The 115,343-nt window shown below is 33.0% G+C and carries 121 protein-coding genes and 2 pseudogenes (2 of these 123 cut by a window edge); 55 read left to right on the top strand and 68 right to left on the bottom strand.

Translation table 11 applies throughout. The features are described from left to right. A protein-coding gene (locus ACWGOQ_RS17385; RefSeq protein ID WP_452059425.1) for a trypsin-like peptidase domain-containing protein crosses the window boundary here: on the bottom strand, positions 1-175 show its 5' portion. Its footprint begins 1,244 nt before the window's first position; 175 of the gene's 1,419 nt are visible here — the first part of the coding sequence; it begins with the start codon at positions 173-175; its stop codon lies off the left edge, out of view. 168 nt (positions 176-343) lie between these two features. Between ACWGOQ_RS17385 and dapF the strand changes: the two genes are divergently transcribed. From dapF to ACWGOQ_RS17365, 4 genes are all read left to right on the top strand, one after another. Further along, positions 344-1,129, top strand: a complete 786-nt coding sequence (dapF, locus tag ACWGOQ_RS17380; RefSeq protein WP_452059424.1) for a diaminopimelate epimerase — start codon at positions 344-346, stop codon at positions 1,127-1,129. Continuing rightward, the gene (locus ACWGOQ_RS17375; protein WP_452059423.1) at positions 1,123-1,650 is read left to right on the top strand and encodes a GNAT family N-acetyltransferase; all 528 of its coding nucleotides are present in this window, start codon (positions 1,123-1,125) and stop codon (positions 1,648-1,650) included. Before dapF ends, ACWGOQ_RS17375 begins: the two co-directional genes overlap by 7 nt. Beyond that, complete coding sequence (gene mltG / locus ACWGOQ_RS17370) at positions 1,640-2,683, top strand: endolytic transglycosylase MltG (RefSeq protein WP_452059422.1); 1,044 nt, start codon at positions 1,640-1,642, stop codon at positions 2,681-2,683. Before ACWGOQ_RS17375 ends, mltG begins: the two co-directional genes overlap by 11 nt. Positions 2,684-3,036: 353 nt before the next feature. Continuing rightward, entirely contained in the window at positions 3,037-3,681 is a 645-nt protein-coding gene (locus ACWGOQ_RS17365; RefSeq protein ID WP_452059421.1) for a peptidoglycan-binding protein LysM, read from the top strand. An 11-nt stretch (positions 3,682-3,692) separates the two neighbouring features. Here ACWGOQ_RS17365 and ACWGOQ_RS17360 read toward each other — a convergent pair whose 3' ends face one another. The 3 genes from ACWGOQ_RS17360 to dnaA all read right to left on the bottom strand — a co-directional run bounded on the left by ACWGOQ_RS17360 (position 3,693) and on the right by dnaA (position 6,531). Further along, the gene (locus tag ACWGOQ_RS17360) at positions 3,693-4,424 is read right to left on the bottom strand and encodes an SAM-dependent methyltransferase (RefSeq protein WP_452059420.1); all 732 of its coding nucleotides are present in this window, start codon (positions 4,422-4,424) and stop codon (positions 3,693-3,695) included. A gap of 214 nt (positions 4,425-4,638) precedes the next feature. Then, positions 4,639-5,091 carry a low molecular weight protein-tyrosine-phosphatase gene (locus tag ACWGOQ_RS17355; RefSeq protein ID WP_452059419.1) on the bottom strand — a complete coding sequence of 151 codons (453 nt, stop codon included), beginning with the start codon at positions 5,089-5,091 and terminating at the stop codon, positions 4,639-4,641. Between the two features lie 12 nt (positions 5,092-5,103). Continuing rightward, complete coding sequence (dnaA, locus tag ACWGOQ_RS17350) at positions 5,104-6,531, bottom strand: chromosomal replication initiator protein DnaA (RefSeq protein ID WP_452059418.1); 1,428 nt, start codon at positions 6,529-6,531, stop codon at positions 5,104-5,106. 192 nt (positions 6,532-6,723) lie between these two features. Between dnaA and ACWGOQ_RS17345 the strand changes: the two genes are divergently transcribed. Continuing rightward, entirely contained in the window at positions 6,724-7,137 is a 414-nt protein-coding gene (locus ACWGOQ_RS17345; protein WP_452059417.1) for an acyl-CoA thioesterase, read from the top strand. Here ACWGOQ_RS17345 and ACWGOQ_RS17340 read toward each other — a convergent pair. From ACWGOQ_RS17340 to ACWGOQ_RS17320, 5 genes are read right to left on the bottom strand one after another with little or no spacing between them, the layout of a single operon-like run. Next, on the bottom strand, positions 7,126-7,740 hold the full coding sequence (locus tag ACWGOQ_RS17340; RefSeq protein ID WP_452059416.1) for an IMPACT family protein: 615 nt from the start codon (positions 7,738-7,740) through the stop codon (positions 7,126-7,128). The two genes, ACWGOQ_RS17345 and ACWGOQ_RS17340, sit on opposite strands and share 12 nt — an antisense overlap. 12 nt (positions 7,741-7,752) lie before the next feature. Next, positions 7,753-8,622, bottom strand: a complete 870-nt coding sequence (locus ACWGOQ_RS17335; RefSeq protein WP_452059415.1) for an EamA family transporter — start codon at positions 8,620-8,622, stop codon at positions 7,753-7,755. Next, positions 8,619-9,227 carry an HAD family hydrolase gene (locus tag ACWGOQ_RS17330; RefSeq protein ID WP_452059414.1) on the bottom strand — a complete coding sequence of 203 codons (609 nt, stop codon included), beginning with the start codon at positions 9,225-9,227 and terminating at the stop codon, positions 8,619-8,621. The genes ACWGOQ_RS17335 and ACWGOQ_RS17330 overlap by 4 nt, the downstream gene beginning before the upstream one ends. Beyond that, positions 9,220-10,263: a bifunctional diaminohydroxyphosphoribosylaminopyrimidine deaminase/5-amino-6-(5-phosphoribosylamino)uracil reductase RibD gene (ribD, locus tag ACWGOQ_RS17325; protein WP_458202834.1), complete on the bottom strand. Its 1,044-nt coding sequence runs from the start codon at positions 10,261-10,263 to the stop codon at positions 9,220-9,222. The genes ACWGOQ_RS17330 and ribD overlap by 8 nt, the downstream gene beginning before the upstream one ends. A 6-nt stretch (positions 10,264-10,269) precedes the next feature. Beyond that, positions 10,270-10,731 (bottom strand): LEA type 2 family protein, encoded by a 462-nt coding sequence (locus ACWGOQ_RS17320; protein WP_452059412.1) that lies wholly within the window; start codon positions 10,729-10,731, stop codon positions 10,270-10,272. Positions 10,732-10,824: 93 nt separating this feature from the next. Here ACWGOQ_RS17320 and ACWGOQ_RS17315 point away from each other — a divergent pair, with 93 nt between their 5' ends. The 4 genes from ACWGOQ_RS17315 to ligA are packed head-to-tail and all read left to right on the top strand — an operon-like array spanning position 10,825 to position 14,816. Continuing rightward, positions 10,825-11,310 carry a GNAT family N-acetyltransferase gene (locus ACWGOQ_RS17315; protein WP_452059411.1) on the top strand — a complete coding sequence of 162 codons (486 nt, stop codon included), beginning with the start codon at positions 10,825-10,827 and terminating at the stop codon, positions 11,308-11,310. A 32-nt stretch (positions 11,311-11,342) separates the two neighbouring features. Further along, positions 11,343-12,176 (top strand): peptide chain release factor N(5)-glutamine methyltransferase, encoded by an 834-nt coding sequence (gene prmC, locus ACWGOQ_RS17310; protein WP_452059410.1) that lies wholly within the window; start codon positions 11,343-11,345, stop codon positions 12,174-12,176. A 7-nt stretch (positions 12,177-12,183) separates the two neighbouring features. Beyond that, complete coding sequence (locus tag ACWGOQ_RS17305; protein ID WP_452059409.1) at positions 12,184-12,774, top strand: LOG family protein; 591 nt, start codon at positions 12,184-12,186, stop codon at positions 12,772-12,774. A 47-nt stretch (positions 12,775-12,821) separates the two neighbouring features. Next, a complete protein-coding gene (gene ligA / locus ACWGOQ_RS17300; RefSeq protein WP_452059408.1) occupies positions 12,822-14,816 on the top strand; it encodes an NAD-dependent DNA ligase LigA in 1,995 nt (664 codons plus the stop codon). 130 nt (positions 14,817-14,946) lie between these two features. On the opposite strand, the pseudogene ACWGOQ_RS17295 reads toward ligA, so the two are convergent. The 3 genes and pseudogenes from ACWGOQ_RS17295 to ACWGOQ_RS17285 all read right to left on the bottom strand — a co-directional run. After that, positions 14,947-15,302: pseudogene (locus ACWGOQ_RS17295) on the bottom strand (transposase); the annotation flags it as partial. Next, a complete protein-coding gene (locus tag ACWGOQ_RS17290; protein ID WP_452059407.1) occupies positions 15,302-15,493 on the bottom strand; it encodes a hypothetical protein in 192 nt (63 codons plus the stop codon). The gene ACWGOQ_RS17290 and the pseudogene ACWGOQ_RS17295, both read right to left, overlap by 1 nt. A 10-nt stretch (positions 15,494-15,503) precedes the next feature. Then, complete coding sequence (locus tag ACWGOQ_RS17285; RefSeq protein WP_452059406.1) at positions 15,504-15,728, bottom strand: hypothetical protein; 225 nt, start codon at positions 15,726-15,728, stop codon at positions 15,504-15,506. A 1,751-nt stretch (positions 15,729-17,479) separates the two neighbouring features. Here ACWGOQ_RS17285 and ACWGOQ_RS17280 point away from each other — a divergent pair. The 14 genes from ACWGOQ_RS17280 (at position 17,480) to ACWGOQ_RS17215 (ending at position 30,865) form a co-directional block, all read left to right on the top strand. Next, positions 17,480-18,004, top strand: coding sequence for a DUF6913 domain-containing protein (locus tag ACWGOQ_RS17280; protein WP_452059405.1), 525 nt, complete (start codon positions 17,480-17,482; stop codon positions 18,002-18,004). Continuing rightward, a complete protein-coding gene (gene dapA, locus ACWGOQ_RS17275) occupies positions 18,001-18,879 on the top strand; it encodes a 4-hydroxy-tetrahydrodipicolinate synthase (RefSeq protein WP_452059404.1) in 879 nt (292 codons plus the stop codon). The genes ACWGOQ_RS17280 and dapA overlap by 4 nt, the downstream gene beginning before the upstream one ends. Positions 18,880-18,885: 6 nt before the next feature. Further along, positions 18,886-19,812 carry an ion channel gene (locus tag ACWGOQ_RS17270; protein WP_452059403.1) on the top strand — a complete coding sequence of 309 codons (927 nt, stop codon included), beginning with the start codon at positions 18,886-18,888 and terminating at the stop codon, positions 19,810-19,812. A gap of 117 nt (positions 19,813-19,929) precedes the next feature. After that, positions 19,930-20,721 (top strand): outer membrane protein assembly factor BamD, encoded by a 792-nt coding sequence (locus tag ACWGOQ_RS17265; protein ID WP_452059402.1) that lies wholly within the window; start codon positions 19,930-19,932, stop codon positions 20,719-20,721. Between the two features lie 15 nt (positions 20,722-20,736). Further along, positions 20,737-21,069: a DNA-directed RNA polymerase subunit omega gene (locus tag ACWGOQ_RS17260; RefSeq protein ID WP_118456596.1), complete on the top strand. Its 333-nt coding sequence runs from the start codon at positions 20,737-20,739 to the stop codon at positions 21,067-21,069. Positions 21,070-21,071: 2 nt separating this feature from the next. Then, complete coding sequence (gene coaBC, locus ACWGOQ_RS17255; protein ID WP_452059401.1) at positions 21,072-22,286, top strand: bifunctional phosphopantothenoylcysteine decarboxylase/phosphopantothenate--cysteine ligase CoaBC; 1,215 nt, start codon at positions 21,072-21,074, stop codon at positions 22,284-22,286. After that, positions 22,279-23,166 carry a type IX secretion system protein PorD gene (gene porD / locus ACWGOQ_RS17250; protein WP_452059472.1) on the top strand — a complete coding sequence of 296 codons (888 nt, stop codon included), beginning with the start codon at positions 22,279-22,281 and terminating at the stop codon, positions 23,164-23,166. Before coaBC ends, porD begins: the two co-directional genes overlap by 8 nt. A 78-nt stretch (positions 23,167-23,244) precedes the next feature. After that, positions 23,245-24,900, top strand: coding sequence for a DNA repair protein RecN (recN, locus tag ACWGOQ_RS17245; protein ID WP_452059400.1), 1,656 nt, complete (start codon positions 23,245-23,247; stop codon positions 24,898-24,900). Between the two features lie 84 nt (positions 24,901-24,984). Then, on the top strand, positions 24,985-25,803 hold the full coding sequence (locus ACWGOQ_RS17240; RefSeq protein WP_452059399.1) for an enoyl-ACP reductase FabI: 819 nt from the start codon (positions 24,985-24,987) through the stop codon (positions 25,801-25,803). Positions 25,804-25,943: 140 nt separating this feature from the next. Further along, positions 25,944-26,948 carry a glycosyltransferase family 2 protein gene (locus ACWGOQ_RS17235; RefSeq protein WP_452059398.1) on the top strand — a complete coding sequence of 335 codons (1,005 nt, stop codon included), beginning with the start codon at positions 25,944-25,946 and terminating at the stop codon, positions 26,946-26,948. Positions 26,949-26,953: 5 nt separating this feature from the next. Next, complete coding sequence (locus ACWGOQ_RS17230; RefSeq protein ID WP_452059397.1) at positions 26,954-27,913, top strand: CdaR family protein; 960 nt, start codon at positions 26,954-26,956, stop codon at positions 27,911-27,913. Beyond that, positions 27,914-28,495 (top strand): dephospho-CoA kinase, encoded by a 582-nt coding sequence (gene coaE / locus ACWGOQ_RS17225; protein ID WP_452059396.1) that lies wholly within the window; start codon positions 27,914-27,916, stop codon positions 28,493-28,495. An 84-nt stretch (positions 28,496-28,579) separates the two neighbouring features. Beyond that, on the top strand, positions 28,580-30,148 hold the full coding sequence (locus ACWGOQ_RS17220) for a sensor histidine kinase (protein ID WP_452059395.1): 1,569 nt from the start codon (positions 28,580-28,582) through the stop codon (positions 30,146-30,148). A 3-nt stretch (positions 30,149-30,151) separates the two neighbouring features. Further along, positions 30,152-30,865, top strand: coding sequence for a response regulator transcription factor (locus ACWGOQ_RS17215; protein ID WP_452059394.1), 714 nt, complete (start codon positions 30,152-30,154; stop codon positions 30,863-30,865). A 28-nt stretch (positions 30,866-30,893) separates the two neighbouring features. Here the strand turns inward: ACWGOQ_RS17215 and miaA are convergent, their stop codons facing one another. From miaA to ACWGOQ_RS17170, 9 genes are all read right to left on the bottom strand, one after another. After that, a complete protein-coding gene (gene miaA, locus ACWGOQ_RS17210; RefSeq protein ID WP_452059393.1) occupies positions 30,894-31,856 on the bottom strand; it encodes a tRNA (adenosine(37)-N6)-dimethylallyltransferase MiaA in 963 nt (320 codons plus the stop codon). Then, positions 31,807-32,643 carry an ion transporter gene (locus ACWGOQ_RS17205; protein WP_452059392.1) on the bottom strand — a complete coding sequence of 279 codons (837 nt, stop codon included), beginning with the start codon at positions 32,641-32,643 and terminating at the stop codon, positions 31,807-31,809. The genes miaA and ACWGOQ_RS17205 overlap by 50 nt, the downstream gene beginning before the upstream one ends. Positions 32,644-32,862: 219 nt before the next feature. After that, positions 32,863-34,251 carry an exonuclease domain-containing protein gene (locus tag ACWGOQ_RS17200; protein ID WP_452059391.1) on the bottom strand — a complete coding sequence of 463 codons (1,389 nt, stop codon included), beginning with the start codon at positions 34,249-34,251 and terminating at the stop codon, positions 32,863-32,865. Positions 34,252-34,309: 58 nt separating this feature from the next. After that, on the bottom strand, positions 34,310-34,975 hold the full coding sequence (locus ACWGOQ_RS17195) for a YggS family pyridoxal phosphate-dependent enzyme (RefSeq protein WP_452059390.1): 666 nt from the start codon (positions 34,973-34,975) through the stop codon (positions 34,310-34,312). A gap of 309 nt (positions 34,976-35,284) precedes the next feature. Further along, positions 35,285-36,523, bottom strand: a complete 1,239-nt coding sequence (locus tag ACWGOQ_RS17190) for a DUF1015 domain-containing protein (RefSeq protein WP_452059389.1) — start codon at positions 36,521-36,523, stop codon at positions 35,285-35,287. 18 nt (positions 36,524-36,541) lie between these two features. Further along, a complete protein-coding gene (locus ACWGOQ_RS17185; RefSeq protein WP_452059388.1) occupies positions 36,542-37,690 on the bottom strand; it encodes a redoxin domain-containing protein in 1,149 nt (382 codons plus the stop codon). A gap of 12 nt (positions 37,691-37,702) precedes the next feature. Beyond that, positions 37,703-38,293 carry a M23 family metallopeptidase gene (locus ACWGOQ_RS17180; protein ID WP_452059387.1) on the bottom strand — a complete coding sequence of 197 codons (591 nt, stop codon included), beginning with the start codon at positions 38,291-38,293 and terminating at the stop codon, positions 37,703-37,705. A 38-nt stretch (positions 38,294-38,331) separates the two neighbouring features. Beyond that, entirely contained in the window at positions 38,332-39,219 is an 888-nt protein-coding gene (locus ACWGOQ_RS17175) for a 3-hydroxybutyryl-CoA dehydrogenase (RefSeq protein ID WP_452059386.1), read from the bottom strand. Between the two features lie 48 nt (positions 39,220-39,267). Further along, positions 39,268-40,230, bottom strand: a complete 963-nt coding sequence (locus ACWGOQ_RS17170; protein WP_452059385.1) for a Gfo/Idh/MocA family oxidoreductase — start codon at positions 40,228-40,230, stop codon at positions 39,268-39,270. A 144-nt stretch (positions 40,231-40,374) separates the two neighbouring features. Between ACWGOQ_RS17170 and ACWGOQ_RS17165 the strand changes: the two genes are divergently transcribed. Next, the gene (locus tag ACWGOQ_RS17165; protein WP_452059384.1) at positions 40,375-41,022 is read left to right on the top strand and encodes a protein-L-isoaspartate(D-aspartate) O-methyltransferase; all 648 of its coding nucleotides are present in this window, start codon (positions 40,375-40,377) and stop codon (positions 41,020-41,022) included. Positions 41,023-41,060: 38 nt separating this feature from the next. On the opposite strand, the gene ACWGOQ_RS17160 is transcribed toward ACWGOQ_RS17165, so the two are convergent. From ACWGOQ_RS17160 to ACWGOQ_RS17150, 3 genes are all read right to left on the bottom strand, one after another. Further along, positions 41,061-41,558, bottom strand: a complete 498-nt coding sequence (locus ACWGOQ_RS17160; RefSeq protein WP_458202833.1) for a hypothetical protein — start codon at positions 41,556-41,558, stop codon at positions 41,061-41,063. 128 nt (positions 41,559-41,686) lie between these two features. After that, positions 41,687-42,148 carry an SsrA-binding protein SmpB gene (gene smpB, locus ACWGOQ_RS17155; RefSeq protein WP_452059382.1) on the bottom strand — a complete coding sequence of 154 codons (462 nt, stop codon included), beginning with the start codon at positions 42,146-42,148 and terminating at the stop codon, positions 41,687-41,689. 96 nt (positions 42,149-42,244) lie between these two features. Continuing rightward, the gene (locus ACWGOQ_RS17150) at positions 42,245-42,601 is read right to left on the bottom strand and encodes a DUF3887 domain-containing protein (RefSeq protein ID WP_452059381.1); all 357 of its coding nucleotides are present in this window, start codon (positions 42,599-42,601) and stop codon (positions 42,245-42,247) included. Between the two features lie 217 nt (positions 42,602-42,818). Here ACWGOQ_RS17150 and ACWGOQ_RS17145 point away from each other — a divergent pair, with 217 nt between their 5' ends. After that, positions 42,819-43,556 carry a DUF6503 family protein gene (locus tag ACWGOQ_RS17145; protein WP_452059380.1) on the top strand — a complete coding sequence of 246 codons (738 nt, stop codon included), beginning with the start codon at positions 42,819-42,821 and terminating at the stop codon, positions 43,554-43,556. 5 nt (positions 43,557-43,561) lie between these two features. Here the strand turns inward: ACWGOQ_RS17145 and ACWGOQ_RS17140 are convergent, their stop codons facing one another. Further along, positions 43,562-44,065, bottom strand: a complete 504-nt coding sequence (locus ACWGOQ_RS17140; RefSeq protein ID WP_452059379.1) for a SixA phosphatase family protein — start codon at positions 44,063-44,065, stop codon at positions 43,562-43,564. 9 nt (positions 44,066-44,074) lie between these two features. Further along, on the bottom strand, positions 44,075-45,202 hold the full coding sequence (locus tag ACWGOQ_RS17135; protein ID WP_452059378.1) for an esterase-like activity of phytase family protein: 1,128 nt from the start codon (positions 45,200-45,202) through the stop codon (positions 44,075-44,077). A 159-nt stretch (positions 45,203-45,361) separates the two neighbouring features. On the opposite strand from ACWGOQ_RS17135, the gene ACWGOQ_RS17130 reads away from it, so the two are divergent. Next, positions 45,362-45,643, top strand: coding sequence for a hypothetical protein (locus ACWGOQ_RS17130; protein WP_452059377.1), 282 nt, complete (start codon positions 45,362-45,364; stop codon positions 45,641-45,643). A 105-nt stretch (positions 45,644-45,748) separates the two neighbouring features. Here the strand turns inward: ACWGOQ_RS17130 and ACWGOQ_RS17125 are convergent, their stop codons facing one another. The 4 genes from ACWGOQ_RS17125 to ACWGOQ_RS17110 all read right to left on the bottom strand — a co-directional run bounded on the left by ACWGOQ_RS17125 (position 45,749) and on the right by ACWGOQ_RS17110 (position 48,584). Beyond that, a complete protein-coding gene (locus ACWGOQ_RS17125) occupies positions 45,749-47,014 on the bottom strand; it encodes a cellulase family glycosylhydrolase (protein WP_452059376.1) in 1,266 nt (421 codons plus the stop codon). A gap of 259 nt (positions 47,015-47,273) precedes the next feature. Next, the gene (locus ACWGOQ_RS17120) at positions 47,274-47,399 is read right to left on the bottom strand and encodes a hypothetical protein (RefSeq protein ID WP_452059375.1); all 126 of its coding nucleotides are present in this window, start codon (positions 47,397-47,399) and stop codon (positions 47,274-47,276) included. A gap of 56 nt (positions 47,400-47,455) precedes the next feature. Beyond that, on the bottom strand, positions 47,456-47,941 hold the full coding sequence (locus ACWGOQ_RS17115) for an acyl-CoA thioesterase (RefSeq protein ID WP_452059374.1): 486 nt from the start codon (positions 47,939-47,941) through the stop codon (positions 47,456-47,458). 46 nt (positions 47,942-47,987) lie between these two features. After that, on the bottom strand, positions 47,988-48,584 hold the full coding sequence (locus ACWGOQ_RS17110; protein WP_452059373.1) for a TetR/AcrR family transcriptional regulator: 597 nt from the start codon (positions 48,582-48,584) through the stop codon (positions 47,988-47,990). Between the two features lie 174 nt (positions 48,585-48,758). Here ACWGOQ_RS17110 and ACWGOQ_RS17105 point away from each other — a divergent pair, with 174 nt between their 5' ends. Continuing rightward, the gene (locus ACWGOQ_RS17105) at positions 48,759-50,720 is read left to right on the top strand and encodes an endonuclease (RefSeq protein WP_452059372.1); all 1,962 of its coding nucleotides are present in this window, start codon (positions 48,759-48,761) and stop codon (positions 50,718-50,720) included. A gap of 116 nt (positions 50,721-50,836) precedes the next feature. On the opposite strand, the gene ACWGOQ_RS17100 is transcribed toward ACWGOQ_RS17105, so the two are convergent. After that, positions 50,837-51,178: a hypothetical protein gene (locus ACWGOQ_RS17100; protein WP_452059371.1), complete on the bottom strand. Its 342-nt coding sequence runs from the start codon at positions 51,176-51,178 to the stop codon at positions 50,837-50,839. 68 nt (positions 51,179-51,246) lie between these two features. Here ACWGOQ_RS17100 and ACWGOQ_RS24110 point away from each other — a divergent pair. Beyond that, positions 51,247-51,318: pseudogene (locus tag ACWGOQ_RS24110) on the top strand (hypothetical protein); the annotation flags it as partial. Between the two features lie 8 nt (positions 51,319-51,326). Here the strand turns inward: ACWGOQ_RS24110 and ACWGOQ_RS17095 are convergent. Next, the gene (locus ACWGOQ_RS17095) at positions 51,327-51,980 is read right to left on the bottom strand and encodes a hypothetical protein (protein WP_452059370.1); all 654 of its coding nucleotides are present in this window, start codon (positions 51,978-51,980) and stop codon (positions 51,327-51,329) included. 212 nt (positions 51,981-52,192) lie between these two features. After that, positions 52,193-54,793: an ATP-dependent chaperone ClpB gene (clpB, locus tag ACWGOQ_RS17090; protein WP_452059369.1), complete on the bottom strand. Its 2,601-nt coding sequence runs from the start codon at positions 54,791-54,793 to the stop codon at positions 52,193-52,195. A 203-nt stretch (positions 54,794-54,996) separates the two neighbouring features. On the opposite strand from clpB, the gene ytxJ reads away from it, so the two are divergent. The 3 genes from ytxJ (at position 54,997) to ACWGOQ_RS17075 (ending at position 56,728) form a co-directional block, all read left to right on the top strand. Continuing rightward, a complete protein-coding gene (ytxJ, locus tag ACWGOQ_RS17085; protein WP_452059368.1) occupies positions 54,997-55,392 on the top strand; it encodes a bacillithiol system redox-active protein YtxJ in 396 nt (131 codons plus the stop codon). 306 nt (positions 55,393-55,698) lie between these two features. Continuing rightward, the gene (locus tag ACWGOQ_RS17080; protein ID WP_452059367.1) at positions 55,699-56,199 is read left to right on the top strand and encodes a pyridoxamine 5'-phosphate oxidase family protein; all 501 of its coding nucleotides are present in this window, start codon (positions 55,699-55,701) and stop codon (positions 56,197-56,199) included. A 337-nt stretch (positions 56,200-56,536) separates the two neighbouring features. Beyond that, entirely contained in the window at positions 56,537-56,728 is a 192-nt protein-coding gene (locus ACWGOQ_RS17075) for a cold-shock protein (protein ID WP_452059366.1), read from the top strand. Positions 56,729-57,059: 331 nt separating this feature from the next. Here the strand turns inward: ACWGOQ_RS17075 and ACWGOQ_RS17070 are convergent, their stop codons facing one another. Continuing rightward, the gene (locus tag ACWGOQ_RS17070; protein WP_452059365.1) at positions 57,060-58,247 is read right to left on the bottom strand and encodes a hypothetical protein; all 1,188 of its coding nucleotides are present in this window, start codon (positions 58,245-58,247) and stop codon (positions 57,060-57,062) included. 203 nt (positions 58,248-58,450) lie between these two features. Next, positions 58,451-59,731 (bottom strand): fumarylacetoacetase, encoded by a 1,281-nt coding sequence (gene fahA / locus ACWGOQ_RS17065; RefSeq protein WP_452059364.1) that lies wholly within the window; start codon positions 59,729-59,731, stop codon positions 58,451-58,453. Between the two features lie 204 nt (positions 59,732-59,935). Here fahA and glyA point away from each other — a divergent pair, with 204 nt between their 5' ends. The 4 genes from glyA (at position 59,936) to ACWGOQ_RS17045 (ending at position 63,781) form a co-directional block, all read left to right on the top strand. After that, positions 59,936-61,210 carry a serine hydroxymethyltransferase gene (gene glyA / locus ACWGOQ_RS17060; protein ID WP_452059363.1) on the top strand — a complete coding sequence of 425 codons (1,275 nt, stop codon included), beginning with the start codon at positions 59,936-59,938 and terminating at the stop codon, positions 61,208-61,210. Positions 61,211-62,081: 871 nt separating this feature from the next. Continuing rightward, positions 62,082-62,672 (top strand): hypothetical protein, encoded by a 591-nt coding sequence (locus ACWGOQ_RS17055; RefSeq protein WP_452059362.1) that lies wholly within the window; start codon positions 62,082-62,084, stop codon positions 62,670-62,672. A 195-nt stretch (positions 62,673-62,867) separates the two neighbouring features. Beyond that, on the top strand, positions 62,868-63,032 hold the full coding sequence (locus ACWGOQ_RS17050; protein ID WP_452059361.1) for a VOC family protein: 165 nt from the start codon (positions 62,868-62,870) through the stop codon (positions 63,030-63,032). A 56-nt stretch (positions 63,033-63,088) separates the two neighbouring features. Next, positions 63,089-63,781, top strand: coding sequence for a hypothetical protein (locus ACWGOQ_RS17045; RefSeq protein ID WP_452059360.1), 693 nt, complete (start codon positions 63,089-63,091; stop codon positions 63,779-63,781). Between the two features lie 148 nt (positions 63,782-63,929). Here ACWGOQ_RS17045 and ACWGOQ_RS17040 read toward each other — a convergent pair whose 3' ends face one another. Continuing rightward, positions 63,930-64,310: a hypothetical protein gene (locus ACWGOQ_RS17040; protein ID WP_452059359.1), complete on the bottom strand. Its 381-nt coding sequence runs from the start codon at positions 64,308-64,310 to the stop codon at positions 63,930-63,932. A 40-nt stretch (positions 64,311-64,350) separates the two neighbouring features. Next, positions 64,351-64,884 carry a GNAT family N-acetyltransferase gene (locus tag ACWGOQ_RS17035; protein ID WP_452059358.1) on the bottom strand — a complete coding sequence of 178 codons (534 nt, stop codon included), beginning with the start codon at positions 64,882-64,884 and terminating at the stop codon, positions 64,351-64,353. 220 nt (positions 64,885-65,104) lie between these two features. On the opposite strand from ACWGOQ_RS17035, the gene ACWGOQ_RS17030 reads away from it, so the two are divergent. Both ACWGOQ_RS17030 and ACWGOQ_RS17025 read left to right on the top strand, forming a co-directional pair. Further along, entirely contained in the window at positions 65,105-65,986 is an 882-nt protein-coding gene (locus ACWGOQ_RS17030; RefSeq protein ID WP_452059357.1) for a CPBP family intramembrane glutamic endopeptidase, read from the top strand. Positions 65,987-65,994: 8 nt separating this feature from the next. Then, a complete protein-coding gene (locus ACWGOQ_RS17025) occupies positions 65,995-66,906 on the top strand; it encodes a leucine-rich repeat domain-containing protein (RefSeq protein WP_452059356.1) in 912 nt (303 codons plus the stop codon). Positions 66,907-66,917: 11 nt separating this feature from the next. On the opposite strand, the gene ACWGOQ_RS17020 is transcribed toward ACWGOQ_RS17025, so the two are convergent. Then, positions 66,918-67,220, bottom strand: coding sequence for a hypothetical protein (locus ACWGOQ_RS17020; protein WP_452059355.1), 303 nt, complete (start codon positions 67,218-67,220; stop codon positions 66,918-66,920). Between the two features lie 26 nt (positions 67,221-67,246). Continuing rightward, the gene (locus ACWGOQ_RS17015) at positions 67,247-68,812 is read right to left on the bottom strand and encodes a right-handed parallel beta-helix repeat-containing protein (RefSeq protein WP_452059354.1); all 1,566 of its coding nucleotides are present in this window, start codon (positions 68,810-68,812) and stop codon (positions 67,247-67,249) included. A 215-nt stretch (positions 68,813-69,027) separates the two neighbouring features. Here ACWGOQ_RS17015 and lpdA point away from each other — a divergent pair, with 215 nt between their 5' ends. Beyond that, positions 69,028-70,434: a dihydrolipoyl dehydrogenase gene (lpdA, locus tag ACWGOQ_RS17010; protein ID WP_452059353.1), complete on the top strand. Its 1,407-nt coding sequence runs from the start codon at positions 69,028-69,030 to the stop codon at positions 70,432-70,434. 77 nt (positions 70,435-70,511) lie between these two features. On the opposite strand, the gene ACWGOQ_RS17005 is transcribed toward lpdA, so the two are convergent. The 3 genes from ACWGOQ_RS17005 to ACWGOQ_RS16995 all read right to left on the bottom strand — a co-directional run bounded on the left by ACWGOQ_RS17005 (position 70,512) and on the right by ACWGOQ_RS16995 (position 72,765). Then, a complete protein-coding gene (locus tag ACWGOQ_RS17005) occupies positions 70,512-70,973 on the bottom strand; it encodes a CHRD domain-containing protein (protein ID WP_452059352.1) in 462 nt (153 codons plus the stop codon). A gap of 123 nt (positions 70,974-71,096) precedes the next feature. Continuing rightward, entirely contained in the window at positions 71,097-71,807 is a 711-nt protein-coding gene (locus ACWGOQ_RS17000; RefSeq protein ID WP_452059351.1) for a LytR/AlgR family response regulator transcription factor, read from the bottom strand. Further along, on the bottom strand, positions 71,797-72,765 hold the full coding sequence (locus tag ACWGOQ_RS16995) for a sensor histidine kinase (protein WP_452059350.1): 969 nt from the start codon (positions 72,763-72,765) through the stop codon (positions 71,797-71,799). The genes ACWGOQ_RS17000 and ACWGOQ_RS16995 overlap by 11 nt, the downstream gene beginning before the upstream one ends. 329 nt (positions 72,766-73,094) lie before the next feature. Between ACWGOQ_RS16995 and ACWGOQ_RS16990 the strand changes: the two genes are divergently transcribed. Continuing rightward, on the top strand, positions 73,095-73,508 hold the full coding sequence (locus ACWGOQ_RS16990; RefSeq protein WP_452059349.1) for a MotA/TolQ/ExbB proton channel family protein: 414 nt from the start codon (positions 73,095-73,097) through the stop codon (positions 73,506-73,508). A 338-nt stretch (positions 73,509-73,846) separates the two neighbouring features. Then, entirely contained in the window at positions 73,847-74,965 is a 1,119-nt protein-coding gene (locus ACWGOQ_RS16985) for a glycoside hydrolase family 26 protein (protein WP_452059348.1), read from the top strand. A gap of 153 nt (positions 74,966-75,118) precedes the next feature. Here ACWGOQ_RS16985 and ACWGOQ_RS16980 read toward each other — a convergent pair whose 3' ends face one another. From ACWGOQ_RS16980 to ACWGOQ_RS16950, 7 genes are all read right to left on the bottom strand, one after another. After that, on the bottom strand, positions 75,119-75,355 hold the full coding sequence (locus ACWGOQ_RS16980; protein WP_452059347.1) for a CDGSH iron-sulfur domain-containing protein: 237 nt from the start codon (positions 75,353-75,355) through the stop codon (positions 75,119-75,121). A gap of 92 nt (positions 75,356-75,447) precedes the next feature. Then, positions 75,448-77,229, bottom strand: coding sequence for an ABC transporter ATP-binding protein (locus ACWGOQ_RS16975; protein WP_452059346.1), 1,782 nt, complete (start codon positions 77,227-77,229; stop codon positions 75,448-75,450). Positions 77,230-77,232: 3 nt separating this feature from the next. After that, the gene (gene bla, locus ACWGOQ_RS16970; protein ID WP_452059345.1) at positions 77,233-78,039 is read right to left on the bottom strand and encodes a subclass B1 metallo-beta-lactamase; all 807 of its coding nucleotides are present in this window, start codon (positions 78,037-78,039) and stop codon (positions 77,233-77,235) included. Between the two features lie 276 nt (positions 78,040-78,315). Next, on the bottom strand, positions 78,316-78,849 hold the full coding sequence (locus ACWGOQ_RS16965) for a metal-dependent hydrolase (protein ID WP_452059344.1): 534 nt from the start codon (positions 78,847-78,849) through the stop codon (positions 78,316-78,318). Positions 78,850-79,109: 260 nt separating this feature from the next. Further along, entirely contained in the window at positions 79,110-79,286 is a 177-nt protein-coding gene (locus ACWGOQ_RS16960; protein ID WP_452059343.1) for a hypothetical protein, read from the bottom strand. 150 nt (positions 79,287-79,436) lie between these two features. Continuing rightward, entirely contained in the window at positions 79,437-80,069 is a 633-nt protein-coding gene (locus ACWGOQ_RS16955; RefSeq protein WP_458202832.1) for a hypothetical protein, read from the bottom strand. Between the two features lie 121 nt (positions 80,070-80,190). Continuing rightward, entirely contained in the window at positions 80,191-81,549 is a 1,359-nt protein-coding gene (locus tag ACWGOQ_RS16950) for a DEAD/DEAH box helicase (RefSeq protein ID WP_452059341.1), read from the bottom strand. Positions 81,550-81,755: 206 nt separating this feature from the next. Here ACWGOQ_RS16950 and ACWGOQ_RS16945 point away from each other — a divergent pair, with 206 nt between their 5' ends. Continuing rightward, entirely contained in the window at positions 81,756-82,376 is a 621-nt protein-coding gene (locus tag ACWGOQ_RS16945) for an L-threonylcarbamoyladenylate synthase (RefSeq protein ID WP_452059340.1), read from the top strand. 154 nt (positions 82,377-82,530) lie between these two features. On the opposite strand, the gene ACWGOQ_RS16940 is transcribed toward ACWGOQ_RS16945, so the two are convergent. After that, positions 82,531-83,406 carry an AraC family transcriptional regulator gene (locus tag ACWGOQ_RS16940; protein ID WP_452059339.1) on the bottom strand — a complete coding sequence of 292 codons (876 nt, stop codon included), beginning with the start codon at positions 83,404-83,406 and terminating at the stop codon, positions 82,531-82,533. 226 nt (positions 83,407-83,632) lie between these two features. Between ACWGOQ_RS16940 and ACWGOQ_RS16935 the strand changes: the two genes are divergently transcribed. After that, positions 83,633-84,217, top strand: a complete 585-nt coding sequence (locus ACWGOQ_RS16935) for a DUF3244 domain-containing protein (RefSeq protein WP_452059338.1) — start codon at positions 83,633-83,635, stop codon at positions 84,215-84,217. A gap of 174 nt (positions 84,218-84,391) precedes the next feature. Next, positions 84,392-84,520 carry a hypothetical protein gene (locus ACWGOQ_RS16930; protein ID WP_452059337.1) on the top strand — a complete coding sequence of 43 codons (129 nt, stop codon included), beginning with the start codon at positions 84,392-84,394 and terminating at the stop codon, positions 84,518-84,520. 25 nt (positions 84,521-84,545) lie between these two features. On the opposite strand, the gene ACWGOQ_RS16925 is transcribed toward ACWGOQ_RS16930, so the two are convergent. Together ACWGOQ_RS16925 and ACWGOQ_RS16920 are read right to left on the bottom strand one after the other, a co-directional pair. Beyond that, positions 84,546-85,283 (bottom strand): LytR/AlgR family response regulator transcription factor, encoded by a 738-nt coding sequence (locus ACWGOQ_RS16925; protein WP_452059336.1) that lies wholly within the window; start codon positions 85,281-85,283, stop codon positions 84,546-84,548. A 1-nt stretch (position 85,284) separates the two neighbouring features. Continuing rightward, positions 85,285-86,334 (bottom strand): sensor histidine kinase, encoded by a 1,050-nt coding sequence (locus tag ACWGOQ_RS16920; protein WP_452059335.1) that lies wholly within the window; start codon positions 86,332-86,334, stop codon positions 85,285-85,287. A 247-nt stretch (positions 86,335-86,581) separates the two neighbouring features. Here ACWGOQ_RS16920 and ACWGOQ_RS16915 point away from each other — a divergent pair, with 247 nt between their 5' ends. After that, positions 86,582-88,432 carry a glycoside hydrolase family 13 protein gene (locus ACWGOQ_RS16915; protein WP_452059334.1) on the top strand — a complete coding sequence of 617 codons (1,851 nt, stop codon included), beginning with the start codon at positions 86,582-86,584 and terminating at the stop codon, positions 88,430-88,432. A gap of 36 nt (positions 88,433-88,468) precedes the next feature. Here ACWGOQ_RS16915 and ACWGOQ_RS16910 read toward each other — a convergent pair whose 3' ends face one another. The 6 genes from ACWGOQ_RS16910 to ACWGOQ_RS16885 all read right to left on the bottom strand — a co-directional run bounded on the left by ACWGOQ_RS16910 (position 88,469) and on the right by ACWGOQ_RS16885 (position 93,766). Then, entirely contained in the window at positions 88,469-88,837 is a 369-nt protein-coding gene (locus ACWGOQ_RS16910; RefSeq protein ID WP_452059333.1) for a hypothetical protein, read from the bottom strand. Between the two features lie 5 nt (positions 88,838-88,842). Next, entirely contained in the window at positions 88,843-89,610 is a 768-nt protein-coding gene (locus ACWGOQ_RS16905; protein ID WP_452059332.1) for a DUF3108 domain-containing protein, read from the bottom strand. A 137-nt stretch (positions 89,611-89,747) separates the two neighbouring features. After that, positions 89,748-90,614 carry an OmpA/MotB family protein gene (locus ACWGOQ_RS16900; RefSeq protein WP_452059331.1) on the bottom strand — a complete coding sequence of 289 codons (867 nt, stop codon included), beginning with the start codon at positions 90,612-90,614 and terminating at the stop codon, positions 89,748-89,750. 100 nt (positions 90,615-90,714) lie between these two features. Further along, on the bottom strand, positions 90,715-91,707 hold the full coding sequence (locus ACWGOQ_RS16895) for a glycosyltransferase family 2 protein (protein ID WP_452059330.1): 993 nt from the start codon (positions 91,705-91,707) through the stop codon (positions 90,715-90,717). Between the two features lie 192 nt (positions 91,708-91,899). Then, the gene (locus tag ACWGOQ_RS16890; RefSeq protein WP_452059329.1) at positions 91,900-93,123 is read right to left on the bottom strand and encodes a M57 family metalloprotease; all 1,224 of its coding nucleotides are present in this window, start codon (positions 93,121-93,123) and stop codon (positions 91,900-91,902) included. Positions 93,124-93,322: 199 nt separating this feature from the next. Beyond that, the gene (locus ACWGOQ_RS16885) at positions 93,323-93,766 is read right to left on the bottom strand and encodes a type I restriction enzyme HsdR N-terminal domain-containing protein (protein WP_452059328.1); all 444 of its coding nucleotides are present in this window, start codon (positions 93,764-93,766) and stop codon (positions 93,323-93,325) included. A 26-nt stretch (positions 93,767-93,792) separates the two neighbouring features. Here ACWGOQ_RS16885 and holA point away from each other — a divergent pair, with 26 nt between their 5' ends. Beyond that, a complete protein-coding gene (holA, locus tag ACWGOQ_RS16880; RefSeq protein WP_452059327.1) occupies positions 93,793-94,797 on the top strand; it encodes a DNA polymerase III subunit delta in 1,005 nt (334 codons plus the stop codon). Between the two features lie 17 nt (positions 94,798-94,814). Here holA and ACWGOQ_RS16875 read toward each other — a convergent pair whose 3' ends face one another. Together ACWGOQ_RS16875 and ACWGOQ_RS16870 are read right to left on the bottom strand one after the other, a co-directional pair. After that, the gene (locus ACWGOQ_RS16875; RefSeq protein WP_452059326.1) at positions 94,815-95,795 is read right to left on the bottom strand and encodes a lipid A-modifier LpxR family protein; all 981 of its coding nucleotides are present in this window, start codon (positions 95,793-95,795) and stop codon (positions 94,815-94,817) included. A gap of 638 nt (positions 95,796-96,433) precedes the next feature. Next, a complete protein-coding gene (locus tag ACWGOQ_RS16870) occupies positions 96,434-96,856 on the bottom strand; it encodes a winged helix-turn-helix transcriptional regulator (protein ID WP_452059325.1) in 423 nt (140 codons plus the stop codon). Positions 96,857-96,947: 91 nt separating this feature from the next. On the opposite strand from ACWGOQ_RS16870, the gene ACWGOQ_RS16865 reads away from it, so the two are divergent. The 3 genes from ACWGOQ_RS16865 (at position 96,948) to ACWGOQ_RS16855 (ending at position 98,082) form a co-directional block, all read left to right on the top strand. Further along, complete coding sequence (locus tag ACWGOQ_RS16865; RefSeq protein WP_452059324.1) at positions 96,948-97,391, top strand: SRPBCC family protein; 444 nt, start codon at positions 96,948-96,950, stop codon at positions 97,389-97,391. An 11-nt stretch (positions 97,392-97,402) separates the two neighbouring features. Beyond that, on the top strand, positions 97,403-97,609 hold the full coding sequence (locus ACWGOQ_RS16860; protein WP_452059323.1) for an MFS transporter: 207 nt from the start codon (positions 97,403-97,405) through the stop codon (positions 97,607-97,609). Positions 97,610-97,842: 233 nt separating this feature from the next. Then, entirely contained in the window at positions 97,843-98,082 is a 240-nt protein-coding gene (locus tag ACWGOQ_RS16855) for a hypothetical protein (protein WP_452059322.1), read from the top strand. A 315-nt stretch (positions 98,083-98,397) separates the two neighbouring features. Here the strand turns inward: ACWGOQ_RS16855 and ACWGOQ_RS16850 are convergent, their stop codons facing one another. Next, entirely contained in the window at positions 98,398-99,126 is a 729-nt protein-coding gene (locus tag ACWGOQ_RS16850; RefSeq protein WP_452059321.1) for an SDR family oxidoreductase, read from the bottom strand. Positions 99,127-99,392: 266 nt separating this feature from the next. Between ACWGOQ_RS16850 and ACWGOQ_RS16845 the strand changes: the two genes are divergently transcribed. Together ACWGOQ_RS16845 and ACWGOQ_RS16840 are read left to right on the top strand one after the other, a co-directional pair. After that, positions 99,393-100,019, top strand: coding sequence for a hypothetical protein (locus tag ACWGOQ_RS16845; RefSeq protein WP_452059320.1), 627 nt, complete (start codon positions 99,393-99,395; stop codon positions 100,017-100,019). A 2-nt stretch (positions 100,020-100,021) separates the two neighbouring features. Next, the gene (locus ACWGOQ_RS16840; protein ID WP_452059319.1) at positions 100,022-100,525 is read left to right on the top strand and encodes a YlmC/YmxH family sporulation protein; all 504 of its coding nucleotides are present in this window, start codon (positions 100,022-100,024) and stop codon (positions 100,523-100,525) included. 88 nt (positions 100,526-100,613) lie between these two features. Here the strand turns inward: ACWGOQ_RS16840 and ACWGOQ_RS16835 are convergent, their stop codons facing one another. Beyond that, positions 100,614-101,081: an Lrp/AsnC family transcriptional regulator gene (locus ACWGOQ_RS16835; protein ID WP_452059318.1), complete on the bottom strand. Its 468-nt coding sequence runs from the start codon at positions 101,079-101,081 to the stop codon at positions 100,614-100,616. Positions 101,082-101,290: 209 nt separating this feature from the next. On the opposite strand from ACWGOQ_RS16835, the gene ACWGOQ_RS16830 reads away from it, so the two are divergent. Further along, positions 101,291-102,574, top strand: coding sequence for a cystathionine gamma-synthase family protein (locus ACWGOQ_RS16830; protein WP_452059317.1), 1,284 nt, complete (start codon positions 101,291-101,293; stop codon positions 102,572-102,574). Positions 102,575-102,649: 75 nt separating this feature from the next. On the opposite strand, the gene ACWGOQ_RS16825 is transcribed toward ACWGOQ_RS16830, so the two are convergent. From ACWGOQ_RS16825 to fumC, 3 genes are all read right to left on the bottom strand, one after another. Further along, positions 102,650-103,816, bottom strand: coding sequence for a glycosyl hydrolase family 18 protein (locus tag ACWGOQ_RS16825; RefSeq protein ID WP_458202831.1), 1,167 nt, complete (start codon positions 103,814-103,816; stop codon positions 102,650-102,652). A 785-nt stretch (positions 103,817-104,601) separates the two neighbouring features. Beyond that, entirely contained in the window at positions 104,602-105,777 is a 1,176-nt protein-coding gene (locus ACWGOQ_RS16820) for an extracellular catalytic domain type 1 short-chain-length polyhydroxyalkanoate depolymerase (protein ID WP_452059315.1), read from the bottom strand. A 223-nt stretch (positions 105,778-106,000) separates the two neighbouring features. Further along, entirely contained in the window at positions 106,001-107,398 is a 1,398-nt protein-coding gene (gene fumC / locus ACWGOQ_RS16815) for a class II fumarate hydratase (protein ID WP_452059314.1), read from the bottom strand. Between the two features lie 185 nt (positions 107,399-107,583). Here fumC and ACWGOQ_RS16810 point away from each other — a divergent pair, with 185 nt between their 5' ends. Then, positions 107,584-107,760: a hypothetical protein gene (locus tag ACWGOQ_RS16810; RefSeq protein WP_162897257.1), complete on the top strand. Its 177-nt coding sequence runs from the start codon at positions 107,584-107,586 to the stop codon at positions 107,758-107,760. Between the two features lie 110 nt (positions 107,761-107,870). On the opposite strand, the gene ACWGOQ_RS16805 is transcribed toward ACWGOQ_RS16810, so the two are convergent. Further along, a complete protein-coding gene (locus tag ACWGOQ_RS16805; protein ID WP_452059313.1) occupies positions 107,871-110,375 on the bottom strand; it encodes a TonB-dependent receptor in 2,505 nt (834 codons plus the stop codon). Between the two features lie 288 nt (positions 110,376-110,663). Here ACWGOQ_RS16805 and ACWGOQ_RS16800 point away from each other — a divergent pair, with 288 nt between their 5' ends. Beyond that, the gene (locus ACWGOQ_RS16800; RefSeq protein WP_452059312.1) at positions 110,664-111,218 is read left to right on the top strand and encodes a conjugal transfer protein TraO; all 555 of its coding nucleotides are present in this window, start codon (positions 110,664-110,666) and stop codon (positions 111,216-111,218) included. 54 nt (positions 111,219-111,272) lie between these two features. Beyond that, complete coding sequence (locus ACWGOQ_RS16795) at positions 111,273-113,156, top strand: immunoglobulin-like domain-containing protein (RefSeq protein WP_452059311.1); 1,884 nt, start codon at positions 111,273-111,275, stop codon at positions 113,154-113,156. Between the two features lie 59 nt (positions 113,157-113,215). Here the strand turns inward: ACWGOQ_RS16795 and arsC are convergent, their stop codons facing one another. Together arsC and prfB are read right to left on the bottom strand one after the other, a co-directional pair. Beyond that, complete coding sequence (gene arsC / locus ACWGOQ_RS16790) at positions 113,216-113,557, bottom strand: arsenate reductase (glutaredoxin) (protein ID WP_452059310.1); 342 nt, start codon at positions 113,555-113,557, stop codon at positions 113,216-113,218. Between the two features lie 9 nt (positions 113,558-113,566). Beyond that, a protein-coding gene (gene prfB, locus ACWGOQ_RS16785) for a peptide chain release factor 2 (protein WP_452059309.1) occupies positions 113,567-114,668 on the bottom strand; the annotation gives its coding sequence in 2 pieces (ribosomal slippage) (positions 113,567-114,604 and positions 114,606-114,668; 1,101 coding nt in all). Positions 114,669-114,776: 108 nt separating this feature from the next. Here prfB and ACWGOQ_RS16780 point away from each other — a divergent pair. Then, on the top strand, positions 114,777-115,343 hold the 5' portion of the coding sequence (locus ACWGOQ_RS16780; RefSeq protein ID WP_452059308.1) for a zinc-dependent metalloprotease. It continues 1,845 nt past the right edge of the window; 567 of the gene's 2,412 nt are visible here — the first part of the coding sequence; the start codon lies at positions 114,777-114,779; its stop codon lies beyond the right edge, outside the window.

The raw sequence follows: 115,343 nt of genomic DNA, 5'->3' as shown, positions 1-115,343 counted from the left end.
TATTTGCAGCACTTAAATTCGTGGCAGTATAAGACGCCGGAATCATATTTGTTCTTGGGGTAGTTTCATTTTTGGTAATGGCTATAGTTTCTGGTTCGAGAAATGTCTTGTACATTCCTAAAGTCATTGCACCTGCTAAAATAGCGACAACCAATAAGCTCAAAAATCTTTTCATCTTCTTTTCTTTTTTTAGTTTAATTTGACTAGTACTATGATTATAGACTCTTTATAACTATTAAAATTACAATTATAGTATATTTTTTTTTGATATTTAACGCGCTATTAACAACGATAAAATGGTAACTTTCTTTGTACCTTTGTGCCTCGATAATGAAAAAGAATAATGAATCTTACATTTTATAAATACCAAGGTACTGGGAATGATTTTGTAATCATTGACAATAGACAACAATTAGTATCCAAAAATGATACCAAATTATTTGCAGGACTTTGTGACAGGAAATTTGGTGTTGGCGCAGATGGTCTTATGCTATTAGAGCTCCCCAGAAATGAGGAAGATGATTTTACCATGGTGTATTTCAATTCTGACGGAAATGAGAGTTCTATGTGCGGTAATGGAGGTAGATGTCTTGTAGCATTTGCAGAATACCTTGGAGTTATTAAGAATAAGGCAACTTTTACAGCTATTGATGGCAAACATAAAGCCGAAATTAAAGAAGGACTTGTTTATTTGCAAATGCAGAACGTTTCAAATATTGAAGAGTATGATTCGCACTTGTTTTTGGATACAGGTTCTCCTCATCACGTTACCTTGGTCAATGACCTGATGCATTTTGATGTTACAGGTAACGGAAGGAAAATTAGAAATGGAGCTCCGTATTTTGAAACAGGAAGTAATGTTAATTTTGTGGAAAAAGAAAGTGACGATTTGTTTGCAGTTCGCACTTATGAAAGAGGTGTCGAAGATGAGACATTATCGTGTGGAACAGGTGTTACAGCAGTCGCATTATCCATGCATACTATAAAAATGACGTTTAAAAAGCAAGTGAACATCAAAACTCCAGGAGGAATATTAAAAGTTACTTTTAAAGAAACAGATAATGGCTATGAGGACATATTTCTGATCGGTTCTGCGGTACAAGTTTTTAAAGGAGAAATTCCATGTTAACACTTAAAGGTGAACATATTTATCTTAGAGCATTGGAACCAGAAGATCTGGATTTTATTTATCAGATAGAAAATGACGAACAGATCTGGGAAATGAGTACAACCCAAACTCCATATTCTAGGTTTTTGATAAAACAATACTTAGAGAATGCCCATCAGGATATTTATGACGCGAAACAGTTACGACTTGTTATCTGTTCATATGACGGAGCTAGATTGGGACTGATTGACTTATTTGATTTCAATCCAACTCATAATAGGGCAGGAGTGGGGATTCTTATTGCAGAAAAAGAGCATCGCGGCAAAGGATATGGTAAGGAGACTTTAATGCTTATCAAGAAGTACGGTCAGACACATCTTAGGTTACATCAATTATATGCTAATATTGCAGAAGATAATGTAGCAAGCATGAAGTTATTTGAGAAAGAAGGTTTTATAAATATTGGAATAAAAAAAGAATGGAACCTTGTAAATGGTAATTACAAGGACGAACTATTATACCAGCTTATATATGTACATTAAAAGAATTTTATTGATTATAGTCTTGATAGGTTTAATTGGTGGAGGTTTGTTCGCTTATTATGTGTATCAAGCTGTTTTTTCTCCTAATACTAATTTTGAAAAAGAAACAACAACAGTTTACATCCCTACTGGAACAACATACTCCGAATTAAGAAAAATTATACATCCGCTATTAAATAATCCTTCGAGTTTTGATAAAATAGCAGATAAAAAAGGGTATACTACCAGAGTAAAAGCAGGAAAATATATACTCAAAAAAGGGCTTAATAATAATGAGCTTGTTGGCCTATTGAGAAGTAAAAACAAGCCCATTCAGTTAAGTTTTAATAATCAGGAAAGATTGGAGAACCTTGCCGGGAGGGTGGCTCAGCAAATAGAAGCAGATAGTTCATCATTAATAAAAGTATTTAAGGAAGACGCTTTTATTAAAGAAAAAGGGTTTACTAAGGAAAATGCATTAGCTATGTATATTCCTAATAAATATGAATTTTTCTGGAATACATCTGCAGAGCAGTTTAGGGAACGTATGCTGAAAGAGTATAAACGTTTTTGGAACGATAAAAGAAAAGAACAAGCAAAGAATATCGGTTTGAAACCAACACAAGTCACTACAGTTGCTTCTATTGTTCAAAAAGAAACTGCAAAGATAGAGGAGCGCCCAAGAGTTGCAGGAGTATACATAAATCGATATAAAAATGGGTGGAAACTAGATGCGGATCCAACAGTTATTTTTGCGATAAAGAAGCATAGAAATGATTGGGATGTTGTTATAAAAAGGGTCTTATACAAAGATCTAGAACTCGATAGCCCCTATAACACCTATAAACATAATAACTTACCTCCCGGGCCTATAACTATGCCTGATATTTCATCAATTGATGCTGTTCTTAATTATGAAAAACACGATTATTACTTTTTTGTAGCTAATGTAGAGAATTTTGGTTACCACAAGTTTGCTAAAACCATGGCTCAGCATAATAGAAACAAAAAACAGTATGTGAATTGGGTCAATAAACAAGGTATAAAACGATAAAAGTTGCGTTGGGTTTTGTAGGAAAAAAGCAGCTGGCTTATCCTAATTATTTATAAAAATAAGATTAATTTATTCACAAAATCGTTTGAAATTTTGTGAATTATACATTGTTGGTGATAGTTAAATTGTATCGATTAAAACTATCTATTTGACGTTTAAGTGCGCTTTTTAAGGTTTTTTTCATCTTTTTCTTCTGTTTTTTAACAATGTTTTTTATATAAACACCTGTTTTTCAACATTATAATATTTTTAACATACGGCTGTGTTTTATTAAAAATAAAGCTGTATATTTGCACCGCAAAAATTTAAGTAGTGGGGAACGTCTTTTTGATGGCTGCTTGAAAATTTTTTTTATGATAAAAAGGATAATTGGACTTTTTGTAATTCTTACAATCGGAGCAATCTTATTAGTAAGTTTTACACCAAAAAAACACATAGATTTAAGCTCATATAGCACTGAAGGTTTAGATCTGTATTATATCGCTCCTAACTTTAACGAGATAGAAGATGATCTTCCGGATTATTTTATTTATCCAGAATTGGGTAAATCATATGTAGGTTTTAAGGAGGCATTAGCCTTTAAAGAATCAAGAGGTGATTATGGAGTTGTAAATCAATTTGGGTATTTGGGCAAATATCAATTTGGTATGAGTACTCTGGCGATGATTGGTATAAAAAACAGAAATGAGTTTCTTTCTAGTCCAGAACTACAGGAAAAAGCATTTTATGCTAATCTTTCTAGAAATAAGTGGATTTTAAGAAGAGATCTTAAGTGGTTCGTTGGTAAGCGGATGAATGGTGTTCTTGTGACCGAATCTGGTGTATTAGCAGCTGCTCATCTTGCCGGTCCAGGCTCGGTTAAAAAATATTTACGTAGTGGCGGAGTAGACGGGTTTGCAGATGCTTTCGGTACAACTATTCGATACTATATGAAACGATTTTCTGGATTTGATACTTCATTCGTAAAGCCAAATAGGAAAGCAAAAGCTTATCTTTAATTTAATTAGCTTTAATAATCCCGTTGTATAATAAAAATTGTTGGCTTTTTATGTAGTTCTATATCTTCGTTTTTCCATTCCTCTATGGTCTTGGTTGCAATGTATTCTGTAATAAGTGTGATGTCACTAGCTACGCATAGTCTAGTAGATGGGCTTAACATTGATATAAGGTCTGCAAGCATTTTATCATTTCTATAAGGAGTTTCTATAAAGATTTGTGCTTGGTCTTTCTCTAAAGAGTATTTCTCTAACGATTTTATTTTGGATTTTCTTTCACTTTTATCAATCGGAAGATAGCCGTTAAAGCAAAAGTTTTGACCATTCATCCCGCTACTCATCATTGCCAGAAATATAGATGATGGCCCTACCAAAGGAGTTACTTGAATTCCTTTTTCGTGAGCTAATCGTACTACTTCAGCACCTGGATCTGCGATTCCAGGACATCCAGCATCAGAAAGGAGTCCTATAGATTCTCCATTAAGACAAGGGGCTAAATAATTAGGTATTTCTGAAGCATCGGTATATTTATTGACAGAATGTATGATCAGTGAGCGTTGAGATTTACTGGGACTTACTTTTTTGATGAATCTTCTTGCTGGTTTTTCGTTTTCAACAATATAATGATTTACTTGTTCTAAAACTTTTTTAATAGATATAGGTAATACTTCCAACGGCACATCATCACCTAATCTGGTAGGTATTAAATATAATTTTCCTTTTGGATCGAAGGGTTTGGATTCCATAATTTATTGGATAAGTAATTTTGGATTAAGTATATCGGGGTTTATAGTTGTTATGTTTTTGATCCTTGTGTTAAACTGCAATCCCAGATTTATTTGTGAAATCGGAAAAGTACAAATAAAGAAATAAAGTTTTTTCCACAAAGTATTTCTATTTGAGTTAGTTTTATTGTTACTAAATATACAAAAACTTTGTTTTTTTACGAATAATCACGATTTATAGTCTTTCAGCTAGGTGATCACAAGCTTTATCGAGCATTTTATAGACGTTTTCAAAACCTTGTTGTCCTCCGTAGTACGGGTCAGGAACATCTAAATCTTCCTTGGGTTGTAGTTCATTTAAGATGAGCTGTACTTTTCCTTTATCTTCTGTGTGACGTGCGAGTTTTATAATATCATTGTAGTTAGCTTTATCCATAGGAAAGATGAGGTCGTAGGTATCAAAATCACTGATTTTGAATTGTGCTGCTCTTTGATGTGATATATCAATCCCATATTTTTTAGCTATTTCTATCGATCTGCTATCTGGTTTTTCTCCAATATGATAATTGCTAGTACCACAAGAATTTACTTGAAATTTTTTAAGATCAAGCTTAGATTTCAAAATACCTTCTGCCAATGGTGACCTACAGATATTTCCGAGGCAAACCATTAAAATTTTAATTTTCATGTAAATTAAAAATTAGAGCGTAAGTTTTTTTCCAAGATCTTCTACATATTTTCTAAATTGCTTGTCTGTAGAGGATAAATTATCTACAGTTTTGCAGGCATGTAGTACTGTTGCATGATCTCTTTTACCAATTTGGGTACCAATGCTCGCTAACGAGGCTTTGGTCAGTTTCTTAGCAAAAAACATCGCTAATTGACGCGCCTGTACAATATGGCGTTTACGGGTCTTGGATTGAAGTGTTTCTACATCCATTTGGAAATAATCACTAACAACTTTTTGAATGTAGTCGATAGATACTTCTCTTTTCGTGTTTTTGACATAATTGTCTACTATTGCTTTAGCAAGATCAATGGTAATATCTTTTTTATTGAAAGAAGAGTGAGCAATTAAGGAAATGATTGCTCCTTCTAATTCTCTGATATTTGTTTTGATGTTATTTGCTAAAAATTCGACAATATCTTCTGGCATTTCTACGCCATCACGGTATAGTTTGTTTTTTATAATGGATATTCTAGTCTCGAAGTCTGGTTGGTGTAATTCTGCCGATAAACCCCATTTAAAACGAGAAAGTAATCGTTGTTCTATATCCTGCATATCCACAGGAGCTTTGTCACTCGTAAGAATTACTTGCTTTCCATTCTGGTGTAAATGGTTAAAAATGTGAAAGAAAACGTCTTGTGTTCCTGCTTTTCCAGATAATAACTGAATATCATCGACAATTAATACATCAATAATTTGATAAAAATGTATAAAGTCGTTTCTATTATTCTTTTTTACCGATTCTATATATTGCTGAGTAAATTTTTCGGCAGAAATGTATAGCACTGTTTTTTCTGGATAATTATCTTTTATATTAACTCCAATTGCGTGTGCAAGATGTGTTTTTCCTAGTCCGACACCACCAAATATTAATAATGGATTAAACGAAGTACCTCCCGGTTTATTGGCTACAGCCATACCAGCAGATCTAGCCAATCGGTTAGAGTCTCCTTCTAAAAAATTTTCAAAATTGTAACTTGGATTTAGCTGAGATTCGATTTTTACATTTCTAATCCCAGGGATTACAAATGGATTTTTAAGTTCAGGGTTTTTGCTTTTGATAGGTACATCAACCTCTTGAGAACTTACTGCTGTCCTATTAGAACTTGGTATTTTTTCGGTAAATGGTTTTTTGTTACCATACGTGTTTTCCATCTTAATAATGTATACCAATTTTGCAGTTTCTCCTAATTCCCTAGTTAACGATACCTTCAGAAGATTAACATAATGCTCTTCGAGCCATTCATAGAAAAATTTACTGGGTACTTGAATACTTAATGCGCTATCTGAAAGCTTTACAGCCTTTATAGGTTCAAACCAGGTTTTAAAAGCTTGAGGGGTAATGTTGTCCTCTATAAAGGACAGACAATTATCCCAAACTGATTGCGCGGTTATATTCATCAGAGTGGTTAGATTATTTTTTTATGGTTATTAACAGAATATTGTTGAAAAAGTTCCTTCTTTTTTTGCTTGACAAATATGTGAACAAAAAATGTAAAAAAAAAACGATTTTGGGGTTGAATTTTAATTATTTTTTTCGCATACTTAAGTAAATGTAATTTTGCATTGCTTATCTCTTTTTTATCCAAATACATGTCAATCACTACTGAAACTTTATTAAAAGTTAGATATTCTGAAACCGATCAAATGGGAGTCGTACATCACGGCAATTATGCACAATATTTGGAATTAGCCCGAATTGATTGGTTATCACGATTAGGTGTCTCTTATAAATCGATGGAGGAAAACGGTGTTATGCTTCCTGTATTTACATTAGATTTTAAATTTAAGAAATCTGCTTTCTTTGACGATGAATTAACTGTTAAAACTTCGCTTAAGAAAATACCTACATTTAAAATCGTTTTTGACTATGAGATCTATAATCAACATCAAGATTTATTAACAATTGCTTCCTCTACATTGGTATTTGTTGATGCTAAAACCAGAAAGCCAATTTTATGCCCTACATATGTTTTAGAAATTATAGAAAAAGAATTAATCTTCTAATCGTTTGATGTCTACTTCGTACAACGCAGAGAAAAGATCTTTTATTTCATCAGAAATCTTTTTTCTTACGGAAATAAATAATTTGCAGTCTGATTCTAATTTTTGATTTGTGATGATTAATTGTTTCTCCTTAATAATTCGCATAACCTTATTCATGTTTTTATATTGAAAAGAGATACAAAAATTAATGTTAATAGTTTTTTCTATTATTTTAGAGGATTCCAGAGCTAGTTGTGCAGCCGTTCTATATGCATTGATTAATCCTCCTACACCAAGCTTAACACCACCAAAATAACGAACTACTACAATTAAAATATTGGTCACTTCAAAAGACTGAATCTGACCATAAATGGGTTGCCCTGCTGAATTTGATGGTTCGCCATCATCATTGCTTCGATACCTGATCTGCTCTGTTCCTAATTGCCAAGCATAGCACCAATGTCCTGCTGTACGGTGTTGTTTTTTTAAAAAATCAATGAATTGCTTAACATCTTCTTCTGCTGAAATTGGGAAAGCGTATCCAAAAAATTTACTGTTTTTGTCTTTAAACAAGACTTCTTCTCCTGGGTTATTAATGGTTTTGTATGTGTCTTTTATATTCAAAATCGCTTATTGTTAAATAGAAAAAGTAACTAGTAAAATACTGATTATTGCAAGTAGGATACCTACCCAGTTCTTTACTAGTATTTTTTCTTTGAAAAAAAGAATTCCTGCAAATGTGGAAACTAACAATATTGCTACATTGTTAATGATAAATACAGTAGAACTATCGAGATGATCATTTCTTAAGGCCTGAATTAAAAAATAAATAGAAAAATAGTTTGGTATCCCTAAACAAATTCCAGCAACAATATTTTTAAAAGTAATTTTTAATGTCCCTTTTGCTGCCAGATAGATTAGCATAAACATTCCTAATATCGCGGCAAAACCAAAGATAGTTGCAGAAAAAATAGGTACATCCATTTTTGCAACATAAGTGGTTTCCATAAACTTCAGACTGGTATCTATAATACCACTTCCTAAAAAAACCAATAATGGATATATAAGATTTTCTTTTTTTATTGAAATTCCACCAACTGTTTTTATGGATGTCAAGTAAACGGCAACTAAAGCCATAACGATCCCAGTCATTTTTAAGGCCCCGGTACTTTCTTTATACACAATGATTCCAAAAACGACAGGTATAGCAACACTCATTTTGGTTGCTACTGCCGCTACAGAAATACCGTTTTTTTGTGTTGTAATTGCCATTAAATTGAAAATGAGTATAAAGATAAACCCTAAAGCTATTGTTCCGTAAAACCAATTATATTCAATGATGCTAGTAATTTTTATGGGTTCAGTATACGCAATAAAACCCGAAACTGAAGCGACAACATAATTGAAGATTATGGCCTGCATAGTGTCTATTTTGTACTTGGCAAATAACTTAAAAGTGATTAAAATCCAACTTGAGGCTACGATGCTTAATAGTAAGTAGATCAAAATAAAGTAGATTTTACGGTAAATAAATTAGTAATGTCTTCATTTTTGGGATTGTTGTTCCAAATGTGCATCCCTAATTTTTGAGCAGTAAGAGTATTGGCTAAAGTGTCATCTATAAAAAGCGTTTCTGAAGGGGTTAGGTTATGGGTCTCTAGGACAAAACGAAAAATATCCGGATTAGGTTTCCTAAGGTGTATTTCGTAGGAAAGGTAAAAATCATCAAAACAGGATCTAAAATTCGAATAAAACGAGATGTTTTCCTTAATCCAATTGATGTGTAACTCGTTGGTGTTGCTCAATAAAATTAATTTATACTTCTTCTCGGCAGCTAATTTTTCAATAAATTCTAAACGATGCTTCGGAAAATCTTTCAGAATAGCATTCCAAGCATTTTTTATCTGTTCAGCAGAAACCTTAGGAAGTAGTTTTTGATAATAATTAATGAAGTCTAACGTACTGATGTCACCAGTTTCGTATAATTCATTGATGGTTCCTAACTCCTTACTTACGGCAGTAATGCCAAGCTCAGAGAGTTCTTTTATAGTCGCCGGTTTGTCGAGGTTGATAAAGACATCCCCAAAATCAAAAATTATAGTTCTAATCATTTTGATATATGCTTAACGTGTCATTCATAATTTTTTCCTCTAGAATAAGTGTAGCTTTTAGTATTGGAGCTTCGATTCCTTTTTCAAAATAGTTTGCACCTGTAAATACCCGTGCTTCGTCCCATAGATTTGTATTGATAAAAGATTGTAGCGTATAACTGCCTCCTTCGATAATTACAGATTGAATTTCGTGTTTGTATAAAATATCACAAATTTCTGCTGCTATATTATTTTCAGCATGAATGGTTTCGTATAACAAATTATTACGATTCTCTTTTTTATAGTTTTCTGAAGTTATTATAATAGTTTTTACTTTTTGATCCAGAATATTTGATTCTTGTGGGATTTTGTTTGATAGATCAATTACTATTCTTATTGGATGATGACCTGACCAATTTCTAATGGTAAGTTTTGGATTATCTTTTATAACGGTTCTATTTCCTACCAAAATAGCGTGTTCTTCTGCCCGCCATTTGTGAACCAGTTGTCTGGAATACTTACTTGTGATCCATACAGGTGCTCTTTTTGTCATTTTTTTTGGAGCAATAAAGCCGTCTGCTGTTTGTGCCCATTTTAGAACTACATATGGTCTTTTTTTATTATGAAAAGTAAAAAAACGTTTGTGATGTTTCTGGCATTCATTTTCTAAAATCCCTACGGCAACTTTACACCCTGCATTTTTTAGTTTTTTAATGCCTTTTCCTGCTACTATGCTATGAGTATCAATAGTTCCAATAATCACATTGGGTATCTGGTGTTTGATAATTAAATCACTACACGGTGGTGTTTTTCCAAAATGCGAGCAAGGCTCTAAGGTTACGTATAGCGTTGCTTCTTTTAAAACCGAAGTATCTTTTACAGAAGCTATTGCATTCACTTCAGCGTGATTTCCACCATAAGGACTTGTAAATCCTTCTCCTACAATAACTTGGTTATATACAATAACACATCCTACCATTGGATTTGGTCGTGCACTGCCCAGAGCGTTTGTTGCAATCTGGATACATCGTCTCATGTATATTTCGTGTATATTCACCTAATCTTATTTTAAACGTATCTTTTGTTCTTTGTCAATGTTATAAGGATAAGAAAAACTTCCAAAATTATATAGAATATTACCTTTATAATGAACAAGAAGAGAATCCGTTTGAACAATTTTTAGCACACTACCCAAAAGATTGTTTTTATATTCGCTATATATTTTTGATAAAGAAACTTTTCCTTCTATTGGAATTATAAATTCTCTTTTTGGAGGGACATCAAAACTCTGAGACGATATGGTGCCCATATCTATGTTATCAACAAAAATATGAATATCATTTAGAGAAAGTTTTCCACTGAGATTATTTGGATTGTGAAATATTGCATCTGCCTTAAGTGTTACATTGCGCATACTGACATTTTTAACTTCGATATTGCTAATGTATTTAAATTCTGGTTTTCTGGATACAGAACAACTTATTATACACGTTAATATTGTTGATAATAATAAAAACTTCTTCATTGATTACTGTAAAGATTTAATGTATATTTCATCAGATTAAAAAAGAGATATCGTGAGATTCGAGATTAACAAAAGTAATGTTTATAAATTATAATGAGTACCATAAAAATTCGTTCGGTTGCTCCGGAAGACAATAAAGCTTTAGCTCAGGTAATTAGGGATGTATTAATAGAGATGGGAGTTCCCAAAGTAGGAACTGCATATGCAGATGAAGCATTGGATGTGATGTATGAAACTTATAATGCTCCCAGAAAAAGATACTTTGTTGTGGAGGACAACGGTTGCATAATCGGTGGAGCCGGAATTGCACAATTAGAAAAAGAAAGTCCAGAAATATGTGAGCTTCAGAAGATGTATTTTCTTCCAGAGGCAAGAGGAAAAGGATTGGGGTTTCAAATGATGAACAAGTGCCTAGATTTTGCCAGAGAGCAAAGGTTTTCTAAATGTTACTTAGAAACGATGCCGTATATGAAAGGTGCCAGAAAACTCTATGGAAGAGTTGGATTTACATCTCTAGATGCACCTATGGGTGATACGGGACATTATAGTTGTCAAGCGTGGATGATAAAAGAGCTATAGGTTTGAGGCTTAAACACCTTAGAAAAGATTTTATGGATTCTTTATCAGGATTATATGAGCCTGATGAAATACTGTCATTTTTTTATATACTTTCTGAAAAAATTCTGAAATTAAAGCGAGTTGACGTTGCTATGGCATTACATACCGATGTTGATAAAGAGCAACTATCTCAATTTCTTGATGCAAAAAAACGATTATCAAATCACGATCCCATTCAGTATATAGTAGGAGATACAAGTTTTTATGGGCTGCTGTTAAAAGTGAATCAAAGTGTATTAATTCCAAGACCCGAAACCGAAGAATTAGTAGACTGGATCATTAAAGAGTATCATCACAAAGTAGGACACAGGAAACTGAGAATTTTAGATATTGGAACAGGTAGTGGTTGTATAGCAATTTCATTGGCTAAACACTTACCCCAAGCAGATGTGTTTGCGGTTGATGTTTCTGAAGAAGCTTTGAAAATGGCAAAAGAAAATGCGCTATGTAATAAGGTTCAAATAAAGTTTTATCAAAATAATATATTGACAATGAGTGTATTATCGAATAACTTCGATATTATTGTCTCTAATCCTCCGTATGTTAGAGAACTGGAGAAGCAAGAAATTAAACCCAATGTATTGGATAACGAACCCCATTTGGCACTTTTTGTACCGAATAACGATCCATTGATTTTTTACAAAAAGATCACAAAATTAGCTAAACAAAGTCTTACTTCCGAAGGTGTATTGTATTTTGAAATTAATCAATATCTTGGCAAAGAAACCAAAAAAATGATCCAAAAAATGGGATTTTCATCTGTAGAAATTCGTAAAGATTTGTATGGAAATAATCGTATGATACGAGCAGATTTTATTAAAAACTAAAGAAATTATGAACAACTTAACTTCTATTTGTGTTTTTTGTGGAAGTAGTGAAGGCAATGATCTCAAAGTGATTGATGACGCCCTATCGTTAGGACAAAAACTAGCAGAACAAGACATCACTCTCATATATGGAGCCGCAAAAATTGGTGTGATGGGAAAAGTGGCAGAAGGAGCACTTACCCATAATGGAAAGGTAATAGGAGTAATACCAGGTTTTCTTAAGTTAAAAGAAATAGTTCATTTAGGTCTTACGGAACTTGTGACTACGGATAATATGCACGAACGTAAAATGAAAATGCAAGAATTGAGTGATGGTTTTATAACCTTACCAGGAGGTTTTGGTACACTAGAAGAATTGTTTGAGATTATAACTTGGTCCCAATTAGGGTTGCATCAAAAACCAATAGGTTTATTAAATATCAATGGGTTCTACGATTCTTTGCTCGAGCTGTTAGAGACCATGGTTCATAATGGTTTTTTGAAAATGGATAACTATGAGTTGCTGCTAGTTGATGATAACATTGATGGTTTATTGAAGAAGATGAGAGTGTATAAACCAGCGCCAGTACCAAAATGGTTGAAATCAGATAGGACATAAATAAAAGAATACTAAAATACCGATACCCGAAAACTGATACTAGAACAATGAACATAGAACAACAAATCAATCAGTTAAGAGAAGAATTAAGGCAACATAATTATAATTATTATGTACTGGATGCAGCTACGATAAGCGATTATGAGTTCGATATGAAACTCAAAGATCTCCAGGCACTAGAAGAAAAACATCCTGAATTTTATGATCCTAATTCGCCAACTTTGCGGGTTGGAGGTGAGATTACAAAGAATTTTGATACCGTAGTTCATGAGCAACGAATGTATTCATTGGATAATTCATATTCGAAAGAAGATCTATTAGATTGGGAAGCTAGAATCAAAAAATTAGTTGATGGTAAGGTGAGCTATACTTGTGAGCTTAAATATGATGGTGCATCAATTAACCTTACCTATGAAAAAGGAGAGTTAATGCGAGCAGTGACCAGAGGAGATGGAATTCAGGGAGATGATGTAACTACCAATGTAAAAACCATCAAATCCGTTCCTTTGAAACTTAAAGGAGATTATCCTCCAAAATTTGATATCCGAGGAGAGATTGTGTTACCATACGAAGGTTTTGCAAAGATGAATCAGGAACGAATTGCTGCAGGAGAAGAACCCTATGCAAATCCTAGGAATACTGCCTCTGGTAGTTTGAAACTTCAAGATAGCAGTGAGACAGCAAAGCGTCCGTTGGATTGCCTTCTATACAACCTTGTGGGTGATCGACTAGGAATTACAACGCAATATACAAGTCTTGAGAAAGCACGAGAGTGGGGGTTTAAAGTTCCAGAAGAATCACGATTGGTTCATTCTGTAGACGAAGTTTTGGAGTTCATTAATCTCTGGGATCAAAAAAGAAGAGATTTACCATATGAGACAGATGGTGTGGTTGTTAAAGTAAATGACATTCAACAGCAAGAAGAGCTTGGTTTTACTTCTAAAGCACCGAGATGGGCGATGGCTTACAAGTTTAAGGCAGAGCAAGCAATCACCAAACTTATTGAAATTACATATCAAGTAGGTAGAACAGGAGCGATTACACCGGTAGCGAACCTAGAACCTGTTCAATTAGCAGGTACTACTGTAAAAAGAGCATCTTTACATAATGCGGATCAGATTGCTAAACTCGATATAAGAGAAGAAGATACTGTATTTGTAGAAAAAGGAGGAGAGATCATCCCAAAAATTGTGAGTGTTGATTTTACCAAAAGGAATAAAAACTCTGTTCCTACAGCGTATATAACCTCGTGTCCAGAATGTGATACTGTATTATTAAGAAAAGAAGGCGAAGCACAACATTATTGCCCTAATATATATGGTTGTCCTCCTCAGATTATAGGAAGAATACAGCATTACATTTCGCGTAAAGCATTGGATATAGATGGTTTAGGTGGTGAAACTGTAGCCTTGCTGGTAAAAGAAGGGTTGATTGCCAATTATGCGGATTTATATGAGTTGAAAAAAGAGCAAGTCATTCCTTTAGAAAGGATGGCAGAAAAAAGTGCGGATAATTTAATAGAAGGGATTTTAAAATCTAAAGAAGTCCCTTTCGAAAGAGTTTTATTCGGCTTAGGAATCAGATATGTAGGAGAAACAGTAGCAAAAAAATTGGCAAAACACTACAAATCTATAAACGCTATTATTACGGCCACCGAAGAAGATTTAGTAAATGTAGATGAGATTGGTATAAAAATAGCCCAAAGTGTTAGAGATTTTTTTAATTCTGATGCAAACCTGACGCTGGTTCAGAGGCTTATCGGGTGTGGAGTTCAATTACAAATTTCTGCCGATAAATTAGCAAATCAGACGGATACTTTAAAAGGTCAGACTTTTGTGGTTTCTGGCGTATTTGAAAAAGTATCGCGAAATGAACTTAAGAAACTTATTGAAGATAATGGAGGTAAGGTGTCTAGTTCAATCTCCTCAAAAACAACATACCTAGTAGCCGGTGCTAATATGGGGCCTAGCAAGTTAGAAAAAGCAGGTAAACTTGGAATTGAAATGATAAGTGAGGATGATTTTCTTAACTTGTTAGCGTAATGAGGGTAAGGACGCTCATAAAAATTGACGGTATCCATTATTTTGTGTAAATAATAATTATATGGGGTTGAACTTTATTAAACTAGGACCTTTTTTCTAATATAGTTAAGAACTGATTAAGAATGAGTACTCAATTACGAATTGGCTGCGTCCATTTCTTAGTAATTTACATCAGTGATAAATATACAGATTTTTTCAGAGCGTTATCTTTTAGGAAGTTCATCTTGTTTTTAGTGTATTTTCTGATTTTTCCAATTAAGATTTTCTATTAGATTAGTGGTGTAAAAATTTTTCTTATTTTTAAAGGGAAATCAAAGAACACGGCAAGTTTCTCCCAGTTACTGCCTCGTTACTGAACCGCATAAGGATATCTATCGTTCCATTTTTCAGCAAAGCAATCTAATTCTACTTTAGCCATTTCTTTATTAGGAGCACTATAAAAATGTTTTATATCACCTCTAAAGACTTTTTAAATTTCCAAACTACTAACAAAAAAACGAACAATCGCTTTGACAATTTTGAAGATCTGACATACTTGGTTCGTTTTCAGTAACCACTATAAAATGCCAGCAAGCATCTTCACAGGCGGTTTGGCAACCACCACTAGTTGATCCATTAATGAATTTTAATTGTTCTTTTGGAATTCTAAATTTTTTTAAATCTGCAAATGATTTCATATTATTTTTTTTAAATAGTTGAACAAGAACCTTGACCATCCTCACACAATCTAGCAAGTGAGGATTCAGCTCTACTTTGAGAACCATAATTTCCAGTCCAAGTTCCTGGTTGATTAGCACAGGAACATTCATGTGTATGTTCTGGTCCCGCCAAAATAGCTGAGGATCCTCCGCTTATCAGTTTGAGCTGATTCCTCGGTATTTTAAATTTTTTAAGATTTTGAAGTACATTCATTTTTTGAGATTTTAAAAGTGTTTAATTCCTACTCTATTCTAGCTTTTCGGATTACGCAATAACTTAAAATTCTTTCCAAATTTAGTGATTTAGGATTCTTAAAGCCTTGTTATTGAGCGTTAAAAGGTGCTAATGGGTACAGTCGTACGTTATAAGTTTTAGAAACATCATTAGGGCTTAAGATTATAAACTCTATGTATAAATTATTAGCAGTGTTTTTCCTTGTTAAGTTTAAAATTTCTAATGCAAACCCCTTAAAAATTAGGAGCTAGTAATATTGTGATTTTCAGAGAGTCTTTTATTTAACTGAAATTTAGTTCCTTAACATAAGGAAAAGTTGTGTAACATTGCTTGTTTGTGGGGTTATTTCCGCTTATATGGTGACCTAAATTTATTGAATGAGAAGAAACTACTAACATTTTATTTTCTTGTTTGATAGTATTGCAGGTACTAGGATTTGTCTAGCGAATCCTACAATAAATACCTTCAGTAAACTATCCTAATGTAATCACCATGTATTATCTATAACATGTTTAAGAAGTAAAAGCATTTCGATTGGTTATTTGTATGTTGGGTCATTAAGAACTTGATAATAAGTTAATTTCCTTAGTTTTCTCAATCCGATATCGCTTTACATCGTTAGCGCAAATGTATATATGATATAAATAGTGAATTAAAAAAATCATTAAGTTTTTTGGCTTTAAGTTGTTGCGGATGAAAATGGTCAGATAAATTTAGTATATCGACTACTTTTATTTGTGAACTTATATAGTTACTAAAAATAAAACTTCAAAACTGAAGAATTTGAAGAATTTGAAGGGTTTCAATGGTAAATCAGAATACGATTGGATAAAAGAAAACTAGTATACTAATTATTATTCGTTTCGGGTGCTATACTCTTGCTAACTGCAATTTTTATGGAAGCGTAGTTGATATACTCTAAAGTGCTGGTAATTGTCTCTGTCTGTTTTTTTTTATGTGATAGCAGCGGAAAGAATTAATTATTTAGTACCTATTATACTGCTCCTTATGTTAGCAGCCGAAATACTTTCTGTAATTGATTTCAAACGATATTTTGGAATAAAAAACATACTTTCATCCATATAATACGCTATCAATATGGTTTTGTTATGGAAGAACATGCAAAAAGTCAAAATACGGCTGAAGAAAATATTTACGATCCAATTAGGTATGCCAATGAGTTTGATCATCTATGTGGTATACTCAGTAGCTGATATAATTTCGTTAAACACCAATAGTGATCAAGTTTATTTTAATGTGCTAATCGTCCTATTTATTTTGTTCATTGGCTTTTGTTATTATATATATATCAATAGTAAAACGATCGTAAGCTCTTCCCTAATGATAGCCGGATCTTATTTTCTTATTGTCAATATTCTCACAATACTTAATAAGCTGTATGTTCATCTCGATATATTTGTGGTTATCACTAATGCCTTACAATTTTTTGGGCTTTATTTTTTAATTAAATTTTTTATAGGACAAGAGGGTTTGAAACCAGATAATGTAGCGTTTTTCTAGTTGGTTACTGGTTTTTAATATGTTGATAAGCAAATTGGTAATGTTTTGCATTATTCTCATAAATAAATTTCATATTAAACATAATAGGCTGTATTGTTAATTAGATAACTAAAACATAAAAACATTATTAGTTTTTCTATTTTCTTGCAGTGAACTGCATATTTTTAAAATGTAAATTAGCTACATTTGTTTCTTAATCTTTTTTATAAATGATTTTAAAGCGTCTTAAAAGAAATGCATTAAAAAAAAGCATTGAATCTCACTTAAAAAAAAGAAAACCTCAATCAAAAGAGGTTTCAGGTATCAAGAGTCTGGCAGTTCTAATTGATGCATCACAATCTGTGAATGTGTTATCTGTTGTAAAGCTAGCAAACGAGTTGGGTGTGAAATCAGATAGATTAAAAGTGATGGGATACAAAGAGGATCATAAGGAGATATCTGATGACCAAGAGGCAGCATATTATAATGACAAAAGTTTTGGGGTAAATGGATCCATTAAGAGCAGTTCACTTAATGATTTTATAAAAAAGGAATATGATGTTTTAATAAACTTTTATTCAGAAAGTAAATTAGAACTAGATTATGTAGCTGTGGCTTCAAAAGCTAAGTTTAAGGTTGGTTTTGCCGAAGTTGATAATCGGATTAATGATTTAGTTATTGGGGCTGCTCAACAGGACAACAATCTTTTTATTTCCGAATTAAAAAAATATTTAAAAATTTTACAGATAATATGAATGCTTTTCTAAGAGGGACTGGTGTAGCATTGGCAACACCTTTTAATAGTAATGGTTCAATCGATTTTGAAGGTCTAGAGTCCTTAGTTGAATTTTGTATCAGTGGTGGAGTAGAGTATTTAGTAGTTTTAGGAACTACTGCAGAATCGGTGACACTTTCTAAAGAAGAAAAAAAAGGATTAATATCGCATATTGTAAAAGTTAACAATAAAAGATTACCTCTTGTTATCGGTATTGGTGGAAACAATACAGCCGCTATTGTTCAAGAGATGAAGGATACAGATGTATCAGATTTTGATGTGATTTTATCGGTGGTGCCTATGTACAATAGACCCACTCAAGAAGGAATTTATCAACATTATAAGGAGATTAATGATCATGCTCCGTTACCAATTTTGTTATACAACGTTCCTTCTAGAACAGGTACAAATATGACCGCCGAAACCACCCTCAGACTAGCACAATTAGACAGAATTGTAGGTGTTAAAGAAGCAACAGGAGATTTTACTCAGGTTCTTAAAATCCTCAAAAACAAACCAAATGATTTCTTTGTTATTTCTGGAGATGATGCGCTGGCACTTCCTTTGGTGACAGCAGGGGGAGATGGTGTCATTAGTGTTGTCGGACAAGGTTTCCCAAAAGAATTTTCTGAAATGATTCGTTTAGGTCTAGCAGGCGAAAACAAAAAATCATTCAATATTTTGTATAAGCTATTACCCGTTTTGGAATATGCGTTCGAGGAGGGCAATCCGGCAGGGATCAAGAATATTTTGAAACAAAAAGATATTTGCGATGACTATGTTCGACTACCTCTGATTTCTGTTTCTCAGGATTTAGCTGCAAAAATAAAGGATTTTATAAGAATAAATAAGTAGGTTTTTATGGCCACAAAAATAAAAGATCCAGGTATTGGTTTGTCTTCGAAAGAACAAGCTAAACGCTTTATAAATTCCGACGGTTCTTTTAATATTAAACATATAAACAGACGGACTTCTATATCCAGGAGTTATAATTATTTGATTAGTATTACCTGGGCAAAATTTTTTGGATGGGTGCTCTTAGGGTATATCGTGATAAACTCATTTTTTGCATTTTTGTACACAGTAATCGGAATTTCTGCTATTGCAAAACCTACTGGTAACTTGTTCGGGGATTTTCTTAAGGCTTTCTTTTTCTCTGCACAGACAGTAACTACGGTAGGATATGGAGCAATGGCACCAAAAGGTGTAGTATTTGGAGTTATTTCATCTTTCGAAGCACTCATTGGATTACTAAGTTTTTCTTTTATAACTGGTTTGTTGTATGGAAGATTTTCAAAACCCAAACCGAGTATCAAGTTTAGCGAAGCTATAATTGTAAAAGAACATCAAGGAACCGATTGTATCATGTTTAGGTTGATGGGGAGAAGTACCAACGTCATGATTATGCCTAAAGTGAAAGTAACATTGTCACTTTCTCAAAAACTTAAAAATGGGAAATACATAAATAATTTCTACAATTTAGCTTTAGAGCGAAGTGAGATTACCTATTTACCCACAACTTGGACAATTGTTCATCCAATAGATAAATCCAGTCCTTTAGCAGAATTCGATAGAGATCAATTAACTAAACTTAATGGAGAAGTGTTGATTCTCGTTAGTTATTATGATGAATCCTTTGCGCAAGAGGTACACCAGATACATTCTTACATACTTAAAAACACAAAACTAGACATGGCCTTTGTGCCTGCTTTTCATTACGATGAAGAAGGCTATACTGTGTTAGACCATAATAAGTTAGGTGAAACTGATAGTGCAAAAAGGAAGTAAGTTGCTATGCGCTTGTTTTTTTGCAACAATCAATGGATTATTTAGTTATTTAATAGATGAATTAAAGTTTTTGTAATACGGCAGAAATATCTATTTTTGCCAGATGTTTTTTAAGATATGAATAGATTGTTGTTTTTGCTTATAATTGTTATTTCCCTTGGTTCTTGCAGTGAATATCAAAAAGTACTAAAAGCGGAAGAAGTAGGGCCTAAATATAAATTGGCAGAAGAGTTATATAAAGAAGGTAAATACAAAAAAGCTTTACGCCTTTTCGAGCAGATCGTTCCTCAATTTAGAGGAAAACCACAGGCAGAAAGAGTAATGTATTATTACTCAGATACTTATTATAATCTTGAAGACTATTATCTAGCAGGGTATCAATTTGAACGATTTGCAAAGTCATATCCTAATAGTGAAAAAATAGAGGAAGCGGCATATAAAGGAGCAAAAAGTTACTATTACTTATCTCCTAGATACAGTCTGGATCAGACTGAAACAGATGAAGCTCTAGAAAAGCTTCAGACATATATAAATGCATTTCCAGAAAGTGAAAACCTCGAAGAAGCAAATACATTAGTAGCCGAACTCAGAAATAAGAAAGAGAAGAAAGCTTTCGAGATAGCGAAGCAATATCATCATAGAGAAAACTATAAAGTAGCAATAGATGCTTTTGATAATTATCTAATTGATTATCCGGGATCTGCTTTTAGAGAAAAAGCATTATATTACAAGTTAGAATCACAATATTTATTAGCCATTGGTAGTTATGAGGTGTTTGTAGAAGAACGACTCGAGATGGCAAATGATTTTTACGATAATTATAAAAAATATTATAAAGAAGGTGAGTTTACTGCCGATGCTGAAGAAATTTCAGAAGATATAAAATTAAGGTTAGAAAAATATAAATAGAAATATTAGGAGAAGATGGATTTGAAAAAAAGCAATGCCCCAGTAAATACAACTACTATTGATAAAAATTTAGTAGATCAGCCTACAGATAATATCTATGAGGCAATTTCTGTAATATCTAAAAGAGCAAATCAGATAAATACAGATATAAAGAAGGAACTTTTAGAGAAATTAGATGAGTTCGCAACATATAACGATAGTTTAGAAGAAATCTTTGAGAATAAGGAACAAATAGAAGTTTCTAAATTTTATGAGAGATTACCAAAACCTCATTCTTTGGCAGCACAAGAATGGCTAGATGGTAAAATTTACTACAGAAATACAAAGACAGACTCGGAATCTCTATAAATATGTCATCAATAGTAGGCGGTAAAAATATTCTAATAGGTGTTACCGCTGGTATTGCCGCGTATAAAACAGCTACTTTAGTTCGTCTTTTTGTTAAATCAGGTGCAGAAGTAAAAGTAGTAATGACCCCGGCTGCAAAGGATTTTGTGACACCGCTTACACTATCTACGCTATCTAAGAATCCGGTGCATTCTTCCTTTTATGATGAGGATGACGAAAATGCCGAGTGGAACAATCACGTGGAACTTGGGCTTTGGGCGGATTTTATGATTATTGCTCCGGCAACCGCAAATACCTTGTCAAAGATGTCAACAGGTAACAGTGATAACTTATTATTGGCTACCTATCTTTCTGCTAAATGTCCTGTTTACTTTGCTCCAGCAATGGATTTGGACATGCATAATCATCCCTCAACACATCTTACTTTTCGAAAACTACAGGAGTTTGGAAACATTATGATTCCTTCAGAATCAGGAGAACTTGCTAGCGGTTTAGTTGGACAAGGAAGGATGGCAGAACCATCTAATATTGTCAGTTTTATTGAAAATGATATTCTGAGAAAGTTACCTTTGAAAGGACAAAAAGTTTTAATAACTGCCGGTCCGACGTACGAAGCCATTGACCCGGTTCGATTTATTGGAAATCATTCTACAGGAAGAATGGGTATGGAGCTGGCCAAGTCCGCAGCGAATCTTGGAGCACAAGTAACATTGGTTCTGGGGCCTTCTTCACTACAAGTAATACACGATTTTATTACTGTAATACCAGTTATTAATGCTGCATCAATGTACGACGCTGTAGCAAAAGAATTCGATAACTGCGATATCGCAATAGCATCTGCTGCAGTTGCAGATTATAGGCCTAAAATCATAGCCAATCAGAAAATAAAAAAATCAGATAGTAATTTTTCTATAGAATTAGAACGTACAACAGACATTCTTAAATGGATGGGTTCTGTTAAAAAGAATCAATTTTTAGTTGGGTTTGCTTTAGAAACAGAAAATGAAGAAGAAAACGCAATAGGCAAACTACAAAAGAAAAATTTAGATTTGATTGTTTTAAACTCTCTTAACGATAAAGGTGCTGGTTTCAAAGGAAAAACTAATAAAGTAACCTTAATTAATCATAAATTGCAAATAAAAGCGTTTAAACTAAAAACCAAAGCGGCGGTTGCGCAAGATATTTTTAATGAAATTAATGAACTACGAAATGCATAAATTCTTTCTTTTTATTGTAGTTTTATATGGTATAGGACTTAATGCCCAAGAGTTTAACGCTACAGTCGTAGTAAATGCTGAGCAGACGGGAAATCCTAATTTACAGGTTTTTAAAACATTAGAAAGATCGGTAACAGAGTTTATAAACAATACAAAATGGACCGAATTAGAGTACCGCACAGAAGAAAGAATTGATTGTAGTTTTTTTATAAATATTCTTGGTAACGCTAATGATAGTTTTACAGCAACAGTTCAGGTTCAGGCATCCAGACCCGTATACGGATCAAATTATAAAACTACAATTTTGAATATAAACGACAAACAGTTTAATTTCAGGTATTTAGAGTTTCAACCGTTAAATTATAATCCTAATAATTTTGAGTCTAATCTTATTTCCGTTGTATCTTTTTATTTATATACGATTCTAGGAGTGGATGCTGACACTTTCGAATTAAATTCGGGAACTTCGTATCATCAGGAAGCCAAAAATATAGTAGGTAATGCCCAAGGAAGTAATACGTTGGGTTGGAACGGGCAAGATGGAACTCAGACAAGATTTAGATTAAATGATGATTTACTTTCAGGGACTTTTGATGGGTATAGATCGACTTTGTATACCTATCATCGAGAAGGCCTTGATATCATGAGTAATGATTTAAAAAAAGGAAAAGAGACTGTTTTAGAATCTTTGAAAACATTAGAAGAAATGCATAGAACCAGACCTAATTCCTATATTATGCGAGTTTTTTTTGATGCCAAGGCAGATGAAGTGTCAAGAATTCTTTCTGGTGGCCCCGCTCTAAATATTGCTGAAACTATGGCAATGTTAAATAGGATAGCTCCAACCTATGCCAGTAATTGGGCAGAGATAAAATTATAAATTTTTCTTTTCTTGAAATCTCTTTAAAACTATACTATCTTTACCATCTCTAATAAATAATAAAAACATCACAATCCCTTGTTAAGAAGTCTTTCGATAAAAAACTTCGCTTTAATAGAACATCTGCATGTTTCTTTTGATACTGGTCTCATCACGATTACCGGAGAGACTGGAGCGGGTAAATCTTTGCTTCTTGGCGCATTGGGGCTTTTGCTAGGCAAGAGAGCCGATCTAAGTAGCGTAAAGAATAGTACGATAAAGTGTACCATCGAAGGAACTTTTGATATAGGGCGATATGATCTAAAAACGTTTTTTGAAGAAGAAGATCTTGATTATGAAAGTGAAACTATTATTAGAAGGGAAATCTTACCATCCGGAAAATCAAGAGCATTTATAAATGATACACCAGTCACACTGAACTCTTTGAATAAACTAGGCCCGCGTTTAATAGATATTCATAGTCAACACCAAACATTAGAGGTTACTACAAATGATTTTCAGTTTGAAGTATTGGATGCTCTTTCAGAATCCAGCAGAGAAATACAGTCTTATAAACGAGGTTTGTTGTTACTAAAAGTCAAAGAGAAAGAAGAAAGCGTTTTGCTAGAAAGCCAACAAGAGCTAACAAAAGAACACGATTATAATTCCTTTTTACTCAATGAGCTTGAAGAAGCAAAACTTAAACCTGGAGAGTTACCGGAATTAGAAGAGCGTTATGAAACGCTTGTCAATATTGAAGAAATACAAGATCGATTATCCGGCTCAGTTGCTTTATTTTCTGCAGAAGAAGTCGGAGTTGCTGATCTTTTAAATACAATAAAAACAGATATTTCTAAGATAGCGCCATATTCTGGAGCTTTAAAAGAACTCTCTGATAGGATTCAGAGTGTTTATATCGAATTAGAGGATGTGAATGATTCATTACAAGATGAACTGGAGCGGTTAGAAGCAGACCCAGAACAATTACAAGCTGTTAGCCAGAGATTACAGATGATTCATAACCTTCATACAAAACATGGAACATCTACTACAGAAGAGTTGATAAAGATTAAGGAAGAACTTCAGGAAAAAGTTTCTAAAACGGAGTCACTCACACAGGATATTGAAACTATAAGAAAGGAAATACAGAGCACAAAAGAGCAATTGGACGAGGTGGCTGTTAGAATTCATAATAAGCGAACAAAAGCACTACCAAAATTAGTTTCAGAATTGGAGGATATTCTAAAGTCATTAGGGATGCCAAATGCCACTTTTAAAACTTCGCTAACCTTGCAGGAAAAGTATTTTTCTAATGGGAAGGAAATTTTGGAATTTTTGTTTTCTGCTAATAAAGGAGGCGCTTATGGAGAGCTCAAGAAAGTAGCTTCAGGCGGAGAGCTTTCCAGAATAATGATCGCTATAAAAGCTATCTTGTCTAGATATACACAATTACCAACGATTATTTTTGACGAAATAGATACAGGAGTTTCTGGAGAAGTTGCACATAAAATGGCCGATTTGATGATGGTTATGAGTAAGAACTTACAGGTTCTTAGTATTACCCATTTACCACAGATTGCCGCCAATGGACAGAGCCAGTATAAAGTTTTTAAAGAAGATATAAACAACACTACAGTAACAAGGTTGAAGCTGCTGAATGAGAACGATAGAGTTAAAGAAATCGCCGAGATGATAGGAGGAAAGGATATTTCGGATTCTGCATTAACTCACGCAAAATCATTATTACAACAGTAAAACTAAAGTTGTTGGACTATAGCTCCGGTTGAAGTCGTTTTATTATCTTTACTATTCATAAAATCATTTATAATTTAGTATTAAATGTCATATAATTTATTAAAAGGTAAAAAAGGTATTATTTTCGGTGCACTTGATGAAAATTCAATAGCCTGGAAAACAGCAGAGCGTGTTTTTGAAGAAGGAGGAACTTTTGTTCTTACAAATGCTCCGGTTGCCCTGCGTATGGGGGCAATTAAGGAATTAGCAGAAAAAACGAATTCTCAAATCGTACCCGCAGATGCCACCTCACTAGAAGATCTGGAAAATCTTGTTGATAAATCAATGGAGATATTAGGAGGAAAACTTGATTTTATTCTACATTCCATAGGGATGTCAGTAAATGTAAGAAAAGGTCGGCATTATACAGATTTAAACTACGATTGGAGTGAAAAAGGCTGGGATATATCTGCACTTTCCTTTCATAAAACGATGCAGACTTTGTTTAAGAAAGAGGCTATGAACGAATGGGGTAGTATAGTAGCGCTAACGTATATGGCAGCCCAAAGAGTTTTTCCTGATTATAATGATATGGCTGATAATAAAGCGTATCTCGAATCTATTGCACGAAGTTTCGGCTATTTCTTTGGTCGGGATAAAAAAGTAAGGGTCAATACTATTTCTCAATCTCCAACACCGACTACAGCAGGAAAAGGAGTAAAAGGATTTGATGGATTTATTGAATATGCGGATAAAATGTCGCCTTTAGGGAACGCTTCTGCCGCAGAATGTGCAGATTATACAATTACTTTATTTTCAGATTTGACTAAAAAAGTGACCTTACAAAACCTGTATCACGATGGCGGATTTTCAAATATGGGAGTTAGTCAGATGGTGATGGAGAAGTTTGTAGACGAAGAATAGTATTAGACATAAATACTGGTCTTGATATGTTCAATTTTGTTAGGGTGGAACATTTGAATAGTATGCAAGGCTTCTTATAATAGCTAAAATCCTAATCTTATAAATATGGCAGGATTCTTTGGTTTAGTTACTTTTGTTTTATGAATATTTCTTTTTCTTTTATCATTCCAGTATATAATAGACCAAACGAAATAGATGAGTTGCTAAATAGTATGGTTTCGTTGAAATTTGACAAATCATTTGAAGTAGTAATTGTAGAGGATGGCTCTTCTAAAACCTCAGAAAATATAATCAAAATCTATAGGGATAGGCTTCAAATTAGCTATTACAAAAAGGTAAATACTGGTCCTGGAGATTCTCGAAATTATGGTATGCGCAAAGCAAAGGGGAACTACTTTCTTATTCTGGACAGTGATGTAATACTGCCCTCTGATTATTTAAAAAGAGTTGAAGAATGCTTATCTAAGAATTTTGTCCATTGTTTTGGCGGTCCAGATGATGCACATACGAGTTTTTCTAACCTTCAAAAAGCGATAAGTTTCAGTATGACCTCTTATCTCACAACAGGGGGTATAAGGGGGAAGAAGAATGTTGTTGGAAAATTTCAACCTCGAAGCTTTAATATGGGAATATCTAAGGAAGCTTTTGAAACCTCAAGAGGTTTTGGAAATATTCACCCGGGAGAAGACCCTGATCTTACTATACGACTCTGGAAACTGGGATATGAAACTACATTAATACCGAATGCAAAAGTATTTCATAAACGAAGAATCTCGTGGAAAAAGTTTTATATACAGGTACATAAATTTGGATTGGTAAGACCTATTCTCAATCAATGGCATCCGGAAACATCAAAAATCACCTATTGGTTTCCAAGTCTTTTTATGGCATATATAGTATTTGCTATAGTTATGACAGTAATAGGTTATTGGTATTTTATGGCGTTATTGGTGTTGTATTTTATGGTTGTTTTCATGAGTGCAACGTTACGTTATAAAAGTTTGTCTATTGGTATTCAGTCTGTTGTTGCAGTATTTGTACAATTTTATGGTTATGGAAAAGGATTCCTAAAATCTTATTATTATATTCATCTTTTGAAAAAGATACCCGAACAACAATTTAAAAAGTTGTTTTTCCAAAAGTAACACCTATGCCCAAAAAAAAATTGAATAGATTTTCTTTAAAAAGGAATAATGTTAAAACATTTCTTTTTTTCTTGGTATTTACTTCTATTCTATGGCTTTTTATACAATTCTCTAAAAATTATACTCAAGAGGTTATATGTGATGTTCTTTATATCAATGTGCCTCAGGATAGGATTTTGGATGAGGATAGTGATCAGACTATTAAATTAACACTTAATGGCAACGGTTTTAGGTTGATAAAAAATAGATGGAGTAGACCTAGGTTGAAATTTGATATTAAGAATGCTATCGAAGCTAAAGGAGGTGATTATTATTTTGACATTAGTAATGCAAATCAATCTTTAAAAAATAAACTGAAATTTAAAGGGAGAGTTCTTTCTGTTCAAAAAGACACATTAAAAGTAAAACTAGATGTTAATTTGGAAAAGAAAATTCCAATACGATTGTTAAAAGAAATTCGGTATGTTCCTGGATATGGTAGTGATGAAGGAGTCGTTCTTGCCCCAGATTCTATTACAATAAGTGGTCCACAAAGAATTGTAGACTCAATTAATTATGTAGTAACCGAAAATCTGAAACTGGAAGAACTTAATACAAACTATAAAACATCCTTATCTATTAAAATCGATAGTTTACCTCCAAGGGTTAATATAGTTCCGAAAGAAGTAGAAGCGATCATTACCGTAAGTAAATTTACAGAAGGAAGCCAGGAAGTTCCAATAACGTTAATTAACATCCCGGAAAATAAAGAGATAAAGATTTTTCCAAAAGAGGTTAAAGTGGTTTATAGAGTAGGACTTGATAAGTATAATGAAATAAGTCAAAGAGATTTTAAAGTAATAGCGGATTATAATAAGGTAGCAGATGAGAGTTCTTTTTTAATACTAGAATTAATAGGTATGCCCACTTCAATCCACGATGTTCGGTTGCAAGATAAACAAGTGCAATTTGTGATTCTTAATTAGATGACAAAAACAGTAGGGCTTACAGGAGGTATAGGGAGTGGAAAATCAACGGTTGCAAAGATGTTTGCAAAGTTTGATATTCCTGTATATATAGCTGATGATGAAGCTAAAAAACTGATGAGTGAAGAGACTACCGTAAAAAAGCAGATTGTTGATCTTCTAGGCGTAAAAGCCTATAGTAATAAAGGCCTGAATCGTACATATATTGCAAACAAAGTATTTAATAATAAAGAGTTATTAGAAAAATTAAACCAAATCGTACATCCAGCAGTAGCTACTCATTTTAATGCCTGGAAAAAGGAACAAAAATCTACTTACGTAATAAAAGAAGCCGCTATATTGTTTGAGAACGGTGGATATAATCACTGTGATTTTACAATACTCGTTACTGCTCCCGAAGAAGTAAGAATAGAAAGGGTTTTAAAAAGGGATAATTCTACCAGATCTCAAGTTGTTGCAAGGTTACATAACCAATGGAAAGATGCAAAAAAAATTCCAATGGCAGATTTTGTGATACAAAATATGAATTTAGAAGAAACTTGGCTTCAAGTTAAAAAAATTCATAATAAATTAATCCTTTAATTGTGTTATTTTCTTAATCTTTCATTTTGTTAACATTTGGTTAAACCGTAAAGTAGCTAAATGTTAAAGTCTTACTTTTGACCTATGAATAAAAGGTTATTCGCATTGCTGATCCTTTTGATGAGTTTGTCGTTAATCGGGATTATTTTTGTTCAGGGATATTGGATTCAGAATACAGTAGAGAATAACAGAGAACAGTTCTCTTTCAATGCAAAACAAATATTGATTTCTGTTTCCAATAAAATTGAGTATAGGGAGTTTGAAGAAATGTATTATCCCTTACAAGAGATTTTAGACAGTATCAAAGAACCAGATAATAAAACAATACAACAGCTCTTAGACATAGGTTTTGATAAAGGCTCATTTGCTTTTGGTGATGGTGTTTTAGAAGAAGATTCTAAACTGTTTTCTTCATTTATCGATTTTACGATTGATACGGTGAGATTAAAAGATATTTTGAACCGAAATGCAGAATTAATTGATGATGATAAGAAAAGTAATCCATCTAAACAATGGTCTAATTCAAAATTAAATAGATTAAGTAAACTCACTGATCTGCAAAGAAGAGATTATGAAATTGTGATAGATCAGCTAGCTAATTTTATTCCTATTCATAGAAGAGTAAAAAAGGAAGAAGTTGAGAGATTACTCAAAAAAGAATTGGCAGAAAGGGATATGAAGGTAGATTTTGAGTATGCTATATATAGTAATGCGTTAGCTACTCGAGTACGTTCTGATGATTTTAGTGAAAATGAAAGTGATGGTAATACTTTTGCAGTTCCTCTGTTTGTCAATAATGAAGATGGATCAAGTTTATATCAGCTATATGTAAACTTTACAGGTAAGAATAGATATATATTATCGACCATAAAAGGAATGGCAATTTTGTCGGTCATTTTTACGTTGGTAATTGTAGTGGCATATTCAAGTGCTTTATCGCAGTTACTCCAACAACGACAAATATCACAAATAAAGACAGACTTTATTAATAATATGACGCATGAACTCAAAACCCCTATAGCTACAATTAACCTGGCATTAGATGCTATTAAAAACCCTAAAATAGCAGACGATCCTGATAAGGTAAAGCGTTATATGGTGATGATACGTGAGGAAAATAAAAGAATGTTAACTCAGGTAGAAAATGTATTAAGAATATCTCAATTAGAGAAGAATGAGTTAAATATTAAGAAAGAGCGTCTAGAATTGCATGAGATTATTGAAGATGCAATTACCCACGTTTCTTTAATCGTAGAGAATAGAGAAGGGTATGTAAAAACACATTTAGGAGCTCTTAAATCAAGTATACTGGCTAATGATAGCCATATGACTAATGTGATTGTGAATATGCTGGATAATGCAATTAAGTATTCCGAAGGAGCACCAAAAATTGATATTTATACAGAAAATGTAAAGAATAGTATTGTATTGAAAATTAGGGATCAGGGAGTTGGAATGAGTAAAGTTGCTCAAAAGAAGATCTTTGAGAAATTCTTTAGAGAGCATACCGGAGATTTACATAATGTAAAAGGACATGGACTTGGACTGACGTACGTAAAAAGAATAATAGATGACCATCATGGTCAAATATGGGTGGAGAGTGAACGGGGAAAAGGCTCCACATTTATAACTAAATTACCGTTAATATCTTAAAATATGGAAACAGAAAACAAAAAGATTTTGCTTGTAGAAGATGATCCTAATTTCGGTACAGTGCTGAAAGATTATCTTGTTATGAATGAGTATGATGTTGTACACGCTAAAAATGGTATGGAAGGCTTTGAAAAATTCAAAAAGGATGATTATGATATGTGTATCCTGGATGTGATGATGCCCTACAAAGACGGTTTTACTTTGGCAAAAGAAATAAGAGAAAAGAACGAAGATGTTCCAATCATTTTCTTGACCGCAAAAGCAATGAAAGAAGATGTACTTAAAGGATATAAAGTAGGAGCTGACGATTATCTTAATAAGCCTTTTGATAGCGAAGTGCTGTTAATGAAAATACAGGCAATAATGCAGCGTAAGAGTACTGAATCGGTTGCAGATAGTAAACAATTTGAATTTAAAGTAGGAGGATTTCACCTTAACTCAAAGCTTAGGTTTCTTACTTATAAGGAGGAAGAGCCTATAAAGTTATCTCCCAAAGAGAATGAATTACTACGTTTGTTAGCATTGCATCTCAATGATTTAATGCCAAGAGAGCTAGCGCTTACCAAAATATGGAGAGATGATAACTACTTTACTTCCAGAAGTATGGACGTCTATATCGCCAAACTAAGAAAATATTTAAAGAAAGATGAAAATGTGGAAATTCTGAATATCCACGGAGAAGGGTTCAGGCTTGTAGTAAGAAGCGATGAATCCTAGATAACGGTAACATTCTATTTAAAAATCGCTATGGTTTATGTTCCATAGCGGTTTTTTTAATATAGGATATTATTGATTCTGAATCGCACTGATAATCAAACCATGCTATTTCATGGTCTTTCCTAAACCAAGTCAGTTGTCGCTTAGCAAATCGCCTAGTATTTTTCTTAATTTCGGAAATAGCAAAATCCAACTCCCAATTTCCTTTTATAAACTCAAAAATTTCCTTGTAACCCACTGTGTTTAGTGCGTTCAAGGATCTATACGGATAGAGGCTCTTTACTTCATTCAGTAATCCCTCTTCGATCATTATATCTACTCTTTTGTTAATTCTTTCATAAATGATCGCTCTTTCTGCGGTGAGTCCTATTTTAATAATATTGAAATGTCTTTTTTTTGATGAATGGGTAATGAATGATGAATACGGTTTTCCACTACTGATACATACTTCTAGTGCCCGCATCACTCGATGTGTATTTTGGAGATCTACTTTTGCGTAGTAAAGAGGATCTAGTTCTTTCAATTGTAGTTGCAGACTTTCTATTCCTGCTTCATTATATCTTCTCTTAAGTGCTGTCCTAACATCTTGATGAACTTCAGGAAAATGATCTAATCCTTTGGTAACTGCATTTACGTACAATCCCGAACCACCAACTAATATAGCATATTTGTTACTACAGAATAGCTCATCTAATGTAGAAAGAGCATCTTTTTCAAAATCACCAACAGAATAGTTTTCTTGTATACTTTTATGTTGTATGAAATAGTGTTTAGCCTGAGTTAATTCTTCTGTACTCGGAACTGCAGTACCTATACACATTTCTTTGTAAAATTGTCTACTATCAGCAGAAACAATATCACAATTAAGGTATCTAGCCAGTTGAATACTTAAGCTTGTTTTACCTATTGCAGTAGGTCCCACGACTACGATAAGGGTATTGTCAATCATTGTATAAGGTATGTCCGCAGTTATGACAATGTTTTGCTCCATCCTGATGTTTTCTGGTATTACAGTTAGAACAAGATTGTGAGTTTACATTCACAATCGCTGTTTTTTGACCTGCCGCGTATTCTGCACTAACAATTCCAGTAGGTACCGCAATAATACCGTATCCCATAATCATAATAAGAGCAGCCAGAAGCTGACCTACAGGGGTTACAGGTGCAATATCACCATATCCAACCGTAGTCAATGTTACAATACACCAGTATACACTTATCGGGATACTCTTAAAACCACTTTCTTCTCCTTCTATAATGTACATCAGTGTACCAGCAATAATACAAACAACTACAACTGCAAATAAAAAAACCAGAATTTTTGCTCTGCTATCTTTAATGGCTTTAGCAAGTTTGTTGGATTCTCCAATATATCTTGAGATTTTTAATATTCTGAATACTCGAAGTAATCTAAGAGCTCTAACCGTAAGCAAAGCGCTCGATCCAATCATAAAAAAGGATAGATACAAAGGAATTGTAGATACAAGATCAATGATGCCGTAGAAGCTAAATATATATTTAAAAGGCTTTTTCATTGATATCACTCTAGCGATATATTCAAAAGTAAAAAAGATAGTGATCACCCATTCTGAGTAGTATAGAAAATCATATGTACGCTCAGCTAGACCTTTAACACTTTCCATCATCACAAAAATGATGCTCAGTAAAATAAGAATTAAAAGGATTACATCAAAAAATTTACCCAACGGAGTGTCCGCTTCATAAATAATCTCATGTAGCTTATCTTTCCAGTTTCTTGTATGTAATTTTTGATTCAAAATTGATTGTTTTAACGAAAATACTAAAAAATTAACTTGTTTTTTTATTGTTACCGCGGTGTTATTTTCATATCAACGATTGGGTTAAAAAAATCTTTTAACGATGTATGCTATTCCTTAGGGTAATAGGGGAAAAAAGTAAAGGTATGATGAATCAAAAGACTATAGTATTTTCAATTGTTTGGGATATAACTTTTAGTAGCGCTTATAATGGAAATATTACTTTTTGGCGTTGACCTTATTACTGTCCAAGGCAATAATTTTTAATCTTTTATGTTGTCTTATATAGCTTTGTATAATGTGTTGTGCATCAGGGTTATGGTTCATAGGAGTTATTATGGATCTTAAAATACCAATGTTATTAATCTGATGATTAAGATTGAAATATCCGATTCCTTTAAATTCACCATTTTCTATTAATAGTACACTTTGCTCATCAATGTCCCGACCGCGATCAATTACCATCATATTTTTATTACCAAACGATTGCTTGGCAATAAGCTCTTGTACCCGATTATTATATGTCTCCACAGATTCGTTTAAAATGCAGGCACCATTGCATTTTTCTATAGTATGATGAAAACAATTTCCTGATCTGTTATCTAATCCCATTAATTTTAGACATAAGTTATATTCTTCTGTCCAGCGTTGCATGAAAGATTTGGCTTGCTGTCTATTCGTAAATGTGGTAATGCTGGCTTTACGTCTGTCAGCTTTTTTAACGATAAGGTTTATATATCCGTGATCATCAGTAAACTTATATAGTGCTTGATCGAATTTAGTTCTTTTCAGTGATCGGTTATACTTAGGTTTATTGAGTTTTATTTCTTCATTTTCTTTAAGCAATGCTAATAATTCACTTCCTGTAATTTCATAGGTTACACTGGCTACTTCATCCTGAATATTCTTTGATTTTCTATTATCATTGGTGAAATGTTGGGTAACTCTTTTCTTTATATTTTTACTTTTACCGATATATATAATCGTACCATCTTCTCGATGCATATAATAAACTCCGGTAGAAGAGGGGACGGCTTCAATAAGTTTGAGTAATTTATCGGCTACTTTTCTTTTGGTATCTAGTCGTACGGTTTCTTTAAGAATATTTTTCTCAACATCTTTTGAAAGAAGCAGTTTAAATAGTTTTACAGTTGCCTGAGCGTCTCCTGTAGCTCTGTGTCTATCCGAAATGGCAATTCCTAAACTACGAACCAATTTTCCCAGACTATATGATTTCTGATCTGGAATTAGTTTTTGAGAAAGCTCTACTGTACAAAGAGAACGTCTTTCAAAATCAAAACCAAGCCTGTCAAATTCAGTGCGTAAGATCCTATAGTCAAAAGCGGCATTGTGTGCTACAATGATACAATCAGTCGTAATTTCTACAATTCTTTTCGCTACTTCGTAAAACTTTGGAGCACTGCGAAGCATTTTGTTGTTTATTCCTGTGAGATTAACGACAAAAGGTTGGATAGGCTTTTCTGGATTAACCAAGCTAATAAATTGATCTACTACCTGATGTCCGTCAAACTTGTAAATAGCGATTTCTGTAATCCCTTCTTCATTGTATTTACCTCCGGTAGTTTCTATATCTAAAATCGCGTACATCATTCGTGTCTGGCGGAATCTTCTTTATGGATTTGTTATTTGCCTAAAGTAACATTTTTTAATGACTATAATTTCTTGCTCCAAAAATTGAACTTCCGATGCGTATCATGGTACTACCACAATCGATGGCAAGTTGGTAATCTCCACTCATACCAATAGATAAAGATGTTAACTGATGATGATCTTGTTTCAGTTTTTCGAAAAGCGATTGTATGGAGGTAAACTCTTTTTTAATTTGCTTCTGGTCTTCTGTAAAAGTAGCCATACCCATAAGTCCTGTGATTCTAACATTAGACAATTGTCTTACTTTTTCAGAATTAAGAAGATCTATTGCGTCTTCATCGCTAAGTCCAAATTTGCTATCTTCTTCGGCTATTTTGATCTGTAAAAAACAATTGATGGTTCTATCATTTTTGATAGCTTGTTTATTAATTTCTTTAAGAAGCTTAAAACTATCAACAGCATGAATAGTATCTACATACGGAGCCATGTATTTTACTTTATTCGTCTGAACATGACCAATCATATGCCAGGAAATATCTTTAGGCATTTCTTCCCATTTTTGAGTCATTTCCTGAATCTTGTTTTCTCCAAAGACTCGTTGCCCAGCTTGATGTGCTTCTAACAAATCAGCAATAGGTTTGGTTTTTGACACCGCCACAAGTGTAACATTATCCGGTATTGTTTCTAGTATTTCTTTAAGATTTTTTTCGATAGAATTCATAAGGTGCAAAGATACCGAAATTAATAAAAATTTAGTTTGAAATCGCAGCCTAAAAACAAGAGAATGTTATCCAAAAAATAATTGTTTTTAAACACCGATTTAAAACATGCTTTTTACGATAAAGAATACGCTGATTATCAAACAATAATTATATCGTTTGGTTGATCTAACATTAGGTCAAAAGGTCCGAACCGTTAGGATTAAAAATGATCTTTACACTGGAAGGAAGGCTGTTATTCAAAATAATATTCAAAATTCTTAACGTGCTCACTCTGGATATATCAATAGTGATGGCTTCAACATTGATTCTTAGAATTCATAAATGGTAATACCGCTTCTAAGTTTGGGCTCTATATATGTGCTTTTTGGTGGCATCTTTAAACCTTGATCCGCAATTTTTTTCATTTGATCTACCGTAGCAGGAAATAATCCAAAACCGACTTGAAACTCTCCAAGGTCTATTTTACTTTTTACATAGACAATTCCTTTTTTTCCGTGGGAGTATTCAATTCTATTATCAGTTCTAAGATCTTTAATTCCCAGAATAGGGTCTAATACAGTCTTAAATAAAATTTGTGCATCTAATTCTTCCAATGCATTGGTAAATTCGTAGATGGTTTTTCTAAGATATAAAGAGTAGAATTCGCCATCCAGATATAAGCTAAAATGATGAGGCTTTGATGGCATATAGACTTCAATGCCTCGGTTTTCTATTCTGAACCACTCATCTAATCGAATTAGAAATTCTTCTTTTGATAAGCCGTTCAGGTCTTTAACCAATCTATTAAATTCATATATCCTCAGATCTGATTCAGGAATCAGGTAACTCATAAAAAAATTATAGGATTCTGTTCCCTGATGATCTAAGTTATTAGACGCTGTATCTTTTGCTAATAAATAAGAAGAAGCTGATCGATGATGACCATCTGCTATATAGATAGTTTTCATTGCTTCAAAAGCAGCTTGAATTTTTTCAATGTTCTTTATACTACCAACTTTCCATACATAATGTGTATCTCGATAGGTAGTAGTAAACTCGTATTCTGCTCTTTCTTTTACAATTTCCTCGATAACATTGGTTATGATATCATTATCCGGATAGGTTAGGAGGACAGGTTCTGCATTAAACCCTACTGTTTTTAGATATTGCTTAAACGTGGTTTCTCGTTCTTTTAGGGTGTCTTCATGTTTTTTGATGATATCATTTTCATAATCTTCGGCACTTGCAGCTGCAATGATACCACAAAATGATTCTTGTTCTCGGTTTACAATTTTATATACATAGAAACAAGGGGTTTCATCTTGCAGAAAAATTTCTTCTTCTTTAAACTCCAAATATCGATTACGCACTAGTTTATACCGCTCCTCACCAGAGATTTCTTTATGATATTTATAACCTGGATTGACGATATGTAAAAAAGAATAAGGATTGTAATCCATTCGAGAATCCCTTTCTTCTGGAGTATAGCTTTGGTAGGATCTTGATGCGATCAAACTTACTTTATCCCGAGTAGGACGAACCGCTTTAAATGGAATTATTTTTGCCATTAGTTTCGTTAATCGTTATTAGTTGTTAGTAGTGCTTGTAAAAAGTTCTTTGAGTTTATTTTCTAATTGGTTACCTCGTAGAGTTTTTGCGACAATTTTTCCTTTTTCATCGATGAGGAAATTATCAGGGATGCCATTTATTCCATATGTCAGTGCAATGTCACTTTTAAAACCTTTTAGATCAACTCCTTGTTTCCAAGGAAGCTTATCATCTTTAATTGCTTTTATCCAGTCTTTTTCTTTTTGATCAATGGATACTCCTATGATATTGAAGCCTTTTTCTTTATATGAATTGTAATTTTTTATTAATTTAGGATTAGCAGCTCTGCATGGAGCACACCAGGAAGCCCAGAATTCTACTAGGATATACTTTCCTTTGATATCAGATAATTTTACTAACTCTGCAGTTGTATTAGGTAATTCAAAATCAATGTATTTCTCTCCAATTTTGGGAGTTTCTGGAAGAGATAAAAAACGTTCTATTACCTTCCCATTTTTAGAACTTTTTATTCTATCTGATAAATTATCATATAAATCCTCAACCGTTTTTTTATCCCAAGTTGTATTATAAACTTGCAACAAATCACCGCTTACATAGGAATCAGGAAACTCTTTGACAAATTCCAAACCTTTTTGGTTCATTTGGGTTAGAAGATCGTTTTGTTTTTTTATTAGATTTGCCCTAACTTCTTTACTCATTTTATCAGCGTCTGGAGATTGTAGCTGATCTATTACTTTTTTAAATACGATGTCTAAACTATCAATCTTTTTATTAAAAACGTCGTTTTCTTTTTGGGTTAATCCAGCAATTATTATAGCTTTTTTTAGATTTCCTTTTTCACCTTCTACTATAATTTTTAAATTTTCTGCCCATAAGGAAAAATACTCCCGATTAGTTTTACCAACCACAAAAAAGAAGAAGGAGGGTTCATCTACAGACCCTCTAAACTCAAATTTTTCATTGATGATAAGTGTAGAGTCTGCTATTTTATTGTCTTCACGAAGATAAATCCAAGTACTATCGGCAAGATTTTTTAGTGTCCCTAGAATATGGTATTCATCTTCCTTACTCTCTATATCAACTACTTGTTTGTTTTTTTTATGATCGCTGCAAGAGAAGAAAAGTAAAATTGCTAGCAATATGGTGGAGAGGAAGTTATTCTTCATATATACATTTATTTAGTGTTTGTTAATGAATGCAGTAGGATCTACATATCCTTTGGTGTTTTCTGAATATCCACCACCAATGCCCATAAAGATAGCATCTCTTACCTCCAGATGCAAATGCGCTAAATATAAACCATTGGCATTTCCTATCGTAGCAATAAAGTTCCCTTTTTTAACAAATTCTCCTTTTTTTACTTTTATTGTCTCACAATGTGCGTAAACAGATTCATAATAGTTGTCTTGGTATCTGTGAATAATACGGATTACATTTCCCCAGCCACCACCTATATTTTCTGCAAAGGAGACATAACCATTTCCTATAGAATAGATAGCATCTCCAAGATCAGAATTACCACCACCAAGGCCATTCCAGTCGTCACCTAAATGATTATTTTGTTTAAATTTCTGAGCATTATAATAGCCTTTTGCATTGGGTTTGCCTATCGGAAAGTCAAAACCTTTTGCAATAAACGTTTGATTTTTATTAAAAAGAGAATCGTATTTAGCGTACTTATTTTGAGTTTGTATTGGCTCTGTTAGATAATCAATACTTGTGTTAGTTATATGTTGCTTTTTACTTATAAAAGAAGTAAAAAAAATCATAAAGAAAACACAAATATTTTCACGATAAATTACTTTTATCAACTAAATTGCTTCGCTACTTTTTCAGCTTTTCGGCTTTCGGAGTAATCATAAAAACCTTCCCCACTTTTTACGCCAAGTTTACCAGCCATCACCATATTTACTAATAATGGGCAAGGTGCGTATTTAGGATTTTTGAAACCATCGTACATTACATTAAGTATCGAAAGACATACGTCTAATCCAATAAAATCTGCTAATTGTAATGGTCCCATAGGATGTGCCATTCCCAATTTCATTACAGTGTCAATTTCAGAAACTCCGGCAACACCATTATATAAAGTTTCGATAGATTCGTTGATCATTGGCATTAAAATTCTGTTTGCTACAAATCCTGGATAATCATTCACTTCTACAGGAACCTTACCCAGAGTTTTGGACATTTCCATAATGCTATTGGTAACTTCGTCAGAAGTGTTGTAACCCCTGATAATTTCGACCAGTTTCATAATGGGTACCGGATTCATAAAGTGCATACCAATAACCATATCTGGTCTTTTGGTGACAGCTGCAATCTGTGTGATAGAGATTGAAGAAGTGTTGGTGGATAAAATGGTATCTTCTGGACAAGCCTCGCTTAATTCTTTAAAAATTTTTAGTTTTAAATCAATATTTTCTGTAGCAGCTTCTACCACGAGGCCTGCATATTCTACACCTTCTTTAATACTAGTGTAGGTAGAGATATTTCCAAGTGTTTCTTCTTTATCAGTCTCAGAAATTTTTTCTTTGGCGATCATTCTATCAAGATTTTTAGTGATTGTTGCCAATCCTTTATCCAGAGATTGTTGCGATATATCTATCAATTGGACTTTAAATCCTTTTTGTGCAAAAGTGTGCGCAATACCATTTCCCATAGTTCCTGCACCAATTACTGCTACGTTTTTCATATGTGTATGTGTGTTTTTTTTGTTACTCTAGATTTTTTGTTTTAATTACTATTTAAAACAGTCAATGATCTTTAAAGCTACTTCTAATGCTTTTTTACCTTGAGTTAAAGAAACCACAGGAGTAGTATTATTCGTTATAGCTTCAGCAAATGTATCTAACTCATCCAATATTGCATTGTTAGACGGAACCTCGGGATTATCAAAATAGATCTGTTTTTTTACTCCTTCTGCATTTTGTAGGATCATGTCAAAATCTCCAGGTGTTTCAGGAGCATCTTTCATTTTTACAACTTCACATTTTTTCTCAAAGAAATCCACAGAGATATAGGCATCACGTTGAAAAAACCGAGCTTTTCGCATATTTTTTAGTGAAATACGACTTGCAGTGAGATTGGCAACACATCCATTCTCAAACTCAATTCTGGCATTAGCAATATCTGGGGTTTCACTAATAACTGAAACTCCACTGGCGCTAATGTGTTTTACGTCAGAATGTACTACACTAAGAATTGCATCAATATCGTGGATCATTAAGTCCAATACTACCGGTACATCCGTCCCGCGAGGATTAAACTCGGCCAGTCTATGTGCCTCGATAAACATCGGATTGTCTATTTTGTTAGCTACTGCAGTATACGCAGGATTGAAACGTTCGACATGTCCAACTTGTCCTTTTACGTTATGGGTTTTAGCCAGTTCGATAAGTTGTTCTGCTTCTCTTACTGTATTGGTAATGGGCTTTTCTATAAAAACGTGTTTTCCGGCCTCGATTGCTTTTTTAGCAACTTCAAAATGTGCAAAAGTGGGGGTAACAATGTCCACTACATCTACGGCATCAATCAATGCTTCTATAGAATCAAATAGGTGATAGTTAAACTCCTCTGCTATTGCTTTTGCTTGTTTCTCACTGGCATCGAAGAAACCAACAAGTTCATAATTTTCAGATTGTTCCAGGAGACGTAGGTGAATTTTTCCAAGGTGTCCTGCGCCAAGTACTCCGGCTTTGAGCATAATTAAAGATTTTACACAAAAATAGTATTATTTATAAATTCTAAATCTTAATTCTATCTAAAATATAAAATAATCAGGTTATTGCTAAAATTGTTCTTTATTCTTTAAAATCTTTATGTAATTTTAGCGTGTTAATCTACCCTAATGAATTTTAAAGATACATTAAAACACGCTGGTAAAAGAAAACAATTGGTCGATGTACTAATTGGAAAAGGAATTAAGGATGCATCGGTTCTTTCGGCAATAGGTAAGATACCCAGGCACTTGTTTATGGATTCTGGTTTCGATGATCACGCATATCAGGACAAGGCATTTCCTATTGGTGCTGATCAAACCATTTCACAGCCATATACGGTAGCTTTTCAGACAGAATTATTAGAGATCCAACGTGGAGATAAGGTGTTGGAAATTGGAACGGGTTCGGGTTACCAGACAGCAGTATTGTGTGAATTAGGCTGCAAAGTATATAGTATAGAAAGACAACAGGAACTGTTTAAAAAAACGAAATTATTCTTGCCTAAATTAGGGTATCGTCCTAAATATTTATCCTTTGGCGATGGGTACAAAGGTTTGGAAGAATATGCACCGTATAAAGGTATTATTGTCACTGCAGGAGCTCCTTATGTTCCCAAACCATTATTATCACAACTAGCAATAGGAGGTAGGTTGGTAATACCAGTGGGAAAAGATCCACAAGTAATGACATTGTTTATCCGTAAAAGCGAAACTAACTTCGAAAAACACGAGTTCGGTGAGTTTCGTTTTGTGCCTTTGTTGGAAGATAAGAATTGAATATGCAAATAGATTTTTTATTTTACGAAGTTGGAAGTTTAATTTATCTTCTTTTTGAGTAGTTTACCTAAAGTATGCATATTACGTATAAATGTTTCTTTATGGAAGGAAGACTCGGTGATACGTTTCCCTTTTTCAATCTGTCTAATAAGCGACTCGTTGTGAAAATAATACCTAGCTTCAAATTTGTTTTCTGCTACAGAAGTATCAAGATGCATCCATTCTCCTGAGGCATCAAAAATATCTTTAAACTTTTTTTCTGTATTAAAAGCAAAAATTATTTTATCGTTTTTAAGATAGTATTCTGTAACAATAATACCAAAACTAGGACCGATCCATTTAACTATCTTTACCAATTGATCATTTTCGAAATAACCTGAAAGTTGTCCTCCACCGTCTGGAGTAAAATTCAAGAACTCATCGTTGAATAGGTCAATTTTCTCTAAGCTTTGTAAGTTATTTATACGATTAAACTCATTTCTAATTTCTATAATTATTTCTTCCTCAGACTGTGCAAAGCAAAATACTGGAAACATGAAAAAGAAAGTAAGTAATCGTAAATATGTCATTTTTAGTAAGGTGTTCTAATACAAGTAAGTCCATTGTCAAATGGTAAAAAAAAGAAGTATTGGTTTTATAATCTTTACACGCCTGTTTTATCTTGTTACTTATAATCCTTTTTAATCCGATCCAACGCACGTTTATTATCTCTGTCTTTAATACTTTCTCGCTTATCGTATAGTTTTTTACCTCTGGCAAGCGCAATAACCAGTTTGGCCAGTCCACGATCATTTACAAATAATCTCGTTGGAATAATAGTAAGACCAGAATTTTTAACTTCTTTTTCTAGTTTTTTTAGCTCTTGTTTATTTAGTAATAACTTTCGCTCACTTTTAGGATTATGGTTAAAATACGTTGCGTGCGAGTACTCTTCTATATGCATATTGATTACAAAGAGCTCACCACCATTATGAAATTCACAAAAACTTTCTGCAATACTTGCTTTTCCTTCTCTAATAGCTTTAATTTCTGTACCTACCAGTTTTATTCCAGCAGTATATGTATCCAAAAATTCATACTCGAATTTGGCTTTTCTATTTTTTATATTAATTCTGTTTTGACTCATAATTTGTTTGTCCAAAGAGTTTGAGAAGAGTGTAAAAATACAAAAAGCTTTCCCTAAAGAAAGCTTTGTTATTACTTATATTGTAATCATAACTTTTTAAGGCTCCTGAAATTGTATGGTTGCTATTTTGCCATCCGGGTTTAATTTTAATTCCATTATGAGGCTAATATTATCAAAGGCTGCCGTGTAGCTATTAATTCCTTCTGCAGATTCTATAAATGTTAGCGTGTTTAAATTTCCAAATTGAGAGTGACACCCTTTAATAAAACGTGTAACTCCTTCTTTAGTCATCTCTTCTTGCATTTCGGGAGTATATAAATCGAACACTGCATCTATATTCTGTGCATTAAAATTTTCCTGAAAAGCTTTTGTTGTTTTTGCGTAAGCAGCAGCATCTTGTGCTAATAATGGTTGTGTTGCTACACAAACCAAAAGTAGTAAAATATATTTCATAGTATTCATAAGATTTAGGTATTGCAAAATAATTATCTTTTTTGAGAATTTGAAAAAAAAATACGCTTAAAATTATGTGTCTCTTACTCGTGCTCCTTTTGTTATGTACTTCAGATTCTGAATTATAAAAGACAATACCATATTAGTTAGTTTAACAAAATTATTACAACTATTGGTGGAGTAACAACTATTTTAGTTTTTGATTAGCAAATAATTTATGAAGAGGTTTTTATTTTTAGCAATAGTCTTGGTTTTGGTTTCTTTTACTATGCAATTTTCTGTAGAGCATATTGTTGACAAGGCTATTGAGAATGCTGGAGGTGCAAAGTTCGAGAATGCAAGGATTCATTTTACGTTTAGAGGAAAAGAGTATAGAAGCACACGAGATAGCGGAAGTTATCAATTGGAAAGGTTAATACAGGGTAAGGAAGGTTTAATACACGATATTTTAACTAATAGTGGTTTATCCAGATCTATAGAAAATTGTTCTGTAAAAGTAGCAGACTCTATGGTTACTAAAATTAGTGACGGCGTTAATTCAGTGCATTATTTTGCAAATTTACCGTACGGACTAAATGCACCTGCAGTTCGTAAGGAATTAATAGGAGAGTCTACAATAAAGGGAGCATCCTATTATAAGGTTAAAGTCACCTTTGATCAGGAAGGAGGCGGAACTGATTTTGAAGATGAGTTTATGTACTGGATTGATAAAAATAATTTTACAATCGATTATTTAGCCTATAAATATGCTGTGAATGGAGGGGGTATTCGTTTCAGAGAAGCATACAACCCAAGAATCATTAATGGAATTCGATTTGTAGATTATAATAATTACAAAATAGACGATCTATCTACATCACTGTCTACATTAGATAGTATGTTTGAAAATGATCAATTAAAATTAGTATCTAAAATCGAGCTAGAGTATATTTATGTATATGTAGAAAAAGAGTAATATTTTTAGTGATACCTCGTAATAGTATCAGTAATTTGGTTACCCTTTATGATAATGGTAAATATTTGGTCATAATTATCTTCTTGTATATCTTGATACTTTGATTCTCCTAAAATTTTATTAACAAAATCCGGTGTGGTATTGCTATGACCCACAATTAGGGAAGTTTTTCCCTTTGTCTTCTGTCTAAATTCGGTACTATATAAATTTTGAGGGTCGTACTTTAAAATTTTTAGGTTCTTGCTCTTTGCTAGCGGAGTTGCAGTTTGCATAGTTCTATTATAATCAGTACTAAAAACAAAATCTATTGTGGTATTAGTGTATAATTTTGCTAATTTTCTTGCTCTCTGCTTCCCTTTTTGTGTAAGGTTTGGATTGGCATTGTCGGTTAGATCTTTTTCAGCATGTCGAACTAGAATATAGGTCGTTGTGTTTGCTTGCGTATCTTTTGTTTGAGCGCAGCTACCAAAAAAAGTCGTTAAAATTAATAATCTAAAAAGTAGTTTCATAGGTGAGCTTTAAGGTTGTAAAATGAGTTCTAGTAATATCAATTGATTTATTTGTTCAGAAGTAGGGTTAAAGTTATTGTCAGATATCAAAATTAATGAATGATTACCATTTGCTAGTGTAGGACCAAAGGTAATTCCTTCGATATTATCCACTATCTGATTCGTTAGTAGGTGTCTGATCGTTTCGAAATCGAAAAGTAATTCTTTTGTAGCGGATTGATGTTTTTTGTTTTGTAAAGAATCAAAATCTAAAGTATTAGTAACCTCTTTAATGTCGCATACATAAACTTTCACCGTATTACCCTGTGTTCCATGTCCGGCAGCATATCCGCGCTCCAAAACCAGAAATTGATTTGTATTTAGTTGTAATAATCCAGTCAGTCCATTAACACCAAATTTTTCTTTAGGATCTTTAGTAAGTTTGTCAAGTGGATATGTAAATTGAAAATCAGCCTTTCTTGTATTCGTGTTAAAGTGTGTAATTCTAACAGGAGCTCCAGAACTTTCTATTGTTGGCTCATTTCCATCTAGTTCTAGTGGGAGTTCCAAGGCTGCCCAATATCCTTTTTGCTCTATATCCTGAGCTAAACCTTCAAAAACCCCATTATGTCTCGGTCTATTTTTTGAATCGTCTTCTACACGGAAATAGATAGGAAGATCAAACTCGTTTTGATAATTACCAGTAGTGTTAGTAATAAAAATTGCTGGATTATAATTATTTTTTATGGATCCTTCACTTGTGAAAATCAAATTATTGTTTTTAAAAGACCTAATGGCTTCCAGATCTGCAATATTGGAGTGTAGGAATTTATTTTTGTTGTCTTTAATAGTGATTAGTTGATCTAGAGTGACCAAGTGAAATTTATTGTTTTTTAGTGAAATTGACGCTTTGTAAAACCGTGGGTTTCTTGCATCATCACAAACGATATAATATGTATCCTGTTCTTTTAGATATTCTATACCTGAAAGTCCTCCAATCTTTGAATTCGGAAAGATAGAATCGTTATAAATGATATATTCATCTAAATAATTGACTCTAATTTCTTTTTTTCTTGAAATCTCGTTGGTACTTCCACAGGATACGATAAAACCAAGGCAAAAAATGAACGTTATATAAGATATTTTTTTGAAAGACATAATGCTAATAAAAATAGTTTTTAAAAGTAATCTTTTTATCCCTTAAAAAACATTTTACTTTCATATTTACTCGTGGATAGAGTTAAAAAAAAATTTATTCACGGCATTCGAAAAGAAGGAATGGTTAGATATTTGTTACATAATTAAAAAGCAACAATGATGAAAAAAACAATTTTAACCTTATTATTTTCTACCGCAGTATTATGTGTTTCTTGTGATGGAGATGATGTAGAAGATGCTTCCTGTGATATTGCAGAAGATGCATTACAATTATCAGTAGAGGCAGCGATAGAAGCTTATGAAGCAGATGAAAATGAAACTACTTGTCAGGCAATTAAAGATACAGTCGAAGAGTACAGAGATTTAGAATGTACAAGTGACCTTGCATATGCCGATGAGTTGTTATTACTACCGTTGGATTGTGCAGACGCTGGAAATTAGATTTTTAACGTAGTCTTCACAAAGGCTAATGATAAGAAGTAAAAAACCTTCTGGTGCGCAATGTAACGTATCAGAAGGTTTTTGATTTATAAAATTTTGATGAATTTATATTTTTATAAATTTTGTGGTAGTGGAAACGTTACTGGAACTTACTTTCAAAATATAATTACCTGAATTTAGATTACTAATGTCAACTTGTGGATTATCTTGATTTACACGTTTGTAAAAAACAGATCTTCCGTTCATATCAAAAACTGTAAGATCGTCAATTAGGATATCAGCATTGATTGATAGCGTGTCCATAACGGGGTTTTGAACTAATGAAAGTTTTACATTGTTAATGGTAAAATCATCTACACTTAGTGCCTCTGCGCGTGCAATAAGATGGTTTCTGATAAATATTCCTGATGTAGTAAGATTCCCGTTTATGAGTCCTTGTACTCCCATACCGGGACTTACAACACTCGAATCTTCATTTTTATGAGCAACTGTCCAGTTTACATAGCTGATGTGATTATCAATCATAAAGTCCATCCATATTTCTGATTCTTGTGGATTATATCCTCCGTTTCCACTAGCATCAGTAGTTCCCCATTCTGTAACAAATAATGCAATACCATCATTCATTGCGGCTACCGCACGATCTCTTAAGAATTGTTTGTGTGTATTTGCATAAAAATGTAATGTATATGCCAAATTAGGATCTCCAATAATAGGATCGGCAGCTGCCTTATCGACATCTTGAGACCAGGTAGGACTTCCTACAATGATTAAATTATCAGGATCTTTGGAACGAATACCTGCTATAACATCTGTTGCGTAGCTTTTCACTTCACTCCAGGATTGGTTAATGGGTTCATTATATATTTCATAAATGACATGATCATTAGTTCCATATAATTCTGCCATTTCAGTAAAGAAAGCTACAGCTTCTTCTTTGTGAACTTCTGCAGCATGCGTGTGCCAGTCTATAATAACATAAATACCTTTAGCAATAGCTGCATCGATAACGACCTTGATTTTAGCTTTCTGTGCTTGGGTATTATCAATATAACCAGTTCCTCCGTCCCAAGTTTCTTTAACTCCGAGTGCTGCTCTAATAATTGGGTTTTTCCAGTCATCAGCTAAGTGATTAACAGTTTCATTGTTGTAAAAATCACCACTATCTCCCGCATTACTCCAGAACAGACTCATCCCGGCAAGACTTATTTTATCTCCATTCTCTGCGGTTACATGACTTCCAGTTACTTGTAGGCGGCCATATTTTTCTACTGCTGTCTGCGCTTGTAAGGAAAAGCCGGAAACTATTACGGCGAGAAGTAAGAATATAAAAGCAGCGAATTGATGTTTGAATGTAATGGTTTGTTTCATAATTTGATTTTGAGGAGTTTAATAAATTTAGTTAGCTCGATCTTATCAAAACGATAGGCTTGTTTTTTTAGTATGGAAAATTAGGCTTTTCGATGAAACTGTAACTAATTGGGTTGAAAACTATACAATATAGATGTAAAAGAGTGAAGTTTCTGCTATAATAGATGAAACTAAAAACAGCTGTTCTATTCAAAAAAAGCCGCTGTCCTTAGTTTTAGTTTCAATTAGTAATTTGTATGAAGGGTACAGAAATTAAAATTTATTCAAAAATCCCTAATTGATAAGCAACTATAGTCATAGAAAGCATGGCAATGATAAAAAATCCAATAAAAAAATATGAGCTTCTCTTCTTTTGAGAGGAGCCAAGATCTCCGGAAGACTTCATAACTGGTTAGGTTTTGTTGATTGATGTATATATAAGACGGCCTAGAAAAGAATATGTTACACTTTTTGTGGTTTTAGTTGTAAAACTCTTTGATTAAATGTTGTTGCTTCTATTGGAAGTACTATAGAATTAAATAATTCCATAAGTTCTGTAGTGTGATTCCAGCGTTTTTGTTTTAGTAAGTTAAAATGCACAAAAGAACTCCACATAACAGCTTTTAATTCTTTTTTATTATAATTCCACATACGTATTTCTACGTGTAACTCATTTTCTGAGCAGGAGTGAAGTTGCGAATCAATAATAATGTCTTCCATCAGGAATGCTGGTCGCAAGTAGGCAATTTGATTGGTTCCTACAACCCAACTGATACCGTGAGTTTTAGCCATTTTGAATAGATCTAGATTATAATATTTTATGATCTGATCCTCTCTGGCATTGATCATATAATTAATGTACTCGGCATTGTTTAAATGGTTAAACGGATCACAATGTTGAAATCTGATTTTCGATTTGCTTTCTAAAATTTTAGGTAGTACTGTCATAATTTATTTTTATACCAATCGGTATATTTTAGTTTAAAAAAATATTTTAAAGTTTTAATTCTTCTTCAATTATTGTATCCATTTGATACATCGTTTCTAATAAATAGCTGCTATCTTCCATTGTATGAGTCATAAAAATAGCACCGATAATCATTGTATACAATCGTTTTGCGTATAGAAAGGAGTTTACTTTAGGTTGTATTTCGCCAGCCTGTTTTCCAGCATCAATAAGCCGAGCCAAATTGGTTTGAATCTTGTTGATGGTGAATTGTACGTATTTAAAAAGTTCAGTGTGTTGATGTTTAGAATCTACCCCCATATTGAGTACAGGGCAGCCTCCTAATTCCTGACTGTAATTGTAATAATTTCTATAAAAGTCTGTTACCAATAATAATTTTTCTATAGGAGAATCGCTGAGTGATTGATGCTCTGTTATACGTCTTAGCATTCGTTTTACGGTCATTGTGAACGCAGCAATCGCTAATTCTTCCTTGTTTTTAAAATTTCCATAAATCGCACCCTTAGTTAATCCGGTGGCTTTGGTAATATCACTCAAACTAGTAGCGGCATATCCATTTTTGTTAAAAATTGGAGCTACTGTCTGGATAATGTATTCCGTGGTCTTTTTAGCCTTTGCGAGCATATAAAGAAAAGGTTTTGACGTAAAGGTAATCAAATTATACCAATCGGTATAATTTAGTGCGACTTTTTAACATTATCTGACGCTTATAGATCGTTAATGGATCTGAATTTTAATACAAACATAACCTTGTAAACTATAGAATATACCTATCTTGCATTGCTAATTTTTATTATTATGAAGAATCTATATATTTTAATTTATACCATTCTCTTTGTTAATCTTTCCTTTGGACAAGTTGTTATAAATGAGTTGAACTCTGGAACACCAGGAGTAGATACCCAAGAGGTGATAGAGTTAAAATCTGATGCGCCTAATTTTTCTTTAAATGGGTTAGTTTTGGTTTTATTCAATGGTTCTAATAGTGGGGGTGATTCTAGCTATTTTACGTTAGATCTTGATGGGTTAACTACTGATGCTAATGGGATATTTTTAATAGGTGGTCCTGAGGTTTCTCCGGTTCCTGCTTTTTTATTATCTGAAAATACGGTTCAGAATGGGGCAGATGGCGTGGCAATTTATATCGGTGATGGAACCGATTTTCCAGAGGGTACGTTAGCTACAACTACTAATTTATTAGATGCATTAGTGTATGATGGAGGTCAAAGTGATGATGTTGACTTACTCAATCTGTTAGGAGAAACTTTGCAGATAAATGAGGCACAAAACGGTAATAGAGACACCGAATCTATTCAACGGAAAAATGATGGGACTTATGAAGTAAAAACTCCAACGCCCGGAGTGCTTAATGATGGAAGTGGAGTTCAGTTTAATGGTATTTCAATTTCTACCTCACAACAAGAATATGATGAAGGTGCAAGTGTTGATATCGTTTTTACAACACAAACTAATGTTACAAGTGACCTTACTTTAGATTTTACGATCACTAATGGAAGTTTTATGACATCAGATTATTCAGGTAGTGTTTCTGTTATTATTCCCGCAGGAATGAATACGGCAACAAATACAATTCAGATTATTGATGATTTAGATGATGAAGGTGATGAGGTGATGAAGATTGTTTTTGGATCGATTCCTTCTGGTTTTGTGCGCCTTAATGATAATGTAGAGATTCTAATAGTGGATAATGATTTTACTGTGGCATCTTGGGGGACGCCACTGAACCCTACTTTTGGAAACGTGAATAATACTGCTCCATTAGGATATTATGATCCATTACAAGGGTTATCAGATACATCCTTGGTACAAGCTATACAAGATATTATTGCAGATCCGGCTACAGTAAGAGCGCAAACGTATGCAGATGTTATTGATATTCTTAAAGCTGCTGATCAAAGCCCGTTGAACAGCAATCAGGTATGGTTATTATATACAGAACAACAACGTCCCAAATCAGATTTCCAAACTAGTGGAGGAAGTAATGTAGGAAAATGGAATAGAGAACATACGTATCCAAGATCCAGAGGAGGGTTTAATAGTATCGATGCAGATGATTTTGCTGATGGAATCAATGTGTTTACAGCAACCAAACCCGATTCTCTTCGACATGCAAATTCTGATGCTCATGGACTAAGGGCTACAGATGGTCCTGAAAATAGCTCCAGAGGAAATCAGGATTATGGCGAGTATTCGGGACCGAGCGGAACTCAAGGAAGCTGGAAGGGAGACGTAGCAAGAAGCATATTTTTTCTTACCATTCGTTATAATGGCATTGATGTGGTCAATGGAAATCTTGATAATAGCACTGTTGGTCAATTGGGAGATCTTGCGACTTTATTGGATTGGCATAGAAATGATCCTCCTGATGATTTTGAAATGAATCGAAATAACATTATTTATACTTGGCAATTTAATCGTAATCCATTTATTGATCAACCGGAATTAGTAGAATATATCTGGGGTAATAATATTGGGGAACCTTGGTCCAATACATTATCTATAGATGAGAATGAAAAAGCTGAAGTTTTGTTGTATCCAAATCCTGCCCACGATCATATTGTAGTTTCCGCAAAAGGGAGGCAAGGAGATCTAGAAATTTTTGATATGCTGGGAAATCTGTTAATGACTCATTCTTTTAATGAGACAACAAGAATAAATCTTAATTTGTCATCAGGATTGTATATGATGAAAATTAATTCTAAAAACACTGATACAATAAAGAGAATTGTTATAAAATAGTGATAGAAGGCAAGTTTTATCGTGGTGTATATCTCTTGTGAAAACTTAGAACATAAATGTAAAAAAAGCTGTAATACAGGAGAATACAGCTTTTTTAAATTAAAAAGTAATAATTATTATAGTTGTTTAACTACTTCTTTTTTATACTTACCTAATAAAGCTCTGGTCATTCCCAGATTTGCTTTTTTAGAATCTACAGCTACATATATAAAATATTCACCATTTTCTGAGAGATCAATTATGAGAATTTGATTAGAAAGCGTTATCAAAATATCTTGAATATTTGCTTTTAATCCTAATGCTTCAATAGCATTTTTTTTAGCTTTCACCACTTCTAAATTGAATGATGAGGCAATTTCGGGATCAAAATCCTTGCTCTCTGAATGAGAAACATATGATACTCCTGTACTTACTTCTGATACAGAAAGAGCTATTAATCCTGGTACGTTCGTTTTCATATCTTCAACAAACTGTTCTAAAAAATTTGACGTAAATAAAAAATTTAATTTTATAATGATGCTACCAATCAGGATTATATATAGTACGCATCAATTATAATAACACATCAGTAGTCAAGCGTATTATTATTATTAGATAAAATAAAGGTTATTGTTCTTCTCCTAGATTAGGATCAATTATACCGTCCGATACTACTTTAGCAATGCTTCTGGGAAGTACACACGCATCATCAATATCTCTATTCTGATGGTTCAAAAGCGCATTAAATTTTTTAATAATTAGGTGAGACTGGTCACAATCAGTAGTTTGATTTCTTATGTAATTAGTTTTGGGTTTTTTTGACCTGTTGCTTCTCGTTTCAAATTCTTTGAATTGACATTTTAAGGGCTCAGAATTGTTAAAATAGAAGCGTTCCTCTAGTGTGAGGACGACCGCTACTTTTTGAATTTTATTCTTTCTGTTTTTCTCATAATCCTGATAGGTTACCTTATGAGTGGAAAATTCAAAGAAAAGTTGATCATCCCAGATATAATATTCATCCCAATAAGATACATATCCCTGCGTATATTGATGTATAATATGTTTTAATTCACGACTATTATAATAAAAGGTTAGGCTACCCTTTTCTATAGATTCTTCACAGGTATAATTTGTGTAATATTGTCGTAATGTGTTCGTATCCACAAGCTCTCGAATAAGTAAATATTTACTTTTAATATCTGCTAAAATTTCCTTTTTTTCCTGCGAAAAGGAAATAGTTGATGTTAGGATACAAAGAGACAATATAAAAGTTGGTTTCATTGCAGAGCAATTTACTTAAAAGTTTCTCTTTTGTAAGAATAAGTTATCAACCGTGTAAGATTATATCTGTTAATAACTACGGTTTTACCGTATATTTATTGTTACCTGAAAACATCAATAGTGACAAATGTATTAGTAAGAAGTATGAAAAAGGTGGGGTATGTGTCCGTAACCCACCTTTTTTTAAAAGATTTTGTTTTAGATGTTAACTACTAAAGCACTAAATCGCTTTGATTTCTGAATACTAAATTATTATCAAATTCATCTAATAAAATAATACTTTCGGTAGAAACTTTTCCAGCAAGAATCTCTTTGGATAAAGAATTCAGCACTTCTTTTTGAATAGTTCTTTTTACTGGCCTGGCACCAAACTCTGGTTGAAAACCTTTATTAGCAAGAAAAGCGATAGCTTCATTAGTAGCATCAAGGGTAATGTTTTGCTGTGCTAACATATGAGAAACCTGCTTCAATTGTAGTTTTACAATTTCCTCAATATTAGTCTTTGTTAACGGAGTAAACATAATGATATCATCAATTCTGTTCAAAAATTCCGGACGAACAGCTTGCTTTAGTACTCCCAAGACTTCAATTTTGGCACTTTCCATAGCGGTATCTATATCTTTTACTGCCTCAAATTTTTCTTGTATAATATGACTTCCCATATTACTTGTCATAATAATAATAGTATTCCTAAAGTCCGCTGTTCTACCCTTATTATCTGTTAATCGACCTTCGTCAAGTACTTGTAATAGAATATTAAAAGTGTCCGGATGTGCTTTTTCAATTTCATCAAGTAATACCACCGAATAGGGTCTCCTTCTTACAGCTTCTGTTAATTGACCCCCTTCCTCATATCCAACATATCCCGGTGGCGCACCTACCAGTCGGCTTACGGCGTGTCGTTCTTGATACTCACTCATATCAATTCGGGTCATAGCGCTCTCATCATTAAAAAGATATTCTGCCAATGCTTTTGCTAATTCCGTTTTACCTACACCTGTGGTTCCCAAGAAAAGAAAAGATCCTATAGGTTTTTTCTGATCCTGTAATCCGGCACGACTTCTTCTTACAGCATCACTTACTGCCTGAATTGCTTCTTTTTGTCCTACAACACGCCTTTGTAATTCTTTTTCTAGTACCAAAAGTTTTTCTCGGTCACTTTGTAGCATTTTGGTGACAGGAATTCCTGTCCATTTTGCAACAACTTCGGCAATATCGTCATTGGTAACTTCTTCTTTGATCAATGAAGATTTACTTTGCCGTTGATTGAGTTGCTCTTGTAAGGATTCCAAATTTTCCTGTGCGTCTTTAATCTTTCCGTAACGTAACTCGGCAACTTTTCCGTAATCTCCATTACGTTCAGCTTTTTCTGCTTCTAATTTATATTCTTCAATATTTGTTTTCGTATTTTGTATAGCATCTACGAGTTCTTTTTCACTTTGCCATTTAGAAAAGATTTCGTTTCGTTCTTCTTTGAAATTAGCAAGATCACTATTTAATACTTTTAATTTTGACTCATCGTTTTCACGTTTTATGGCTTCGATTTCAATTTCGAGTTGCATAATTTTGCGATCTAATACATCAAGTTCTTCTGGTTTTGAATTAATTTCCATTCTTAATTTAGAAGCAGCTTCATCCATCAAATCAATTGCTTTATCTGGTAAAAACCGATTGGTGATATATCTTTGAGATAATTCTACAGCAGCAATAATCGCTTCATCTTTAATTCTAACCTTATGATGTGTTTCATATTTTTCTTTTATTCCACGAAGAATAGAAATTGCACTTTCTGTATCTGGTTCATCTACCGTTACTTTTTGAAAACGTCTTTCTAATGCCTTGTCTTTTTCAAAATATTTTTGATATTCATCAAGTGTGGTAGCTCCAATAGCGCGCAACTCTCCACGAGCCAATGCGGGTTTTAAGATATTGGCAGCATCCATGGCACCTTGTCCACCACCTGCACCAACTAACGTATGAATTTCATCTATAAACAAAACAATATTTCCATCGCTGGATGTCACTTCTTTTACGACAGCTTTAAGACGTTCTTCAAATTCTCCTTTAAATTTTGCACCGGCAATAAGAGCGCCCATATCCAACGAATAAATTTGCTTATCACGTAGATTGTCAGGAATATCTCCTGCAATAATACGATGTGCTAAACCTTCAGCAATAGCTGTTTTACCAGTACCAGGTTCTCCCACAAGCATAGGATTGTTCTTGGTACGACGCGATAGAATTTGCAGAATTCTACGAATTTCTTCATCACGACCTATAACAGGATCTAATTTACCGTTTTCTGCAAGTTCATTAAGGTTCTTGGCATATTTGCTCAGTGATTGATATGTTTCTTCTGCACTCTGAGAGGTTACACGTTCCCCTTTTCTAATCTCATTAATTGCTTCTTTAAGATGTTTTTCAGTAACACCTTGATCTTTTAAGATTTGACCAATTTTACTTTTAGATTTAAAAATGGCAATTACCAAGTGTTCGATAGATACAAATTCATCATCCATTTTCTTGGCAACAATGCTAGCTTCATTTAGAGATTTCCCTGCTTCACGCGATAGTTGTATTTCTCCACCACTTACTTTAGGAAAACTTTCCAGCGTACTGTCAAGGACCTGTTGTAATATGGTGAGGTTAACATTAAGCTTCTTTAATAGAAAGGGTAACACATTTTCATCCACATTAAAAATGGCTTTGAAAAAATGTTCATTTTCTATCTGTTGATGGCCATATTCCTGAGCAAGCTGTTGCGCTTGCTGGATCGCCTCTTGTGATTTTATAGTAAAATTATTAAAATTCATAATGTCTTGTTTTACTTTTGAACTATAGAAATCAAATTGTATTCCTACTATAGAAACGCGTCAAAAAGTCAGTACAATCAAGTGTTTTTGCAGACATTTTGGCCTATTGTAAAGTTACAGATTCTATTTCGACAAAACCTGATAATTATCAGTTAATAAAAATCATTTCGTTAAGTTTGTCATGATTTTAAGCATAAGAACGTATGGGATTATTCGGAAATATATTTGGGTCAAGTGATAAAGAACCTAAAGAAGAAAAACAAGCATTGCCTTGGCAAGAGCTGAAGTCATTAGAGCAATTAGCTAAAATTAAGGAAGATTCCAAAATAAAAACACAAGCTATCTTCAAGCACTCTACCCGATGTGGTATTAGCCGGATGGTGATTAGAAACTTTGAAAGTAGTTTTGACCTTTCTGATAATCAGGTGGATTTGTATTATTTAGATCTATTGAGCCATAGAGAGATTTCTTCGGAGATAGCTGCAAGATTTCAGGTATATCACGAATCGCCTCAATTTATTATAGTTCGGAATGGGGTAGCTGTACACCATGCTTCTCATAGTGCTATTACGCCACAGGTTTTGCATCAGTTTATATAATAGTAGTTTGGAAGGGGAATAAATTAGTATACAGAAAAGAGACCCATAAAATTTCAGAGAAAAACCAATTTTTGATTGATCAAACAAAGCACTGATGAACAACTGATCTCTTTTTTATTTCTAGATAAGCATTCAGTAATTAAACGTTCCAATCAGTATTACAATAAATATTATAGATACTTGGCTTAATTAAGTAGATTTGTTATTCTTATAAGACCACTACCGATTATCTTTTGAGACAAACAAAATATTATTTGAACTCATATATCCGCGTTTTTCATCTTAATTTTAATGAAAAATAGCGATATGAGTAAGAAAGATGTATATCACAACGAAGCGTTGGATAAATTAAAGAAATTAGCAGAATCAATTGATTTTGCAATGCTAGGAACCAATTTAAATGAACACCCTATACATATGGTTCCGATGAGTACCAAAAAAGTGGATAAAGGAGGGACTATTTGGTTTTTAAGTGGAAAAGATAGTGATCATAACCAACACATTATAAGAGATGCAAAGGTGCATTTGATTTATTCGAACCCTAAAAGTTTCGAGTTTTTGAATGTATATGGAGAAGCTTCTATTCATACAGAACAACATATTTTGAATGAATTGTATGGAAGTGGTGATGATGCCTGGTTCGATGGAGTTGAAGACCCTAACCTAACTGCGATCGCAGTGAAAACTACCGATGCATTTTATTGGGATAGTAAAAACTCTGTATTAGTTTCACTTGTTAAAATGGGTGTAAGTGCTATTACTGGTAATGAGCCTGATGTAAGTGAATACGGAGAATTGAAAGTATAATGCATTAGCAGTTTGAAAAAGTACGTTCATACATTTATTCGTGAATCAAAATCAATAACCCATATATTAACCTTCAAATAAGGGTATTATTATTCTTTAATAAGGTTTGTGTAATCAAAAATTAGATTTTTTGAAGAGAATTCTATTAATTTTCGATGTAAGAATGAATAAAGGTAAAATAGAAAAAAATCTAAAGCACTGTTAGTTAGGTTTTTATAGATTTTTATTCGTGCCTTTAATTACATAAAGCTCAGAAAAATAATAATAGATCAATTAAAAATCGATAAATCCAAAAAAAGGGGTCACCTTTGCAACTTAAATTTTTAATTATAATACAATGAATAAAGGAACAGTAAAATTCTTCAACGAAGCTAAAGGTTTTGGTTTTATTACTGAAGAAGGTGTGAACAAGGATCATTTTGTACACATTTCTGGATTAGTAGACGAGGTGATGGAAGGTGATGAGGTTGAATTCGATCTTCAAGAAGGAAACAAAGGATTAAACGCAGTGAACGTAAAAGTTATTTAATACATACATATACTTTCAAAGTTTAATGAAAATCCCGCCATTAATGGCGGGATTTTTTTATGCTTTTGTTTTAGATTCGATGGCCGCAATGGAGTTATAGCACATGCAATACTTTTATTCTTTGATTGTCTTGAAATCATTATACACTAAAAAGATGGGTGTTTTTAGACAATAAATTTTAGCCAGAAATGCGGATCTATGTTTCCTGTACACCAGAGCAAAACCCTTTACCAAAATAATTTTCAGTATTCATTAAGTAGGATTACTTATCTACCCAGCGATGAGCCGAAATAGAATAAGTTTTCTGAAAAATAGGATTAATCAGGTTGTATTATTGAAACCTGTATCGAGAAATAATACTCTTTAATTTATTTTTTAAATCCTGTCCGGAATCATATACCATTTGCTCATTCGTAGGAAACTGAACTGCTTGCAATCCCAGGTAACGAATTAAATCATCATCTAATGCACGTTTGTCGCCATTATAGTTTGCATATACATGTTCAAAAACGTGTGTACTTGATAGTGGAAAAGCATCCAGTAATTGTTTTGTATTGAGGTCTCTATACTGGACGTTACCGATTACTTGTGCTTCTTTGAATTGTATAAATTCATAGTATTCGCATCGCACGCTTACCATTTTATCTACCTTTATTTTTTCGCCTTCTTCATCTCTTACAAATTCATCATTTTCATCTAATAGATATTCCCAGCCATCTTTAATCAACTTTTCTTTTTCTAATTGTCGCTCTCGTACTTGCTCTGGAGAAATATTTATTTCTCTGAAAGATACTTCCATTTGGTAATCATATTTTACCAAGCGCTGAGGTTCATTATGATAGACTGTCCAAAGATCATTTAATCCGTAGGTACTAAAATTTAATAGATCATCCTCTAATCTTCTGGGGATAATTATATTGGTTTGGTTCTTCATAGTCACCTTTACAAAGTCAGTCCCTTTAAAATGTGCTTCTTCGATTAAATCCTTCGTTTTTTTATAGCCAGGATTGATTTTGTTTAAATACTCTAAGTCATTATAAACAGTACGGTAGTCTGTTTTTCTTCTCGCATTAGAAAGTAGCGACTTTGCATTACTATATAAATAGGTAGACAGTTTTTCTTTGGTGTCTAGAACTCTTTCGTCATAATTGTTAAAAGCAAAATTTGCGTTACGTCCTTGTTCTACGTGATAAAGCGGTAGTAAAGGGCGGATGCGTTCTTGTCTTTTTTTTAGAGTGTTATAGCTATTATATATACGTTCTAAGTTTGCTGGGTTTCCTTCTTTTTCAAGAAATGCGATTGCATTCATATCGCGTTTTACGGCTTTAGCAAAAGCTTCTTCTAAGATCAGGATATAATCTTGTCTTCCTTTTTTGTTTTTATTTCCTCGTAGTTTACTTATAGAGGTGTTAATCGCCTGATCGTAGTTTCCAGTATTAAGTGCAGTAAAAGTTTTTTTCTTACTACTACAAGATATGGTAAATACAACGGCTAGAAATAAAAGTAAAATTCTTTTCATAGTATAATAGATTTGGGGTACTTGAATTCAATTTTAGTGCCAAAAGGTAACAAAAAAACCTCAAAAGTGATTATTTCGAGGTTTTTTATATACAATAATAAACATGTGGTTTATTATTTATTAATACTCTTGTTCATTTTAAATCCATTTTCCATTCAGGTCTTGAAACTATTATTTCTAGGGGATGTGAGTGTTTCTAAGTGTTATTTCTTAAATACAGGTAGTAATTTCGTTGAGACTTCGCCAAAACCTATTCTAACTCCATTTTTTTCGCAATGGCCTCTCATAATAACAGTATCATTATCCTCGATGAATTTACGGCTACCACCTTCCTGTAGTTGTACTGGTTTTTCTCCTCTCCAACTCAATTCCAACATCGATCCGTACGAGTCAGGAGTTGGACCTGATATAGTACCGCTACCCATCATATCGCCAGAATTTACAGGACATCCGTTTATAGTATGATGTGCCAATTGCTGAGACATATTCCAGTACATGTGTTTAAAATTACTTTTAGAAACAATCGTTTCTTTTGCTTTTTCGGGTTTTATGGCAACTTCCAGATTAATATCATAACTTTTCTTACCCTTATATTGAAGGTATGGTAACTGTTCCTTTAATGGTTTTGGTCCAGCCACTCGATATGGTTCTAGGGCGTCTAATGTAACAATCCAAGGAGATACAGAGGACGCAAAATTTTTGGCTAAAAAAGGACCCAACGGCACATATTCCCATTTCTGAATATCCCTTGCACTCCAGTCATTAAATAATACCAAACCAAAAATATAATCTTCAGCCTCTTCTATTGGAATAGGTTCTCCCAAGTGATTAGCATCGGTAGTAATAAACGCCATCTCTAATTCGAAATCCACTAACCTAGATGGTCCAAAAATCGGCTTTTCTGTACCATTAATTAATTTCTGACCTTGTGGACGATGTACCGGAATACCAGACGGAATTATTGAGCTACTGCGCCCGTGGTACCCTACAGGTATGTGTAACCAGTTAGGAAGCAATGCATTATCAGGATCTCTAAACATAGTCCCTACATTGGTCGCATGTTCGATACTACTGTAGAAATCTGTATAATCACCAACAGTAACAGGTAATTGCATTTCGATTTCATCTAGTGTAAATAATACTATTTGGCAATGTTCTTTGTTATTTTTTAGTGCATCGTTTTCTGCATCAAAAATTTCTGCAATTCGATTACGTACAAGTCTCCAGGTTTTTTTTCCATCTGAAATGAAGTCATTAAGAGAATCTTGTAAAAAGATATCATCAGTTAAAGGAATTCCTTGAAAATAGCCAAGTTGATGCAGTGCTCCCAGGTCAATAGCTGTATCTCCAATTCTTGTTCCTATGGTAATTACATCATCTCTGGTAAGAAATACTCCAAAAGGAATATTTTGAATTGGGAAATCAGTATGGGCAGGAGTTTTGATCCAGGTTTTTCTATTTGGGTTATTTGCTGTTATGGGCATTATCTTTTTTTTAATGAGTTGTTGGTCGTTCTTGTCACCAAATATATAATTTTAGAATGTTTTACATATTTTATTTATGTGAAAGTTAATTAAAAAATGTGATATTTTTAATTGTGAAGAAAATGTTCATATTTATTAATATTCCGTGAACTTAATTTATGGAATGTTCCTATTTTTGAAAATCTATTTTATAAATATAACAACATGCAACGCGACGAACAGATTTTTGATTTAATTCAGGACGAAAAAGAGCGTCAGATTAATGGATTAGAATTAATCGCTTCAGAAAATTTTGTAAGTGAACAGGTAATGGAAGCTGCCGGTTCTGTACTAACCAATAAATATGCAGAGGGGTACCCCGGCAAACGTTATTATGGAGGATGTTCTGTGGTAGATGTGGTCGAACAAATTGCCATTGATCGTGCTAAAGAATTGTTTGGAGCTGAGTATGCTAATGTTCAGCCACATTCAGGATCGCAGGCAAATACTGCCGTATATCACGCATGTTTAAAGCCAGGAGATAAAATACTAGGTTTTGACCTATCTCACGGAGGACATCTAACACATGGATCACCAGTTAATTTTTCTGGAAGGTTATACAATCCTGTTTTTTATGGAGTAGAAAAGGAGACAGGAAGATTAAACTATGATAAAATTCAGGAAATTGCCAATGCAGAGAAACCTCAATTGATTATCGCAGGAGCATCAGCATATTCTAGAGAAATAGATTACAAAAGATTTAGAGAAATCGCAGATAGTGTAGGGGCTATTTTATTGGCAGATATAGCACATCCTGCTGGTTTAATTGCTAAAGGAATTATTGCAGATCCTGTTCCTTATTGTCACGTAGTAACTACTACTACTCATAAAACATTAAGAGGTCCAAGAGGTGGCTTGATTATTATGGGTAAAGATTTTGAAAATCCTTTTGGTATCACATTAAAGAGTGGCAAAAAACGCATGATGTCTTCTTTGTTAGATAGTGCGGTATTTCCTGGAAATCAAGGAGGTCCGTTAGAGCATATTATAGCAGCTAAGGCCATTGCGTTTGGAGAAGCTTTGACAGACGAATTTTTACATTATATAATTCAGGTAAAGAAAAATGCTGCTACCATGGCAGAAGCATTTGTGAATAAAGGATATGAAGTTATTTCTAGAGGGACTGATAATCATATGATGCTGATTGACCTCAGGAACAAAAATGTAACTGGAAAACAAGCTGAAGAGGCGCTGGGAGTAGCTGAGATCACGGTAAATAAGAATATGGTTCCGTTTGATGATAAATCACCGTTTGTAACTTCTGGGATTCGTATTGGTACAGCAGCTGTCACCACACGTGGATTGAAGGAAGATGCAATGATAGAAATCGTAGAATTAATTGATAGAGTAGTTCAGAACATAGATGATCAAAATGAATTGCATACTATTGCGAATGATGTAAATGCTATGATGGCAGACAAGCCATTGTTTGTTGTATAAATTTATTTTTATATACGAAATTTTACAGTGCGCAACGATTTTCAAGTTGCGCATTGTTATTTTTAGGAACACCTTTGTGAAAAACAACTATTTGTGATATAAAGTACTTGATGTTTTCTTTAACATGAAAAACAAGATTAGGGCGGATATTAAACATATCAAGATATATTTTAACCATTGTAATTCGCAAAATATAGAGGTACCATATCCATGCTTTTATCTACTAGTTATCAAACATTAAAACTAAATGGAAATCTGGAGTATTGTATGAATCGGATTAGGAGTTCTAACTTATTTAATCCATACCAAGATTCAATTCATCAAATTAAGGTCTAATTCTCTAAAAATAAAGGCGGAAGTTGTAGAATACCAACGGGAAAAGGGTCCCATAAGAAGTGATTATACACAACTGAATTACCCCTACGTGAAAATTGATTTGTAAAACGGAGGCTATACTATAAGAAAAGTAAGATATGCGGATAGCTCAAGTAAATCCTTTAAAATAGGGGAAATTATTTATGTTTTCTGGAATGATAAAGAGTTATTGCATTAGAACACCTTTGATCGAAGTCGGAAAAAGTATCTTCCTGAAAAAAGAAATTTCTTAACTTAACTTAACTTTTGACAAGTGAAATGGAAAATAAAAACGATTTGGTAACAATACCTATTTGATATAGGAAGTTTGCTTTTAACCTAAAGGTTGTTGTTTATTTGGCTAAGAGCTTGACCGAACAGGTTAGATTTTCTACTCCCGCACTACGCATAATTAGAAAGTAAGCATGTATTAGAAAGTAAAAAGTCTTATATTTAATATTCTAGTAACGGTAACAAGTTTCAATCTGACTCGTCATGCCGTTTTAAGTTAAAAAACATGAAAAATCAAATTCTAACATTACTTGTACTAGTAGCACTTAGCGCCTGTAACTACGCAACTAAATCCACTACAAACCAACCCACTCTAGCTGATTATAAAGTAGGTGAGAAATGGGTTTGGAAATACAAAGGTGTAACGACGGAAGGAGAAGTGCGTTCGGATGGAAAAGATACAAGAGAAATAATCAGTAATGATGGGGTTTTAGGTATGACAATTGGTAAGGACACCATTCCCGTTATCGAAATCGTTAAACCAGAAGAAAGCGAAACACCTAAGTACGACTGGCCTCTTGAAGTGGGTAAAAAGTGGAAATATGAAAACAATTGGACAAGTCAGGATGGAACAACTGGAAACCAAAGTCAAGATGCCGAAGTACTATCATACCAAGAAGAAACAGTGGAAGCTGGAACATTTATGGCCTACACGATTAAATATACTGGTAAAACTACTAATTCCAGAGGATACAGTTCAAATGAAAAGGAAGTTTGGCTGTATGCACCTGAAATAAAAAATTTTATAAAACTTACTCAGAATCAAGGTGATTTTTTATACGTAGAGGAATTAATAGAATATTCAAAACCAGAATAAGTCGAAATAATTTCAAACAAAAAAATGAAATAAAAAATAAATGCTTAAAAAGGTGTATAGACAATTGATCATTCTATACGTACTCACAAAATTCTACGGATTTTCATCTGATTCGTTTGCATTCGCTAACTTATTTTTAGCAACGCAATAGCCTTTTTTCATAAACTTTTTCTCGGAGAAGGAATATACGTAACCATGGAAGTTGAAAACATAGACAAATTTTATACAGACAAAAAAAAAGGAATCGAAATCAAAGTGGATAGAAGAAATGAACTTTGGGGAGAAAGACACTTCACAATTGAAGTGTTCAATAGAATAGGAATTGATATCGTAATTTATACGCAACCAATTGAAAATTAACAAACAAAGTATAAAAGTGTCTACATTGTAGATCAATCTCTATATTACTAACACAAATGAAAAAATTAAAATTACTACTAGTTTCGACTGTACTTATTTCTTGTAATAACTCGTATAAAGAAAATCAACTTAGTAAAGAAAATGAAACTACGAACCCTAAATTAAAACAGCAGGAAAAAGTAGAAATAAAACCGCAGAATATCAATACGTTTATTCCAGATGGATATGAAATTGTTGCATCTGGAAATGAATTAAATAAAATCAAGTCCGACTTAAATGAAGATGGTATTGCTGATTATGTTATTTTATTAGCAAGTGGAAAAAATAACAAAGATTATTCAAATTCTAAAAATATTAAGCTTACAATCTTCGAAGGGCAAAGTGATGGGACTTACACAGTAAAAGGTCAAACAGGAAATTTGACATCTTCATTCTTGCATACAAACCCCAAAAGAAGAATACATGTTGAAAATTATGTAATTAGCCTAAAACATCAATCAATGAGGCACGATTATGAATTAAAATTTAGACATGAAAATAAGTATCAAAACTATATGTTGATTGGATCTGAGTATAATAATTACGGAAACGCGATGCAAAATGGCGCTGGAAATATAAGTACAAACTTTCTTTCCAGAAAAAGAGTTTCTACAATAAATGGAAAGAAAACTACCAAGGTGAATGAAGCACCAAAACTAATTTCAGCAATTAACGACCATAATATATACAGATTGATTAGTGAACAATGAGGTTGCCGATAAAGCCTAAGTAAATGATAATAATAGAAAAGGATCCTGTGATTTCTCTTTTTGTAAAAGAGATATTTCTTAAAGCATTCTTTTAAGCCATTTGATTAACGGTATTTTTTTCATTAGAATCATAATCTATCAGGATCTTTCAAATATCCTTTTCTAACCGGAGTAGTACATGAAATGGTCCGTAAGAGTATTTTGTTTCACCTTGATCATTTTTATAAGTAACGCTATAAATACTACGATCCGATACTAATGAATCAGAAGTTATTCTCTCAAATAGTCTAAAACTAGTGGGTGATGATTTTGTTTTTGGGTCGCTCCAACAATTTTTATATCCTTCTAAGTATTGCTTTACACCTTTTATTTCGCCACCATTACCAGATATCCTAATCATTTCTTTACTATGAATAGATTCAAATAGCAAAAAGTCTAACGCTTCGTAAGACTCAGAGAAGTTACCATACATGTCTTGATTGATTTTTTGGTGAAGTTCTTCTTCCTTAGCTGATAAAAATTTATACAACTAATAATCAAAATTGCAACGATTTTTTTGGTTACTGATCTCACACTATTTTATGATATAGCACACAATTTACTAATCTTTTATCATTCAATAATTTTGGATGTTTAAAAGTTTTTACTTTCTTCATACCGATCTTTTTCATGATCAATTCAGACTTGATATTAACAGCAGGAGCGACAGAATATATGTCATTCAAGCCAATTGTACGAAAGCCAAAATCGAGACATGCTTTGGCACCTTCGGTTGCAAATCCTAAATTCCAAACACTTTTTTTTAAACGCCATCCAATATCTACAAACGTAGATTTATTTACTAAATATGCCTGTTCAGAAAGTCCTATAAAACCAATAAATGTTTTAGATTCCAGGATGTCCACAGCAAAATAACAGAAACCATATTTTGCATATTGTTCCTGCATTCTAAGTATAAACTCTTTGGTTTCAACTTCAGAAGGTTTGTATGGAAAAAACTCCATAACATCATCATCATCATTCATTGCTGCCATAGGGGCTAAGTCATCAAGTGTCCAGTTGCGAAAACCGAGTCTTTTAGACTTAAAAATGTACTTACTCATTTTAGTTTTCGAAATTAATTCTAAAGAAAGTTATTATTATGGTTAACATTTAAAAGAAAAACTAGCAGGAAGCTGAATTAGCTCAAATATACAAGATTGAATTGTTATTTTTGAAACTCAAAACTTCTAATTGCGATTTTATAATTTGAAGCAAGAGTAGTGCATTTGGATTTTAAAATATTGGAATAAAAATTGATGAAATTACAAGAAATATGAATTCATGATAAAGTTAGAAAAAAGTGTTTGGACATACCTGGCTATTGTATTAATTATGACCTTTGTCATACAACTTTTTGTAATTAGTAATGGTGGAGAAGACTATCGATTTTTTCAACTTTTTATTGGTTTTTCTATGTTTTTACCGAGTCTAGGAGCAGTATTTTATTTAATCAAGACCAAAAAGGGATTACGATATATAAATTGGAGAATAGGGAAACCAAGACATATCTTATATAGTTTATTACTACCATCTATCATAACCTTATTAAGTGTCTTGTTTTTTGAAAAAATTGGCTGGGGAGTTAATAACGCATATTCATTTACACACGGTAAGGTAAATGCAATTGAAATTCCCTTATTTTTAGGAAGCGAGATACAGAGCATTCCTTTTTTTATTTTTAATTTTATAGTATCTGGGATTGGTTTTTCTTTAATCACCAGTTTGCTAACGATAGGAGAGGAGATAGGCTGGAGAGGTTTTCTTCAGAAAAGATTGTTAGAAAAGAATAATACACTCAAGTCTTTACTGTTTTTAGGACTCGTTTGGGGTTTTTGGCATTTTCCGCTTATAGTAAATGGGTTTAATTATCCTGAATACCCAATATGGGGCGCATTCTTCCTATTTCCGTTTATGGCTGTGTTTATATCTTTTTTTATGGGATGGTTAACCATAAACTCTAAGAGTTTTTGGCCTGCTGTTTTTGCACACGGAGGAATTAATTCTATTATGGTCGTGTTGTTTGAAATGGATTTTGGCGAACATAAGTTTAAAGCAAATTTTGCTATTTTAGGAATATGGGTCGTTATCGGACTTTTATCGTATCTTTTGATATCTGACAAACGTAAAATAAATAAGCAAACTACCATTCATAATGAACTATAAATGATAAGATGAGAAAAATTTTATTAATTATTTTGTTATTTCAATGTGTCGTATATGGTCAACATAAAAAATACACTTCGTTGTCAAATGCTTTACTGTTTTCTGAGGAAGTAAAATGGCTGGATATTGATTGTATAGGGTTGAATGATTTTCCTACTGGAATAGCAAAATTATCAAATTTAGAATTGTTATATCTAACCAGTTGTAATATAAATGAGATTCCGAATGAAATTATGAAGTTGTCAAAACTGACGCTTCTTAATTTAGAACATAATACTATTAATTCGTTACCAGACGAATTTGGCAGGTTGGATAAATTATCTGTACTAAACCCCAGAGGAAACAAACTAGAAATATTGCCAGAAGTATTAGGAAGTTTATCAAGCCTTCGGGAAATTGATTTGGCAGAAAACCCTGAACTTAAATTTTTACAAGCGGGTACTGTTTTATCAAAAATTAAAAAGTTGGATTTTTTATACCTAAGTGGTAATGATTTAAAAGAAATCCCTGAGTCATTTTCTAAACTTGAAAAGCTTCAGGAGTTGCACTTAGACCATAACCCCCAACTGGATTGGAAGCAAGCATTCAATATACTATCAGAAATAAAATCCCTTAAAATTTTGGTTTTATCGGATAATGATCTTCGAGTAATTACAGAAAACATTGGTCTGCTAAAGCATCTAGAAGGATTGGTGTTGGATAATAATCCAAATCTGTTAATTACTGATTTGGCAGAGAAATTAGAACTCTTGCCGGACTTAAAGATTTTATTACTAAGAGAGAATAACCTGCAAAAACTACCCGAAAATCTAAACGGATTTTCATTCCTTAAGGTAGTAGAATTAAGCAAGAATAATTTTCCGGAAGAAGAAAAGCAACGAGTTAGAAAGAAATTGCCTAATACCAAGATAATTTTCTAATGCTATAAAATTTATTTCAGAAATCCACTCAGTAAAATTCCAATCGTACAAGTTATCCCTAATATTGAACCTAATAGCATACTTAGAACAATTCTTTTTGTTTTACTGATTTTTTTTAGAATCACTTTAGATAGTGCTAATTGACCTAAAAAAATAGGGATGGCATATATTAGAAAGATTATCCAGACATAGGGTTCTGTAGTCCAACTAAAACTATAATTAGCTTCATCAATAAAGAATAGAAATAAGGTTATAAGAACCGAACTTACTCCCAGAATGAGTAGTTCGTTATTTTTGGAAATGATGAGTTTCATAATATTATATTTTTAATTATAATGGATTAATTATCATCCATTTCAAAAACGACACTCTCGTAGGCACCAATATCTGGTGCTGTAGCATTTCTAGGGGTTCCTAAAATATCATTTCCAGAAGTTGAGGTAGTTGCTTGCCCATTGGCTGCAGAATCCTCTCCAATATTTAGCATATTGTCAAAAGGAACCTTAAAATCAGGATCTTCGTTTAAAATAATATTTTCGTACAGACTGGAATTAGTAAAATCATATAATGGTTCATCAGAAAATTGCCCATTAAAGTCATTAAAACGAATTAAACAGTTTTGAAAATTATAATTAAAAATAGTTCCTTCAGCGCTATTAATTCCCAGTTCCAGGTTTTCATTTCCATAAATAATGCAATTGGTAAAATTAGCTTCTAACAAGTCGGTAGCAAGAATTTCAGTAATAGTACCACCGTCATCTCTAACAATAAAAATGTTGTCGATAGCAACTGATGGAGTTTCTCTAAAACTCGTATTCCAGTAATTGGCAAAAGTGGAGTGGTTAAAATTATAAGTCCCTCCAAAAGATGCATATAAAGATGATATTCCGGAGTTATTGATTACCACATTTTCACCAGAAATATTTGCAGTTCGCGCTAATATACCGTAGGCAGAACTATTATAAATCTGAGAATTTGTTATAGTTAGTGTAGGTTCAGTACCTCCATCATTAGAATCCATCAAAATACCTACGGTAGCATTTTTAATAGTAGCATGATTAAATACATGACCCGTACTTCCTGCTGTGAGCCAAATTAATCCCCATTGACCTGGAATATCACTAAAACCAGGTTCTAATCGGTCACTCTCAAAAATCACCTCATTTTCTAAAACATCTGGATCAGTACTTATTTCTCCGTTGACTAATAAAGTAGCATTATTAGCAGCAATAATCCCGGACCCATCGTGAAAATGTATTCTGGCACCTGCTTCGATAGTTAACGTTCTATCTGGAGGAATAGCTGCAAATCCATATATCACATAGGGTTTTTCTGCTGTAAAATCGAGTTCATCATCTTCCAAGAAGAATCCTTCAATCCGAATCTCTTCCATATTATCATCTATCCCTAGAAGTAGTGTTTCTACCATTCCATCATCATCTCTAGACGGAAACAGAAATACCGCATCTTTAACCAGCGTAACCAGATCTACATCCTGTTGATTACCGGTTGGGTCAAATAGTATTCTATCAGTATATAAAAATTCTAAATCACCTGTTTGTTGTGTAATATCAGTAGTGGTTTCTACGAAAACAAAAATACTGTCTTTTGCAAGTACTTGTACATTTTCAAAAGATTTACCAGCGATACCATCTACATTTAGACGATAGTTAGAAGTTTCACCGCGCTCTAAAGCGATGCTCGGTATAGTAAGGTCGTTATCTGTACGGTTATATACTTTAAAACTATACGTGCTTGATCCGATATTAGAAAAAATGGTATCCAGAAATAAAGTATCTATCGAGAATTGTAAATTACCCGTACTTGGATCTGCCTCAAAATCTTTACGACAGGAACTCCATAAAACTATAATTACAAGTAAGATAAGAGAGGATAAGTAACGCATTGTTTGGTTGCTATTTTATTAAAATAAGGTAATACATTTTACAAAAGAATAAAATCTTTTTAAAAAAGTACATATGAAGGACTAAATGTATAACTTTTTAATCAGTACTATTATTGCTTTTTTCAAAAAAATTTGACAACTGCATCCTTTCTGTAAGAAGCAAAACATTTGTACCTTTGTTGTTCTAAATTAATATGCCAACATAACATTCTCTTATGAGTACATATGATGTAGCCGTAATTGGCTCTGGACCTGGTGGATACGTTGCAGCTATCCGTTGCGCACAACTAGGTATGAAAACTGCAATAATCGAAAAATATTCCACACTTGGTGGAACTTGCCTTAATGTGGGGTGTATTCCTAGTAAAGCTTTACTGGATTCTTCTCATCATTATGAACATGCTGTAAAACACTTTTCGGATCACGGAATTGAAATTCCTGGAGATATAAAGGTCAATCTGGAAAAAATGATTGCTCGTAAACAAACAGTAGTGGATCAAACCTGTGATGGAGTTAGTTTTTTAATGAAGAAGAATAAAATTGATGTCTTTGAAGGTATCGGTTCTTTTAAAGATGCAACGCATATCAATGTGAAAAAAAATGACGACTCAGAGGAAACCATTGAGGCAAAAAATATCATTATTGCCACGGGATCCAAACCTTCTTCATTACCATTTATTACTATCGATAAAAAAAGAGTCATTACTTCGACTGAAGCATTAAAACTAAAGGAAATACCAAAACACCTTGTCATTATTGGCGGAGGAGTCATTGGATTAGAATTAGGACAAGTATACCGTCGTTTAGGAGCTGAAGTTTCTGTAGTAGAATTTATGGATAGAATTATTCCCGGAATGGACAAGGCGTTGTCCCGAGAATTACAAAAGGTAATGAAAAAACAAGGTGTAAAGTTTTATACTTCTCATAAAGTAACTGCAGTAAAAACAACAGCAAAGCAGGTAACGATTACAGCAGATGACAAGAAAGGAAATCCTGTTGAGTTTAAAGGAGATTACTGTTTGGTGTCTGTAGGACGTCGTCCGTATACAGATGGATTAAATGCAGAGGCTGTGGGAGTGAAACTAACGGAAAGAGGACAAATAGAAGTTAATGATCACTTACAAACTTCTGTTAGTACTATTTATGCAATTGGTGATGTTGTCAAAGGCGCTATGCTGGCTCATAAAGCCGAGGAAGAAGGTGTTTTTGTAGCAGAAACATTAGCGCAACAAAAACCACATATTGATTATAATCTGATTCCGGGTGTAGTATATACCTGGCCAGAAGTAGCGGCAGTAGGTAAAACTGAGGAAGAACTGAAAGAAGCCGGAGTAAAATATAAATCAGGCCAATTTCCGTTTAGAGCATTAGGAAGATCAAGAGCCAGTTCAGATTTGGATGGTTTTGTGAAAATACTTGCTGATGAAAAAACTGATGAAATATTAGGAGTACATATGATAGGAGCTCGTTGTGCTGATTTAATAGCAGAAGCAGTAACCGCAATGGAATTTAGAGCCTCTGCAGAAGATATTAGCAGAATGTCTCATGCACATCCAACATTTACAGAAGCTATAAAGGAAGCTGCATTGGCAGCAACAGAAAATAGAGCGTTACACGTATAAGTAATCAATATACAAACAAGGCGAAAAAAAATAGCGAACTAAAATTTAGTTCGCTATTTTTTTATAATATTTTAGTTTTACTGAACGTTACTTCCAATATTACCTTGTGCAACTACAGTCGCTAAATCATCAGGACTTAAATGAACATTGATGTAACCATCATAGGCTATTAAACCTTCATAGCTAATGGCATCTCCAGCAACATCACCATCAGCATCAAATGTGGTAACCGTAGTTGAACTAAGTCCTGTGTCACCATCGACGTTAATTAATGTAATTGCGATTCCTCCTCCGGTAGCGGCATCGTTCATATGAATATGCATTGGGTGATCACCACCTGCAGCAGTTCCAGTAAGTGCTATGTCTATTTGTGTTGTTGTATTATTTATCTTTATAAATTTTGCAGTACCCGATACACCCGAGTCTCCAATCTCATTTAGAGTATAGGTAGTAAAAACTTCTGCGATAGCATCGTCATCATCACCACAGTTAGTAAATAAAAATGGTGCGATTAGTAGTAAGAACATTGTTTTTTTCATAATTGTTAGTTTTAAAAGTTAGTGTTAGTATTACTATTAAATAAGATACTAACTTCTGTTAATGGTTGCGCTTCTAAATCATAATGTTTTGTTAACAATTATATGATACGTTGTTTAGGATACTTAAATGTTTCCTAGACGGTTAAGAACTTCTGGTTTATAGTTTCTACTTATTGGTATTGATTTGTTCTTCAGGATTAGTTCTTCATTAGAAAACGAATCTATTCTTTTTATAGCTATAATAAAGGAACGATGTGTTCTCAAAAATTGTTGAACTGGTAGTTTAGTTTCAATATTACTAATGGTTTCTCTGGTAACAATAGTTTCGTTGTTACAATGAATTTTTAAATAATCATTATAGCTTTCTATATAGATTATTTCAGAGAAATCTACCTTTTTCATCCTTCTGTCTGAACGTACAAAAATGAAATCATTTATGTTGGTTTCTGTCGTATCTATTGGTAACACTCTATGGTGTATTTCGAAGTAATTGTTGATCGCATTTAAAAGCCTTTCAAATGAAATAGGTTTTAATAAATAATCCACTGCGTGCAGATCAAAACCATCTATTGCATATTCTCTATAAGCTGTTGTAAAAATGATTTTAATATCTTTATTAATAGCTTTAGCGAATGAAATTCCGGATATTTTGGGCATATTGATATCTAGGAATATTAGGTCAATCTGTTGAGAACTTATACAGTTAAAAGCTTGTAGTGCGTTGTTATAAATTCCAACGATCTCAATATGATCAATTTTTGCTAAATGATCAGCAATAATATCCCTTGCTGTAGGTTCATCATCAACTATAATACAAGATACTTTAGAGCTCATAGGTATGCGTTTTTAGATTTCTAAGGGTTAACTCTACAATGTGCCAGTTTTTTTGAGTCCCAATGGTAAGATCGTAATTATTTTTATACACTAATGATAGTCGTTTTTTAATATTGCTTAATCCAATACCGTGTGTGCTTTCTACCTTCGGATTTGTATTTTGAATTGAGTTTTTAATCATAAAAAATAATTGGTTTTCTTTACATTGAAGGTGTATGTTTATCGATAATTTTTGACCAACTATTTGACCATGTTTAAAGCTGTTTTCCACAAAAGGGATCAATAACATTGGAGCTATCTGCGTAGTTTCGTAAACGTTTTCAAAATGTAATGAGATATCAAGAACATCACTAAAACGCATTTTTTCTAGAGCCACATAATCTTTGATGTGATTTATTTCTTGTTGTAAAGAGACCCAAGGTTTGTCTGATTGATACAAAAGATAATCTAATAAGTTCGATAGTTTTAATATCATTTCTGGAGTATCTTCTGATTTTTTTAAAGCAAACCCATATAAAGTATTTAGAGTATTGAACAAAAAGTGTGGATGTATTTGCATCCTCAGGTAATTCAGTTCTTGTTCTTTGAGTTTTAATTGAGCTTCCAGAATTTTAGTTCTAAGTTCCTGATTCGCTGTAGTCGATTTATAATTATGTTGGGCAAGATTTAACGCACTTGCAATAAAAACAATAAAATAGACCGCTATAAATAAGAAAAAAGGACTTCTGGTCATTGGAGCCATTCCTTCATATGTCAACGAGGATAAAAAAATCAGACCATAAAAAAATGAAATAATAATAAAGAAGGCCGAAACAATTACAGTATATATACAATAGAGTATAAAAAGCGCATACTTTTCTTTGATTAAATATTTTGGAATTAAGATATCCGTGACTGTATATGTGGTTCCGATAGTTACGGGCATTAGAAATAAAGAAAAGGAAAAAGCATACTCCATGTTCTCCGAATTATATCCAAAAAAATAGCTATAACTAACCAATACAACAACCCAAAAAATTAGGTGTAATAAAATAGCAGCTATTTTTTTTAGAATAAATTTTTTAGAAACCATATCAGATCAAATATCCGTATTTTTTATTTTTTACCTGCGATTTTTGGACGAATAACGGGATTAAAGCTTTTTTTAGCAGTATAGCGCTTATATTTACCATAATGTGTGTTGATATGGTTAAAAACATTGTGGATAGGGTAAGTGAACGAAAAAAAAAGGTTACAGATGTTTTGGTAGCTAGTTTTGGATATGTTCAATTCTAAAAAATATCAATTATGATAACATCAATTATGATCCAATCTCAGAATCCGTTTATTTTTGTTCAATTTTTCCAAAGACTAGAGGAAGGGGGAGCATTTTTTATGTACCCCATTTTTATGATGCTTCTCCTTGTACTATTCCTAATTGTAAGAGCTGTAATCTCTATTAAAAATAATGATCAAGGATTACAAAAGAATATTAAGCTTTTAAACGCTGTTGGCCTTTTAACGTTGGTTTGGGGGATGCTAGGGCAACTAATTGGTGTTGTTGGTATGTTTGATCAAATGGAATCAATTGGTGAAATTTCTCCAACTATGTTTGCTGGCGGCCTTAAAGTTTCTGCACTCCCACCAATTTTTGGTTTTGCCGTTTTCATCATTTCTAGAGTAGCGTCTATAGTTTTTACCTGGCTTAGTAAAGAGTTGTAATATGATAAAGATTCTGGTGTTTGTTAAGTTTTTTTTAAAAAATTACTGTTTAGAAGAAATAATTTATTTCTGATATAATTACTTTATTAAAAATTGACAAAAGAAATGCTACTCAGCAATTCGTTATATACAACTAATGGGTATTATTTTTTTTCTTATAACAAAATAGAGAATAAATAAATTTTTCAGGTATATCTAAACTTCTTAGGGTAGGGTGTGTCTTCGTTTGATAGAATAAAAATCAAGAATATGATTAATGAAGTAATGAAGTAATGAAAATTCAGGGTTTTTATTGTATTTTCTGTAAGGTTGACAAATCTGAGCGACTATACTTGCCTATGAAGAAAGCGTTCCCGTTACTCGTTATTATTGTGTTAGCAAGTTGTGCTACAGATGACCAAATTTTATTTGATCCTGATGCTGAAAGAAATCCACCTGTAATTACCAGCGCTGAGGTCTTTGCTGATACTAATTTATGTGAGGAAGCTAAAGATTTATACGCTAGATTACTCACGTTAACACAAAATGGAATTGCTTTTGGCCAACAAGAACCCTTTGGTACTGGTAATAGTTTTCCTTTGCCAAATGAACTTGATGAAAACTTTATTGAAGTAGCCAATGATTACCCAGCCATAGCTGGTTTTGATCTCGAATGGATAGGTCTTCAAAGTTATGCCACCATTGACGCATTTATAGAGAAGTTCACAACGGCAGTAGTAGATGCGCATCAAAATGGAAGTATAATTACGATGAGTTGGCACACAGTAAATCCGAGTACGAGATCAGATGATTTAAATGGTGTGGTTCCTGAAATGCTTGAAAATGGAGCGTATAGAGATACTTTTTTAGAATATTTAAAAAGAGTAGCAACACTGTTTAAAAATTTAAAAGATGAAGACGGAAAACCAATCCCTGTATTATTCAGACCTTGGCACGAGATGAATGGGAGTTTTTTTTATTGGGGTGAAGGTTTTAGAACGACAGAAGAGTATAAACAACTTTATAGAGATACAGTTACAATTCTATCAGAAGATTTTGATGTGCACAATGTGATTTATGTGTATTCACCTAACTGGGTTTCTTCTTCTTCAGAATATTTGAGAAATTATCCAGGAGATGCTTATGTAGATATGTTAGGTGTGGATGTATATGATTTTAAGAATGGGAATTTTTTAGAAAATGCTTTAAGGAATTTACGGATTGTAGAGGATATTGCCACGGAGAAAAATATGCTTTTTGCTCTAACAGAAACCGGACTAGAAAATGTTACACAAGATAATTGGTGGACAGAAAGTCTTTATAAAGCAATAAGAAGTAGTAGTGCGACTTATGTTTTAATCTGGAGGAATGATACATCTTCTTTTTTTCACGCTCCATTTTTGGGACATTCATCAGTTAACAATTATAGAGAATTTTTATCCAAAGATATTATTTTACTCAGCCAAGATATTCAGTAGATTCAGATTATTATACCTGAAATACACATATCCGTGATATAAACAAGTTTAAACGTATTAAGGATTTTAAGACAGTTAAAAATATCTGGTTCTTTTTAATAAAGTTTCATTGAATAACACAGAGTTATACTCTATTAAAACAAAAGGATTTAATTATTTTTTATGTGTTCCATCACAATAGGGAGGAGTGCTCGTTAATTTACATGTACATAAAAAGGCTTTCTTTTCTTCTTCTACAGAAAAAATCATAGGAACTCCACCTTCTTTCTTGTGAGCACCGTTACAAAAAGGTTGGTCTTCACTATACCCACAACTACACCAGGCATAATTTTTATTTTTTTCTAACTCAATACCTATGGGGTCATTTCCTGCTCTTTTCTGTTCGCTCATAATTTGTATATTTTGAAGTTCTAAAGTACTATAAAAAGCATTTAGATTGAAACCAAATTGAGATACACTATATAGAAGAAATTTTACTTCCTCTATATTCTAGCCTGATAAGTATAGAGGTCAAAATATCTACCTTTTGCGGCGATCAATTCCTCATGAGTTCCTCGTTCTGCAATATTTCCAGATTCTATTACCAAAATCTGATCCGCTTTTTTAATAGTACTTAATCGATGTGCAATGACAAAAGTGGTACGTCCTTTCATTAATTCACTCAAACTTTTTTGTATCAAAGCTTCACTTTCTGTATCGAGATTGGAGGTTGCTTCATCCAAGATAATAATTTTTGGATCTGCAAGAATCGCACGGGCAATAGCAATTCGCTGTCTCTGCCCTCCAGATAGCTTCACACCGCGTTCGCCTATTAAGGTGTCTAGTCCATCATCAAAACGATCTGTAAATTCATTTACGTAAGCGGCTTTTACCGCTTGTTGCAGTTGTTCTTCTTTGGCATCAGGTCTCGGAAATAATATATTCTCTTTAATAGTTCCCTCAAATAAAAATTCATCCTGTAAGACGACGCCAAGGTTACGTCGGTAACTGCTTAGGTTAACTTTTGAGATATTGTGACTATCAATAGTGATCAGACCTGATTCAGGATTCAGGAAAGTGGCAGATAATCCGGCAATTGTAGATTTACCAGAACCAGAACTTCCCACCAAAGCGGTAACGCTTCCTGAAGGAGCTCTAAAACTTATGTTATGCAATACCTCTTTCCCTTTTTCATAAGAGAACGATACATTATCAAAGATAATATCACCTTTAATGTCTTCTAATTCAATATTTCGGTTCATTGGGTCTTCTTCTGGATCGAGGTTCATTAGCTCTTCGGTACGATCCAGTCCGGCGAGTGCTTCTGTCAATTGACTACCTATGTTACTCATTTGTACAATAGGAGCGATCATAAATGCAAGTACCATAGTAAAAAATAAGAAGTCTCCTGTAGTCATCGGGTCTATATCTTGCATCATATAATACCCTCCAATTCCCATAATTCCGGTTGAGGCTATACCTGCCAATAAAAAGGTAGAAGAACTAGTCATAAGAGCAGTAGCGGTAAGACTCTTTTTTACATTTTGATATAAACGATCTACACCTTCTTCAAAAACTTTACTTTCTTGTTCTTCTGCACCAAATCCTTTAATAACTCGTATTCCAGAGAGGGTTTCTGTTAGTCTTCCTTGTACTTCTGCATTGATAACACCTCTTTTTCTAAAAATTGGGCGGATGTACTTAAATGCTTTTAATGCGATTAACCCAAATAACGAAACCGGAACCAATACGAACAATGTCATTAAGGGGTTTATGTAGATCAAAATAACTAAAGAAATGATCGCAGTAAACGTACCTCCCACTAATTGTACTAATCCAGTACCTATTAAATTACGAACCCCTTCTACATCTCTCATTATTCGGGAAACCAACGCACCAGATTTAGTATTGTCAAAAAAACTGATAGGTAATGAAAGCACTTTTTTCTGAACCTGAGCGCGTAATTCAGAAATCAAAAACTGTGCCTGTACGCTTAGTATTCTTGTCAATAAAAATGAAGTGGTTGCTTGTATTAAAATAGCAATTCCTACCATCACTAACAGTTCATAAAGTTGTTCAAAATCTTTATTAGGAACTACTTCATCCAACAAAACCTTACTTTTCCAGGGTAATACAAATCCAGCTATTCTTCCTAAGATTATCAAAATTAAACCTATAAATACTAGGTTTCGTCTTGGCCATATAATCGTTTTGAAGGCTTGTAAAATAGTTACTTTGGATTTCTTTTTATCGTTTACTGTATTGTTGTTTTGAAATTGTCGCATAGTTTAATTTTCAGTTTTGAAAAGGGAAATAGTATAGTCTAATAGGTTTTGGTTACCGTAGGGACTGAGTCCGGGAATTACAACGGTTATAGCAGGATATGTTTTTTTAATAAGAGTTGCTGTTTTTGACCATTCGGATAGATTGGCATCAGCAAGGTTCCCTTTTTTCGTTTGTAGACTTTCAATCATACATCCACCAAACAATAATTTTTCTTCCGGGAAATACGTTACAATGTTATCTTTGGAATGAGCTTCACCTAAGAATGAATTAATTATGGTGTAATTATCCAGTTGTAGTTCCAGAGAGGTATCAAATACCTGATCAGGTTCCGGAATTCCATTTAAAACCATTAAGTTTTTAGTAGTCTTACTAGCAATTGTCAGTATATTATTTCTCTTAAAAATTGCAATACCCTTTGTACACTCATCGTGATAATGGCTAAAAACTACACCATTTATATTAATTTCCTGTTTGTCCTGAAGCCAGTTAATTAATTCGGTGGTTACTTGATTAGTGGCAGGACTGTCAAAAATAAATGCTTGTTTATTATTGACAGCTACAAATCCGTTACAAGGAAATTTGGCACCACTTTTTAGCGTGATGTACGAAATATGGATATAACTATGGTCATTTAGCTTGATTAATTGAAGGTCTTCAGAAATAGTAATACTTTCAGGAATGGGCGTTTTTTTACAAGAACCAAGACAGCATGCCAGCACAAAGATGATCACCAGTTTTATTTTTTGTCGTATGGTGTTATATAAATTAAGGTTCAATATATTCAGAAGTACATTTTTCTTTTCCCTCATGTAGCTATTCTTAGTTTAGTGTTGATTTTCATTTTATGAGGATCAAATAGTTGCGATAACCTTCCCTGATTTTGATTGGTTAAGTACTTAGGTACTCTGCTTATTTGATAGTTTTGTAAGTGTGCATCGATTTTACCATATCGAATAGTCCCACTACCATAGTCTGCAGTAACCCAATTGTCATCCTGCCTGTACTCAAAATGGTATCAGTAGTTACTTTTCAATTTTCTAAATCCTTAACCAAACAGAATTTCTTATTATTTACGTTTATATTCGTTACCTCTTTTTTCTAAAAAATGTATTCACGAAGATATAAATACCCCCTGGAATACCGATCCAGATTAATTCGCTTAACAATACTTTAATTCCCCAAGAACTAAAGAATTTACTGGCACCAATAGGAGAAACTTTTATGGGTCTCCACGGAAAGAAATATCTTGTATTATCAAAAGGAGCAAAGAAAGCAATACCCAATCCACCAGAAGTCATTGCATCTAATATTCCGTGAGAAACTGTACAAAGCATGAAATACAAAATAAGTAATAATCCAGTTTTAGAGTTTAGTTTTTTACCATAAAACAAGAGCGTAACTAACATACCAAGTAATAAAGCAAATACCAAGGAGTGTGAAAATCCACGATGTCCCCAAAAATCGTGATAATTGATTCCAAATTTAAAACCCAGTACATCAGCATCGGGGAGAATTGAACAGGTAATTCCCAAAAGCCAGAATTTCCAGGATTTAACCTCATTAGCAAACCCTTTTCCAATGGCATAGGCCGTAAATGCATGTCCAAATATTGATGCCATGTGTAAGAATGCTATTTATTCGGAATAAATTGAAAAGGGATGTTCCAGGATTTTATAGGTTCCTTTTTATCCATTTTTTTAATCTGAATATAGTTTTTACCTTCTTTTGCAGATACAAATCTTATATACGCTAATATACCGAATTGATTAGTTCTAGAGTGATGATATTTTATAAATTCCGGAAAGATTTTAGTGTCATTCAAAAAGACGGTATGATACTGATTATAACATACTAGTTCTCTTGATATTAGTTCTGATTTTTATTCATTTTTAGTTTTGTCTGCTCGTACACAATTTTTTTCTCGAATGGATTTTTCGTTTCTGAAAACTGGGATAAATACCTTTAAAATATCAGTTTGGATGATATCGGATTCAATTTCTGGAGCTAATAAAAAGTCTGTTTCTTTATTTTCTGTATGATAATACATGGGATACATCCTAGTGTTATCAGAATAAAGATCATTTTTTAATGAGGTAAAAAATATTTGTTTCAAAAACCTGATAACAAGCAACAAGGATACCTGAACTTATAAAGAGTACTAAAAATCTAATCAACGGCTTATTTTTCTTAAAATTGGATCCAAAGGTCATGTAATCTGCAGTAGATATTTATATAATGGTCCAAAAGTGAGAATGGATGCGAGTTTTACAATTTTAAAATTCCATGTTTGAATAGTTTTATTTTGTTTAAATGTTTTCAAATTGGCTATAATTGTGAAAAAGCTTTGGAAAAGCATGATGATTCCAATGGCTGCAATAGGAATAATGAGAATGTATGACGGGATATACGAAGAAAGGATATTGAAAAGTGCTAAATAAACACTTCCTGTAAAAGCCAGGTAGCTATATATCAGCAATATACAAAAAGCTGCAGAAAAAATAACACTGCAGAGCTGATCAACCTTTGGTATAGAATCTTTTAGTTTAGGAAGAAGAGACAATATTTTTTCTGTATAAATTTCTGAGTAAGCACTGCCTTCTAGCCCATAATCCGGAAAAACAGAATTTAGCCCCACAAGCCCGATCCAATAAGCTCTGAGCAAAAAGTGAATAACCAACATAGAAACCAATATACTAACAGCAAGAAGCCCCATAAAAACGATAAAACACCCTATAATATATTGATCTACAGGAATATAGTCGATAAGTTTATTAGTAACCCATTCAATTAATTTAAACAATTGGAATGTACCAAATATTGCGATTGCTGATACAAGCAATTATGCTTCCCAACTTTCATCTTTTAAGCGTTGTAACCAGCTATTAGATTTTTTAATCGAGTTTTTCTCAGTAATTTCCTCCATATTAGACCTGTGTATAAATCAAACAAGTTTATCTACCTTATTTCTTTTTTTTCTTCTTGTGTTTAAGATTATAAGTTTTATCGCCTTTTGTCTTTGGTTTTTTATATTTTTTTTTGATCTCTCGTTTATATTTTCCTCCGAGATTTACCTTTTTGTTTTTGTCCTTTTTTTCGTGAAATGCTTCACCAGTTTCATCATTAGGACGTTTACTTGGGTTATTTATTTCCAGAATTTTTGGTTGTTCTTCTGGTGTTAGTTGATCAGAAATCTCTACGGTGTCAGGCAGATCTAACTGTTGGATTTGCATCCCCATCAGAGCTTCAATAGCATCTAGGTATTCTTGTTCTTTTTTGGAAGTGAGAACAAAAGAGATACCTTCTCTTTCTGCTCGACCAGTTCTACCGATTCGATGCATGTAATTTTCGGGATACTCTGGGGTATCTAAATTAATAACTTGACTAACGTTTTCTATATCCAAACCTCTTGCCATAACATCGGTAGCAATGAGTATTCTGTTTTCACCTTTCCTAAACTGTTCTATACTTCTCAGCCTGTAATTTTGTGTTTTATTAGAGTGTATAATGCAAATTTCTTCTTTATACTTTTTTTCTAATGCTTCAAACAATCGATCTGCAATTTTTTTATACCCAACAAATATGAGCGTTTTATGATAAGTTTCTTTATCAGAAAGAAGGTGCTCTAATAAATTTACCTTGGTGTAGAAATTTGGAACCTTATAACCGAATTGCTTAATGTTTTCTAAGGGTGTACCACTTTTGGCAACAGATATTCTTTTTGGACTTTTAAAAATTTCTGTAATCATTTGATCTACTTCATCTGTCATCGTAGCAGAAAACATAATATTTTGTCGCTGTTGAGGAAGAATGTCAAAAATATTCATCAATTGGTGTCTAAATCCAAGATCTAACATAACATCTACTTCATCAATCACTATTTTTTGTATGGATTTAAGTTGTAATGCCCTACTAACTGCCAGATCGTATAAGCGTCCAGGCGTTGCTACTACAATATCAAGCCCTTGAGAAACTGCTTGTTTTTGAGTATTGATGTTAGTTCCTCCATATACTCCTGTAAGACGAAGGTTGATGTAAGTAGAAAGTTTTTCGATCTCATCAACTACCTGTACAACTAGTTCTCTTGTTGGGACTAACACTAAAACGCGAGGGTTTTGTTGTACAGAATATTTTAACATACGAAGAATCGGTAACATATACGCATATGTCTTACCTGTTCCTGTTTGCGCAATACCCACAACATCTTTACCCGACATTACTGTAGAGAATGCCTGTTCCTGAATAGGTGTAGGTGTTTCGAACCCAAGGTCATCCAACGCATTGATTAGTTGTGTATTTAAATTTAGATCTCTAAAACTCACTTTGAAAGTATTTTATATGCGAAAGTAATTTATTTGCTTACAAAAAAATACAATAACCACTAGAATATAATGTATTGTTCTACTCATTGAATAAATAAGTGCACTTTAACACTACATAAAAATTTTATTAAGGAGCGTAGTAAATACAAATGTTTTACAACAAGTTTTTAGGATAAAACCGTATCTTTAACTTACGAAAAAAAGCGATGGCAGAACTAATTAGACTATATAACGAAAATCCAAATCCACGTGAAGTTAAAAAAGTGGTTGATTGCTTGCGTGATGGAGGATTGATTATCTATCCAACCGATACTGTTTATGGTTTGGGATGCGATATTACCAATAACAGAGCACTCGAAAAAGTTGCTCATATAAAAGGAGTGAAACTGGCAAAAGCTAACTTCTCTTTTATATGTAGTGACCTTAGTAACCTGTCTGATTATGTGAAACAGATAGATAATAGCACTTTTAAGCTTTTAAAAAGATCGCTTCCAGGACCATATACTTTTATTCTTCCCGGTAGCAATAACTTACCAACAGTTTTTAAGAAAAGGAAAACGGTGGGGATAAGAGTTCCGGATAATAACATTTGTAAAATTATTGTTGAAACGTTGGGAAACCCTATAGTATCCACATCGATTTATGATGAAGATGAGGTGATAGAATATACCACAGATCCAGAACTTATATTAGAGAAATGGGATAAATTAGTAGATATCGTTATCGATGGAGGATATGGTGATAATATAGCTTCTACGGTGATTGATCTAACTGGCGTAGAACCGGTTTTGGTTAGAGAAGGAAAAGGAGCAATCGATATTATTTAACCTATTTTATGTGTTAGTACTTCTTGATGTTAGCAAAATATTGCTCTGATTGCAGAAGTAAAGCAGTGTAGAGATGTTAGCCGAATCAATTGGCAGATAGATGTCATATTCATACAGCCAGTTAAACAGGTGTTTTATTTACATAAAAACGGATTTAAGATACAATGTATTTTAATTCATTTCTGTAAGTACTAGGGGTTTTTCCAGAGAATTGCTTGAACAATTTATTAAAATGAGAAAAATTACTAAAACCGCTTTCATAGCATATGTCGGTAATACTTGTTTGTTTTTCGTGCAATAACTTGGCCGCATGAACCAATCTATATTCATTTACAAATTGAATAAATGTTTTTCCTGTATTTTTTTTAAAGTATCTGCAAAACCCGGGAACACTCATACTCACTTTATCTGCAATTTCTTCTAATGAAATTTGCCGGGTAAACTCTTCTTGAACAAAATTAAATATAAGATTGATGCGATTGTTATCCTGTAACGATGTTTCAATAATAAAACCTTCGGCATTTAAAATAGAATAATCCTTAGTTTGAGACATTTCTTTAAAAACTTTCAGAATACCTACTAACCTATCAAAAGGGTCTAATAAACCTAATGCTTCTATTCGTGCTCCGATTCTTCTTTTAGTATCTCCGTGAAATACAATACCCTTTTTAGCCTGCTCCATCAATTGATGAACACCACTCATTTCTGGAATATTAAAAAATGAATTACCCAGAAAATCAGGAAGCATTTGTATAATCGTTTCGCTTTTGTTTTCAGTCAGGCTATCAGTAAAACCACAATGTGGAAGATTAGAGCCTATAAGGATTAGAGCTCCGTTCCTGTAGTACGACATATGACTACCAATTTGTCTTTTTCCGGTTCCTCCATTTACATAAACCATTTCAATTTCAGGATGGTAGTGCCAAACAGGGGCCTTGTTCATTTTTTCTTTAGAAAAGTTTTCATAATAAAAAGAACTACCAAATTCTGGAACTATTTTTTCTAAAGAGGGCTTTGTATTCTTATTCATGTATGGGGAGTTTTCTCTATTAAATAAATGTTAGAAATATAACTCAATTCTAATGTTAACAAAATGTGAAATATACGAGATGATATGTTAAATTAACATTACTTAGGTTTTTAGTTACTCAACAGGGTTAAAATAGAACATATATATGCAAATATAGTTGTATTTATGAGTATATATTCGAACCTATATTTGTAAGGTAAAATATTAACAACAAAAACTTTAAGTTATGAAAAGAGTTATTAACCTATGTTTGCTAGCATTAGTAATCACCACAAGCAATATCGCTAATGCAGCAGGAAAAGTATCAGTAGAGATCACTAATTCGTCTATGGTTACTGTATCATTGACAGAAGTTGTAAAAGGAGAAAAATTATTCCTTAAGGATTATCACGGAGAAATTTTATTCAATGTCACTTTAGAAGCGACTCCAAATTATCAGAAATATTTCAATCTTGGGAATGTGGCAGATGGAGTATACTTTGTAGAAACAGAATCTCTTTACGAGATAAAAGTTACACCATTATTGAAAAACAAAAAAGGTGTTTCTTTAATCAATACTTCTGCGGTAACCGTTTTCAAACCACAAGCTAGTGTAGAAAATAATTTGATGAAGGTTCTATTTAACAACACAGAAAAATCTCCGTTCAACCTTACTATTTATGATAGTGAATGGAGAGTATTGGAAGAAATTGTAGGCAATGATGAAAAGATTTTCAAAAGAACCTTTGATTTTTCTAAAATGCCTAAAGGAGAGTATCAATTACAATTCTCTTTAAAAGACAGAACATTTCTAAAGAAAGTTAGTATTTAATTGTTTTATTATTAACTCAACCACTCGAAAAGCAGCACTAACCACGCTGCTTTTTATCATTTAGAAAGAAGTATTTATATTGGGTAAAATGGAATAGATATATGCTAATATTGTCGTCCTTAAGTCTTCTATTTTAAAGTACATTTATAGTAACAACATAAAAAGGTCATCATTATGAAAAGAGTAAAAGAAATATACTTACTAGTTGTAGCAATTTTTATCATTCCCTTTTCGGTAATAACAGAAGATTTTGCATTGGAGATAAAGGAGTTTTCTTTGGAGACCGATGAACTAAATGGATAGATCTGGATAATATTTGAACATCTTGTCAAAAATATCCTAATGCTTCTTTAACAGATGCTTTGTAATTTCTTCCTACTGGAATTTGAAATTTTTTTAACGCTATTTCTGTAGTAGAAAAGGAATCGATGTAATCAACTCCCACAATAAAAGAACGGTGTACTCTTATAAACTTTGAACTGGGGAGTAAATTCTCAATACTGGTGATACTTTTGTAAGCAATAATTTCACGATCCAGCGTTTTCACTTTTATATAGTTTTTCAAGCTTTCTATAAAAAGAATATCCTTTAGAAATATCTTTTGCATCTTTTTTTCAACTTTTAAATAAATAAAAATATCTTGAAAACTGGCTGCTTGATTTTGGCGAGTGGTCAATGCCGATGCAAGCAGAGTACGAGGAACTTTTAAACGTTTTAAGACTTTGTTTATAGATTTCAAAAACCTTGAAAAGTCTATTGGTTTTAATAAATAATCAATGGCTTCAAGACTAAATGCATCAACAGCATAACCACTGTAAGCTGTGGTAAAAATTACTTCTGGAGATGGATTTAGCTCCTTTAAAAAATCGATTCCGGTAAGCTCTGGCATTTGAATATCCAAAAAGATTAAATCTACTTTGTTTTTTGATAGGATATTAAAAGCCTCCAAAGCATTTGCACAAGAAGAAATCAGCACGAGATCTTCTATTTTCGAAATATAATTTTCAATGATTTCTCTTGCCAACGGTTCATCATCAACAACAATGCATTTGATTTTAGCGTTCATACTAAGGCGTTCTATTAAGTTTTATTTTCAAAGTGATCTCGTATGATAGTTTATTATCTTCTATATTCAGGACATATTGATCAGGATATAAAAGTTCTAATCTTTTTTTTACGTTTTTAAAACCAATACCACCAAAAAATTCTTGGTGGTATCCAATTAGCTTGCCATTTTCGACCTGCATTATCAGTTCCTCTTGTTTTGCAAATATAGTAATGACGATCCAAGAATTCACGATACAAGAAGTACCATGCTTAAAAGCATTTTCTACAAATGGAATAAGTAAGAAAGGAGATATTTCATAATCCTTATCTAATTCAGAATTAAAACTAATATCTATGGTGTTATTAAATCTCAGTTTTTCAAGATCCACATAGTTATTGAGGTATGCTATTTCTTTAGTTAATGAAACCTTCGGTACATTAGCTTCGTACAACATGTATCGCATTAATTTGGATAGTTTTAGAACGGCAGTTTCTGCTGCATCCGACTTCTTTATAATCAATGCATATAAACTATTAAGTGTGTTAAATAAGAAATGTGGATGTACCTGATTGCGAAGTTGTATAAGTTCGGCTTCTATTTTTTGTTTCTCCAGTGTTAAGGTCTTTTGTTGCGAATTATAGTAAAATTTAAATAAACTAAATCCTAAGGGTATAATAGCTGCTACATTGACATCCAAAATCGTATTGACTAATTCTGTTATTGTAAAATACCCCTCACTTTGCCATTCGGGAAGGTAATTGGGTTCTACGTAAAAAAATATAATGGATCGCTGAATCAATATACTTGTAGCAATCAATAATAGCAAGTAAGCACTTACAAAAGCAATAATTTTTCGTTTAATAAAAAACTTAGGAAGTAAAACATAGACTGAAACATACACCAGTGCCATTCTTGCAGGCAAGCTAAACGTTTGAACTGTGAATGAACGGATGTAATTATTATCATAGGTACCCCAAGTAATCCCAAAAAAAACAATCAATCCTATCCAGTATATAATGTGTCGAACAATACGGTTTGATACTATTTTTTTTACAATAAAAAGATTCATAAGGTGTAAATAAACTAAAATGACTAAAATCTGATTTTTATTTATAAAAAACTAAAATTCGGGATAGACAACTGGCAATATAATACATACAACGCAAAACAAGAGTATCACTTCTAATATGTATAAATTTTCAAAATCTGTATGTTTTTGGTTGTTTGTCCTGAAATATAGCAATTTGTATAATTGAGTTGTTATTGATCCATTGTATCTGGAAATTGTTGTTAGAAACAATTAAAAAATAGGACAAATGAGATTTTATGCTAAAAGATCACTATTGCTTTTTGTAATGGTGTTAACAACTTCTTTTTTCTGTTTAGCACAAGAAAAAGAACTACTAGCTCACGTGGAACCACCATTTTGGTGGACTGGGATGGTAAACCCTGACTTACAATTATTAGTACACGGAAAAAATATTTCCTTTTTTGATGTCACTCTCCAATATCCCGGAGTAACGTTAAAAAAGGTGAATAAAGTAGCGAGCACAAACTATCTTTTTTTAGATATTACGATATCAAAAGAAGCAAAACCCGGAACTTTTACAATTAAGTTTTCTAAGGACAAACAAACATTTAGTCATACATACCAGCTAAAACAGAAAGAAAAAAGATTCAAAACAGGACAAGCAATAACATCTGCCGATGTGATTTATCTTATTACGCCGGATCGTTTTGCGAATGGGGATACCTCTAATGACGCTACAGAAGATACTTTGGAGAAAACAAATCGAAAGGATGAAAGTGGTAGACACGGAGGTGATTTAAAGGGGATATTGGATAATTTTAGGTATCTAGAAGAGCTAGGAGTTACTGCTTTATGGCTCAATCCTTTCTTAGAGAATGATCAAGCCGCTTACTCATATCACGGATACGCTATCTCAGATTTTTATAAAACAGATACTCGGTTAGGTACCAATGAAGAATACAAAAAAATAGTAAATACATCCCATGATAAAGGAATGAAAGTAATCATGGATCAGGTATTCAATCATTGTGGAGCAGGGCATTGGTGGATGGAAGATTTGCCATCAAAAGATTGGTTAAATCAATGGGATACATTTACTAGAAGTAATTTTACTAATATTGCCGCATCAGACCCTTATGTATCTTCTAGTGACTTTGATTTGCTCACTAAAGGATGGTTTGATAAAAATATGCCTGACTTAAATCTAGAAAATGATTTCCTGGCAACGTATATGATCCAGAATTCTATTTGGTGGGTCGCATATGCTGGAGTTGATGGTATTCGTTTAGATACCTATCCTTATCCTGATAAACACGCAATGTCTAGATGGATAAAAGCACTTTTGCAAGAATACCCTGATTTTTATATGGTAGCAGAAACCTGGGCAGAAAGAGCATCATATTTGTCTTATTGGAACAATAATAGCCCCAATAAAGATGGCTATGTATCTAATGTAAATAGTATAAGTGATTATGCACTCTATTATTCTTTAATAAGAGCCTTTGGAAAAGGAGGCAATATGGAAGAAATTTACAAAACACTTGCTGAAGATTTTGTGTATGGAAACCCAGAAAACAACAAAGTTTTTAACGGAAACCACGATGTTGATCGTCTTCTGGCATTACTAGACGGTAATGTAGAAAAATTAAAACTAAGTATGGTGTTTACTTTGACTACCAGAGGAATTCCTCAAATTTATTATGGTGATGAAATTTTAATGAAGCATAAAAGACCTGATGGTAAAGTAAGACAGGATTTTCCTGGTGGATGGAAAAGTGATCGTCGGAATGCTTTTACTGAATCTGGTAGAACACCAGAAGAAAATGAAGTTTTTGATTACATAAAAACTATTCTTAATTGGAGAAAAAACGCAATATCTGTTCACAACGGAAAGCTTACGCATTATCAACCAGTCGATAATGTATATGTATATTTTAGATATACCGATACTAAGAAGACCATGATTATCATTAATAATAGTGATCGTGATTATCCTAATTTTACACTAGAACGTTTTAAAAAATCATTGGCGGGATATACCAAGGGAAAAGATGTTCTAACAGGGAAAGAGCTACAAAATCTTCAGCGTGTTAGCTTATTAAAAAATACAGCATTGATTGTAGACTTAAATAAGTAAGATCAGGAACTTGTTATAGAAGGGTTTGGTGAGTGATTATTCGGATTCGATTTCTTCCAGATCGCCTTCAATATCTTCAAGCTCACTTTCAATTTCTTTAAGCTCTTCTATAGCCTCTTCTTTACTTTGCTCTTCTTTCTCCTGAAACTCTTTGTCAATAGCTACTTCATCTGTTACCCATAATGATTTTGAACCACTTGCAACGATTACTAAAACTCCAATTGTTAAAAATAAAAGAGATAGTTTTTGTGGTTTTTGCTTCTTCTTGGACATATAATAGGCTCCAAAACCACTTATCAGCGCCACAATACCAGGCAAAACTCCAAGAGTCCCAAATGGAAGTATGGCCATAATGATTCCCAAGAAAGCGGCGAAGGCTGCTATAGATAGTAAAACAATTCTCATGTAGTTTAATTTTTTAATCCAGATGCTTGAGTTAATGTCAGTTGCCCTGTACCAGCCGGAATACTAAACTTAATTAATAACGGTACTTTGTTAGCATCGGCAGTAAGGTATACAATATTTTTATTGGTTCCTTTTAAAGCATCATTATTAACTGCAATTTTATAACACTCTTTGTTACCCATTATATTGGTGCTAATTGTTTCTTTACCCAATAATTTTAAATATGCGGTTTGAGGTTTTCTATCAAATAATATCGTCATCTTTTGGTTGCTTCCTACTGGGGCTTTTTCTATATCCATGTTTCTAATATGGTATAGGGTAGAAACTACATCAAATGTATTATTTCCCATTTTGAGTGTTTTGGTGTTTGGTTCCTTCTTCTTTTGCATAGTAGCCTTGACCGTTTTGTTTTTGTAACTATATACATACTTTTCTTTTTTTATATATCCACCTTCATTAATATCTCTTTTATACAAGTAAGGTTTTAGATTAGAAGGGTTCACATATGCCTCATACACATCTCTTATCTTAAAAAAAGAATCCCATTTAGAATAGGTGGCAGCATTGCACTTCAATCTTAGATAATTACTTTTTCCTGTATTTATTCTGGTAGTTTGCATGGTTACTTGTGCAAGGTTTGTGAGCAATCCAGACATATTATAAGAGGCTGTATATACAAGTTTTTCATTTTCACCGATGGCAGTGTTCGATGTTTTTTGCGCCTGTGCAGTTCCTAAAGCAAACAGGAATACTAGGATAAATAGTTTTTTCATTAGTTTAATAATAATTAATCTAAGCGGTTGATGTTTTTACCGATTTCATTCAATTTTTGTACCAAGGTTGGAATCCCGTAGATTAAAAAAAGGGTTAATCGTCAAATTAACCCTTTTCCAAAAATACTTATTTCTTTTTAATTACCACCTTCGGTAGCTTTTTTCATTCCATCTTCAATCATATTATAGAACTGATCTAATTTTGGAAGTACTACTATTCTGGTACGTCTGTTTTTGGAACGATTTGCAGCCGTCGTGTTATCTGCTATTGGTATATAATAACTACGTCCTGCAGCCGTCATACGTTTAGGGTCAACTCCAAAATCATTTTGTAAAACTCTTACAACAGAGGTTGCTCTTTTCACACTTAGATCCCAGTTGTCTAATAATACTTTATTCTTGATCGGAACATTATCCGTATGTCCTTCTACCAAGAATTCAATATCTGGCTTGTCATTAACTACTTTGGCAACTTTACCCAATACTTCTTTTGCTCTTGTCGAAACATTGTAGCTTCCGCTCTTAAACAATAGTTTGTCAGAAATCGATACGTATACTACACCTTTCTCTACATTAACTTCAATATCTTCATCATCAAGGTTGCCTAAGGCTCCTTTTAGGCTTGTTACTAATGCTAATGTTACAGAATCTTTTTTATTCAATGCATCATTCATTGTTTTGATCTGTAAGTCCTTCTCTTTGATACTCTCTAGAGATCTTTCTAAGTTCTCTGCCTCTTTGGTAGATAACGTAGCAAGGTTTCCAACGTTGTTTAGTAACGCAGAATTTTGATTTTTAAGATTATTTACCTGATCTCTTAAAACTTTTAATTCAGAACTTTCACTTGCCTTTTCCTCTAGACAGTTATTTAACTTAACAGTTGCAGTATTTAATAAATCTTGTGTTTCTTTTTGTTTTGCTTCTAGATCTGTAAATTTCTTCTGTGATACACAAGAAGATAATAATACAGCCATTGAAGCTCCGATAATCATTGCTTTTTTCATTAGAAAATGTGTTTTTAGTCTTAATCTGGTTATATAACTCAAAATTATTAAAATTGTGACGTAAAGTAGTGTCATTAACAATAATTTAATGAATATAACCTTACAAATGGTTAAATAGTTTTTTATTCAAAATATAATACTGCCATACAACGGAGGAAATAGAATAATATTTCTTCGTATCCTTTGATTTTTTTCGTTTTTTAATAAAAGTAGGCAAATTTTTATAAAAGCTGAAATGCGCTTTAAAAATTGCTAAAAAGTGAGATGGTTTTCTTTCAAATAAATATTTAAAGGCTGCAACTCCATCTAATAGCATTCTAATAAAAATGATAAACCAAATAAATGTTCCAGAAGTATTCTTTACCATCATAAGTAAGTTATTTCTGAAATTTAGAAAAGTTTTTCTGGGATTAATGGTTTCTAATGTTGCCCCTCCAAGATGATAGACTTTAGAGCTGCCGATAAATTGGATGTTATAACCAAGATTTTGGATACGCCAGCAAAGATCAATCTCTTCTTGATGTGCAAAAAAATCTTCATCTAGTTTTCCAACTTCTTCAAAAATTGATTTTCTGATAAACAAACAAGCACCACTTGCCCAAAAAATATCCAACGCATCATTATACTGTCCTTTATCCTCCTCAATAGTATCAAAAATTCGTCCACGACAATATGGATATCCTAATTTATCAATATAACCTCCTGCTGCCCCGGCATATTCAAAGTAATTTTTCTTTTTATAATCAAGAATTTTAGGTTGTATTGCTGCAATTTTTTCTGAAGCTTCAAACGTGTTAATGATCGGAATAAGCCAGCCCTTGGTCACTTCTACATCACTATTTAGAAGACAATAAACATCTGCAGTAATTTTTGAGAGTGCATCGTTGTATCCTTTCGCATATCCACCGTTTATATGATTTTTGACAATTTTCACTGTAGGGAATGATGTTTTTACATAATCAATAGAGTCATCTGTAGAGGCATTATCAGCAAGATATATAGTTGCTTCTTTAGAATGTTTTACGACAGACGGAAGAAATTGTTCTAGTAACAAACGTCCATTCCAATTTAATATGACGATGGCTATATTCACAGCCGCAAATTAATGAGTTTAATTTGAAATTAGTAATCAGCAGGAAGAAATAATTTAGTAATGCTTGTTTGTTTAGAATTGAGTAAATTTTATACGTATAAAAATTCAGTTTCTGTTTTACCTTCATTAACATACAGAAACTGAATTTCATTCCAATTATTTTATTAATTAGGTGTCAACATAAATGCTTATTTACCTCAATACATAACCAGTCACACCTTCATAAGTGTATCCAACTGAAGAATTTCCTTCGTTTCTGTTCGTAGTATAAAAATGATCTACAGCTGTACTGTTATAAAATCGGTACAATGGGATTCTACCGCTACCACCAGATGGATATATAAACCCAGCGACACCTTCATACCTATAACCACCTACAGCATTACGATTAGTTTTGTAAAAATGATTAACAGCGCTACTATTGTAAAATCTGTATAGAGGTATCGTTCCAGAAGTTTGCTGATTAAATATTTTACATTGCACACCTTCATATACATAACCTGAAGGGGTACTGCGGCTAGTACTGTAAAAGTGATTTCCTTTTGCACCTCCTCTAAAGAAACGATAAAACGATACGGGTTGTATCGTAGGAGTAATTTTTTTATATAAGTTAACTAAAGCGGTTTTATCACTTGCAATAAATGGTCTGTCTTTACCATTGCTGCAGGCTAACATCCAAGAATTAGCAACTGGAGCAGTTGGTGTTCCAGAAATATGTATAGCGCCAACACCACCTGGTCCTTCATTTCCTCCTGTTCCACAGCTAAAGCTTCTATCCGCATAATCCGTATGTCTAAATCCGATGGCATGACCTATTTCATGTGCTAAAACAGACGGAGTGTCGGCTCTACTGGTGGTATTGTTATAGTAGTAGGTATTCAGCTTGATGGTTTTAAAAGCATTACCACCACTTGGGAAACCAGCACTAGCTAAAAACCCTCCTGGAATGTTAACTGGAATAATACGGATTTCGTTACTACTAGAATTACTAGTTCTCTTAAAAGTAAGTCTTAAATTAAGCACATTATACCGTGATAATGCTTTATCAAGTGAGTTTATTGCAAAAGATCCAAGTGCAGGATCTATATATACTCTAATGGTTTTAGTACCAGAGACTAAGTTCGCTGTGCGGTACTGTTTTGAATTTACAGTAGTTTCAGGCTTTTTATCGAACTCGTATATTTCTTTTTCTGTAAGAAAGATGTCGTACTCTACGATATAACCATTCTCATATTTATAAACTCCTTCATTCGTATAAAAACCAGCTTGTTCTAATTTTTGTAGTATATCTTCAGGAACGGTTGGTTGCTCTATAGAGTTTTCGCTCAAAGGTTTGGGATTTTCTTGTTTTTCACAGGAGAAAAATGTGATGGCACAAAGTGCAATTAAAACAGGTGTAAGTTTTATTTTTTTCATGATTGTAATATATTATTTAGGTTAATAATTATTTATGAAAATACACCAAGGAATTCTTTCAAAAACAGAAAAGAGGATGTGCTATTGAGTTCTTGTGGATGAATGTACCTACTTTGAGGACTTTAGTAATTAATCTTTATTGAAAAGTAATTTGTATTAAAAAGTTACTTAATCTATTGAAAAAAATATAACTGAAGAATTATTTATAATCCGGAATATCTTTCATAAAAGTATAACGCTCTTTTTTATAATCCATTTGACAATAGTAATGATCGAGTCCGTTTGTAATCATAAGATATTCTGAATCCAACGTCAGATTATAACGAGCAATTTGGTCAAATACTTCTTGTGTTATCTTGACCGAATGAGACTTACATTCTACAATTAGGTAAATACTGCCATCGGCGTTAAAAATTATGATATCATAGCGTTTGCTAAGATCATTGACTTTGATCAGTTTCTCTACATTAATATGGCTTTCGGGATATTTCTTTTCTTCTATCAGATAATGGATGGTATGTTGTCTTACCCATTCCTCTGGTGTAAGGATGATGAATTTTTTGCGGATTCTGTCAAAAATAGAAACTTTATTTTCGCTACTTTTGAACCTGAATTGGTATGCCGGAAAGTTAAGCTTTTGCATAGCACAAATTTGATGAATTTTTCTGAATGGACGAAGTAAAACAGATTGTAAGCGATATAAAGAGCGGTAATATGAAGCCTATTTATTTTTTGATGGGTGAAGAACCGTATTATATTGATAAAATTTCTGAATATATTGATAAGAATGTCTTGGCAGAGGAAGAGAAAGGGTTTAATCAGATGGTTTTATACGGCCGTGATGTAAGTGTAGAAGATATCGTTTCTAACGCGAAACGATATCCGATGATGGCAGAACGTCAGGTTGTGATAGTGAAAGAAGCGCAAGATTTGTCCAGAACCATAGAAAAGTTAACGGATTATGCGGAAAACCCACAACCAACTACTGTTCTGGTCGTATGCTATAAGTATAAAAAAATTGACAAACGTAAAAAACTTTACAAAACTATAGCTAAAAGTGGCATTATTTTCGAAAGTAAAAAGCTTTATGAAAATCAAGTCGCTGATTGGATCAGAAGGGTTCTGGCAGGGGCGAAGTATCATATAGAACCAAAAGCTTCGCAAATGCTGGTCGAGTTTTTAGGAACGGATTTGAGTAAAATCAACAATGAACTGGAAAAACTAAAGTTGATCATACCGAAAGGAGAAGAAATTACTGCAGATAAAATTGAAGAAAATATTGGAATCAGTAAGGAATTTAATAATTTCGAATTACGAAAAGCCATAGGTGTGCGAGATGTTGTAAAAGCACATAGAATTATTAATTATTTTGCTCAAAACCCGAAGGATAATCCTTTGGTAGTAACAATTTCTTTGTTATATAGTTTTTTTTCGCAGGTGCTACAATATCACGGGCTATCTGACAAGTCCCAACGAAATGTTGCCAGCGTGCTTAGAATTAATCCTTATTTCGTAAGTGATTATACTGATGCTGCTCGTAACTATCCTATGAAAAAAGTGAGTCAGATCATTACTTTATTAAGAGAAGCAGATGTTAAAAGTAAAGGTGTAGGCGCAGTGAGCCTTCCTCCAGGAGATATTCTTAAAGAGCTTTTGGTTAAAGTAATGGGATAGGTATTCTTTTTAGACCATTAAAATCTATACGCTACATTAAAGGTTCCATACCCATGATTTTCGGTATCATTTAAAACACCCGTAGACCAACGATAATTGAAGTTGATAGAGAAACGATTTACGGAATAATATAACCCACTACTCAGATGCCATGATATGTTATTGAGGTCGTCTACACCATAGGCTTTTTCATCAAATAAATTACCTTGAATTGTAGCATTATAAGCAATAAAACGGGGTTCAACATCGAATTTAAAAAAGAGTTCAGAATTTTTCTTGGGTAATAGGAGTGAATTATGAAAACCGCTGGAGGTAGAAACACTTTCATATTTACCGATCCTAAAACCTGCCTTAGGTGAGGCTCTGATGTAAAGATTCCCCAAATGTAGAGTTCCCCCTAAATAGGTGTGAAACCATCGAGAATCAGGGTTGAAATCATATATAAAAGTACTTTTTAAATTGAGGATAAATTGATCATTTAATTGAAATTGCCAACCATCATACACAGGATCACCTGTTATGTTTTCGTGAAACCACGTTTGTATATCTCCTACTTGTGATGAAGGACCAATAACGCCAGCAAGAATTTCTGATTTTAAAAATGATCTTTGGAACGTATAAGTAGCACCTAATGTTGCATACAATAAACCTGCGAATGGGCGGTCAAAATCATCTCGATCCTCAATCTCTGGTGTTGTCGCAAACGCTCTTACTTGCGATGGAGTATATCCTTCTAATTTTATACCAAATGTATAAAAAACATCTTTCTTGTTTTTGAAAAACTGCTGTAAGCCTAATAACTTTTCAGCCTTGAAGGAATATTCTAATCCCATTCCATAAGAATAGTATCTATCAGAATCTCTAAATACTGCAAAAATATCATTATCAACGGTCACTTTTAGTTCTGACGTAAACGTTTCTTTCTGAGCCTGAGAGTTTTGAATAGAAAGAAGAATTAGAAAAATAAAAAAAGAGGAAAATGTAGCTTTGGTTTTCATTAAAATAGAGCATATAAAGTAACTTTACAAAAATAATAATCGTTCTTTTTTGACACCCGAAATTTAACTTTTAAAAATAATGCTTGATGTTTTTAATGATGTAAAATATTTGTTATCAGGTGTTTATGTAGGTTTTAAAAATTAGTATATTAAAGATATTTTAACTTAATTAAAACTGGAGCTCACCAAATTTAAAAAATGAAATTATTGCAATTCTTTTCTAAAAGTATTTTTCCAATACTCTTAGTTAACTTTATAGCGATTTTAGGAGCTCTATTGTAATTCCAATTCTCATATTTATTGTTACTGATTTAGGAGGTAATGGTTTTATTTATGGAATTCTGGGAGCGATGTTCCATTATTTCTACTTATTGGAGCTCCAATCTTAGGAAGACTTTCGGATCGGATAGGAAGAAAGAAAGTATTGGTGATTAGTCAAGCAGGTACTTTTGTTGCTTAGTCTTTATTCTTGATAGCATTAATACTTCCAAAGACTGAATTATGGTCATCTGATTAGGATTTTGCAGGTAGCTATAGCGTAGGTGTATGGGTAGTAGCGGATTTCTAATCACAAAATTTTCAGTTTTGCACTGACCTTTTTTTATGTTTTTATTTTCATTTTATCACTTAAACCGCTATTATTTATCAATGTTATGGGTAGTTATTAATCTTTCTTTTATTTCTTCAACCGTTTGATCGAAATCAAAATCTACCTTCTTTTTGAAGTCTTCATTCGCATTATTCTCTTCGGTATAATTAGCTCCCCAACGATAAATATCCATAACGATAGGAACAAGGTCAAGACCTTTTTTTGTCAAGGAATATATATAGGCAGACCTATTATTTGAATCAACTTCCTTGTTGATAATTTTGTTTGCCAAAAGTCTATTAAGTCTATCTGTAAGAATATTTGTAGATATACCCTCTATACTCACCAATTGGTTGAAATGGCGATTGTCAAAAAAAATGAAATCACGAAGAATTAAGAGAGTCCATTTATCTCCGAAAATGTCGAGAGATAATGTTATCGGGCAATCTGACCTCCTTTTTAGCTTTTCCATTTTCCAAAGTTACAAAAATGTACTTGCATAATAAAAGTTCTTTTGTATTTTAGCACTTGTAAAACACAAGTACTAGTTAAAAATAAAATTTATGTCTTATACAATAAGTGTATCAATTGAAGCAAATTCAGAAGCTGTATTTAATGCAATAACCCAGTCAGTTCAAGAATGGTGGGGTTACACCAATTCTGCGGTTTCAAAATTAGATGATGAGTTTACCGCAAGTTTTGATAAAACATGTTGGAAATTTAAAATTTCAGAATTTGAGCCAAATTCGAAAATTGTTTGGCAATGTATTCATGCAAAGCATATTCATAGTGGTTATGATGGAATTGAAAAGGAATGGATTGGAACCAAAGTCGAATGGTATTTGGAAGAGAAAAGCCAAAATGAAACTATTTTAAATTTTATTCATAACGGACTTGTTCCAAAATTAAATTGCTACGAAATATGTTGGCCTGCTTGGGAAAGATTCGTCACTCAAAGCTTAAAAAGCTTTGTTGAATCCGGAAAGGGAATGCCTCATTTGTCCTAATTACGCACCACATGACGCTTCCATTAATACTGCCTTTTCTTGCTAGAGTTGTTGATGGCTTTACTGGCGGAAATACCTCTGTGGCTCATGCTTACTTATCAGATATTTCTACGGATAAAGATCGTGATAAGAATTTTGGAATGATGGGAGCTTCTACTAGTTTGGGATTCGTTTTAGGACCTGCAGTTGCCGGAATTTTAGCTTTGACCATTTTATGAGAAATATTGCTTATTATTCTTGCTACTTTCATTTCACTTGTAGCAACCCTTGTATGGTAGATACTGGGAATCTAAATTTTAAATCTTTTAGAAAATTTTTTCAAGTAGAACATAAAGATTGTTTTTCTGGAAGTAGTATTGAAAATGAGGCTATTAAAAACAACAACAGCTTCCAAGGTGTAATAAGTCAAAAAGGTATTCCATGATTATTTTCGATCTACTTTTTAACATTTTTGGCTTTTAGCCTGTTTTATGCAGGACTACCTATATATGTTTCTACCATGTCGGATTGGACAGCAGTTGATCTTGGGATCTTTCTGGCATATTCAAGTTTTATTATGATTTTGGTTCAAGGACCATTATTATCCTTTTTGTCTGGCAAAGTTCCTAATATTGGATTAGTGGCTATTAGAACGATGCTGTTGTCATTAAGTTTTTTTCTTCTTTCTAATCCCAGTATCATTATACTGTAAGCGGCAAACACATTATTGTCCTTTGCTCATGATTTGATGTGGCCTAGTTTTCTTTCTCTTTTGTCTAAAACCGGAAATGCTGCAATGCAGGGTGTTATTCAAGGGGTTGGAAATAGTATAGGAAGCTTAGCTATTATTTTGGATTAGTACTCGGTGGAATTATGTTTGAAAGCATTGGAGTAACAGTTTTTATTATTGGATCGGGTATTTTTTTATTGATATAGATTCTTCTAATAATCAATTATGTACGGCATAAGAATGCTGAAGTAAAAATTGGTGAAATAGCAGAAATAGCTTAAACATATTTAAGGCTTTTTATGTCTTCGGATTGGTTGCAAAAACTGTTGCCTCAGTAATAAATCCACGATCATCCATTTCTAGTAGACTCGAAATAGTATGTGCTATTTCTTCACCTCTTAATTTTGTGTTTTGTTCAGCTTCTGTATATTGTTTTTGGCTAACATTTTCATCCACACGATTATCTGCAAAACTGGTCATCACCTCGCTTGGATTTACCTGCATCACTCGTATGTTATGTGGCCTTAATTCATTTCTCCAACTTTCTGTCATTCCCCGAAGCGCAAATTTAGTTGCAACATACGGTGAAGCTTTTGGAGAACCTTTTAGAGAAGAAGTAGATCCAATGTTGATGATATTCCCATAATCCTGTTCTATAAAATGTTTGGCTGATGCTTTAGCACACAATGTAGCTCCAAGAATATTGGTTTTAAACTGATCTGTAAATTTATCAGCCTCGATATCAATAAGTTTAGAAATATACCCATAACCGGCATTATTAATCAGGGTATTCAAACCATTCATTTTAATTTTAGCCTGATCCACCATAGACTGTACTTGATCCTCTTTGGTTACATCTGCTTGTATATACGCTATGTTTAATTCTTTGGCAGTTTGCTGCAAGGTTGTCTCATTTCTTCCGGAGATAACTACTTGAGCACCTTTTTCTTTTAGTAGTTTGGCAGTTGCTTTTCCAATTCCAGAGTTTCCTCCCGTAATTAATGCTTTAGTATCTTTTATATTCATTTTTTATCTCATTTTTTTGACTGTTATCAAAGATAATTCATCAGATCTAAATCTTTTGTTAAGGCGAAGATTAATTCCTGATATAATTAACTAGATATCAATCCACTTTACTTATTATGAAACGCGAAGGACGTAATTACTAGAGGAATAATTGAATTTGTTATATAAAGAGCCGGTTTTAACGTAAAGGAACAAAAAAATAATCGATATGAGCTCATTATTTATTGAATCAAAAATTAACTTTATAATTAAATAAAAACAATATTATGGCAGAAATTAAGATTGAAAAGAAAAAGCCAGTTTGGCCTTGGTTATTATTAGCGCTATTGCTTATCGGTGCGTTAGTATATTTCTTTATTTTATCAAACAATGAAGAAGAGACAAGAGAAGCGAATGAAGTTGAAGAAATAGGAGTTGATGGCTCTTCTATTAGTGATAATACTGAAAAAGATGTAATTCCAAAAAAATCTGAAGGGGGTAAAGCTATTGCAACGTATAGCGCTTATATAAAAGATGATACCAAAATGGGTATAGATCATGAATATTCGAATAATGCACTTTTATTACTTATAAATGCTGTCAGTGAATCGGCTGATAATTTGAATATAGATATTAAAGCGGATTTAAAAAAAGCTCGTGAAAATGCAGAAATTATTACAGAGGATCCACAAAAGTTAACACACGCTAATAAAATTAAAAATGCAGGTGTTGTTATTAGTAAGGCTCTAGGAACTATTCAAAAAAGTAAATTTCCGAATCTAGAGAGTGAACTATTGGACCTAGAAAATAGTATAGAAAAAATTAATCCGGATGTAGCAACTTTGAATCAGAAAGAGGATGTAAAGAATTTCTTTGGCAAAGCATCAGAAATATTAATTAAAATGAAAAAGTAGATATGAGTACGACAGAAAAGAATTTATATTATTTGGAAGAATTATCCGATTATAAAGTTGCTAGTGACGATCCTGATATTCGTGGTTGGGAAATCAAAGATAAAGACAATCGTGTTGTTGGTAAGGTGTCTAATATGCTAGTTAATAAGAATATTAAACGTGTAGTTTACTTAGATGTAGCATTAGATGAATCAATTCTTGAAACTAATTACAAGCCTTATGGAACTTCTTCATCTGAAGGAATTCATGGTTTTTTGAATAAAGAAGGCGAGAATCATCTTATCATCCCAATTGGGATGGTGCGATTGGACGAGGAAAACAAAATTGTGGTAACAGATGAAATTGATCACAAAACTTTTGCAGAGACCAAACGAAAAAAGAAAATTGATCCTATTTCTAGAGAGTACGAAGTGATAATTTTGGAGACATATACTCGCAGCAACCTGATGAGAAATTTTCCTCAAGAGGAAGATTTTTACCAACAACAAGAATTTAAACGGAAATAGAATATATTACAATTAGGACATAAAATTAATGAAAGCTCTAAAGTTTACTAATAACTTTAGAGCTTTTTGTTTTATACTGTTAATCCGATTATTGCTCATAATTAGGAATTGGTAAAAAAGAAGAGTCTTTTACTTCAGTCATCACAAATGAGCTTTGTACTTTTGAAATATTTTCAAGTGAAGCTAATTTATTCGAAAGAAAATACTGATAACTTTCCATGTCTTCAGCATATATTTTAATTAAATAATCAAACATTCCTGCCACGTGATAGCACTCAACAACTTCTGGGAACTGCTGGATATCTTTTTCAAATTTTTTGAGATAATCTGTTTGATGAAGGTTTAAAGTAACATTACAAAACACCATTAGCTGTAGCCCTACTTTTTTTCTATCTAAGATGGCTTTGTAAGATTTTATATATCCATCACGGTCTAATTTTTTTACCCTTTCGAAAATAGGAGTAGTGGTAAGACTTAAACGCTCCGCAATCTCTTTGATAGTAATTTTACTATCTTTTTGTAATAAATTTAGGATTGATCGGTCTATTTTATCCATAATATTTTTCTTCTTAAATTATGACAACACTACAAAAATAGAAAAAAAATCTTTTATATTATTTTCAATAGTTTTTTATTCTAAATTATATTATGAAAATGGTTTTAAATTCTTTTTGATGTATTTTTATAAAGTATGGTAACCTAATTTTTGTTTAGAAGTTTAGGAAGCACATCTACAATTATTACTAATAATATAATAGCTAACAAATGCAAGATCATAATTTTAATCCAGAGAGTTTAATGATGACATATGGTTACAAACCTGAGTTATCAGAAGGAGCCATTAAATGTCCTATATTTCAAACATCAACATTTGTTTTTAAAACAGCAGAAGAAGGAAAAGCTTTTTTTGAGTTAGCCTATGGGTTACGAGAAAAATCAGAGAAAGAAGAGTTAGGGTTAATCTATAGTAGAATTAATAATCCTAACTTAGAAATATTAGAAAATCGATTATGTCTTTGGGATCAAGCAGATGATTGTGCTGTTTTTGAAAGTGGAATGTCTGCAATTAGTACCGTCTTACTAGAATTTTTAAAACCTGGTGATTTATTAGTATACAGTAATCCTGTATATGGAGGAACAGATCATTTTATTCATCATTTTTTGGATAAAATAGGGGTGAATACAATAGGAGTGATGCCTAATCAAAGTATGGAAGAAGTAGCGCGGATGATAAAGGCTTCGGGTAAAGCAGATAAGTTGGCAATGATCTATCTGGAAACCCCAGCGAATCCAACAAATGATATTGTAGATATAGAAGGGTTTAGTCAATTGGCAGCGCGATACAGTACGGCAGATAGAAAAACATTGGTAGCTGTTGATAATACTTATATGGGACCTTTGTGGCAACATCCATTACAATGTGGTGCTGATCTTGTATTGTATTCTGCAACCAAATATATAGGAGGGCATAGTGACCTAATTGCCGGAGCTGTTTTAGGAAATGCTGAGCTTATGGTAAGAGTAAAAACATTACGAACATTTTTAGGTAATATGGTAAGTCCACATACCGCATGGTTGATGCTACGAAGTCTGGAAACGTTAAAGGTTAGAATGGATCAGCAGACTAAGAATGCACAAATTGTAGCAAACTATCTAAATAACCACCCAAAAGTGGAAAAAGTATATTATCTGGGGTTGTTAGAAGAGGGGTCTTATGCACATACTACGTATAAAAAACAATGCTCTGCACCTGGTGCGATGGTGTCGTTTGATATTATAGGTGGAGAAAAAGAAGCTTTTATATTTCTAAATAACCTCAAGTTAATGAAACTTGCCGTAAGTTTAGGAAGTACGGAAAGTTTGTCTGAACATCCAAAAACAATGACACACGCAGGAGTTGACGAAACACAACGACAGCAGATGAATATTACCGATCAATTGGTTCGATTGTCTATTGGCGTGGAAAATGCAAACGATTTAATCTGGGACTTAGAGCAAGCTTTAGAAAAAGTTGAAATCGAAGCTACTTTTGAAATAGGTACTTTTTAAATTCATAAATAATTTGTTTTAGAAAGCTCAGGTAACTTCTACTTGAGCTTTTATATTTAGTATTGAAAGTATTTTTTATTCTTCTGAAAATTTGTTCGTTAATAAATCCCATAATTCAGTATGACCATCATCATATCCAAGCGCCCAAATTCCTACCCCTCCAATTTCTTTATTTTTTATCCAATCATATTTTATGGAGAGTGATTGTACATCTTCAAAAAAGATTTGTTTGTAGTTTTTATCAAGGTCATTAATAACAATATAAGTTGAAGAACTTACAGTATCAAATTGTAGAGGGACTTTTAAAGAGTCAACATAAATCTTCTTTATAGATTTATAAAGAGAGTGAGATTTGAATTTTGTAACCTTTGCTCCCATTTCAGGACTTTTAGTATACCATTCGGCTCCATAATAGGGGAGTCCTACAATCAATTTACTAGAACGTACTCCTTTTTTATTATAATAATTAACAGATGTTTCAAGACCCTTTCCAAATTTCTTACTTTTTTTAAAAGGTGTAACAGGTCCGGTAGTTTTACTAAAACTCCCATAATAATCGTATCCCATTAAGGTATAAAAATCTATGTAAGGATCAATCGCCTTAATGTCAAAAATATCATTCCAATCAATTGCATAAAGACATAGAGAGACCATAAGATTTGGATTCTCCTGCTTTAGACTTTTTGAAATGCGAAGGATAAATCGGGTGAAATCATCTTTGTTTTTTTTTGAAACTCCTTCAAAATCAATGTTTATTCCATCTGCAGACCTTAGGGCAAGTAAATTTATCAGGCTATCTATTAATGTTTTTTGTGCGTGTTTATTTTCTAAAAAAATACTGTTATTTTTTTTTCCAAAATTAGAAACAGAAAAAAAAACTTTACAATTTTTTGCTTTAGCACTATCAATGAGAGCAGTAGTTTTCCATTGATGAATATTCTTATAACTACCTGTTTCAGGTTGAATACTATAGGAAAAATACGAAAGGCCCCATAACATAGAGAAGTTATAATTCTTATATGAAGAACCATTAGAAAAGAGATGCCATCCAAATGTACGGGTATTGGGATGAACTTTTCCTTTTTTATGACGTACTTTTTTACCGGAAATATTATTTAAACTATCCCATTGTGCTTCGGTCTTCAAGTTAAGAGCTTCAAATTTTTGGTTGTGTATATGACGTTGACTAATAAAACTGATTGTATCACTAGAGTTTTTTGTATCCTTTTTTCTTATATTCACTGTTTTATCAATCTTACAACTGATTAATAGAATTAACAAAAAACACCCAAAAAATAGTTTCTTCATACTATTGTATATAACCTTTTTGTATAATTATCAAAGATAGGGATAAGTATCGCATTTTATCATTGTTGATCATGGATTCGAGAAATCTGTAATAATAAGCATCTTTTTTTGTGTACTTTTTTTATTTAAAATATTGTTTTTTAGTTTTTATGTGTATAAAGGGGCATCTCACTATGAATTTCGGGTGTTTTCCCCCATTGCTTTATGTGTATTCCTGAAGTATATTTGTACCAGAGATATTAATTAAAGATATAGTAACCATTTTTACACATAGAACATTATGAATTTATCAGGCATCAATTTCCGTTTTATTTTAGAATTTTTAAGAGAACTTCCTAAAGCTAGTAGTCACGCTATTCATAGATAATAATTATTGGCAAAAAGAGGAAATGAAATTAGGGGATTATACGTATTTCATTAGACCGTCAAAAAAGGTAGTTTTATATTAAATAAAAAAAAAGAGTCTATTCAACAATTTTACACAATAATATTATGAAAACATTTCGCTTTAACTTCAAATTTATAAGAGAATTTATAAGAGAACTTCCAGGTGCTTGTAGCCACGCGATACACAGATAGGATGTAATTGTAACTGGAGGATACAATTTATTAGAATCTGTGGGGGTATTCTAATAGTTAGTTATACTAATGGGGACAAAAAACCGGATGTACATACATCCGGTTTTTTATTGAATATTGTCTTTGTTTAAACTGAAAAGTTATCTCTTTTGTATTTTAATTGTAGTATTTCCTATAGTTAGAAAATAAATGGTTGCAGAAGAAAGAGATGAAACATCAATCGTATGATTTGTTAACGATAGAATGCCTTTGGAAGCTAATTTTCCTTGTAGTGTAAAAACAGCATATTCTAGTGGCTCAGGTATTTTATGATCAACTGTAATGGTTGAGCTTACAGGATTGGGATATATACGGAATGTGGTATCATTTTCTTCAACTTCTTCTATACTTAATGTAGTAATTTCTCCATTTATATCATATTTCGAAAAAAAGTTCCAAATGAGGGCAGAGGCATCAATATCATAATTAGTATCTGATGAACCAAATGCAGACCCAGGCCACGTATGTCCACCATTGATTATCTTATAATGTTCTACCTGAGTACCATTATCTCCATTTGTAAATAGTTGATGTTCTACTGTGGATCCATCTGTTGGTGCGGTATCAGGTATGTCTATAATCTGAGGAGTAGTATCACAGTTATTGAAATTTACCCAGAAATTAACGACATCAGGTGTGGATTCAATCCAATTCGCTCCTTGATAAGGAACGGTAGTGTCTGCGGTTCCATGAATTTCCATTACAGGAATCTGATGTGATGGGGTACAGCTATTAGGTTGATTTTTGTTCATAGTTCCGGTTACTGATGCAATTGCTGCAATACGGTTACTTAATTCACAAGCTAATTTGTAACTCATAAATCCTCCGTTAGACATTCCAGTACTATAAATTCTATCTGTATTGATAGTATAATTTGATGATATTTCATCGATCAGTGCTTCCGTAAATCCTACATCATCAACAGTACTGGTTCCCCAACCTACATTAAAGTGTGTGTTTCCAACATTATCCACGGTACCCATAGGATGTACAATCAAAAAACCTTCTGTATCTGCGATTTCCCTAAAATCTCCATAAAACATTTGTTCATTAGCGTTGGATGTATATCCATGAAAATTAAAGACTAATGGAGCTGCAGTATCTTCTGTATATATAGAAGGAATATACAAAATGTATTCACGTGTTATACCGTCGTGTTGTAATGTGCCATTAATGGTTTGTTGGGCAGTTACGGTAATTGAAAACCCCACTAGGAGCACTGCTTTTATCAGAAATACTCTTAAAAAAACGTTTTTTTCAAGGTTATAGTTGGTCATAATATTTTGGGTTTGTGTGAATTTCAAGTCGTAATGTATTTTATTTTTTAAATAGGAAGTATATGAAGGAGGTTAGTTTAGTGTTAAAATTCCTTAATAAAACGTGTAAAATCACAATTTATTGATTTTGAATTTTTTACAATCCTATTTACAAATAGTTACTACATTAAAAAGCCAGATATCTTTTTTATCTGGCTTTTAGTTTTAAAAAATTGTTTTAGTGTTATTTAAGAGCTCCAACCATATCTTCTGGTTTTACCCACTGATCAAATTCTTCTTCTGTTACATATCCTAATGCTACTGCTTCTTGTTTTAGCGTAGTTCCATTTTTGTGTGCTGTATTTGCTATTTCGGCAGCTTTGTAATATCCAATTTTTGTATTAAGGGCAGTAACTAGCATTAATGAATTGTTTAATAATTCAGTTATTCTTGCTTGATTAGGTTCTATTCCCTGTGCACAGTGTACGTCAAAAGAGATGCAAGAATCACCTATTAATTGAGCGCTCTGTAATAGGTTTGACGCCATAACAGGTTTAAAAACATTTAGTTCAAAATGTCCTTGCATTCCACCTATATTGATCGCAACATCGTTACCCATTACTTGTGCACAAACCATGGTTAGCGCTTCACATTGAGTTGGATTTACTTTACCAGGCATGATCGAACTTCCGGGCTCATTGGCAGGAATAATTAACTCTCCAATTCCACTTCTTGGACCGGAGGCCAACATTCGGATGTCGTTTCCTATTTTGTTTAGGGATACGGCAATTTGTTTTAGAGCTCCGTGTGTTTCTACAAAAGCGTCATGAGCAGCCAACGCTTCAAATTTATTCTCTGCCGTAATAAAAGGCAAGCTGGTAAACTGCGCAATAAATTCTGAGACTCTTTTGGCATACCCTTTAGGTGTGTTTAAACCTGTTCCTACTGCAGTTCCTCCTAATGCAAGTTCAGCCATATGGGGTAAGGTGTTTTCTAAAGCTCTGAGACCGTGATTCAGCTGTGAAACATAACCAGACAACTCTTGTCCTATGGTAAGTGGTGTAGCATCCATAAAATGGGTACGACCAATTTTTACAACGTTTTTAAAAGTTTCAGATTTCTTTTTAAGCGTATCTCTAAGCTGGATAATCCCAGGAATCGTCACTTCTATTATTTTTTTATAGGCTGCTATATGCATCCCCGTCGGAAACGTATCATTAGACGATTGTGATTTGTTTACATCGTCGTTTGGCTGAATAGTTTTTTCACCTTCTCCGATTGTTTTTCCAGCTAATTGATGGGCACGATTTGCAATAACTTCATTTACGTTCATATTACTTTGCGTACCAGATCCTGTTTGCCAGATCACCAGCGGAAATTGATCATCGTGTTTACCGTCTAAAATTTCATCACAAACTTGTGCGATAAGATCTCTCTTTTCTATTGGGAGAACTCCTAGTTCGCAGTTGGTAAAGGCGGCTGCCTTTTTAAGATATGCAAAACCATATATTATTTCTAAAGGCATGGAAGCCGGTGTGCCAATTTTAAAGTTGTTCCTGGAGCGCTCTGTTTGAGCCCCCCAAAGTTTATCGGCAGGGACTTTTACTTCGCCCATGGTATCTTTTTCTATTCTATATTCCATAGTGATGATGATTTGTTTTTAGAAGGCAAATTTAAGAATTTGTAGAGCTATTTCTTTATAAAGAATGTACTTTTTAAAAGGCAGTTTATTTTTAAAATTTAGCTATTAAAAATAAATTATATTTAAACTATGAGATAAAGGGAAGAGTTAGTATATTTGGCAAAAATTGAAATTAGATTACTATTATGTTCGAATTTGATCAATACCTTGGTTTTTTAGCTTTTCTAACAATCCTTACTATTGGATTCTGGTTAATGATTTTTTTGTTAACTTTTGTAGTGCCATATTGGATTTTTGGTGCTACGATTGAAAACTTTAAGTTAAAGCAAGAAGCGAAACGAAAGGCTAGGGAAGAAGCATAAATAATAGTATTAGTACTATAACAAATAAAGGGAAATCTATTTTTTAGATTTCCCTTTATTTGATTTATAATATGTGTGTTTTAAGAGTTTTGGTACTATCAAAAATTAATCTATCCTTCAAAATCCTCGTCTCCACCATAGTCTCTTTGTGGACGACCACGTTTCTTTTTTTGATTAAACCTGTAGGTAAATCCAAGATTAAAACTACGTTGCCTCCATTGAAATTCACTATTTTGTTCAAAAAAGTCAGTTGTTGTAAAACTGTTACGTTTTCTGGAATTCAGCAAATCGCTTACATTAAAGGATATGGTTCCTTTATCTTTGAGCACATCTTTACTAAATGCTAAATTGATAGATAAAATACCATCTTGTCTTCCTTGAAGTTCATCAGAGGCTCCACGATAAAATGCATTGGTCTGCCAATCGACTTTGCCAGGTAAAGAAATTTTAGAACTTATCCTTGCAAACCAACTGCTATTTTCCTGACCATAATCCTGGCCATTAAATGATCCATCTAATTTAAACTGAAAAAAATTAACACTTCCGTTTAAACGAAACCATTTAACTGGGTTATATAAGAATCCAAGCTCGGCTCCGCTTCTTTCATTAGTAGCAAGATTAAAAGGAATACTTCTTATAACATCTACTTCAGAATTATTAGGTCCTGTTATGGTAACTTCTTCTCTAACTCTTTGAAAAGCATCCGTTTCTCTTTGGTAATATACTGAAGCAGTCAGTGTAATTTTTTTCCATTTTTTTAAATAACCCAGATCAAAAGCATTAGAGTAAGCTGGTCTCAAATTTGGATTTCCCTGAAAAATATTAGTTCTACTACTTCTGGAAGGAAATGGGTTTATGAACCAACCTCTTGGACGATTTATTCTTCGATTATAGCCCAAGGTGATATTTTCTTCTTCTCCTAGCTCATAAATTAAATTTATCGTAGGAAATAAACCCAAATAATTATTATCGAAATCCGTATCGATTGGAAAAGAAAATTCTTCTTGCAATTCTTCTTCGGTCAATAAAGACGTGATTTCTCCTTTTAGATTAGTGTTTTCAAGTCGAAGACCAAGTAAAAAACTAAAGTCTCCAAACTTTGTTCCGTATTGGGTATATAATGCTTGAACATTTTCGGTATAGTCAAATATATTCGTTTGATTTTCGTTAACGACTAATTCTCCTTGATCGTTTTCTTGTAAAAGTTCATAGTCCGTGACTTCGTTTTCAAAATTCCCTCTGTATCCAGCCTCAAACTGAGATTCTTTTCCTATTGGTAACACATAATCCGCCTGTATAAGGTACTCTTTTTGTTTTTCGGTAGTATTGGTTTCTTCACTAGGAATTTCAATTTGTGCACTTCCTGTATTATCATACCTTAACGGTTCTGAAATAAAAGCCTCTTGTTCCTCATCGTCTACATCATATTGAAAATCGGCAGTTAATTTATGACCTGAGTCATTAAATTTATTGATGTAGTTCAGGGCAAATTGGTAGCTTTCATCTTTTTCAGTTTCCAATTCATTCCTAATCGTACCTACTTGCGGATTTGTGTTTAAGATATAATCATTTTCATTAGTGGTCAAATCTTCGTCTTTTCCCGTTCTATAGAAAATGGATCCGGTAATAGAAGACTTTTCTGTGAGATAAACCTCCATACCTAAATTGGTATTAAAACCTTTATCTTGTCGATCATACTCACGGCTTTCTATGTTTTGATCATAAGGGATGTTATCAAGAAAAGCGTCCTCACGTACATCAAAATACCTTGTATCAAAGAAACCATTTCCAGGACTTTCTCTATATCGATACCCTATCGTATTAAAAATATTGTATTTATCTGTTCGTAAATTTATATTAGAAGTAATATTTGAACTGATTGGATAGCCAGTGTTAACTGCAATAGAACCGTTAAAACCAAGTGTTTTCTCTTTCCTTAGAATGATGTTTAAAATTCCGGCAGTACCTTCGGCATCATACCGGGCAGAAGGAGAAGTAATTACTTCTACTCGTTCAATTGCCTCTGCGGGTAACTGGCCTAATACATCTGTGGACCCAAAACCGGCCAAAGCAGAAGGCCTACCATTGATTAAAATTCGTACGTTTTCATTACCTCGTAAACTGATACCCCCTTCTATATCAACAGAAACCGAAGGAACATTGTTTAGAGCGTCACTGACTGTACCGCCACTAGTGGTTAAATCTTTTCCTATATTGTAAATTTTCTTATCTAATCTAACATCTACAGTAGTGGTCTCTGCAATGATCACTACATCATCAAGCGATTGCATATCTAACCCCAACGGAATAGTACCAAGGTTGGTGTTCTTAAAAAGATTTTGTCTGAGAATTTTTTCTGTTTTAAAGGAAATAAATTCAATTGAAACGTCATAAATCCCTGGAGGGACTTTAATTTTAAAATTTCCTTTAATGTTGCTGATTCCTCCGGTTACTATTTTGTTTTCCTCACGATTTAGAAAGGAAATCGTCGCGTATTCCAAAGGTTCTTTTGTCTGCTTATCTATTATTTTTCCGGTTATATTAACTTCGTCTTGTTGCGCATTTGAAGAAAATCCAATAAAAATAATTAATAGCAGTAATGTAATTTTTTTCATGTCGTTTTTTTGGTTTCCCAAAAATAGGATTAGGGCTTTTGCATCGAGGTTAAAGAGGTGTTAAATATTGTATCCGTCTTTAAAACAGTTGTTTACGTATTAATATCTTCACGTTTAATTAACAGAGTGGCTATCATCATAATACTTCTTTAAGACTTGAAGGAATTTAGTTACATTAAAGAACAATATTTATGATGTGAAATACGTTTCGGTTTTTTAGTTTTGCAGCTGTTTTTATAGATAAAAACGTAAAAAGTAAATAGTATCACAAATCATAAAATAAAATTTATGGAAAAACTTCTAATTAATAAAATATTAGTAGTCGTATTTGTTCTTTTTTCTTCAATTTCGATCTATTCCCAAAGCCATAAGATAGCCCTTTCATTAACAGGAGGTTATGTGGATGAAGGCTTTGGAGGTTTAATTACATTAGATTATAAAGTGAACGAGTTTGATTACCTACAATTTAATGTTCAGAGTAATTTTACTAAATTGGAATATCAGAATATTAAAATACCTGTAGATCTTTATGCTTTTAATGCAGGTTTTTTCTTTGATGTTCTTAGGAACAACAAAAGAACTTTTGCACTAGCTTTGGGTGCTGGTGGAACTGCGGGTTATGAGATTATAAACAATGGAAATGAGGTGCTAGAAAATAATCAGGTGTTGGATGTTGAAACCAATACTGTAGTTTTTGGCGCTTATGCTGGATTGGATGCAGATATATTTTTAATACCCACAGTTGCCATAAATATAAAAGCCCAGGAGGTGTATCATTTTAATAGTGAGATCGGAGAATTTACACCATATTTTGGATTAGGTGTCAAATTAATATTAAAATAGTTCTTATAACCAAGTATTTCATAGAAGAATTATTAAAATAATGAAATTTAAAGGATGAAAAAAATTTATAAATATATCGTATCAGGTATCATTCTATTATGTATTGGTATAGCGTGTACAAAAGAAATTACTGATGATTTAGTAGTGTTTTTTAAAGTTGAATTTAACGAGACTACTTTAGAAACATTTGTAAATACAAGGGAAGAATCTCAGTTTACCATCATAGGAGGAACTGAAATTAACGAGGGTGATTATCAAATAAAGTATAATGTTACAGAAGGGGCGGGATCATATTCTGTAAATAATGTGGCCATTGTTGAAAATGAATTTGTTGAGTTACCCGAAGGACCGGAGTATACTATAGAATACTTAGGAACAGTGGTTGGTACTAATAAAGTAACAATTACAATAAAAGATCAATCTAATCGAGAAGAAGAGTTTGTACTAACATATAATGTAAAGGATACAGATTTTAGTTTTGATGTGATTCCATCACCAGAAAACACCTATGTTGATGGAGAAATTGATTTAAACCTGAGTATTTCTGAAATAAATACGGCCACATATACTGTAGCATATGAATTTGGTTCTCCTGATACAGACATCATAGGGGTAGGAAACATAAAAATTGAAGATGACCTGATAGAACCTAATACCACAGTAGAAGTTCCTGCGGGTGATACTATATGGAATTTCGAAGGAGTTACGGTTGGGACTGTTGAGGTTATATTTAGAGCAACCAGTAGTTTAGGAATAACCAAAGAAAAAATAATTCTTATCGAAGTTACTGAAACACCTGATTTTACATTTTCTGCTACTACAGAAGTGTCTGAGGTTTTAACCAATTCAGCTGTAGAAATTACGTTTACTTTAGAAGAAACCGTTGGTAGTTCTAATTATACCATGCTATTTACCGCAAATAAACCGGGTACTATCGAGTATAATGGGGTAACTTATATAGAGGATAGCGAAATTCCTTTGGAAGTTGGAGTGACAACCGGAGTATATTCAGGAAGTGTTAGCGGGACTAATGAACTTAGGTTTGAGGTAACTAACGCAAACACGATACCTGTTACGAAAACAGCAAACATTACTTTGGAACTTATTGCCCCTGACACCGAAGCACCTGTTATAAACCTTAATGGTCCTGAAATACATTTTATAGATGTTTTTGATTCTTATGTAGAGACTGCTTCAGCATCGGATAATGTGGATGGGGATCTAACAGATCAGATAGTTTTTGGTGGTGATTTTGTAGATACAGATATTTTAGGGTCGTTTATAAGAACTTATAATGTAACGGATTCTTCCGGAAATGTTGCAGAAGAAGAATTGAAAACGATCGTTGTAGAAGATAATTTAATACCAGTAATCACATTGATAGGAAATGGTTTAATTACTCTAGATATTGGTGATACATATATAGATCAAGGAGCGACAGCTCAGGATAATTATGATGGAAATATTTCTTCTGATATCGTCGTTACATCTAATGTAAATACTCAGGTTTCCGGCAGTTATCAGGTTACCTATAATGTCACAGATTCTTCAGGAAATCAAGCAATAGAAGTTGTGAGAGTAGTTACGGTAGTTAATCCAGACACTACACCGCCCGTGATCACTTTAAATGGTACGACCCCTGTGATATCACTGTTAAATAACACATATATGGATCAAGGTGCAACAGCTTTTGATAACGTGGATGGTGACATTACTTCAAATATACAAACCAGCTCTAATGTAAATGTAAATGTAATTGGAACGTACCAAGTTAGATACAATGTACAAGATAATGCAGGAAATGAGGCAATCGAAGTGGTGAGAATTGTTAATGTGGTTCAGTTAACTGAAAATTGCGATTGTCCGCCGGGAGAAGTTGCTTGTGAGCCATTTCCAATCTGCAACTGTATTGATCCACAAACTGAAGGTTGTCCATAAAAAATTTGAACCACATTTATAAAAAAAGTAAAGTTTGATTTTTTCAAACTTTACTTTTTTTATAATATATCAACAACTTTTTCAGGAGGTCGTCCTATAATAGCTTTACTATTTTTTAGAACAATAGGTCTTTCGATAAGTTTAGGATGCTCACACATCACTTTTATCAACTCTTTATCCGTTAATTCTTTACCTTTAAATTTTTGTTTCCAGATGGCTTCATTCTTTCTGACTAAATCAATTGGTTTTATTCCTAAAACTTGAATAATTTTAGCCAGCTTTTCTTCGGTAAAAGGAGTCTCTAAATATTTAACGATTTCCAGATCTTCCTTCTTATCTTCAAGAATTGCTAAGCATTGTCTGGATTTGCTGCATCTAGGGTTATGATATATTGTTGTCATATAGTTTGATTAGTACTCTTCATTTTTTTGTCCCATCATCATCAGAAATGCTTTTAAAAAAGCATCTATATTTCCATCCATAACTGCATCTACATTTCCTGTTTCTTCTGCTGTTCTTACATCTTTTACCAGCTTATAAGGATGCATTACATAATTACGGATTTGTGATCCCCATTCTATTTTCATTTTAGAAGCTTCGATCTCATCTCTTTGTGCTTGTTGTTTTTTTAGTTCCAGTTCAAAAAGCTGTGATTTTAGCATTTGTAAAGCTTTGTCCCGGTTGTCGTGTTGCGACCTGGAATCAGAACAGGATATTTGAATTCCGGTAGGAAAGTGGGTAAGTTGAACTTTGGTTTCTACTTTGTTTACATTTTGTCCACCGGCACCACTTGATCTGGAAGTAATGATCTCGTAATCAGATGGATTTATTTCTATTTCGATACTATCATCGGCTAGAGGATAAACGTATACAGAAGCAAAAGATGTATGTCTTTTTGCATTGCTGTCAAAAGGAGAAATACGAACCAATCTATGCACGCCATTCTCACCTTTAAGCCATCCAAAGGCATAGTCCCCTTCTATTTCTAGTGTAACTGTTTTTATACCTGCGACATCACCTTCCTGAAAGTTTAGTTCTTTTACTTTAAAACCTTGTTTTTCTGCCCACATTAGATACATTCGCATGAGCATACTAGCCCAATCACAACTTTCCGTACCTCCGGCACCTGCGGTAATCTGAAGAACAGCGCTCATGGCATCACCTTCTTCGCTTAACATGTTTCTAAATTCCAGGCTTTCGATAAGCTCTATGGCTTTAGAATAACGTTCTCCCACTTCAATTTCTGTTGCATCTCCCTCTTTGAAAAATTCATAAATAATTTCAAGATCATCAACCAGAGTCACGCTTGTTTCGTATTCAGAAACCCATTTTTTTTCAGCATTTAAAGCGCGCATTATTTTTTCGGCTTCTTGTGCATCATCCCAGAAATCAGGGGCGTATGTTTTTTCTTCTTCGTTTGCTATTTCGATAAGTTTGGCATCAATGTCAAAGATACCTCCTTAACGCAACCAGGCGCTCCCTAAGATCTAGTATAGTCTCAGTATTGATCATAATTGATATATTTTTTGACAAAAATAGGATTTAACAGTTCAGTAGGAAATAATTTTACTATTATTTTATAGATTTAACGATTTTTCAGAACATATATATCACGCTACGATGAAATTATATAGTATTTTCTTCTTTTTAGTTGTTAGCCAATTGCTATCCGCTCAGTTTTTAGACAAACAAAAGGATTTAGAATCTTATAAAGGGTATTTCAATTTTTACTACAATGAAGATAAAGATGAGTTATATTTAGAAGTTGATACACTAAATAAAGAGTTTTTATACGTTCACTCTTTAGCTACAGGGTTAGGATCTAATGATATAGGCTTGGATAGGGGACAGATCGGAGATGGAGTAGTAGTAAAGTTTCAGAAAGCTGGAAATAAATTATTGCTGGTTCAGCCTAATCAGCGATATAGGGCAGTAACAGAAAACAAATCGGAGAAGATAAGTGTTGAACAGGCATTCGCGAAGTCGGTTTTGTTTGGATTTCCTATAAAAGAAAAAAAAGACAGTACGTATATTATTGACCTGACGCCCTTTTTGTTACAGGATACGCACGGTGTCATTAATAGATTAAAACGTCAGAAAGAAGGTAGTTATAGTATTGATAAAACTAAAAGTGCCTTAAGCCTTGCAAGAACAAAAGCATTTCCAAAAAATGTTGAATTTGAGGCA

The sequence above is a fragment of the Aquimarina ulvae genome (genome assembly GCF_053613295.3).
This window is presented reverse-complemented; position numbering and strand designations above follow the sequence as displayed.

Coding starts and splice junctions, on each gene's coding strand:
- dapF (WP_452059424.1), top strand. CDS start 344: ATGAATCTTACATTTTATAAATACCAAGGTACTGGGAATGATTTTGTA.
- ACWGOQ_RS17375 (WP_452059423.1), top strand. CDS start 1,123: ATGTTAACACTTAAAGGTGAACATATTTATCTTAGAGCATTGGAACCA.
- mltG (WP_452059422.1), top strand. CDS start 1,640: ATGTACATTAAAAGAATTTTATTGATTATAGTCTTGATAGGTTTAATT.
- ACWGOQ_RS17365 (WP_452059421.1), top strand. CDS start 3,037: ATGATAAAAAGGATAATTGGACTTTTTGTAATTCTTACAATCGGAGCA.
- ACWGOQ_RS17360 (WP_452059420.1), bottom strand. CDS start 4,424: ATGGAATCCAAACCCTTCGATCCAAAAGGAAAATTATATTTAATACCT.
- ACWGOQ_RS17355 (WP_452059419.1), bottom strand. CDS start 5,091: ATGAAAATTAAAATTTTAATGGTTTGCCTCGGAAATATCTGTAGGTCA.
- dnaA (WP_452059418.1), bottom strand. CDS start 6,531: ATGAATATAACCGCGCAATCAGTTTGGGATAATTGTCTGTCCTTTATA.
- ACWGOQ_RS17345 (WP_452059417.1), top strand. CDS start 6,724: ATGTCAATCACTACTGAAACTTTATTAAAAGTTAGATATTCTGAAACC.
- ACWGOQ_RS17330 (WP_452059414.1), bottom strand. CDS start 9,227: ATGATTAGAACTATAATTTTTGATTTTGGGGATGTCTTTATCAACCTC.
- ACWGOQ_RS17320 (WP_452059412.1), bottom strand. CDS start 10,731: ATGAAGAAGTTTTTATTATTATCAACAATATTAACGTGTATAATAAGT.
- ACWGOQ_RS17315 (WP_452059411.1), top strand. CDS start 10,825: ATGAGTACCATAAAAATTCGTTCGGTTGCTCCGGAAGACAATAAAGCT.
- prmC (WP_452059410.1), top strand. CDS start 11,343: ATGGATTCTTTATCAGGATTATATGAGCCTGATGAAATACTGTCATTT.
- ACWGOQ_RS17305 (WP_452059409.1), top strand. CDS start 12,184: ATGAACAACTTAACTTCTATTTGTGTTTTTTGTGGAAGTAGTGAAGGC.
- ligA (WP_452059408.1), top strand. CDS start 12,822: ATGAACATAGAACAACAAATCAATCAGTTAAGAGAAGAATTAAGGCAA.
- ACWGOQ_RS17290 (WP_452059407.1), bottom strand. CDS start 15,493: ATGAAATCATTTGCAGATTTAAAAAAATTTAGAATTCCAAAAGAACAA.
- ACWGOQ_RS17285 (WP_452059406.1), bottom strand. CDS start 15,728: ATGAATGTACTTCAAAATCTTAAAAAATTTAAAATACCGAGGAATCAG.
- ACWGOQ_RS17280 (WP_452059405.1), top strand. CDS start 17,480: ATGATTTTAAAGCGTCTTAAAAGAAATGCATTAAAAAAAAGCATTGAA.
- dapA (WP_452059404.1), top strand. CDS start 18,001: ATGAATGCTTTTCTAAGAGGGACTGGTGTAGCATTGGCAACACCTTTT.
- ACWGOQ_RS17270 (WP_452059403.1), top strand. CDS start 18,886: ATGGCCACAAAAATAAAAGATCCAGGTATTGGTTTGTCTTCGAAAGAA.
- ACWGOQ_RS17265 (WP_452059402.1), top strand. CDS start 19,930: ATGAATAGATTGTTGTTTTTGCTTATAATTGTTATTTCCCTTGGTTCT.
- ACWGOQ_RS17260 (WP_118456596.1), top strand. CDS start 20,737: ATGGATTTGAAAAAAAGCAATGCCCCAGTAAATACAACTACTATTGAT.
- coaBC (WP_452059401.1), top strand. CDS start 21,072: ATGTCATCAATAGTAGGCGGTAAAAATATTCTAATAGGTGTTACCGCT.
- porD (WP_452059472.1), top strand. CDS start 22,279: ATGCATAAATTCTTTCTTTTTATTGTAGTTTTATATGGTATAGGACTT.
- ACWGOQ_RS17240 (WP_452059399.1), top strand. CDS start 24,985: ATGTCATATAATTTATTAAAAGGTAAAAAAGGTATTATTTTCGGTGCA.
- ACWGOQ_RS17235 (WP_452059398.1), top strand. CDS start 25,944: ATGAATATTTCTTTTTCTTTTATCATTCCAGTATATAATAGACCAAAC.
- ACWGOQ_RS17230 (WP_452059397.1), top strand. CDS start 26,954: ATGCCCAAAAAAAAATTGAATAGATTTTCTTTAAAAAGGAATAATGTT.
- coaE (WP_452059396.1), top strand. CDS start 27,914: ATGACAAAAACAGTAGGGCTTACAGGAGGTATAGGGAGTGGAAAATCA.
- ACWGOQ_RS17220 (WP_452059395.1), top strand. CDS start 28,580: ATGAATAAAAGGTTATTCGCATTGCTGATCCTTTTGATGAGTTTGTCG.
- ACWGOQ_RS17215 (WP_452059394.1), top strand. CDS start 30,152: ATGGAAACAGAAAACAAAAAGATTTTGCTTGTAGAAGATGATCCTAAT.
- miaA (WP_452059393.1), bottom strand. CDS start 31,856: ATGGAGCAAAACATTGTCATAACTGCGGACATACCTTATACAATGATT.
- ACWGOQ_RS17200 (WP_452059391.1), bottom strand. CDS start 34,251: ATGTACGCGATTTTAGATATAGAAACTACCGGAGGTAAATACAATGAA.
- ACWGOQ_RS17195 (WP_452059390.1), bottom strand. CDS start 34,975: ATGAATTCTATCGAAAAAAATCTTAAAGAAATACTAGAAACAATACCG.
- ACWGOQ_RS17190 (WP_452059389.1), bottom strand. CDS start 36,523: ATGGCAAAAATAATTCCATTTAAAGCGGTTCGTCCTACTCGGGATAAA.
- ACWGOQ_RS17185 (WP_452059388.1), bottom strand. CDS start 37,690: ATGAAGAATAACTTCCTCTCCACCATATTGCTAGCAATTTTACTTTTC.
- ACWGOQ_RS17180 (WP_452059387.1), bottom strand. CDS start 38,293: ATGATTTTTTTTACTTCTTTTATAAGTAAAAAGCAACATATAACTAAC.
- ACWGOQ_RS17175 (WP_452059386.1), bottom strand. CDS start 39,219: ATGAAAAACGTAGCAGTAATTGGTGCAGGAACTATGGGAAATGGTATT.
- ACWGOQ_RS17170 (WP_452059385.1), bottom strand. CDS start 40,230: ATGCTCAAAGCCGGAGTACTTGGCGCAGGACACCTTGGAAAAATTCAC.
- ACWGOQ_RS17165 (WP_452059384.1), top strand. CDS start 40,375: ATGAATTTTAAAGATACATTAAAACACGCTGGTAAAAGAAAACAATTG.
- ACWGOQ_RS17160 (WP_458202833.1), bottom strand. CDS start 41,558: ATGTTTCCAGTATTTTGCTTTGCACAGTCTGAGGAAGAAATAATTATA.
- smpB (WP_452059382.1), bottom strand. CDS start 42,148: ATGAGTCAAAACAGAATTAATATAAAAAATAGAAAAGCCAAATTCGAG.
- ACWGOQ_RS17150 (WP_452059381.1), bottom strand. CDS start 42,601: ATGAAATATATTTTACTACTTTTGGTTTGTGTAGCAACACAACCATTA.
- ACWGOQ_RS17145 (WP_452059380.1), top strand. CDS start 42,819: ATGAAGAGGTTTTTATTTTTAGCAATAGTCTTGGTTTTGGTTTCTTTT.
- ACWGOQ_RS17140 (WP_452059379.1), bottom strand. CDS start 44,065: ATGAAACTACTTTTTAGATTATTAATTTTAACGACTTTTTTTGGTAGC.
- ACWGOQ_RS17135 (WP_452059378.1), bottom strand. CDS start 45,202: ATGTCTTTCAAAAAAATATCTTATATAACGTTCATTTTTTGCCTTGGT.
- ACWGOQ_RS17130 (WP_452059377.1), top strand. CDS start 45,362: ATGAAAAAAACAATTTTAACCTTATTATTTTCTACCGCAGTATTATGT.
- ACWGOQ_RS17125 (WP_452059376.1), bottom strand. CDS start 47,014: ATGAAACAAACCATTACATTCAAACATCAATTCGCTGCTTTTATATTC.
- ACWGOQ_RS17120 (WP_452059375.1), bottom strand. CDS start 47,399: ATGAAGTCTTCCGGAGATCTTGGCTCCTCTCAAAAGAAGAGAAGCTCA.
- ACWGOQ_RS17115 (WP_452059374.1), bottom strand. CDS start 47,941: ATGACAGTACTACCTAAAATTTTAGAAAGCAAATCGAAAATCAGATTT.
- ACWGOQ_RS17110 (WP_452059373.1), bottom strand. CDS start 48,584: ATGCTCGCAAAGGCTAAAAAGACCACGGAATACATTATCCAGACAGTA.
- ACWGOQ_RS17105 (WP_452059372.1), top strand. CDS start 48,759: ATGAAGAATCTATATATTTTAATTTATACCATTCTCTTTGTTAATCTT.
- ACWGOQ_RS17100 (WP_452059371.1), bottom strand. CDS start 51,178: ATGAAAACGAACGTACCAGGATTAATAGCTCTTTCTGTATCAGAAGTA.
- ACWGOQ_RS17095 (WP_452059370.1), bottom strand. CDS start 51,980: ATGAAACCAACTTTTATATTGTCTCTTTGTATCCTAACATCAACTATT.
- clpB (WP_452059369.1), bottom strand. CDS start 54,793: ATGAATTTTAATAATTTTACTATAAAATCACAAGAGGCGATCCAGCAA.
- ytxJ (WP_452059368.1), top strand. CDS start 54,997: ATGGGATTATTCGGAAATATATTTGGGTCAAGTGATAAAGAACCTAAA.
- ACWGOQ_RS17080 (WP_452059367.1), top strand. CDS start 55,699: ATGAGTAAGAAAGATGTATATCACAACGAAGCGTTGGATAAATTAAAG.
- ACWGOQ_RS17075 (WP_452059366.1), top strand. CDS start 56,537: ATGAATAAAGGAACAGTAAAATTCTTCAACGAAGCTAAAGGTTTTGGT.
- ACWGOQ_RS17070 (WP_452059365.1), bottom strand. CDS start 58,247: ATGAAAAGAATTTTACTTTTATTTCTAGCCGTTGTATTTACCATATCT.
- fahA (WP_452059364.1), bottom strand. CDS start 59,731: ATGCCCATAACAGCAAATAACCCAAATAGAAAAACCTGGATCAAAACT.
- glyA (WP_452059363.1), top strand. CDS start 59,936: ATGCAACGCGACGAACAGATTTTTGATTTAATTCAGGACGAAAAAGAG.
- ACWGOQ_RS17055 (WP_452059362.1), top strand. CDS start 62,082: ATGAAAAATCAAATTCTAACATTACTTGTACTAGTAGCACTTAGCGCC.
- ACWGOQ_RS17050 (WP_452059361.1), top strand. CDS start 62,868: ATGGAAGTTGAAAACATAGACAAATTTTATACAGACAAAAAAAAAGGA.
- ACWGOQ_RS17045 (WP_452059360.1), top strand. CDS start 63,089: ATGAAAAAATTAAAATTACTACTAGTTTCGACTGTACTTATTTCTTGT.
- ACWGOQ_RS17035 (WP_452059358.1), bottom strand. CDS start 64,884: ATGAGTAAGTACATTTTTAAGTCTAAAAGACTCGGTTTTCGCAACTGG.
- ACWGOQ_RS17030 (WP_452059357.1), top strand. CDS start 65,105: ATGATAAAGTTAGAAAAAAGTGTTTGGACATACCTGGCTATTGTATTA.
- ACWGOQ_RS17025 (WP_452059356.1), top strand. CDS start 65,995: ATGAGAAAAATTTTATTAATTATTTTGTTATTTCAATGTGTCGTATAT.
- ACWGOQ_RS17020 (WP_452059355.1), bottom strand. CDS start 67,220: ATGAAACTCATCATTTCCAAAAATAACGAACTACTCATTCTGGGAGTA.
- ACWGOQ_RS17015 (WP_452059354.1), bottom strand. CDS start 68,812: ATGCGTTACTTATCCTCTCTTATCTTACTTGTAATTATAGTTTTATGG.
- lpdA (WP_452059353.1), top strand. CDS start 69,028: ATGAGTACATATGATGTAGCCGTAATTGGCTCTGGACCTGGTGGATAC.
- ACWGOQ_RS17005 (WP_452059352.1), bottom strand. CDS start 70,973: ATGAAAAAAACAATGTTCTTACTACTAATCGCACCATTTTTATTTACT.
- ACWGOQ_RS17000 (WP_452059351.1), bottom strand. CDS start 71,807: ATGAGCTCTAAAGTATCTTGTATTATAGTTGATGATGAACCTACAGCA.
- ACWGOQ_RS16995 (WP_452059350.1), bottom strand. CDS start 72,765: ATGGAGTATGCTTTTTCCTTTTCTTTATTTCTAATGCCCGTAACTATC.
- ACWGOQ_RS16990 (WP_452059349.1), top strand. CDS start 73,095: ATGATAACATCAATTATGATCCAATCTCAGAATCCGTTTATTTTTGTT.
- ACWGOQ_RS16985 (WP_452059348.1), top strand. CDS start 73,847: ATGAAGAAAGCGTTCCCGTTACTCGTTATTATTGTGTTAGCAAGTTGT.
- ACWGOQ_RS16980 (WP_452059347.1), bottom strand. CDS start 75,355: ATGAGCGAACAGAAAAGAGCAGGAAATGACCCCATAGGTATTGAGTTA.
- ACWGOQ_RS16975 (WP_452059346.1), bottom strand. CDS start 77,229: ATGCGACAATTTCAAAACAACAATACAGTAAACGATAAAAAGAAATCC.
- bla (WP_452059345.1), bottom strand. CDS start 78,039: ATGAGGGAAAAGAAAAATGTACTTCTGAATATATTGAACCTTAATTTA.
- ACWGOQ_RS16965 (WP_452059344.1), bottom strand. CDS start 78,849: ATGGCATCAATATTTGGACATGCATTTACGGCCTATGCCATTGGAAAA.
- ACWGOQ_RS16960 (WP_452059343.1), bottom strand. CDS start 79,286: ATGTATCCCATGTATTATCATACAGAAAATAAAGAAACAGACTTTTTA.
- ACWGOQ_RS16945 (WP_452059340.1), top strand. CDS start 81,756: ATGGCAGAACTAATTAGACTATATAACGAAAATCCAAATCCACGTGAA.
- ACWGOQ_RS16940 (WP_452059339.1), bottom strand. CDS start 83,406: ATGAATAAGAATACAAAGCCCTCTTTAGAAAAAATAGTTCCAGAATTT.
- ACWGOQ_RS16935 (WP_452059338.1), top strand. CDS start 83,633: ATGAAAAGAGTTATTAACCTATGTTTGCTAGCATTAGTAATCACCACA.
- ACWGOQ_RS16930 (WP_452059337.1), top strand. CDS start 84,392: ATGAAAAGAGTAAAAGAAATATACTTACTAGTTGTAGCAATTTTTATC.
- ACWGOQ_RS16925 (WP_452059336.1), bottom strand. CDS start 85,283: ATGAACGCTAAAATCAAATGCATTGTTGTTGATGATGAACCGTTGGCA.
- ACWGOQ_RS16920 (WP_452059335.1), bottom strand. CDS start 86,334: ATGAATCTTTTTATTGTAAAAAAAATAGTATCAAACCGTATTGTTCGA.
- ACWGOQ_RS16915 (WP_452059334.1), top strand. CDS start 86,582: ATGAGATTTTATGCTAAAAGATCACTATTGCTTTTTGTAATGGTGTTA.
- ACWGOQ_RS16910 (WP_452059333.1), bottom strand. CDS start 88,837: ATGAGAATTGTTTTACTATCTATAGCAGCCTTCGCCGCTTTCTTGGGA.
- ACWGOQ_RS16905 (WP_452059332.1), bottom strand. CDS start 89,610: ATGAAAAAACTATTTATCCTAGTATTCCTGTTTGCTTTAGGAACTGCA.
- ACWGOQ_RS16900 (WP_452059331.1), bottom strand. CDS start 90,614: ATGAAAAAAGCAATGATTATCGGAGCTTCAATGGCTGTATTATTATCT.
- ACWGOQ_RS16890 (WP_452059329.1), bottom strand. CDS start 93,123: ATGAAAAAAATAAAACTTACACCTGTTTTAATTGCACTTTGTGCCATC.
- ACWGOQ_RS16885 (WP_452059328.1), bottom strand. CDS start 93,766: ATGCAAAAGCTTAACTTTCCGGCATACCAATTCAGGTTCAAAAGTAGC.
- holA (WP_452059327.1), top strand. CDS start 93,793: ATGGACGAAGTAAAACAGATTGTAAGCGATATAAAGAGCGGTAATATG.
- ACWGOQ_RS16875 (WP_452059326.1), bottom strand. CDS start 95,795: ATGAAAACCAAAGCTACATTTTCCTCTTTTTTTATTTTTCTAATTCTT.
- ACWGOQ_RS16870 (WP_452059325.1), bottom strand. CDS start 96,856: ATGGAAAAGCTAAAAAGGAGGTCAGATTGCCCGATAACATTATCTCTC.
- ACWGOQ_RS16865 (WP_452059324.1), top strand. CDS start 96,948: ATGTCTTATACAATAAGTGTATCAATTGAAGCAAATTCAGAAGCTGTA.
- ACWGOQ_RS16860 (WP_452059323.1), top strand. CDS start 97,403: ATGACGCTTCCATTAATACTGCCTTTTCTTGCTAGAGTTGTTGATGGC.
- ACWGOQ_RS16850 (WP_452059321.1), bottom strand. CDS start 99,126: ATGAATATAAAAGATACTAAAGCATTAATTACGGGAGGAAACTCTGGA.
- ACWGOQ_RS16845 (WP_452059320.1), top strand. CDS start 99,393: ATGGCAGAAATTAAGATTGAAAAGAAAAAGCCAGTTTGGCCTTGGTTA.
- ACWGOQ_RS16840 (WP_452059319.1), top strand. CDS start 100,022: ATGAGTACGACAGAAAAGAATTTATATTATTTGGAAGAATTATCCGAT.
- ACWGOQ_RS16835 (WP_452059318.1), bottom strand. CDS start 101,081: ATGGATAAAATAGACCGATCAATCCTAAATTTATTACAAAAAGATAGT.
- ACWGOQ_RS16830 (WP_452059317.1), top strand. CDS start 101,291: ATGCAAGATCATAATTTTAATCCAGAGAGTTTAATGATGACATATGGT.
- ACWGOQ_RS16820 (WP_452059315.1), bottom strand. CDS start 105,777: ATGACCAACTATAACCTTGAAAAAAACGTTTTTTTAAGAGTATTTCTG.
- fumC (WP_452059314.1), bottom strand. CDS start 107,398: ATGGAATATAGAATAGAAAAAGATACCATGGGCGAAGTAAAAGTCCCT.
- ACWGOQ_RS16810 (WP_162897257.1), top strand. CDS start 107,584: ATGTTCGAATTTGATCAATACCTTGGTTTTTTAGCTTTTCTAACAATC.
- ACWGOQ_RS16805 (WP_452059313.1), bottom strand. CDS start 110,375: ATGAAAAAAATTACATTACTGCTATTAATTATTTTTATTGGATTTTCT.
- ACWGOQ_RS16800 (WP_452059312.1), top strand. CDS start 110,664: ATGGAAAAACTTCTAATTAATAAAATATTAGTAGTCGTATTTGTTCTT.
- ACWGOQ_RS16795 (WP_452059311.1), top strand. CDS start 111,273: ATGAAAAAAATTTATAAATATATCGTATCAGGTATCATTCTATTATGT.
- arsC (WP_452059310.1), bottom strand. CDS start 113,557: ATGACAACAATATATCATAACCCTAGATGCAGCAAATCCAGACAATGC.